The organism is Peristeroidobacter soli (assembly GCF_004138485.1).
In the GTDB taxonomy this organism is placed as follows: domain Bacteria; phylum Pseudomonadota; class Gammaproteobacteria; order Steroidobacterales; family Steroidobacteraceae; genus Steroidobacter; species Steroidobacter soli.
Map to the genome: position 1 here is coordinate 1,201,325 of NZ_RYEV01000003.1, position 115,343 is coordinate 1,316,667.

Here is a 115,343-nt window from a genome sequence, read left to right on the forward strand (position 1 = left end):
GGGCACGACCATTCCTCGCATCGGCGATGTGGTGTCGACGATGGGGCGCTCGGGTAACACCGTCTACATCTACGGCACGGGGCTGGGTGGCTCGATCACCGTGAAGTTCGACACGACCAACGCGACCGTCGTCTCCAACAGCGACACCAAGATCACGGCGACGGTGCCGGCCGTGACGCCGGGCATCCGTAACATCACCGTCGTGAAGAGCGGCAACACCAGCAACACGTTTCGCTACGACGTGCTCTCGGACGATCAGGTGCAGGTGATCTTCAAGGTCAATGCCAGCACGGTGCCCGGCGAGAACGTGCACGTGGTTGGCAACGTACCGGAGCTGGGCAATTGGGATCCCGCCGCGGCGCCCGAGGCCATGATGAATCCGAACTATCCTGTGTGGTTCCTGCCAGTGAGCGTGCCGAAGAACACGGCGTTGCAGTTCAAGTTCATCAAGAAGAACGGCGGCACGGTGACCTGGGAGGGCGGCAGCAACCGCAGCTTCACCTCGTCATCGAGCTCGACCGGCACCTCGGATACGACGGTTTATACGTGGCAGCCTTGAGATAGTCGCTGTTACTCGCGGCGACGGCGGTCGCGAGGCTGCCGTCGCCGCGTTCGATGCAAGACAAATTCATGAATACGTATGCATAGAGTTGTAGGTCGCGCGGTCGCAGTCCTACGATCTCAAAACAATGACTGAGGTCCGAGCGCGGACCCGTGGAATGGGGGAATCAGCAGATGAGCAGAAAGGTTGCCTACGCATTGCTCGCGGCGAGCTGCGGAATCACGCAGGTCCAGGCGCAGAACGTGACCAGCGCCGAGGACAGCATCGATGAGGTGGTGGTCACCGGCTATCGCGGCGCCCTGCAGAATTCGATCGCGGAGAAACGCGGGTCGGATCAGATCATGGAAACGATTTCGGCGGAGGACATCGGCAAGCTGCCGGACAACAGCATCGCCGAGTCCCTTGCCCGCGCGCCCGGCCTGACCACGCAGCGCCTCGACGGTCGCGCGCAGGTCATCAGTATTCGCGGTCTCGCGCCGGACTTTGCCACCACGCTGCTCAACGGCCGCGAGCAGGTCACCACCGGCGACAATCGAAGTGCCGAGTACGATCAGTATCCGGCCGAATTGCTCAGCGCTGTCAGTGTGTACAAGACACCGCAGGCCAGTCTCATCGGCCAGGGTTTGTCGGGCACCGTCGATCTACGCACGACCCGCCCGCTTGCCTATGGCAAGCGCACGCTGGCAGGCAACGTGCGTGGCGAAACGCTGTCGCTCGGCAAGCTCAACGCGGGCTCCGAAGATACCGGCTATCGGGCCAGCGGCACGTACATCGATCAATTTGCGAACGACAAGGTCGGTATCGCCATCGGCATCGCGCACATGATGTCGCCGACGCAGATCGAGAAGTTCAACACGTGGGGCTATCCCACGGTGGACGGCGTGCTCGGGCTGGGCGGCGTGAAGCCGTATGTCGTTTCCACCGAGTTGAAGCGCACCGGTGTGATGGCGACCCTCGAATTCCAGCCGTCGGAAAATTTCAACACCGTGCTCGACGTGTATTACAGCAAGTTCAAGGACGATCAGCTGTTGCGCGGTATCGAGCTGCCGCTGCTGTGGGGCGGAGCGACGCTGCAACCGGGCTACACCGTCACCAACGGCGTGGCCACCAGCGGTACGTTCAGCAACGTCAAAGGGGTGATTCGTAACGATGCCAACCGCCGCGATGCCGATCTGTGGTCGGTGGGCTGGAACGCCAAGCTGGACGTGGATAAGTGGGCGTTCACCGGCGATGTGAATTATTCCACGGTCGACCGTCGCGACATCATTCTGGAAACCTATTCGGGCACGGGTCGTCCGCCGAGCGGCGCCACCGATACGCTGAGCTATAACATCAACAGCGAAGGCGTGGTGCGCTTCAACTCGGGCCTCGACTACGCCAACGCGAATCAGATCTTTCTGACCAGCCCGCAAGGGTGGGGCGGCAATGCCATCGCCGGCGGCCAGGACGGCTTCATCAACAGCCCCAACATCAAGGATGAGCTGACGGCGCTGCGCATCAGCGCGAGTCGCGAGCTGGACAACGGCTTGCTCAAGGCCGTGGATGTGGGCGTCAACTACACGACGCGCGACAAGGATTATAACCCCGACCGTTATTTCCTCGGGTTGGTCGCCAACGCCAGCGATCCTCAGCACGATCTGAGTGTGTCGATTCCGTCGGGCTCGCAGTTGCGACCGACGCGTCTGGGTTACATCGGCATCCCGGGCATGGTCAGCTACGACCCGATCGCGCTGGCCTACAGCGGCATTTATAACCTCGTGCCCGCCGCCGACGCCGCCGTTTACAGCCGCGAGTGGTCGGTCGGCGAAGACGTGCTGACCGGCTTCGCCATGCTTCGTCTGGATTCGCTGCTGGGAAACTCGGCGCTGACGGGCAACCTGGGTGTGCAGTTCGTGCGGACCGAACAGGATTCCTCCGGCTTCGGCGCGTCCGGCGATCCGGCGCAACCCTTCCCGCTCGATACATCGCAAAGCTACACCGAGACGCTGCCCAGCTTGAACCTGTCGTTGCGCATGGCCGACGACCTGATTCTGCGCCTGGGTGCGGCCCGTCAGCTCGCGCGACCGCGCATGGATGAAATGCGCGCGTCGATCAGTTTCACGTACGACAACGCGCGTGCCGGCAACAGCAATATCGAGTTCTCGCCGTGGGGCGGTGAAGGCGGCAATCCGAAGCTGAAGCCCTGGATCGCGGACGCGGTGGATCTGTCCGTCGAGAAGTACTTCGGCCGCGAGGGCTACGTGTCCGGCTCGCTGTACTTCAAGGATTTGAAGTCGTACATCTATACGCAGGCAGCCGTGTATGACTTCAGCACGTTCCCGGTCACCGGCGGACCGGAGCCGGTGCTGCGCCAGGGCTATGTGACCACTCCGCAAAACGGCGACGGTGGCGAGATCTACGGTTACGAGCTCGCCGCGACGATTCCGTTTGGCATGGCCTGGGCTGCGCTGGAGGGCTTCGGCTTTCAGGCCAGCTACTCGCTGACCAAGAGCAACATTCAGCCCGATCCCACCAATCCGAAACGGCCCATTCCCGGCCTGTCGGAAGACGTGATCAACGCGACGGTGTATTTCGAGCGTGCCGGCTTCTCGACGCGTCTGAGCGCACGTCATCGCTCCTCGTTCATCGCCGAAGTGCAAGGCGTGGGGGCCGAGCGGTTGCTGCGCATGGCGAAGGGCGAGACGCTGATCGATGCGCAGATGAGCTACGAGTTCCAGGAAGGCACCATCCGCGGCCTGACGCTGCTGTTGCAAGGGACCAATCTCACCGACGAGCCGTTCATCACCCACGAGTTGAACGATTCGCGGCAGGTGATCGATCACCAGATCTTCGGTCGTCGTTATCTGTTCGGCGCGAGCTACAAGTATTGAGGCCTTTCTGACACCATGCCCGCATGAGTGCAGAGGCTCGCCAGATCACCATTGCCGGCGGCGGTACCGCCGGCTGGATGACCGCCGCGTCGCTCGCCCGCTTCCTCGACAAACGCTATCGGGTCCGACTGATCGAATCGGACCAGATCGGCACGGTGGGCGTGGGCGAGGCGACCATTCCTCAGATCCAGTTGTTCAACCAGGCGCTCGGCCTGGATGAGAACGACTTCCTGCGCCGGACGCAGGGCACGTTCAAACTCGGCATTCAATTCGTCGACTGGCTGCGGCCGGGGCATCGATACATTCACGCGTTCGGACAGATCGGGCGGCCGCTCGGGCTGCTGCCATTCCATCAATACTGGCTGAGATATCGTGCCGGCGGTGGCGAGCTGGGCATCGATGCGTTCTCATTGAACGCGTCGGCGGCCGCGCAGAACAAATTCACGCGACAGGTGAAGCCGGCGAATGCCACCTTGCCACCGATGACGTACGCGTTTCACTTCGACGCGTCGTTGTATGCGAAGTATCTGCGCAACTACGCGGAGCAACGCGGCGTCGTGCGCATCGAAGGCAAGATCGAGCAGGTTCAGCAGCGTCATGATGGTTCCATCGATGCGCTCGTGCTCGCGAACGGCGAGCGTGTCGGCGGCGATCTGTTCATCGACTGCTCGGGCTTTCGGGGCCTGCTGATCGAACAAACCTTGAAGACGGGTTATGACGATTGGTCGCACTGGCTGCCGTGCGATCGGGCGATGGCCGTGCCGTGTGCGCGGGCGGGTGAGTTCACTCCATACACGCGGTCGACGGCGCGTCCCGCGGGCTGGCAGTGGCGCATTCCGTTACAGCATCGCACCGGCAATGGCTATGTTTATAGCAGTCGTCATTTGAGCGATGACGAGGCGGCGGCGACGCTGCTCGCCAATCTCGACGGCGAAGCGCTCGCCGATCCGCGGCCACTGCGTTTCGTTGCCGGCAAGCGCAGGAAATTCTGGAACCGCAACTGCGTGGCGATCGGACTGGCGGGCGGTTTCATGGAGCCGCTGGAATCCACCAGCATTCATCTGGTGCAAACTGCGATCGCACGCCTGCTGACGTTCTTGCCCGACGGCGAGCCGCGACAGGCGGATATCGATGAGTTCAACCGGCAGGCGGCGTTCGAGTACGAGCGCATCCGCGACTTCCTGGTCCTGCATTACAAAGCAGTAGAGCGCAACGACACGCCGTTCTGGGATTACTGTCGCACGATGCCGATTCCCGAGGAGCTGCAGCGAAAGATCGATCTGTTCAGCACCGGCGGCCGCATCGTTCGACACAACGACGAGTTGTTTACTGAAGTCGGCTGGCTGCAAGTGCTGCTCGGACAGGGCGTGAATCCCGCCGGACATCATCCGTTGGCCGATCAGTTGTCCGCCGGCGAACTGGCGGAGTTCATGAATACGATTCGCGCAGTGATTCAGCACGAGACCGGCGCCATGCCCACGCATGCCGGGTTCGTCGCAGCTCACTGCGCATAAGAGAGATTGGGGGACACGTGAAAGTGACGAAGTATCTGGCCGCCGTGCTCGGCCTGGCCTGCACCGCCTGGGCGAGCGCCGATGATTTCCGCGCACGTTTGCCACAGGATGAAGTCATTTATTTCCTGCTGCCGGATCGATTCGAGAATGGCGACCCGAAAAACGATCGCGGCGGGCTGAAAGGCGATCGTCTCAAGACCGGCTTCGATCCCACGCACAAAGGGTTCTATCACGGCGGCGATCTGCGCGGCCTGATCCAGCGGCTCGATTACATTCAGGGGCTCGGGGCCACCGCGATCTGGCTCGGTCCCATTTATAAGAACAAGCCGGTGCAGGGCGCGCCCGGGCAGGAGTCGGCGGGTTATCACGGCTATTGGATCACCGACTTCACGCGGGTCGACGATCACTTCGGCTCGCAGCAGGACATGAAGGATCTCGTCGAGCACGCGCACGCGCGCGGCATCAAGGTCTATCTCGACATCATCACCAATCACACCGCCGACGTGATCTCCTATCGGCAGTGCCCAGGCAGCGAATGCGCCTATCGATCACGCGCCGACTATCCGTACGGCAAGGCCGGTGGCACGAATGGCGCTTCGATCAACGACGGCTTCCTGGGCGACAGCGTTCAAACCGACGCGAATTTCGCGAAGCTGAAGCGCGCCGACTTCGCATATGACGTCTTCGTGCCCGCCGCAGAAGCCAGCGTGAAAGTGCCCGCGTGGCTCAACGATCCGATCTGGTATCACAACCGTGGCAACAGCCTGTTCCGCGGCGAGAGCAGCACGATGGGCGACTTCGCCGGCCTCGACGATCTCATGACCGAGAATCCGCGCGTGGCGCAGGGATTCATCGACATCTACGGCCAGTGGATCGAGGAGTTCGGCGTCGACGGCTTCCGCATCGATACGGCGCGGCATGTGAATTCCGAGTTCTGGCAGGCGTTCGCGCCGGCGATGTTGAAGAAGGCGGCGGCGCGGGGCATTCCGAACTTTCACATCTTTGGCGAAGTGGCGGCGGAGGTCGTCGACATTCCATCGCTGACGCGTGCGACGCGCGTCGACAAGCTGCCAACGGTGCTGGACTTCGCCTTTCGCGCGGCCGTGATCGACGCGCTCACGCTGAAAACGGGCCCCGACAAGCTCGCGGCCATGTTCAGCGGCGACACGCTCTACGAAGGCGGCGAGGCGACGGCGATGCAGTTGCCGACGTTCGTCAGCAATCATGATGCCGGCCGCTTTGGCTTCTACGCTCGCAAGAACCTGCCAGGCGTGAGCGACGCGGAAGTCCTGCAACGAATGATCCTGGCCCACGCGATGATGTTTACGCTGCGGGGCGTGCCAGTGATCTATTCAGGGGATGAGCAAGGCTTCGCCGGCGACGGCATCGATCAGGACGCGCGCGAGGATATGTTCCCGAGCCGCGTCGCCAGCTACAACGACAACGTCCTGCTCGGCACCAAGGCGACGACGGCGGTCAGCAACTTCGATCGGGGCCACCCGGTGTATCAAGCTATCGTCGAACTGTCCGCGCTGCGAAAGGAACATGCCGCGTTACGCCGGGGCAAACAGATCGTCCGCAACTACGCCGAGAAGCCCGGCCTGTTCGCCGTCTCGCGCGTCGATCCTCAAACGCAGCGAGAGATCCTGATCGCGTTCAACACGTCGACCGAGCCGCTGCAGGTCAACGTCGAGGTCGATGCACGAACGCACGCGTTCAGATCGCTGAAAGGGCGCTGCGCGCCGCAGCCATCGGCACCGGGTAGCTATAAAGTAACGTTGGAGCCCTTGAGCTACGTGGTGTGCGCGGCGCAGGATGAGACATGAGCCGCCCGCAGAAGCCCGCGTTGTCGTTCTGGCAGATCTGGAACATGTGTTTCGGATTCCTGGGGATTCAGTTCGGCTTCGCGCTCCAGAACGCCAACGTCAGTCGCATTTTCCAGACCCTCGGCGCGGACCTGGATCAGATTCCGATGCTGTGGGTGGCGGCGCCGCTGACCGGGCTCATCGTTCAGCCCATCATCGGCTATTACTCCGACCGCACCTGGACGCGTCTGGGGCGGCGGCGGCCCTACTTTTTCTTTGGCGCTGTCGCCGCGACCCTGGCGCTATTGTTCATGCCGAATTCTCCGACGCTGTGGATCGCGGCCGGTCTGCTGTGGCTGCTGGATGCGTCGCTGAATGTTTCCATGGAGCCGTTTCGCGCCTACGTCGGCGATCAATTGCCGCCGCCGCAACGACCCACCGGCTACGCGATGCAGAGTTTCTTCATCGGGGTCAGCTCGGTGATCGCGAGCTTGCTGCCGTGGATGCTGACCAAGCTGGGCGTCGCGAACACGGCGCTGCCGGGCGAGATTCCGCACACCGTGAAATATGCGTTCTACTTCGGCGCCGTGATGATGCTCGGCGCAGTGAGCTGGACGGTGTTTAGCACGCGCGAGTATCCGCCCGAGCAGCTGAAGAATTTCGATGACGCTGGCGTGGTGCGCGAGCGGCCGCTCGATGTCGCCAGATCACGACGCGACGGCGCGGTCTGGCTCGGCGCCGGCATGGTCGGGCTGCTCGCCATCTATACGTTGCACTGGGATCGGCAGCTGTATCTGCTGGCCGGTGGCATCGCCGTTTACGGCGCGGCGCTGCTGGTGCTCAGCGCCTCGCGATCGAGCAACATGTTCACGTCCATCATGACCGACGTGCACCACATGCCCGAGGCGATGCGCCGTCTCGCGGTCGTGCAGTTCTTTTCCTGGTTCGCATTGTTCGCCATGTGGATCTACACGACGGCGGCCGTCACCCAAATGCATTTCGGCACGACGGATGTTCAGTCCGCCGCGTACAACGAAGGCGCAAATTGGGTCGGCGTGCTGTTCGCGGCGTACAGCGGATTCTCGGCGCTGGCCGCCATCGTGATTCCATTCATGGTGCGGCTGTGGGGACTGCGCGTGAGTCACCTGATCAACGTGTGGCTCGGCGCGGCGGGGCTGGTGTCGTTCGTGGCGATTCGCGATCCGCAGTGGTTGCTGGTCGCGATGCTCGGGATCGGCTTCGCGTGGGCCTCGATCCTGTCGCTGCCCTATGCGTTGCTGTCCGATAATCTGCCCGCCGAGAAGATGGGCGTGTACATGGGCATCTTCAATTTTTTCATCGTGATTCCCCAGCTGCTGGCGGCCAGCGTGCTGGGCTTTCTGCTACGGACCTTCCTGGGCGGGGAGCCCGTCTATGCCCTGGTCATCGGCGGTGCCAGCCTGTTTCTGGCTGGCATCGCCGTGCTGCGGGTTCAGCCGAAAGTCAGCTTGCCCTTCATCACCGACCAGTGGCCGGGGAAGGAACAGAAGAACGTGTAATCGCCGCCTTTCTTCAGCTTGGAGGTCGGGAACGTGACGCTGGTGGTCTCGCCGGCACCGATCACCTTGGTGTGCGCGATGATGCGTGCATCGTCCTTCGGCACATAGTTGTTGGGCAGACCGGCCGACATGCCGGCGGTGGCGACCGCCTGGAACACCGACGTTTCGGTCAACACCCAGTTGTGACCCATGGCGCTGGCGGGCAGCTTGCCGGGATGCGACAGGGTCAGTTTCACTTCGGTACAATCGGCGGCCACGGCCAGCGACGTCTTGTTGAACTGCATGGCGTCATTGCCTTCGATGGTCAGCTCGCAGGTCTTGGCGGCATGAGTGAGCGGCGCAAAGACGCTGAGCGCGCCGAGCAGAACGGTGGAGGCAAGAATTCTCGAGATTGTCATCGTATTACCTGCTGTGCGGTTGAAGTCGCGAGCGGATTGTCCGGCGTGGACGGCCGGCTTTCAAGCACCGGGTACCGGGACTTCCCGCGAACGACCCGTGGAACAACCCGAGTCCTAAAACGTCCCTATTGGATGAACTCAGAACGCGCTCCCGGGCTGTCCGGTCAATGACGAATTTGCGGATCCTGCCCGGCGCCGGCTTGTCCATGCTGTGCGCGTTTTGGAGCGCAACCGCGCTGGCCGAGCGGGTCACCGTCACCATCGACGGTCTCGACGAACAGATGCTCGAATCGGCGCGCGCCAATCTCGAGCTGAAACAATATGAGGAGCGCGACGTGTCGGCCGCCCAGGCGCGCCGGCTGTTCGAGCGGGGCAAGGAGCAGATCGTGCGCTCGCTGGAGCCTTTCGGCTTCTACAACCCCACCGTCGATGGCCGGCTGGAACGGCCGGAGCCCGGTAAATTTCACGCGATTTTCGCGGTGAAGACCGGCGATCCGGTCATCGTTCAGCAATCGAGCATCGAAGTCGCGCCCGAGGCCACCGAGCTCAAGCCGGTCAAAGCGGCCGTGGAGAGGTTCGAGCCCAGGCACGGCGATCGGCTGGATCACGCCGCGTACGAGCGCAGTAAAGACCAGATCTCCAAGGCGCTCGCCAACGACGGTTACCTGTCCGCGCAACTGGTGCGCCATAAAGTATCAGTCGTTCGCAGCGCCAACACGGCGGACATCGATCTGGCGTGGGACGTGGGGCCGCGCTATTGCCTGGGCGAGCTGCGGTTCTCCAAGGCGCAGTTCCCGGATTCGTTTCTACAGAAATTCAAACTGTGGCGGGACGGCGACTATTACTCAGCCGAAAAGCTGCTGCAGTTACAGCAGGCGCTGGTCGACGCGGACTATTTCACATCGGTGGGAGTCGCGCCCGATCTGGAACACGCGACCAACGGCGAGGTGCCGATCGACGTGATGCTGATTCCGGCCAAGCGCACCTTGTACACGGCGAATTTCTATTTCAGCACCGACTCCGGTCCGGGCACCAAGCTCGGCGTGCAGCGGCGCTGGCTCAACGATCGCGGCCACAAGTTGAGCGGCGAAGTCGAATATTCCTCGCGCCTGGAGGAGTACAGCGTCAAGTATCAGATTCCGCATCCCGGCCCGAATCCTCGCAACTACACGTTCGGCGTCGGCTATCGCGACGAGGAGACCGACACCAGCCGATCACGCATGCTCCGCCTCGCCGGCACTCAGGTCACCGAGCGTTGGAAAGGCTTCACTCGCACGGTCGGCTTGCAGTATTTGAACGGCGATTTCGAGATCGCCGATGAGCGCGGCCAGACCAGCCTGCTCTATGCCGACGGGCTGCTCACGCGCAAACAGGCCAACGACATTTACTTTCCGACCGCGGGCTATTCCTTGCTGTACGGCCTGCGCTTCGGCTTCGAACAGCTGCTGTCGGACACGACGTTCGCCCAGATTCGCGCCGAAGGAAAATGGTTGCGCAAAGTCGGTGACAAGGGCCGCGTGATCCTGCGCTCCGCGCTCGGCGCCATGATCGTGGACGATTTCGATGCCTTGCCGCCGGAGCTGCGCTTCTTCGCCGGCGGCGACCGTTCGATTCGCGGCTTCGATTACCAGGCGATCGGCGACACCAACGCCTCGGGCGGCGTCATCGGCGGCGAATATCTGGTCGCCGGCAGCACCGAATACGAACATTACTTTCTGAACAACTGGGGCGCGGCGGTGTTCGCCGATGCGGGCGATGCCTTCAAGTCCAGCTTCGATATCAACGTCGGCGCGGGCGTCGGCTTGCGATGGAAGTCGCCCATCGGGATGGTGCGCGTCGACGTGGCACGCCCGGTCGTCACCGATCTGGATGGCGGTTGGCGTATCCACCTGATCATCGGGCCCGATCTGTGAGCGGCGTGCTGAAGAAGACGCTGGCCTGGAGCGGCCTCGTCATCGCGGCGCTGATCCTGCTCGCGCTCGGCGCGGTTGCGTGGGTGATCAACACGCCTTCGGGCACGCGCTTCGCCGCCGCTCGCGCGACGGCACTGATGGGCGACAAGCTCGCCATCGGCGGCATCGAGGGCTCGCTCGCCGGCCCGCTGCGGATTACCAATTTTCGCTATCACGATCCGACGGCTGGCATCGATGCGTCGGTGGCGCAGCTCGATGTCGATCTGGTGTGGAGCGATCTGTGGCACCGGCTGGTGCACGTCGAGCGGTTGGATGTGAGCGGCATCGATGTCCTGATGCAGGAGCCGACCGAACCGCCACCGCCGAAGGAGCCGTCCGAACCGTTTACGTTGAAGCCGCCGATCGATATCGCGATTGACTCGTTCATCGCGCGGAATGCGAAAGTTCGTAATCCCGAAGCAACGCTCGTTGAAGTTACGCGTGCCGTGTTCGCGGGGCGCTGGACCACGGAAGCACTCGCTGTGCAAACATTGAACGTGCAGTCGCCGCAGGGATTCGTGACGTTCAACGGCCGCGTCGTACAGAACGATGCCTATGTGGGCGAGGGCCGAGGTCGCTTCGAATGGACCGCGGGCGAGCAGAAGTTTGCGGGCACGCTGCTCGTGTCGGCGAACGAGTCGGACGCGGTCGTCAGCTCCAAATTGTCCGCGCCGCTCGAAGCCATCCTGCACGCGAAGGTGGCGCAGGCGGCCGATCATGGATGGCAGGTGCAACTGGAAGTGCCGCGCTTCGATCCTCGCGACAAGTTGATGCCGGGGTCGAGCTTCCAGAGTCTCGCGGCGTCCTTGCATGGCGAGGGCACACTGGATCACGGCGTCGTTTCCGGACGCGTCACGATCAATGACGAGCCGCTGGAGTTGGAGACAGTCCGCTTCACTCGCAGCGAGGAGCAGCTGACGCTGGAAACGCTGCTCAAGATCGGCGCGACTGCGGGCGAGGTGAGTGCCAACGCCGATATTCAATTCTCCGAAGAGTCGTGGACCAGCAAGGCCAGCGCTCGCTGGAAAGAGGTCGTCGTGCCGTCCGCCTGGGTCGGGCAGGAGTTGGTCACGCGGGGCGAACTGAACTTCGATGGCAACCCGCAGCTGTACAGCGCGACGGGCCGTCTCGCGCTCGGTCCGCAAAAGCAGCAGGCCGATATCGCCCTGCAGGTGCGAGGCACGCCCGAGCGGGTCGAGTTGCAACAGTTCGACATCATTCAACCCAAAGGCCGGCTGGCCGCGACCGGCAAAGTGACCTTGCAACCGCAGCTCGCGTGGGCTGTCGATGCGCGCGGACAGAACTTCGATCCGGGCGTGTTCGCAGTCGAATGGCCGGGCAGCCTGCGTTTCCAATTGGCCACGCAAGGCAAGATGACCGAGCAGGGACCGGATGCGACGTTGAAGCTCACCGAGTTGCGCGGCCAGTTGCGCAGCCGGCCGATCTCAGGCGATGCGGACATGACGCTTACCGCGCCTTACATGCCGGCGGGGACGCTTTCGTTGAATTCGGGCGACAGCAAGTTGCGAGTGCAGGCGGCCAAAGGAGAGCAGATCGACGCGACCATTTCCGTCGATGTGGCTTCGTTGAGCGACTGGGTGCCGGACTCGGGCGGCCAGCTCGCCGCGAACTTTCGCGTGCTCGGCAAGTGGCCCGACGTTTCGATCAACGGCAATGCGCGGGGTCATGAGCTGCACTTGAACGAGATGCAGCTGCAGGACCTCACGCTCGATGCCGATGTGAACAAGCCGCTCGATCCGCAAGGTTCGGTCAATCTGAAGATGGCAGGTTTGTCGGCGGCCGGACTCGAGTTTGAAACAGTGCAGGCCACGGCGTCTGGCAACCCGGCCGCTCATCGCGCGGAAGTGAACACGACCGGGCGGCCGCTCGCCTTCTCGGTCGCGGTGGAAGGCGGGCAGAAGGAGGATGGCTGGTCGGGCGCCGTGCAGCGACTGGCGCTCGACGTGAAAGACGCGGCGCGCCTGAGCTTGCGCGAGCCGGCGAACATCGTCGTGAAGACGCACGATCAGAAGATGGCGGTCGATGTCTCGCGTGCCTGCTTCGTCGATCGGGATGTCGAGCTGTGCCTGCAAGCTGGCCTGCAGCCGGATGGTTCCATGCGAGCCAGCTATTCGCTCGCCAATGTGCCGCTGGCGCTGGCGAACTCGATGTCGAGCGATGACTTGCCGCTGCGGTTCAAAGGATTGATCCAGGGGCAGGGCGATATCCGTCGCGATGCCGACGGCAATCTGTTCGGCAACGCGACGATCAGCTCGCCGTCGGGAAGCATGTCGCGCGTGCTGGTGTTCGAGGGCGAGACCGAGCCCGCGGAAGAAGAAACATTGCTGACTTATCGGGATTTCAAGGTCGAAGCGAATCTGTCGGGCGCGGATGCGCGTGCGTCGATCAGCACTGGCTTGCAGGAGAACGGTTCTTTGCAGGGTGAAGGCGAAGTGACCGGGCTCAATCAGGCGAACACGCAGATCAATGCGCGGGTGAACGCGAGCCTGCCGGATCTCGCGCCGTTTGCGGTGTTCGCGCCGCAGCTGGCGAACGTTCACGGGCGCATGGATGCGCGAGGCAGTGTGACTGGGTCGCTGCAGGAACCGGCGATTACGGGTGAGGTGACGGCGGCGGATCTGGCGGCGGACATTCCTGCGATTGGGTTGCACTTGAAGAACGGCCGGCTCGATGTGCGACCGAAGTCGACGACGGAGTTTCAGGTGTCGGGTGGCATCGAATCGGGCGACGGTACGCTGAAATTCGCGGGCACGGCGTCGACGAACGGCGCGATCAATATGAAGGTCGATGGCAATCGGTTCCTCGCGGCGGATATTCCAGGCGCGAGGGTGCTGGTCACGCCGGATATCGATGTCGTGAGAAATGAAGAGCGAACGACGCTGTCCGGCAAGGTCATCATTCCTTCGGCGGATGTGAATTTGCAGAAGCTGCCGAAGGGCGGCGACCGGGCGCAGGCGGCGTCGCCGGATGTGGTCGTGGTCGATGCGGAAACGCAGGATGAGGCGGCGGTGCAGGCGATTCCACTGTACGCGAACATCACAGTGGTCGTCGGCGGGCAGGACAGGGGCCGGGCGCTTCAGGAAGAGGCGGTGAATCTCACTGGGTTTGGCCTGGTGGCGAAGGTCGCCGGGCAGCTCGATGTGAGAGAGCGGCCGGGGACGCAGACGGTGGCTTCCGGCGATATGAATGTCACGGGCACCTATAAAGCGTATGGGCAGGATCTGACGATTCAGCAAGGGCAACTGCTGTATGCGTCGACGCCGCTCGACAATCCGAGTCTGCGGATCGAGGCGACCAGAACGGTCGATGAAGTGACGGCTGGATTGAGAATTCGAGGCACCGCGCAGAGTCCGGAGCTCACGGTGTTTTCCGATCCGCCGATGGCGCAGGCGAGTGCGCTTTCATACATCGTCGCGGGTAAGCCGCTCGAGGACATCGGCTCGGGATCGGGTGAGGGCGATGCCGTGCAGGCGGCGACCCGTTCGCTCGGTGCGGCGGCGGGCGGATTGCTGGCGAAGAATCTGGGCCGGCGATTGGGGGCGGATGAGGTGTCGGTGACAGATGAAGCGATGCTCGGTGGGGCGGCGCTTACCGTTGGCCAGTATCTGTCGCCACGCGTGTATTTGAGTTATGGCGTCGGGTTGTTCGAGCCTGGCGAGGTGATAACTCTGCGATACAAACTTTCCAGCAGCTTATCGGTGTCGGCTCAGCGGGGGCCGGAGGATACACGCGCCGGCATCGAGTTTCGGAAGCAGAGATAAAAACTGCGTTGGATGCGTCGGCGCTTGAGAGGCTGCCGGTGGCTCGAGAGGCTGTGTTTGACGTCTCGGTGGCTCGCATCGCCAGGGTCGGGGAGGTCCTCCCGGCACCGTGCTCCCCTACTGCCTTCGCTATCGCTCGGCCCGTTGGTCCCGTCCCTGGGCGCACTGCTCCGACAAGGTCCCTCTTGTTCGAAGCTGCCGGGAGGACCTCCCCCACCCTGTCGCTGCCGAGACGTCGGTGGGGAGCTCGGCGCAAGAACAAAGAGGCTCGCTGTCGAGACGTCGGTGGGGAGCTCGGCGCAAGAACAAAGAGGCTCGCTGCCGAGACGTCGGTGGGGAGCTCGGCGCAAGAACAAAGAGGCTCGCTGTCGAGACGTCGGTGGGGAGCTCGGCGCAAGAATAAAGAGGCGTGCTGCCGAGACGTCCGTGGGAAGTCCGTTGCAAGACAAAGAGGCGGGTTATCGAGGCGTCGAGTGCGAGTTCGGGCGCAAGAGGAAGAGGGCGCCTTGTCGAAAACTCCGCTTTCAAAGTCCAGCCCCCGGCGTCAGCCGTGGGGCGGTTGCCGACAGGTCCGGCGTCGGCGCGGGCTGGCGGGCTTGCTTTGGTCAGAATTTCCAAATATTGTTGGCCCAGATCTTCCTCCTCGCCAAACTTCGGGGTTAATTTCGAAATCTAGCCGGCGGTGAGAGGGCGAGAATGGGGTCGGTTGCTTGGACGGGTTGATGCGATGGCGGAAATTCTCGGCATTGGTATCTCGCACTATCCGCCGCTCAGTGGGCGGGATGAGGATATGGCCAACATCCTTCGCGGGCGTCTGAAGGACCCCGATGTGCCTGCTTCTCATAAAGATCCCGCGAACTGGCCACCGTTCATGCGCGAAGAGTGGGGCAGCGATGAAGGTCGGGCTGGCGCCGCGAGGCATCGGGCGGCGATGTGCGCCGGGCTCAGCAAGGCCCGCGAGGCCATCGATGAATTCAAGCCCGATCTGGTCGTGATCTGGGGCGACGATCAATATGAGAATTTCAAGGAAGACATCGTTCCGCCGTTCTGTGTGATGGCCTACGACGACATGAACATCCAGCCCTGGGCGCACGCCTCCGAGTCGGCGATGTTCTCCGAGTCGCACGAAGACGAGTGGGGCGGCGGCAAACCCAATGTCTGGAAGGAAAAACGCGATCACTCCATTCTGGTGCGCGGTCATCGCAGAGCTGCCAAATTCCTCACCGAACAGCTGCTGGAGCGCGAGTTCGACGTAGCTTACGCATACCAGCCGCTGCATCACGCCGGCCTGCCGCACGCCTTCCTGAATTCGATTCTGTATCTCGACTACGACCGGCGCGGCTTCCCCTATCCCGTCGTGCCGTTTCAAGTGAACTGCTATGGCCGCTCGGTCATCAGTTATCGCGGCTTCATCAGCCGGCTCGCCGATCGCGGTCGGGAGCTCGATCCGCCGTCGCCGTCGCCGAAGCGCATTTTCAAGCTGGGCGCGGAGGTCGCGCGCATCTTCCGCGACAGCCCGTATCGAGTGGCGCTGGTCGCCTCGTCGAGCTGGTCGCATGCGTTCTTGAACGATCAGACGTATCGCATGCAGCCGGACCTGGCGCTCGACAGGAAAATGTATGAGGCGCTGACCCGCAGCGATTGGGATGTCTGGACCAACACGAAGCTGGAGACGCTGGAGCGTTCCGGCGAGCATGAATTGTTGAACTGGTACGCGCTGGCCGGCGCGATGAACGAGCTGGGGCGGCGCTGCACCTGGTCGGACTTCGTCGCAACCTACGTGTTCAATTCCAGCAAGGTCACGGCGATTTTCGCGCCGGAATAACAACGTCGATCCGATTCGAGTGACGCATGACTAAGTTCAGTTTCGATTGGGGCAAGGGCTCGCGCGCGCTGGTGATTCTCGCTGTCGCGCTGGTCGGTTGGGCAGGCGGGGCGAGTGCGGCGGAGGTGCTGCCGAACGTCGAGATTCGCGAGATGGTCGGCAAGGACAACGGCCGGCGCTATCAGATCTACACCGCGCTGCCGGCCAAGCCGCAGCCGGAAGAGGGTTACTCGGTCGTTTACGTGCTCGATGCGAACATCATGTTCGCGACGATGGTGGAAACGGTGCGGGCCTCCGAGCGGCGGCCGACCGGGCGGGGCACGGTGGTGATTGGTATCGGGTATCCCGACGATCTCAAGCCCAATGTGGAACGAACGCTCGATCTCACGCCGGCGCTGACCTCCACGCCGAAGCAAGGCACGGGTGGCGCTGAGTCGTTCCTGCGTTTCATCGAGAACGAGCTGAAGCCGGAGGTTGCGGCCCGGTTCAAGATCGATACGACGCGTGAGACGTTGTTCGGTCATTCCTACGGCGGTTTGTTCACGCTGTATGCGTTGATCAATGCGCCGGGGCTGGTCGATAACTTCGTCGCGGCCAGTCCGTCGATCTGGTACGAGGGCCGCATGATGCAGAAGGCGAATGTGCGGGGTCGTCTCGAGCCGAAGGTGCAGACTCAGCAGGTGACGCCGCGAGTGCTGATCACTGTCGGCGAATATGAGCAGACGCCGGATCCGGACTTTCCGGCCGTGCAGGGGCAGGGCTCCAATCCGGACATTCTGAAGGAACGTCAGCAGGTGGATAACGCGCGGGAGTTTGCCGATTACTTGTCGAAGATTCCTGGCGTCGAAGCGAAGTTTGTAATGTTTCCGGGGGAAGATCACGGTACGGTCATTCCAGGCGCGATTTCGCGAGGCGTGCGCTTTGCGCTGGCGCCGACGGTGCAAGCGCCGACCCCGGCGGCAAAGTTGGTGAGCACGGGCAAGCCGCCGGGTGGCATCAAGGTGCCGACCGCGCAGGAATATCTGAAGCTCACGGCGGATCAGCGGTACAAGCTGCGCATGCGGGTGCGCAAGCTGCCGGAGCAGCAGCGGATGGCGTGGAATCAGCAGTTTCAATATTCGTTGAACGCGGGCCTGACGTATTTGCAGCACCGGAAGTTGCATGAAGAGCGTCAGGAGATGGATCAGAAGCACGGCACCCAACCGCCGCCGGAAGGTTGAGTTTCATTGCCGGCCGGAAGACCCACCCTCTTGCCCCCTCTCGTGAACGGGAGGGGAACAATTTTTTTCTCCGTCCGGGAGCAGGTAACAGATCAGATGACGAAGCGATCTCACCGGTGGCGAAGTCTCTCCACCAATGTTTGCTTGGTCCTGGCGGGTGCCGCGCTCTCCAGCGCAGCGCTCGCGCAGACCGCGGCGGTGAACAAGAAGGTTGCGGCGGTCGAACGGCAGGTCATCGAATGGCGGCGGGATATTCATCAGCATCCTGAGTTGAGCAATCGAGAGGAGCGCACCGGTGCGCTCGTCGCTGAACATTTGCAATCGCTCGGGCTCGAGGTTCGTACCGGCGTCGGGAAGACCGGGGTCGTCGGTGTGTTGAAAGGGGCGAAGCCCGGGCGGGTGATCGCGCTTCGGGCCGATATGGATGCGCTGCCGGTGGAGGAACAAACCGGGCTACCGTTCGCCTCGACAGTGACAGCGGAATTCAACGGCAAGACCGTGCCCGTGATGCATGCGTGCGGTCACGATGCGCACACCGCGATTCTCATGGGCGCGGCGCAAGTGCTCGCAAGCATGCGCAGTCAGATCGCGGGCACCGTGGTTTTCATTTTCCAGCCCGCCGAAGAAGGCACGCCGGCCGGTGAAGAAGGCGGCGCGAATCTGATGATCAAAGAAGGCGCGCTGAGCAATCCCAGGCCCGATGCGATCCTCGGGTTGCACGTCGAGCCCGGCGTGCTCGGGCGTATCGATGTTCGCTATGGTCCGCTGCTCTCCAGCGCCACCGACCTGCGCATTGACTTGAAAGGCCGCCAGACGCACGGCGCGCGTCCCTGGGAAGGCACCGATCTCATCAATCTGTCCGCCGACATCATCAAGAGCCTGACGACGATTTCGGCGCGTCAGGTTGATGTGTTCGATGTTCCGAACGTCGTCACGCTGGCGATGGTGCAGGCGGGCGTGAGGGGCAACATCCTGCCCGGCGATGCGACGTTGCAGGGGACGATCCGTACCTTCAGCGAAGAGCGCTTGCAGCGGCTGAAGGAACTGATCAACACGTCCGTCGATGGTCTCGCTAAAAGCTACGGTGCCACCGCGCAGGTGAATTTCCGGCAGCAGGCCTATGTGACGGGCAGCGATCCGAAGATTCTCGAATCCATCATGCCGGCGTTGAAGGAAGCGGCCGGCGCGGCGGGCGTCGACACGCTGGCGCCCCTGCGAGCTGCGGCTGAGGATTTCTCGTACTTCGAGCGAGAGATTCCAGGCGTCTACTACATCATCGGCTCGACCAAGGATTTCAAAGACAAGGCAGCGACGCCAGCCAATCATTCCCCGAAGTTCGACATCGACGAGCGCGTGCTCGCGATCGGCGTCAAGGCGCAGGTGCTCACCGCGCTTCAATTTCTGCGCTCAAAACCGTAGGCTGCGCGCCCGCCTTGACGGGCGGGCTGCCCGAAGCAGGGCTGCTATTTCGAAATATGTCCGAGGATGGAGCAGTCCCCGAGAGCGGGCTGGTCGCCACCGCCGCGACCTTCAATGCACCGTTCTGAGCGGAAAATCAGAATTTCCCTCAATTCTGGCCGATCAGGGGACGGTAGGATCGGTCCGCCAGGGTCGCGAAATCACCAATTATTTCGAAAATCTCATTGACGTGTTCCGCCACGTCGCCTTATCTTCCGTGGCAAGCGCCGCGAAGGGCGGCAGCACCAATGAACCTTTTGGGGAGTGTGGGTAGCGTGATGTCCAACGCCAAGTCTGGCCCGCTGTCGCGAGCCATCGCTGTTTCTTTCGCAACGCTGCTCGCCGCGCCGGTGCTCGCGCAGGACGTGAGCGGTGTGCCTGAGGCGCTCGAAGAAATCGTCGTCACCGGTACAAACATTCGCGGTTCCGCGCCCATCGGCAATCCGATTCAAACGCTCGGTGCGGAAGAAATCGCCGAGAGCGGCAAGGCCACGGTTGCCGAGCTGCTGCGTGCATTGCCGGTGAACTTCGCGGGCGGTGTGGCGCAGGCGGACAACAATCGCGGCGGGCAGGACGGCACGTCGGCTGGTGCGAATCTCACTGGTGGCTCTGGCGTGAATCTGCGCGGTCTGGGCGCGCTCTCGACGCTCGTGCTCGTCGATGGCCGTCGGGTTGCGACCTCGGGTCAGTTCGGCGACTTCGTCGACGTAGCAAACATTCCGGCCGCGGCCATCGAGCGCATCGAAATCCTGCAGGACGGCGCCTCGGCCGTGTACGGCTCGGATGCGGTGGGCGGTGTCGTCAACTTCATTCTCAAGCGCAAGGTCGAGGGGCTGCAAACCATGGCGCGCTTTGGCACGCTCACCGAAGGCGGTGGCGATGAATTCCAGGCCAGTGCCGTGTGGGGGCATGGCTGGGACAGCGGTCGGGTCGTGCTCGGTTATGAGTTCAACGATCGCGCTCGGGTGCGTGCCGAGGATCGCGATCTCAATGGCGATCTTTCTTCGCAGGGTGGCGTGAACTGGCCGCAGTACACGACTCGCGTCGGTAGCGCGGCCAATATTTTCTCGGGTGCCGCGAGCTATCTGAATCCCGTTGCCTACACTGTGCCGCAGGGAGCGGGCACCGGCCTCACCGTCGGTCAGCTGCTTGCCGCCAACGGCGGTGCCGGCAATACCTCGAACCCGTGGGCGGGCTGGGACATCCTGCCCGAGATGCAGCGGCACAGCGTGTTCGTGAACTTCGATCAGGACATCACGGACGGCATCACCACGCACGGCGGTGTGCGTTACACGCGTCGCGACGGCAACTATCGCACCGGCTATGTCGATCTGGTGGGCACGTTGCCGCAAACGAATCCGGCGTTCATCACCGGCGTCACCAACAACTTCAGCGTCCTGGTCGATGATTTCATCACCGGCCGCGACGTGAAGGTGGACAGCTACGGCGCCGATCTCGGCGTGAAGTTCGACATCGGCGGCGACTGGCAGCTGGATGTCACGGGCTCCTACAGCCGCGAAAAGCAGATGCGCGAGTCGCAGCTGGAGCGCGACGCCAACATCGATGACTTCCTGACCGTGGGCGGTGGCATCGTCCAGGCGCCGAACTCGGTGACCTGCTCGCTGATGGGGTTGAACTCCAGCAACATCGGCGCGATCGCCGCGCCGACCGCGCAGCAGACGTTCTGCGCCGGCTTGAACTATGAAACGTTCAACCCTTATTCCACGCAGCCGTTGTCGGCGCAGGTGTTGAGCCAGCTGATCGGTTACGAGCAGCTGGAGTTCGATTCGTGGGTGCGTCAGGGCACGGTCAAGGTCGACGGCACGGTGTTGGATCTGCCCGGTGGTCCGCTCAAGCTCGCGGTGGGTGTCGATTACCGCAAGGAATATATCGACGGCGAGCTCGACTTCAATTATCGAAGCATCGAGCCGATGCACATGTCTTACGGCGCCACCGAGCGCGACGTGAAATCCGCCTACGCCGAGTTCGCGGTGCCGATCTTCGGCAACGCCAATTCGCTGCCGGGCCTGCGCGCCCTGGATCTGTCGCTGGCCGTGCGTCACGAAGACTCGCAGGGGCTGGGCGATTTCACGTCCACCGATCCGAAGTTCGGCCTGCGTTACAAGCCGATCGACAGCCTGACTCTGCGCGGCAGCTACGGCACCAGCTTCCATGCGCCGCCGATGCGCTTTGCTTATAACGGTGCGCAGCCGGTGCCGGGCGGCAACGCGATTTTCTATACCAACGCCAACTACACCGCGCCGTGCAACTCCACGCTGGTCGAATTCAACGGTCAGGTGGGTACGCCGGGTGCGGCGACCGGCAACTGCTCGTTCACCGGCATGATCGTCTCCGGCGGCGCCGGTCCGATCCTGAAGCCCGAAGAGGCCAAGACCTGGACCGCGGGTCTGGAATTCCAGCCGCAGAGCGTGCCCGGTCTGTTGCTGAGTGCGAACTACTTCAACATGCAGATCGACAATCGCCTGGTGCGTATCACCTCGGGCCAGCTCGGCGGCATCCTGGCGAACTACTTCGCGACCGGCACCAGTCCCTATCTGAGCAATCTGGTGTTCAATCCGGACGATGCGCTGGTGCAGTCGCTGTTCGACGATCCGCGCTTCATCGGCCTGCAAGGCCCCGGTACCACCAAGCGTCCGGACCAGATCGCGGCCATCATCTATGCCACGCAGACCAATCTGGCGAGCTTGAAGATGGGCGGCCTCGACCTGGGCGCGAGCTACGGCTTCGACACCGGCGTCGGCAGCTTCGAGGTGTTCGCCAACGGCACCCTGCTGCTCTCTTACGACATTCAGGCGACGCCGGGCGCGGCCTATCAGGACAAGCTGGGCATCTACGAGAGCACCGGCAATCCGGTGAAGCTCAAGTCCCGGCAGGGCATTTCGTATCGCAACGGCCCGTTCGTCGCCATCGCCACGGTGAACTACACCGATAGCTACGAATGCGTGTCGGGTTGCTATGTGCCGGGCGCGAATGGCGCGCCGGTGCTGAACACCACGCCGGTCAAGATCGACGACTGGATTACGCTCGACCTGCAGTTCAACTATAACTTCGACCAGTCGGCCGGCCTGTTGAGCGGCGCCGGCATCGGTCTGAGTGTGTTGAACGCCACCGGCGAGGATCCGCCGTTCATCGATACGGGCCGTTACGTGACGGGCAATGCGCCGGAGTCTTATGATGCTGCTAACGCTATCATCAGTGGCCGGGCCGTCGCGCTGACTCTGACCAAGAGTTTCTAGCGACGGAGCCTGTCGAAAGGGCCTTGGCCGCTTTCGACCCTAGGATTGGCCAGTGGGGATCGAATGAAGAGCCTATCGGACAACGACGACAACACCGCGGTCGCCAAGACCATCGCCGACCAGACGTACCAGCATATTCGCCGGGATATCATTTCCGGCGCGCTGCCGCCCGGGACCAAGCTGGCGATGGAGATGCTGACCAAGCGCTACGACGTGGGCTTGAGCCCGCTGCGCGAGGCGTTGGTGAAGTTGACCGGCGACGCGCTGGCGGTGGCCGAGGGTCAGCGCGGTTTCTGGGTGTCGCAGATTTCGCTGGATGAGTTGCAGGACACGATGAATACACGCCTGCTGATCGAGACGCAGGCGTTGTCATTGGCCATGGAGAAGGGCGGGCCCGACTGGGAGCGCGCCGTCAATCAGGCGTACCAAGAGCTGTCCTCGCTCGAGGATCATTTGAAGGAAGGCGACAACGCGACGTTCGCGCGTTGGGAAAGTGCCAATCGTCGTTTTCACGAGGCGCTGGTGTCGGCCTGCGGCTCGAAGTGGCTGATTCGTCTGCGCAGCATGCTTCACTATCATTCCGAGCGTTATCGGATGATCTCGCTCGCCGAAGCGAGCATCGAGCGCGATGTGCACGATGAGCACGAAGCCATTGTCGAGGCGGTCCTCGGGCGCAAGACGCTGCGTGCCTGCCGGTTGACCGAGCTGCATCTGCAACGAACCACCGAAGTCGTGCGCGCCGCCCTGGAGCGCCGCGACGAAGAACTGCTCAACAAGAACAAGAAGCGCAGTGCCGCCGGTCGCCGGCCCGGCAAATCGCGGCCCTGACCAGTACGAGAGATCGCGCGGGTCCGGTTCTCACTGCGGCGTCCATTGCATGGTTCAAGCAGCGCGCCCTGGTGCCCGCCAGGAGCGCCTGCTCAACATTCAAGCGCCGCGGCCCGCATCATCCGCGGGGCGCCTGCCTTCCTCAGCGACGTAGCAGAACTCGCAGTACCAGCAGCGCCACGCAGGCGATCACCGCCGGCAGCGCGCTCAGCAGAAACAACTTCTCGGTGGTGACCATCGCCGCCATCAGCAAACCGCCCACCACCGGCCCGATGACCGAGCCGATGCGCCCAACGGCGAGTGCCGTGCCCAGGCCGGTCGCGCGTGCCTGCGTTGGATAGATGCTCGCGGTCAGCGCATTCATCGCAGTCTGGCCGCCGATGGTGAAGAAGCCGGCGACGAACACGCAGCTCATCAGGATCACGACGTGAGATTCCACCTGTCCGATCAGCGCCGTGCTAACGCCCGCAACCACATAGCCGGCGCACAGCACCGCCGCCGCGTCGAGACGATCGATGAGCCGGCCGAGCACGATGCCGCCGATGGCGCCGCCGAGATTCAGGAATACCGACGCCGTGAGCGCCGAGGTGATGCTCGCGCCCGCCTGCTTGAGCGCCAGCGGCAGCCAGCTCATGAGGAAATAAATCATCAGCAGGCTCATGAAGAACGCGACCCACAGCAGCAGCGTCTTCATGGCGCGACCGTCGCGGAACAGATGCAGCATGCTGAAGCCTTCCAGCTTCTGTTCTTTCAATACATAACGCTCACCGGCTGCGCGCTCGCGATCGGGGACGAGTCGATCGAGCAGGGCGCCGATTTCCTGCTGAGGCCGGCCCGCGGCGACCAGGAACTGCACCGACTCGGGCAGGCGCATGGCCAGCACGACGAGCAGAACCAGCGGAATCACGCCGCCCAGGATGAACACCGAGTGCCAGCCGAACGCGGGAATGATCACGCTGCTGATCAATGCGCCAATCGCGGCGCCGAGCGGAAAGCCCGCAAACATCACTGTGATCGCCGTGGCGCGCAGGCGTTGAGGAGAGAATTCCGCGGTGAGCGCGATGATGTTCGGTGTCGCCCCGCCCAGGCCGATGCCGGTGAGGAATCTCAACAGCAACAACATTTGCAGACTGGTGGCGGCCGCGGTCGCGAACGTCAACAGTGCGAACATCAACGTGCAGCCGAGAATGACTTTGCGACGTCCGTAACGATCCGACAGCGGACCGGCGATGAATTGGCCGCACAGGATGCCGACCAGGCCCGCGCCGAAGATCGGGCCGAAGTCGCCGGGCGCGACATTCCAGACTTCGGCGAGCACCGGCGCCACCAGGAACACCGATTGAGTGTCGAAGCCGTCGAGCATGGCGACCAGGCCGCACAGCACGACGCTGAAGATTTGAAACCGACCCAGCGGCGCGGAATCGATGACGGCGGTGACATCGACGGTACGGCCGGCGTGCGCGCCGTAAGCGGTGTTCTGAACGGCGGCATTCACCCGTCGGTCCCCCTGAGGCCTATCATAAAAATTCGATAATCGGACGATGTCAGGGCAGTCAATGGTTGTCAATGCTGGCCGGCATGCCACCGTGACCTGCCGACGATGACTGGAGTTTTATGGGCATAAAGTGGTTCCGGGCAGTCCGGATGAGCAATACGCGGAAAATCTGCCGAATCCTGCGCCCCGCGTTGAAATATCGAAATTATGAGTTACCATCCGACCTCCCATTCCTTGAATAGAGTCATCATGGCTGCCTCGATTCCGAGCCTGGCGCATTTCATCAACGGAGCTTCCGTCGGCGGCGGTCGGACTTTCGAAAACCGTAACCCCGCCACCAACACCGTGGTCAGCACGGTCGCCGAGGCCGATGCCGCCGTCGTCGACCAGGCGGTGCAGGCCGCGCGCAAGGCGTTGAAAGGTCCGTGGGGCAAGATGACCGATGCCGAGCGCGCCGCCATCATGCGCAAGGTCGCCGAAGGCATCACGCGTCGCTTCGACGAGTTCGTCAAAGCCGAAATTCTCGACACTGGCAAACCCATCCGCGATGTGAGTCATCTGGATATTCCGCGAGGCGCGGCCAATTTCACCGCGTTCGCCGATCAGATGCTCGCGCATCCCACCGAAGCGTTCCGCAGCCCGACGCCGGATGGCAAAGGCGCGTTGAATTATTCCATTCGCGTGCCGCGCGGCGTGATCGCCGTGGTGTGTCCTTGGAACCTGCCGTTGTTGTTGATGACCTGGAAGGTCGCGCCGGCCATGGCGAGCGGCAACACTGTCGTGGTGAAGCCGTCCGAGGAAACACCGACCACCGCGACGCTGCTCGGTCAGGTGATGAATGAAGCGGGCGTGCCGCCCGGTGTTTATAACGTCGTGCACGGCTTCGGTCCGGACAGCGCCGGTGCGCATCTGGTCAATCATCCGGGCGTCGACGGCATCACGTTCACCGGCGAGACGCGCACGGGCACGGCGATCATGAAGTCGGCGGCCGAAGGCGTGCGCCCCGTCTCGCTCGAGCTCGGTGGCAAGAATGCCTCGATCGTGTTCGCCGACTGCGATCTCGATGTCGCCATCGAAGCCAGTACGCGCTCGACGTTCCTGAACTGCGGCCAGGTGTGCCTGGGCACCGAGCGCATCTACGTGCAGCGGCCGCTGTTCGATCAGTTTGTAAATCGGTTGAAGGCTGCCGCCGAGACCCAGCGTAATGGCGATCCTTTCGAGAAAACCACGACGCTGGGTCCGTTGATCAGTCAGGAGCATCGGCGCAAAGTGCTCGGTTACTACGAGCGCGCCCGCAACTCGGGCGCGACGCTGATCACGGGTGGGGGTGTTCCCGACATGCCCGGTGCGTTCGCCGAAGGAGCGTGGGTACAGCCGACGATCTGGACCGGCCTGCCCGAATCTCATCCGGTGCTGCGCGAGGAAATCTTCGGGCCCTGCTGTCACGTCGCGCCCTTCGATACCGAAGAGGAAGCGATTGCCCTGGCGAACGACACGCCTTACGGCCTGGCCGGCTCGGTCTTCACTCGCGATCTGTCGCGGGCGCATCGGGTTGCGGCCCAGATCGAAGTGGGTATCTTGTGGCTCAACTCCTGGTTCCTGCGCGATCTGCGCACCGCGTTCGGCGGTGCCAAGCAGTCGGGCATCGGCCGCGAGGGCGGGGTTCACGGTCTGGAGTTCTATTCGGAGCTGCGGAATGTCTGCGTCAAACTCTGAAGCCATTGCCGCAGCTCACGCGGCGCTCAGTCAGGCGGCGAAGACTCGCACGCCCTGCGATCCGGTTCGTTCGCTCATCGAGCCGCTCGGTGTCGCGGGCGCCTATGAAGTGCAGTCGCGTCTCACCGCTGGCGCACTGGCCGCGGGCCGTCACGTCATCGGCGCGAAGATCGGTCTCACTTCGCATGCCGTGCAAAAGCAGCTCGGCGTCGATCAGCCCGACTTCGGCATGTTGTTCGATGACATGGAATATGGCGACGACGCGCTCGTCCCCCTCTCGCGTCTGATCCAGCCGAAGGTGGAAGCGGAGATCGCGTTCGTGCTGGAGAAAGATCTGAGCTCCGAGCGCCCGACGCTCGCGCAGGTCACGACCGCGGTCGCTTACGCGCTGCCGGCCATCGAGATCGTCGACAGCCGGGTGCGCGACTGGAAGATTTCTCTTTACGACACCATCGCCGACAACGCGTCATCCGGGCTGTTCGTGCTCGGTGGCACGCCACGCAAGATCGATGCGATCGATCTGCGCATGTGTGGCGCGCGTTTGGAGAATCGTGGCGAGGCGGTGTCGACGGGCTGCGGCGCGGCCTGTTTGGGCAATCCGTTGAACGCGGTGGTGTGGCTCGCAGCCACGATGGCGAAGGTCGGCAATCCATTGCGTGCGGGCACGACGATTCTGTCGGGCGCGCTCGGCCCGATGGTCACGGTGAAGCCGGGCGAAGTTTACGAAGCACGCATCAGCGGCTTGGGTCGCGTCGCGGCGGCGTTCACGAAGGAGTAGGCGGATGAGCAAGGCGAAAGTAGCCATCATCGGCTCGGGCAACATCGGCACCGATCTGATGATCAAAGTGATGCGCACCTCGCGTCATCTGGAGATGGCGGCACTGGTGGGTGTCGATCCGAATTCCGAGGGCCTCGCGCGTGCGCGCCGCCTCGGGGTGTTTGCGACCGATCAAGGTCTCGACGGCCTCCGGCGTGAATCGCTGTATCAGGATATCGACATCGTGCTCGACGCGACCTCGGCAAAGGCACACGAGCATCATGCGGCCATTCTGAAACAGGACGGCAAGCGTGCCATCGATCTCACGCCGGCGGCGGTCGGTCCGTACGTCGTTCCTTGCGTGAACCTGGATGAACATCTGCAGGCTCACAACGTGAACATGGTTACGTGCGGCGGGCAGGCGACGATTCCCATCGTCGCGGCCGTTCGCAAAGTGGCGGCGGTACCTTATGCGGAGATCGTTGCGTCCATCGCGTCGAAGTCCGCCGGCCCCGGCACGCGTGCGAACATCGATGAGTTCACCGTCACGACGTCGCGTGCCATCGAAGGCGTCGGCGGCGCGGGCTTGGGCAAGGCGATCATCGTGCTGAATCCGGCCGAGCCGCCGCTCATCATGCGTGACACCGTTTATTGTCTGGCGCAGACGGAGGATGACCGCGCGATCAGTGCGTCGGTGACCGCGATGGTCGCGGCTGTGAATCGTTACGTTCCTGGCTATCGATTGAAGCAGGCGGTGCAGTTCGAGCGTCTGACCGAGAAGGATGGCGTGCGTCTTCGCAAGGGCGACGCGCCGCTCACTGGCTTGAAGGTCGCGGTCTATCTGGAAGTCGAAGGTGCCGCGCACTATCTGCCGGCCTACGCGGGCAATCTCGACATCATGACGTCGGCGGCGATGACCACGGCCGATCGCATCGTCGAAACTCAGCTGCAGAGGGCCGCCTGATGACGCAGCTCTATATTCAAGACGTGACGTTGCGCGATGGCATGCATGCCATCCGCCATCAGTACGGACTCGATCACGTCATCGCCATCGCCCGCGCGCTGGATGAAGCGAAGGTCGCAGCCATCGAAGTGGCGCACGGCGACGGCCTCGCCGGATCGAGTTTCAACTATGGCTTCGGTCGTCACACCGATCTGGAGTGGATCGAAGCGGTGGCGGCGTCGGTCAAGCATGCGAAGCTCACGACGCTGCTGTTGCCTGGCATCGGCACCGTCGAAGACCTGCATGCCGCTGCGAAGGTGGGCGTGCGGTCGGTGCGCGTCGCGACTCATTGCACCGAGGCGGATGTTTCTCGTCAGCACATCGAGGCAGCCCGCAGAATGGACCTTGACGTGTGCGGGTTCTTGATGATGTCGCACATGAGTCCGCCGGATCAGCTTGCTGCGCAGGCCAAGCTGATGGAGAGCTACGGCGCGCATTGCGTGTACGTCGTGGACTCGGGTGGCGCGCTGACCATGCGCGATAGCGAACAACGCGTGCGCGCTCTGCGTCAGGCGCTGCAGCCGAGCACGCAGATCGGCATTCATGCGCATCACAATCTGTCGCTCGGCGTCGCAAACTCGATCGTCGCGGTCGAGCATGGCGTGACCCGGGTCGATGCGTCGCTGGCCGGCATGGGCGCGGGTGCGGGCAATGCGCCGCTGGAAGTCTTCATCGCCGCCGCCGATCGCGTGGGCTTCGAGCACGGCTGCGATCTGTTCAAGCTGATGGATGCCGCGGAAGAGCTGGTGCGTCCGTTGCAGGACCGTCCGGTGCGCGTCGATCGCGAGACACTCTCGCTGGGTTACGCAGGTGTTTATTCCAGCTTCCTTCGGCATGCCGAGAAGGCCGCACGCGACTACGGTGTCGATGTGCGCGAGATCCTGATGGAGCTGGGGCGACGACGCATGGTTGGTGGGCAGGAAGATATGATCGTTGACGTCGCGCTGGATCTGAAAGCGCGCCTGCAGACTTACGGAAGCTCGGATTCATCGACTTCCCTGGCCCGTCAAGTTTGCAACTGATTGGAATGCTTCAATGATCGAAGTCACTGATCGTGTTTCTGGCATTCGATGTCAGATTGCTGAAGAGGCTGCCGCATGAGTGTAGATATCCTCCGTCTCGCGACGCTGCTGGACGACGCGGCTCGCAATGCCACCGCAGTGGCGCAGATCTCCGCCACTGAAACGGTGACGCTGGAGCAGGCCTACGAGATCCAGCGGCAAAGCATCGAGCGTCGCATCGCGCGCGGCGAGCGCCGCATCGGCACCAAGATGGGCTTCACCAGTCGTGCCAAGATGGAACAGATGGGTGTGTCCGACCTCATCTGGGGACGCCTGACGGATGCGATGATTGCCGAGGACGGTGGCACGATCAGCAGGAAACGTTTCGTTCATCCGCGCGTCGAGCCGGAAGTCGCGTTTCTGCTGCGCAAGCCGCTCTCCGGCATCGTGACCGCGCCGCAGGCGCTGGACGCGGTCGAGGCCATCGCGCCGGCGCTGGAGATCATCGATTCGCGCTATCAGAATTTCCGTTTCTCGCTGACCGATGTGGTTGCCGACAACAGCTCGTCGTCGGCGCTCACGATCGGGCCGTGGAATACGCCCCATCAGGCGCTCGATAATCTGGGCATGGTCGTGTCGGTGAACGGTCGTCCGCAGACGTTCGGTTCGACGGCGGCGATCATGGGCGATCCGATACGTTCGCTGGTGGCGGCGGCGCGTCTGGTCGCGATGAGCGGTGAGGTGCTGGAAGCGGGTCACATCGTGATGGCCGGCGGCGCGACGGCGGCGTTCGAGCTGTTCGTCGGCATGCACGTGCAATTGGAAGTCGAGCGTCTGGGTCGGACGTCGTTTACGGTCGCGGAATAACTCAGCCATGCCAATCATTCAAGTCAACATCCTGGCGGGTCGCTCGCCCGAGCTCAAAGCCGAGCTGGCGGCGAAGATCACTGAAACCGTCAGTCAGACCTTGCAGGCCAAGCCGGAGACGATTCGGGTCCTGCTGCAGGAATATGCGGAAGGCGAGTGGTTCGTCGGCGGCAAGGCGATGCCGGTGGCGAAGCCGCCCGGCTCATGAGCGACGTAGCTCACATCGATGGTTTGATCCGCACGGCCGGGCGGGCCTTGTCGCGCCATGGGCTGTTGCATGCTTACGGTCATTGCAGCGTGCGGACGTCGGCGACGACGTTTCGAGTCTCGCCATCGAAGCCGTTGGGGCTCGTGACTGAGAGCGACGCGTGCCACGAAGTGTCGCTCGATGGGCCGCTGCCGGAAGGCGTGCTCGGTGAGGTGCGCGCGCATCGTGAGATCTATCGCTTGCGGCCGGACGTGAACGCCATCGTCCGTTGCATGCCGCCGAAAGTGATGAGTCTCGGCGCGATGCGGCGGGTGCCGCGGCCGAGGCATGGATTCGGGAGTTATTTCTACCCGGCGCCGGTGCTGTGGGACGACCCGCAGCTGCTGCGCGATGACGAACAAGCGAAGCGGTTCGCTGCTGCATTGGGGCAGCAGCGAGCCATTCTCATGCGTGGCAACGGTGCGGTGATCGTTGGCGAGTCGCTCGAAGCCGCGGTGGTGCTGACCTGGTATCTGGAAGATGCCGCCCGCGTCGAGCTGGATTGCCTGTCCGCCGGCCTGGCCGACGAAGGCCTGTTGACTGAGCAGGACGCGAAACAGAGAGCGACCTGGTCGGGGCGGATTCTCGAGCGGATGTGGGATTACCTCACCGCGGATGACAAATAGACGTCGGATTCGCAGGCCGGGCCCCGGACAGGCCCCGAAATTGGAATCCCCGTGCCTTTCTGCTGCCACCCCTCTTCCCGTGGCCTTGCCTTGGTTTAGGATGGTGTCAATCACAACAAGGCGTGACGGGGACTGGCATGTTGTATTTCCTTGCTCTGCTGATCGGCATCATCGCGGGCCTGCGTGCCATGACGGCACCGGCGGCCATCGCCTTCGCGGCTCATTACGGACTGCTCAACCTGAGCGGTACGTTGCTCGCTTTCCTGGGCTATCGCTGGACGCCCTGGATTTTCCTGGTGCTGGCCATCGGTGAGCTGATCACCGACCAGCTTCCCACGACCCCCAGTCGCAAAGTCCCCGTCCAGTTCGGCACGCGAATTCTGATGGGCGCGCTCACCGGCGGGGCCATCGGCGTCGCGGCCGGTTCGCTCTGGATTGGTGCGATCGTCGGCATCATCGGCGCGGTCATCGGTACGCTGGGGGGAGCGGCGGCGAGAGGCAAGGTGGCGGCGGCGTTTGGCAAGGATCGGCCGGCGGCACTCATCGAGGATGCCGTTGCGATCGGCGGGGCGGTGCTCATCGTGCTGGCGTTGCCATGACCCAGAGCTTCGACGCCATCGTCATCGGTGCCGGCCAGGCGGGGCCGTCGCTGGCGGGGCGGTTGACGCAGGCGGGGCGCAAGGTCGCGATGATCGAGCGCAAGTTGTTCGGTGGCACGTGCGTCAACACGGGCTGCATGCCGACCAAGACCATGGTCGCGAGCGCCTACGCCGCGCGTCTCGCGAGGCGAGCCGATGAGTATGGCGTCGTGACGAACGCGCCCATCGGCATCGACATGAAACGCGTGCGGGCGCGCGCGGCGAAAGTGACGCTGGACGCGCGCACGGGTCTGGAAAACTGGTTGAAGTCGATGGCGGGTTGCACAGTCATCGAGGGGCAGGCGCAATTCGAATCGTCGAACACGATCCGGGTCGGCGAGCAGGTGCTCACCGCGCCGACTATCTTCATCAACGTCGGCGGGCGCGCGAACGTGCCCAACATGCCGGGCGTGAATACCGTGCCGTTCCTCACCAACACCACGATGCTGCAAGTGGACTTCGTGCCCAAGCATCTGGTCGTGGTGGGCGGAAGTTATATCGGGCTGGAATTCGCGCAGATGTTCCGGCGCTTCGGCGCGAAGGTGACGATTGTCGAGCAGAGTCCGCGATTGATCGGTCGTGAAGACGAAGATGTGTCGCTCGCGATTGCCGAGATCCTGAAGAACGAAGACATCGCGCTTCGTACTCACGCTGAATGCATCAGCCTCGCGCCGCATGCCGAGGGTGTCGAAGTGCACGTGAGCTGCACGCAGGGCGCACCGACGGTCGTCGGCAGTCACGTGCTCCTGGCCGTGGGGCGCGTGCCGAATACGAATGATCTCGGTCTCGACCGCGCGGGCATCGATGTCGACGCGCGGGGTTACATCAAGGTCGACGATCATTTGCAAACAAGCGTGCCGGGCGTCTACGCGCTTGGTGATTGCAACGGGCGGGGCGCGTTCACCCACACGGCCTATAACGATTTCGAGATCGTGGCGGCGAACCTGCTCGACGGCGAGGATCGGCGCGTCAGTCAGCGCATTTCAGCCTATGCGCTCTACATCGATCCGCCGCTCGGGCGGGTTGGCATGACGGAGGCGCAGGCGCGGGCCAGCGGCAGAAAGCTCCTGATCGGCACGCGGCCCATGACCAAGGTCGGCCGGGCCATCGAGAAGGGCGAGACGCAGGGCTTCATGAAAGTGATCGCCGATGCACGCTCCAAGCGGATTCTGGGCGCATCGATTCTCGGCGTGGGGGGCGATGAGGCCATTCATGGTGTCATCGACATCATGAATGCCGATGTGCCCTACATGAAGCTGCAGCAGGCGGTGCCGATTCACCCGACCGTGTCGGAATTGATCCCGACCGTGCTGGGCGACATGCAGCCGGTGACATAGACAAACCGGCACCGGGCAGGATGCCCGGGTGCAGCGGGCACATTGACCGGCGAGCGTAGGGTCGGCCGGGGGTGTGCTCAGGGCACCAACGGCGTCGATGATGGCATCGCCCGGCGCGTTTACGCCTGTGTTTCAATGGCTCCCGTGTTAAATGCCCGGAGCTGCACCCCGATGCGAATCTTGCGTCAATCCCTGACGGCCCTGCTGCTGGCCGCCGTCACCGCCACCTCCTGGTCGGCCGAAAGCGCCTCGCAGGACTCGTTGCAGCCGCTGATCAACGCGGGCGAGAAGAAGCTCGCGTTCGACTGGCCCATGGTCACCATCGGCACCGGCGAATACGCGGAAGGTCCGACCGGTGTCACCGTGTTTCGCTTCGCGCGACGCGTTTTGGGCGCGGTGGATGTTCGCGGTGGCGGGCCGGGTACTGTGAATACCGACTACCTGCGTCTTGGTTATAACTTGCCCGAAGTGGACACAGTGGTGTTCTCGGGCGGCTCCTGGTACGGCCTCGAGTCGACGACGGCTGCCGCCACGGCGCTGAAGGACGACGGCGTGCGCAGTGGCAACTGGGACAATATTTCTTTGTCCGTGGGCGCGATCATTTATGACTTCGGCGATCGCCGTCTGAACGAGATCTATCCGGACAAGCGACTGGCACAGGCGGCGCTGCGTGCCGCGCAGCCGGGCGTGTTTCCTCTGGGGGCTCAAGGTGCGGGGCGCTCGGCGCGTACCGGTCAGTTCTTCGGTTGTAATGTCCACTCAGGTCAGGGCGGTGCGTATCGTCAGGTCGGCCCGGTGAAGATCGCGGCGTTCACGGTCGTGAATGCGTTCGGCGTGGTGACCGATCGCGACGGCAAGGTGGTCGCGTGCAATCCAGGCACGAACTGGCCGCAGCCGCTGCGCCCCACCGATTTGCTGGCGGGTATGCCCGACAGCCGCAAGCCGGGCTGGCAGCCGCCGAAAGAAGCAGCGCGCAACACCACCGTCAGTCTGGTCGTCGTGAATCAGACGTTGGAGCCCGCGTTGTTACAACGGATCGCGGTCCAGGTGCACACGTCGATGGCGCGCGGTCTGCAGCCGTTCGCAACTGAATATGACGGCGACGTGCTCTACGCAATCTCCACTGGCGAAGTGGATGACAAGACACCGGGCGCGCTCACATCGGTGGATCTCGGCGTCATCGCCGGCGAAGTGATGTGGGATGCGATCCTCTCGTCGGTGCCCGAGCAGCCCAAGGCATTCCAGCCGAACAAACGTCTCAAGGTCGCGGCCGCCGATCTGCAGAAGTACGCGGGTGACTACAAATTCAGCGACATCGTCAGCGTGCGAATCGCCGCGGAAGGCGGCAAGTTGATGGCGCAAGCCACGGGCGCTCGCGATGCGTTCGCCATCAAGAAGCAGGCAGCGGTGGAGTTGCAACCCGTCGCGCAAGGTGACTTCACCGTGCCGGGCCGTTACCCGCTCAATGTGCGGTTTGCTGACGGCAAATTGATTTTGAATCCGGGTCACTGGGAGCAGATCGGCACCAAGTGACTCCCGCGCACCAGGGCCCCGTGCCCTGGTGATCGCAGCTCACCGACGCGGTCGGCATTGGCAACTGTGCGCGTCGAGGGGCTGGCGATATAACAGCGACATCGCTGTTATTCAGGAATGTTCACCTTGCATCGCGACGCCGAAGTCCGCAGCCGACGTGCGGACGAACCTCAGGTCGCCGCCAGCCAGGCCCGCGATGCCTACGCGGGCAAGCTGCTCCCCGACGCTCAGCTGCGGCTGTTTCGCGATACGCAGTGGGAGTTCGCGACGCGCACGATCGCTCGTGGCGGCCCGGTTTACGAGCTGCCGCGCGCCGACATCCAGCTGCAAGACATGGTCGTGCACTCCAGAGGCGTGGAGTACGACCTGCCCGACTATATCTCTCGTAATCGCGTCGCTGGTTTGCTGTTGTTGAAGCGCGGTCGCATCGCGTTCGAACACTACGACCTGGGCACCGACGTCAACACGCGCTGGATCTCCATGTCGATGGCGAAGTCGGTGAGCACCACGCTCATCGGTGCCGCGATTCAAGACAAGCTCATCGGCGGTGTCGACGAACAGCTCACCCGCTATTTGCCTGAGCTGCGCGGTACGAGTTACGACGGCGTGTCGATTCGTCATCTGTTGCAAATGACGTCGGGCGTGCATTGGGACGACACGCATACCGATGCGGACTCCGAGCGCCGTCGCATGCTCGAGCTGCAGATCGCGCAACAGCCGGGCGCGATCATGAAATATCTGGCGAGCCAGCCGCGGATCGCCGCGCCCGGTTCCGTCTGGAATTACAGCACTGGAGAGACGCACGTCGTCGGCGCGCTCGTGCGTGCGGCAACTGGTGCGTGGTGCGCGGATTATTTGTCACAAAAGATCTGGTCCAAGGTCGGCATGCAGGCGGACGCCACGTGGTGGCTCGAAGCGCCGGGCGGACTGGAAGTGGCGGGCAGCGGCATCAACGCGACGCTGCGCGACTACGCGCGCTTCGGCTTGTTCATGGCGAACGATGGCGTCATCGGCGACGAGCGCGTGTTGCCCGTGGGGTGGATCAGTGAGGCGACTCAGCCTCGTCAGGTCGGCAATGCACGCGTGGACTACGGCTACATGTGGTGGCCGGTCGCGCGTCCCAACGGTTCGTTCGCCGACGGCGCGTTCAGCGCTCGCGGAATCTTCGGTCAGTACATCTACATCAACCCGCGCGAGCAGGTGATCGTGGCGGTGTTGAGCGCCCGCTCCAAGCCCAAGGGCGCCGAGGCGATTCCGGACAACGACTTTTTCAACAGCGCGGTCGGCGCGCTGAGATAGCGAACCACACACTCATAAACACAACGGCTTTACCCCGGGGATCAAAGGTTTTGGGAGGCAACATGGCAACGCGACTGAAATACATCACGGCACTGGCGGTGGTAGGAGCAACTACCTCGGTCAGCACAATGGCACAGGAGCTGGTGGTCGAAGAGGTGATCGTGACCGCGCAGAAGCGCGAGCAGCGCCTGGTCGATGTGCCGGTGGCGATCACCGCCATCAGCGGCGGCGAGCTCGAGCAGAAAGGCCTGAGAGACGTTCAGGACATTTCCTTCGCCGTGCCCGGCATGGCCTTGCGCGAAGACGGCCCGGGCAGCTATCAGATCTTCATGCGCGGTCTGAGCAATCAGTACGGCAGTGACGCCTTGGTCGGCGTGTATCTGGACGAAGCGCCCCTGACGCTGACCGGTTTCGATCAGCTCGATTCGCGCCCGCTGGACCTCGAGCGCGTCGAAGTGCTGAAGGGACCGCAGGGTACGCTGTACGGTCAGGGCTCGGTGGCCGGCGCGATCCGTTACATCACCAAGTCGCCCGATCTCACGGAGTGGGGTGGCTCGATCGAAGCGCAGGAAAGTTTCATCAGCGGCGGCGACTCGCGCGAAGTGATCACTGGCGTATTGAATGCGCCCATCGTCACCGACAAATTCGGCATTCGTATCGCCGCCACCGCTCAGGAAGGTGGCGGCTGGCAGGATCAGCCGCAGGCTGGCATCAAGGACGGCAACAATCAGGACCTGCGCAACGTACGGGTCAAGGCGCTGTGGAAGCCGACCGACGCGCTGTCGATTCAGGGCATGGTCGTGGTCCATCGCAACGAGAGCGAGCTGGGCCTGGGGTATGAGAACCCGGATCGCACCGTCACGGTCGCGGTCGATCGTGCGCGCCGCCTGGTGCCGAAAGAGTTCGACTACAACCTGTACAACCTGGACGTGAAATACGATCTGGGCTTCGGCGAGCTGCTCAGCTCCAGCACCTACATCGATCACACGCATCATTATCCGTTCTCGTACATCGCCGGCCCGCAGACCAACTATGGCGAGTTCGTCGCAGGCGGCGCCGTCATCGAAGGCACCGACGATCGATTGCAACAGATGCATCAGTTCTCTCAGGAAGTGCGCCTGAGCTCTGCGGGCGACGGCTTCTTCAACTACACGGTCGGCGGTTTCTATCGCAAGCTGGCCAGCCGCTTCACCGATACCTACGACAGCCTGTACGACTACAACAATCCCGCCTTCCCGGACGATTACTACAGCGACATTCCTTATCTGGACAAGGACTGGTACGAGTCGTACGCGTTGTTCGGCGACGTGTCGTTCAAGCTCACCGAGCGCTTCGAGCTCGGCGGCGGCGTGCGCTACTTCAAGGACGACCAGAAGACGTTCGACGGTTCGGCGACCGAGAAGGATTCATTCGATTCCGTCGACCCTCGGGTGTATGCGTCATTCAAAGTGACCGACGATATCAATCTCTACGCCAGCGTCGGCAGCGGCTTCCGTAGCGGCGGTTTCAACCGTGGCGACCTGCCGAACTACAACCCCGAGCAGTTGGTGAGCTACGAGCTGGGCAGCAAAGGCGTGCTGGGCGGCGGCGTCGTGGCCTACGAAGTGGCGGTGTTCTACAGCGATTACAAGGACATGTTGCGTCGTGGCCTGATCCTGAATTCGGATGGCACCACCGACTCGCGCACGTCGAATATCGGCAAAGTCGAAGTCAAGGGCGCCGAGGCGGGCGTCACCTGGCGTCCGTTGGAGCGGCTGGCGTTGAGCGCGACGGCGGCCTACATGGATAGCGAAGTGGTCGAGGTGAAGTCCACCGACGCGACCAACATCGTCGGCGACCCGGTCGACTACGTGCCCGAGCTCAGCTACACGCTGGGCGCTATGTATAACTTCGATCTGACCGCGACGGTGCCGGGCTTCTTCCGTGTGGATTACAGCTACCGCGACAAGGTCAGCTACGTCGATCGCAGCGTGTTCTACGACCAGTTCCTGCCGTACTACTCCGACGACATATCGATGTTGTCGGCGCGTGTCGGCGTGACGCTGGGGCAGGCGAACGTCGAGCTGTTCGGCAGCAATCTCACCAACGAGAACAAGTGGATCGATCCGTATCACTACTGGACCAATGCCAACCGCACGCGGCCCCGCGAGCTGGGCATCAAGGTCGGTTACTCGTTCTAAGAGAGTCGGCTGCCCGGGCCGGCGGCCCGGGCAGCGAATTGTGGAGAGGCGATGGCGCAGACATTCAGAAGCACTCAGGACTATCGGGCGCTGGACGTGGCTCACCACGTTCATCCCTTCACCGATCAGAAGGCGCTGGCCGGCAAGGGCGTGCGGGTCATCACACGGGCCGAAGGCGCGTACGTGTGGGACAGCGACGGCAACAAGATTCTCGACGGCATGGCCGGCCTGTGGTGCGTCAACGTCGGCTACGGCCGCAAGGAACTGGTGGACGCGGCGACTCGGCAGCTGCAGACGCTGCCGTACTACAACAGCTTCTTCCAGACCTCGACGCCGTCGCAGATCGAGCTGGGCAAAGTGCTGGCGGAAGTGACGCCGCCGGGCCTGAAACATTTCTTCTATACGAACTCGGGCTCGGAGGCGAACGACACGGTCATTCGTCTGGCGCGTCACTACTGGCGCGTGAAGGGCAAGCCGACCAAGCGCACGTTCATCGCGCGCAATCTGGGCTATCACGGCAGCACGCTCGCGGCGGTGAGTCTCGGTGGCATGTCTCACATGCATGCGCTCGACGGACAGTTGCTGCCGGAGTTCGCGCACATCGCTCACCCTCATTACTACACGCAGGGCGCAGGCCTCACGCTCGAAGAGTACGGTCTCAAGGCGGCGCGTCTGCTCGAAGAGAAGATTCTCGAGCTGGGCGCCGATAACGTCGCGGCCTTCATCGGTGAGCCGGTGCAGGGCGCGGGCGGCGTGTATGAGCCGCCGCCGGGCTATTGGGCGGAGATTCAGCGGATCTGCCGCAAGTACGACGTGCTCGTGGTCGCCGATGAAGTGATCTGCGGTTTCGGCCGCACCGGTCAGTGGTTCGGCTCGCAGACCTACGGTATCGATCCGGATCTGATGCCGATGGCGAAGGGCCTGTCGTCGGGCTATCTGCCGATCGCGGGCGTCGCGATTCACGATCGGCTCTGGAAAGAAATCAACGAAGGCGGCGCGCTCGCGCACGGCTACACCTACTCGGGTCACCCGGCGTCGTGTGCCGTGGCGATTGCGAACATTCAGCTGATGAGTTCGGAAGGCCTGGTCGAGCGCGTACGGGAAGAGATCGCGCCGTACTTCCGCAAGAGCCTGCAGGAGCTGGCGGCGTCGCATCCCATCGTCGGCGAGATTCGTGGCGTCGGTCTGATCGCGGCGATGCAGCTGGTGAAGAACAAGCAGACTCGCGAGATTTTCACGGCGCAGGACGATGCGGCCAATTTTTGCCGCGACGTGGCTGCGAACCACGGTCTGATCATGCGAGCGGTGTATCAGTCGATGGTGCTGAGTCCGCCGCTGATCATCACCAAGGCTCAGGTCGATGAGCTGATCGAGAAGGCGCGCAAGGCGCTGGATGAGACCGCGAAAAAGTTTGGGTTAGGGTAACGCCCACTACGGGCGCGGCTCAGGCCGTGCCCGCTTTTAGCTGCGGGTGCTGTTTCTTGATGGTCGCGATCATCCATTGCCGGAACTTGCGGATCACCGGCGAATCCCAGCGCTTCTCGCGCGCGATGAAGTAATAGATACCGACCGCCAGCGGCTGAAACGCAGGCTTGCCCTCGCCGACATCGACCAGCCGGCCGCTGGCCAGGTCCTCCGCCACGATCAGATAGTTCGTCAACGAAATGCCGCGGCCGTGCCGGGCCGCGTCCAATGTGAGATGGCCCTGCCACAGGCGCGTGCCGCTGAGCTCCACATCCTCGTGGATGCCGTGAAAGCTCAGCCAGTTGCGCCAGCGATTGAAGTTCTCTTCATGCAGCAGCTGGTGGGTCAGCAGATCGCGCGGCTCGTTGATCGGGGCCGAGCGCGCCAGATAGTCGCGATTCGCGACGGCCAGCACCGGTGTGTGCACGATCTCCGAGCTGCGCAGCTCCGCTGCCAGTTCGACTCGATCCGCATAGGGCGCGACCAGCCGGATCTCGACGTCGGTGTGATGGGCCAGCACATCGGGCAGGCGGTCGAGCGGGCGGACTTCGATATCGATGCCCGGGTTGGCCTTCTCGAATTCGCCGAGGCGGCTCGACAGCCAGTGCAAAGCGAAACCGGGCATGCAGCGGATGTGCAGACGATGATCGTCGCCGCGCTTCATCAGATCGACGGTGGCACCGGCGATCATGTCGATCGCGCTGGCGATCTGCTTGTGATATCGGATGCCGTCCTCGGTCAGCACCGCGCCGCCGGGCGTTCGCTGAATGAGCTTGGTGCCGGTCCAATCTTCGATGGCGCGCAGGTGCCGGCTCACCACGGCATGGTCACGGCACAAATATTGGGCGGCCTTGCGGACACCGCCGAGGCGCGCGACGGCGTCGAATGCCCGCAACGCTTCGAATGGCGGCAGCGCCTTGCGCGAGGGCAGGCTGGCCGCGGGCTGGTGTGCGATTTTTTCCTCGCTCATCGATATCACCAATACTCGCTTGCTCCCCGCAGGGGAGGAAGCATTACAAATGACGGCATTCTGTACTTAAATCCGCCGGGATTGTGTCATGGCCGGTGCGAAAACGGCACCAAGGGGGGTGGCTTTGGCACTGCTAGCGCGGGCGGTTCCGCTGACACCATCGGTAAATTCTGCGAGTGAGGGGTGCCGTTGAACACTATCGCCGAAGCCGGTCAGCCCGTCGCGGCACCGGCGTCCAGTGCCGAATTTTTCGGCCATCCGCGCGGGCTGGCGTATATCGCCTTCACCGAAGCCTGGGAGCGATTTTCCTTTTACGGCATGCAGGCCCTGCTGGTGCTGTACATGTCGGGATATCTGTTGCAACCCGGCGTGATCGAGCAGGTGGCCGGGTTCGCCGGCCTGCGCGCCGCCATCGAGTCGGTATTCGGCACGTTGTCCACTCAAGCGCTCGCGGCCCAGATTTTCGGGCTGTATATCGGCCTGGTTTATTTCGTGCCCATTTTTGGTGGTCTGCTCGGCGACCACGTCATGGGAAGACGCCGGGCGGTGTTGCTCGGCGCGGCAGCCATGGCGGTCGGTCACTTCCTGATGGCGTTCGAAGCGGCGTTCCTGCCGGCGCTCGGTGCGCTCATCGTCGGCTCGGGTCTGCTGAAAGGAAATCTCGCGGCCCAGGTGGGTGCGTTATATGCGAAGGACGATCGCCGCCGTGACAGTGCCTATACCGCCTACTGCACTGCTATCAACGTAGGCGCGTTCATTGCGCCGCTCGTGTGCGGCACGCTGGGTGAGTTCTACGGCTGGCACTATGGTTTCGGTGCCGCCGGCATCGGCATGCTGGTCGGCATCGTCATTTATCTTTCCGGTGCGAAATATTTGCCCGCCGACCGGCCACGTGGCGAGAAAGTTCACGAGCGCCCGCGCATGCAACCTGGCGATCTGCGCAAGGTCATCGTGATATTGGTGCTGCTCGCGATCACCGCGCTGTTCTGGACGGTGCAGACGCAGGTGTGGAACACCTATCCGGTGTGGTTGCGCGATCATGTCGATCGCTCGCTGCCGTTCGGCTGGACGTTACCGGTCACCTGGTTCCAGGCGCTTGATTCCCTCACCGTGCTGTTGTTCGCGCCGCTGGTGATGTTGGTGTGGCGTCGTCAGGCGCAACGCTCGGCCGAGCCCAGTGACCTGGGAAAAATCGCGCTCGGCTGCGGCTTCTTCGCCATCGCCTGTTTCCTGCTGGGCGCGGGACAATGGCTGGCCGGGGCCGATCGCGTGCCGGTGTGGTGGCCCATCGTGTTCCATTTCATCTGTGCCGCTTCGTACTTGTATGTGGCGCCGATTGCGCTGGCGTTGGTGTCGCGCGCGGCGCCGCCCGCCGTGAACGCCATGATGGTCGGCTCCTATTATCTCGGCTTGTTCGTCGGCGGCATCGCGAGCGGCTGGCTGGCACGCTTCTATGAGCCGCTGGGTCCGTCGCTGTTCTGGATGCTTCATGTGTCGATCGCGATCGCGGGCTCGCTCTGTATCCTGGCGCTGCGGCCCATGTTCGTCCGCGTCCTGGAGCTCGAAGCCCGAAGCTAGAACGGCAACGGCTTGAGATCGGGATCGATCCACGCACGCCGCGCCATCACCGAGAACAGCACCGGCTTCGACCAGTATTCGAACAGCCAGTCGGAGCGCCCGTAACGACTCGTCAGCAGCTCGTTCAGCGCCGTGTGCAACGGCGTTTCCGGCCGCTTTTCCAGCCAATCCCGCGCCGCCCGCAGTGAAGCGAGCGTGATGGTTTCGTGATAGCCGCTAGAATCGCTGTTCGCCACGCCGGTCGAGAGGTTGTAGGCACGGATCAATTTCGGCATGTCGGCTTCCGCGTTCATGCCGGGCCGGCGCAATACCCAGAAGGCCGCGGCGAAATGCGCCGCGTGCGTCCATTCCGGTTTGGGCAGGGTCCGTTCGATGACGCCCAGCGCGATGCGCTCGATGTCGGTGTCGCTCGAAAAAGAAGTCATGGTCAAGCTCCTGACGGTGGGGTGGCCGGCGAAGCTCGACGCCCCGCCGGATGGCGGGGTTGCGGATGTTTGGTTGGAGGTTGGGCTAGATCTGGCCCGAGGAAGTCCGAACGCACGCACGCGCAACCGCCGCAATGAAGCGCGTTTGTTGCTGGAGGCGTTTGCTGATTCGGATCATGGCCGCGACTATAGGCGCGACCGCGGCAGCGGTCAAACGACCGGCCGGCGGCACCGGGAATGTGCCGGCAGAAGCATTAAAGGTTTGTAATCATGCGACCGCCAGCGTGGCAAGCCAGCGCTGGCAGTGCATGAAAAACCCGAAGCGGATTACTTGCGGGCTTTCTTCTTCGACGAGCGCAGCGACAGGCCGAGCTTGTGGATGCGCTGGCGGACGGCCGCTTCGGTGCGCTTCAGCTTGGTCGCGATGGCGCGAGCCGGGGTCTGTTCCTTGATCAGCGCCTTCATTTCACGGTCATTCTGACTCGTCCAACGAACGCGCGAGGTGGCCTTGGAGCTCTTCTTCTTAGCAGGAGTCTTCGAACGTTTTGCTTTAGTTGCCATGGTTAGTCCTCTGGGTAACGCCGCTTGAATCCGCGGCCGCCACGACGAGTTCCGCGGTCGTGAGCTCGTCTGAATCAGTCGCACCGATACATTTGTATCGGCTTGACATTGGCGGTCGCTTATGAATCTTGGGTCCGTTCTCTACTACAGGGTCAGTTACAAAAAGTCACAATCTGGGCGAGGGGCACGGATCGTGAGCTCGGGGAGTGCGATGACAATGTTCGATATGACCATGTTTGGAACGGAACGGCGCTATCGTACCAAATAAACGTCGATGATTTATATGGTTCTGCGTGCAGAGCGCCGACAAATGACTCTGTCACTTTCGGTTACTACCGAAATATTCCCTGTAGGGCAAGCATCTAAACGAATTTATATCGACCGGAATTGAGCGCCGATCCGGTAAAAATGCAAAAGGAATGTCGTGGCGCGCGCCGGATCAGATGTTTGGCGGGTGTTTCATGCGCTCGCCACGTGGATGATGGGACGCTGAACGAGCGCTGTCCCCATCCAAAACGGCCGGGCTCTCGAAAATTACAGAATGGCTACGCAGTCATGCGGAATTGGTGCGTAGCGTGCGCGATGGTCTGGCGGGGCGGCGGGGTGTAAGTAGATCACGCGCACTCGCCGCGTTCGCGTCGCCGCGCCCGATACGCAGATGGTGAAGCAACGGGCGGCTGTCGTCCGCCGGAACCTTCCCGCATGCGCGCGATTGAGAATCGCAGGGTCGCGGTTTTCCAGCGGGAGCGGCGCATGAGCCAGGACTTCACACAGCGGCTGAAACGAGGCGGCAGAGACCGGATGGAGCGTGGCAAACGCGCCGCGGCCGAACAGATTTCCGATATCGCCGAAGCCATCGATCGCGCCGGCGCACAGCTCGATGAAACACAGCCGATGCTGGCCAGTTATGCGGCAAAAATAGCCGATGGCGTCGGTGACCTCGCGATGCATCTGCGCGAGGAAAGCTTCGAGGATCTGTATCGACGCACCCGGGTGCTGGCGCTTCGTCATCCCGGAATGTTTCTACTCGGCAGCGTCGCGCTCGGCGTCGCGGTCGCGCGCTTCATGAAGGCCACCGCGATGCCCGATATCGAGGGTCGCCGATTATGACATCGCTATCGGAGACGGGCTCGCTGGCGGGCTTGCTCTCACGATTGCTGGACGAGGCGCGGGCCCTGGCAAGAAACGAGATCGCGCTGGCCCGCGCCGAAGCTCACAACGCCATGCGCGATGTGAAGCTGAGTATCGCGCCGTTCGCTATCGCCGCCGGCGTGCTGTTCGCCGGGGCGCTCACGCTGGTGGCCACGCTGGTGCTGGCGCTTTGCGAAGTGATGCGGCCGTGGGTCGCGGCGATGATCGTCAGCATCGTGCTGCTGGCGGCCGGCTGGATGCTGTTGAAGGCGGGCCGGCGCAAATGGGCCCACCTCGGCGAAGACTTCAATCGAACGCAGGAATCGTTACACAAAGATGCGACGGTGGTCGCGCGGAGGACCTCATGAACGCCACGACCGACAAGCGCAGCGCCGACGATCTGGAGCGCCGGGGCGAGCAGATCCGCGCCGATCTGGATCGCACCCTGGATGAGATCGGACGCAGATTCTCGTCCGGGGAGCTGGTCGACCGTTCAGTGGATTTCGTGCGCGATCGCGGTCCGGAACTGTTGCGCGAGGCGGGAGAGTCGCTGCGTCGAAATCCCGGGCCGGTGTTGTTGACCGCGGCGGGTTTGATCTGGTGGGCCGGTTCGGCGCTGCGTTCGCGTTCCGAGCGCCGATGGTTTGCTGGTGATTACAAGCCGGTGCGCGTCATCCGCAGGCGCACCCGATACGCCCGCTCACGATTGGATCGCGCGATGCACGAGCAACCCTTCACGCTCGGCGCACTGGCGCTCGCGGCGGGCGCGCTGATCGGTGCGGTGTTACCGATGAGCCGATATGAGAATAAATGGGTGGGGCCGGTTCATGACGAGGCCATCGCTCGCGCGAAACAGGCGAGTCGCCGCGAATATGACGACCTGCGCCAGGCGGTAGCCGCGTCGTTGGAGCGTCGCGCCAACGAACTGCGCGGCTCCGCGCCCGTGCATCACTAGAGCAGCGGCTTGCCGCCGGTGACGGCGACGGTCGCGCCAGAAACATAGCTGCTTTCGTCGCTGGCGAGCATCACATACACGGGCGCCAGCTCGCAGGGCTGGGCCGGCCGTTTCATCGGATAATTCGCGCCAAACTCCCGCACTTTGTCGGCTGCCATGGAGGCCGGAATCAGCGGGGTCCACACCGGGCCGGGAGCGACGGTGTTGGCTCGAATGCCTTTGTCGGCGAGCAGCTCCGCGAGGCCGGCGGTGAAGTTCTGGATCGCGCCCTTGGTGGTCGCGTAGGCCAGCAAGGTTGGGTTCGGCACATCGGCGTTGATCGATGCAGTATTGATGATACTGGCGCCGTCCTGCATGTGGGGCACCGCGGCCTTGGTGATATAGAACATGGCCGAGAGATTGGTTGCGATGGTCTTGTTCCATTCCTCGTCGGGGATCTTTTCCAACGAATCGAAGGTCATCTGGTGCGCGGCGTTGTTGACCAGAATGTCGACGCGTCCCAGTGCTTCGACCGTTTTCTTTACCAGCGCGCGGCAATGTTCGGCCGCCGCGATGTCACCCGGCACGAGCACGCATTTGCGGCCCGCCGCTTCGACCAGACGCTGAGTTTCACGCGCGTCTTCGTGCTCGTTGAGATAACTCACGACGACGTCGGCGCCCTCACGTGCGAACGCGAGCGCGACGGCGCGACCGATGCCTGAATCGGCGCCGGTGATCAGCGCCTTCTTATCCGTCAGCCGGTTCGCACCCTGGTAACTGTCCTCGCCATAGTCGGGCTCGGGATCCATCGCCTTGCTCGAACCGGGCAAGGACTGTGTCTGTTTGGGGAAGGGCGGTTTGGGAAACTTTTTGCGCGTGCTCATGCCCGAAACAAGGGAGCAGCGGAATATAAAGTTCCTTGGGTCAGCGCTCGGTGACGATCAGAAGTACGACGCTTTCGTAATTGAGCTCATGTAAGAAACGCAACTCGGGGCGCGACGCGACGCGCAGCAGGCCGGCGAGGCCGGTCGCGCCGGATTCGGTGGTCGCAGGTCCGCCGGCGCTTTGCAACTCAGCGGCGGCGGCGTGCAGCTGAGCATCCGAGACAACGACGGAAGCCACCGCGTGCCTCTGCAGAATTCGCAGCGCCGGTGCCGAGGCCATGCCACACGCGAGCATCGAAGCAGAGCTGTGAAGATTGCCTCTGATGAGTGTGGGCTTGCCGGCGCGCAATGCCTGCGCGACACAGGGTGCGGTGTCCGGCTCGACGACAAGAGATTTGCCGGGCCCGCGAAGCAGCGGTTGCAGGCCCTCGACCATGGCTGCGGCGAGACCGCCGACACCGGCCTGCACGAACAAATGTGTCGGTCGTTCGAACGACGATTCGTGAAACTGAGTGATGAGCTCGTCCGCCAGCAGTCCGTAACCGGCCATCACTTCATTGACGATCGGATTGTCCGCGTCGCTCGAGGTGTCGGAGATCAACAATCCGTCGCCCCGTGCCGCAGCCGCTGCGGCGGCGAGCACGGCGTCATCGTAGGTCCCGTTGACGTGAACGAGTTCGGCTCCGAGCGCTTTGATGCGAGCCGCGCGGGCGATGCTGACGTCTCGGGGCAGGAAAACAGTAGCTTTGGTGCCGGCCTTGTTTGCAGCCGCCGCGACGGACAAACCGTGGTTGCCTTCGCTGGCGCAAATCAATCGAGGCAGGGCTCGGGGCGACGTGCCGGAGATGAGATCACGCGGATCGGTGCCAGTAGCCGCTGCCAGCGCGCGAATGCCGGCAATCATTCCGCCGAGCGATTTGAAACTGCCGAGCGGCCGTTCGCCCTCGACTTTGACGAACACCCGGGCGACGCCCGCCAGCTGAGCGAGCGCCGGCAGTTCGAGTAACGGGGTGGGTCGGGCGTCTGGCCAAAGCTGCGCCCAGAGATCTTTGAGTGCTGGCATGTCGCGAAGTATGGACGAGGCTTCGCGGCGGGCCGCCGCAATAAGGACGGCGACTTTGCAGTTAAACCGCTATTCGTCGTCCAGCGGCACCGGAATGGCCAGGCTTTGTTTGACCAGGTTCAGCACCGCCCGGGAAAAAATGTGACCGGCGCTGTCGGAACCGCGCCGGGTCGCTCGTCCTTCGGTCAACAGTGGCAGCGGATGAGGAGACGTTCATGGCCCAGACGAAGACATCGACTCCCCTGGTTCCGGCCGTCGAGCTCGCGGCCCGGAGCAAGATCAGCTTTCCGAATGAGAGTGCCGAGTATCGTCGGGCGCGCACCGCCCTGCTGGCCGAGGAGATCGAGCTGCGCCGTCACATCGAGCGCGTGGCGGAAATGCGTCGCGCGCTGCCGCCGGGCGGCGAGGTGAAAAAGAACTATCAGTTCCAGAGCGAGCGCGGCCCGGTCTCATTCGCCGACTTGTTTGGCGATAAGCAGACGCTATTCGTCTACAGTTATATGTATGGACCGGAGCGTGCGCGGCCGTGCCCGATGTGCACGTCATTGCTCAGCTCGTGGGATGGCGAGGCGCAGGACATGGAGCAGAACATCGCGCTAGCAGTCGTTGCGCAGTCTCCCATCGAGCGCTTGGTCGCATTCAAGAAAGAGCGCGGCTGGCGCAACCTCAAGCTCTACTCGGACACGAGCCGCGAGTACAGCATCGACTATCTGGCCAACACGCCCGAGTTCGCCGACACCGCCGCGGTCAACGTGTTCACCAGGCGCGACGGCGTCATTCGTCATTTCTGGGCGGGCGAAATGGGCTTCGATCAAGCCGATCCCGGCCAGGATCCGCGCGGCGCGCCGGATCTGATGCCAATCTGGACCGTGCTCGATTGCACGCCCGAAGGTCGCAAGGCCGACTGGTATCCGAGCCTCGAGTATCCTCGTTAACTCAGCAACCGACGCGACGCGAGGTTGCGCATCAGGTCGGTGACTCCAAAGGTCCAGGGAGGGACCTGGTCGCAGGTCGTGACTTTGTTGATCAGCGTGCCCAGTTTGTCCGACGTCACGCGTACAACGTCGCCCACTTTGTGAGTAAAGCCGCGGCCCTCGGTGTCGCGGTCCTGCGTCGGCGCGAACATCGTGCCGAGGAATAGCGCAAGGCCGTCCGGATAATCGTGATAGCTGAGCGTCTGTCGCACCAGTTCCAGCGGATCGCGACTGATCAACGACATGGAGCTGTCGCCGTACAGCTGGAAGTTGTCCTCGCCCCGCACTTCGAGCGAAACGACCGCCTGGCGCACGTCGTCGATGCTGAACGTGTCATCGAACATTCGAATGAACGGCCCGATGGCGCACGAGCCGGTGTTGTCCTTCGCCTTGCCGAGCAGCAGCGCGCTGCGACCTTCGATGTCCCGCAAGTTCACATCGTTGCCGAGTGTCGCGCCCAAGGTCCGGCCGCGGCGATCGCAGGCGAGCACGATTTCCGGCTCGGGATTGTTCCAATGCGAATCCGGGCGGATGCCGATCCAATCGCCCCAGCCCATGGACGAGAGCAGCGGCGATTTGGTGAACACCTCGGCGTCGGGGCCGATGGCGACTTCCAGATATTGGGACCACAGGCCGTCGGCGATCAGCGCGGCTTTCAAACGAGCGGCGGCGTCGGTGCCGGGTTGCACCGAGCGAATATCCGCGCCGACACGTTGACTCAACGCCGAGCGAATGGAATGAGCCTGCTCCGCATTGCCCCGCGCCCGCTCCTCGATCACGCGTTCGACCGCCGAGATCGCGAAGGTCACGCCACAGGCCTTGATACATTGCAGATCGAAGGGGGCAAGCAGGCGAACCGCCGCGGTCCTTTCGTAAGCCCGGTCGATCAACAATTCTTCCAAGGGACCGAGGTCTTTGCCGGCAGGTGGGCTGCCTTGCCATTGGCTCAACAGTTCTGCGACGGTAGCGGCGTGACGAGACACGTCGCGGACCCGGCCGCCGGCGATCACGACGGGGGTGGGGCCGTGCTCGAGGTGCAGCCGGCCGACCAGGGTGGCCGAGCGCCAGTCGCGGGGCAGATCGGAAATCAAGGCGGGGGCGGTCATGCGACCTCCGTTAGCGCGGCCATAGGGTCTGATATATTATAAACACAATCTGATATACGAAGTGACACCATGCCGGCCCGTGTTCAAGACCGCATCAGCCTGTTGGGCTTTGGCAGTGCCGCCATCGGCAACCTGTACCGTCCGGTGACCGACCAACAAGCCTTCGCCACCGTCCAGGCCGCCCTGACCGAAGGCGTTCTCTATATGGACACGGCGCCTCACTACGGTTTCGGGCTGAGCGAAAAGCGGCTCGGTGCCGCGCTCGCCGAGCTCGATCCGCGCCGGCGCGTAGTGATTTCGACCAAGGTCGGCCGACGCCTCGATCCCCGCCCGGACGCCGATTTGAGCCAGGTGCGTCAGGGCTTTGTCTCGCCCGAGCCCTTCGAAAGCGTGTTCGATTATAGCTACGACGCGGTGATGCGCTCTTATGAAGAGAGTCGCGCACGCCTGCGCCGGGACATCGATGTTCTCTATGTGCATGACCTCGGGCGCTACGCCCATGGGGAGCGGCATCCGAAATTGTTTGCCGAATTCATGGCGGGTGGCTATCGCGCGCTTCGGAAACTTCGCGATGGCGGGGCGGTGAAGGCCATCGGGCTCGGCGTCAACGAGTGGCAGGTGTGTGAAGAAGCGTTGGCGCACGGTGACTTTGACATCATGTTGCTCGCCGGCCGTTACACGCTGCTGGAACAAGGGGCGCTCGACACTTTTCTACCGCTCTGTAAGCAGCGAAAAGTCTCCATCGTGGTCGGAGGCCCGTACAATTCCGGAATTCTTGCCCATGACGGGCGCAACGGAATGGGGAGGACGGGCCCTTTGATGTACGAATATCAGCCAGCGCCACCGGACATCGTCGCCCGGGTGTCGGCCATCGAAGCGGTTTGCAATCGTCACGATGTGCCGCTGGCCGCGGCCGCCCTGCAGTTTCCGCTGGCTCATCCGCAAGTGATTTCTGTGATTCCCGGCATGGGCAATCCGGATGAGGTGCGTGGTGCGAAGGAGTGGCTGACGCTGCCGATTCCCGGCGCCTTCTGGGCCGAGTTGCGCGCGCAAGGACTGGTTCGACCCGATGCTCCGCTGCCGGTGATCGCATGATTCTCGCCTCCTACAAGGACTTTCACCGGGCCGCCCGGGCTCGCCTGCCGCGCTTTCTGTTCGACTACATCGACGGTGGCGCTTACGACGAGCGCACCCTCGCCAGGAACGTCAGCGACCTCACCGAGATCGCGCTTCGGCAACGCGTGTTGCGCGATGTTTCCAAGACCGACCTGAGCACGACGCTGTTCGGTCGCAAATTATCGATGCCGGTGGTGCTGGGGCCGATCGGCATCTCGGGCATGTCCGCCCGGCGTGGCGAGGTGCAAGCGGCGCAGGCCGCCTGCAACGCCGGTGTGCCGTTCACGCTCTCGACGGTTTCGATCTGCTCGATCGAAGAAGTCGCGAAGAATTGTCCGGCGCCGATCTGGTATCAGCTGTATGTGATCAAGGATCGCGGCTTCATGCGCGAGATGCTGTCGCGTGCGAAAGCGGTGGGCGCGCAGGCACTCGTGTTCACCGTCGACATGCCGGTGCCGGGCGCGCGCTATCGCGACGCTCATTCGGGCATGTCGGGGCGCGGCGCGCCGTTGCGTCGAGTGTTGCAAGCGATGGGCCGGCCGGGCTGGTCGTGGGATGTGGGCCTGCATGGCCGGCCGCATTCACTGGGCAATCTCAAATCCGTGCTGGGTGATAAGAGCGGGCTCGGCGATTACATGGGCTGGCTCGGCGCCAACTTCGATCCCACGATTCGCTGGGCCGATCTGGACTGGCTGCGACAGGAGTGGCAGGGGCCGCTCATCCTCAAAGGCATTCTGGATCCGGAGGATGCGATCGCGGCGGCGAAGATTGGCGCCGACGGCATCGTTGTTTCCAATCACGGCGGACGTCAGCTGGACGGCGTGCTGTCCTCGGCGCGTGCGTTGCCGGCGATTGCCGATGCAGTGAAAGGCAAACTGACCATTCTCGCGGACTCCGGTGTGAGATCCGGCCTCGACGTGGTTCGTCTGATGGCGTTGGGCGCCGAAGGCGTGATGTTGGGCCGTGCCTGGGTGTTCGCGCTGGCCGCGAATGGCGGCGCCGGTGTGAGTCAGTTGCTGGAGATTTTCGCGAAGGAAATGCGAGTCGCGATGGCGTTGACCGCCGTCTGCAACGTGGGCGAGATCGATCGCTCGATTCTGGCCTGACAAGGAAGATCAGCAATGCCCCGTCCCAGTCTGCTCATTACGCGTCGTTTGCCCGCTGCGGTGCTGGAACGCTTGCGCGCCAGCTATGAAGTGACCGTGAACCCCGACGATCGCGCGCTCGGACGCGAAGCGCTGCTGATGGCGCTGCGAAGTTACGATGCGCTGTCGCCGACGATCACGGACAAGCTGGATGCGGCCTTGTTGCTCAACTCCGGCCTGAAGACGCGGATCATCGCCAACTTCGGTGCGGGCTTCGAGCACATCGATCTGGAGGCTGCGAAACAAGCGCACCTGGTCGTGACCAACACGCCGGATGCGCTCACCGACGCGACCGCCGAGCTCACGATTCTTTTGATCCTGATGGCGAGTCGTCGAGCCGGTGAGGGCGAGCGCTCGTTGCGTGAAGGCAAGTGGAGCGGTTGGGCGCCGACGCAATTGCTCGGCATGGATGTGAAAGGCAAGACGCTGGGCCTGATCGGCTTCGGTCGTATCGCCAAGGAAGCGGCGCGTCGTGCTCGCGCCGGGCTCGGCATGCGCATCGCATATCACTCACGCAGTCGGGCCAGTGCCGAAGAAGAAAGCGCGCTCGGCGCCGAGCATCATCCGACACTGGATGGTTTGCTCGCCGCCTCCGACGTCGTGTCGTTGCACTGTCCGGGGGGCGCGGCCACGCGTCACTTGATCAACGCGAGCACGCTGTCGCGAATGAAGTCGACGGCGATTCTGATCAACACGGCGCGGGGCAGTGTGGTCGACGAGGACGCGCTGGCGACGGCGCTCGCGCAACGACAGATCGCCGCGGCCGGTCTCGATGTGTATGAGCGTGAGCCGGCGGTGTCGCCGGCATTGCGAGAGCTGGAAAATGTCGTCCTGCTGCCGCATTTGGGAAGTGCAACGCTGGAAGCGCGTACTGCCATGGGCATGCAAATGGCCGACAATCTGGACAGCTTTTTCGCCGGCCGAACCCCACCGAACCGTGTTGCCTGAACCGCAGTCCGCCGCCGACATCATCGCGCACGCCATCGACGAGCGTTCCCCCTCACGATCGCGGCGGCCGCTGGTCGTCGGCGTGTGCGGCAGTCAGGGCAGCGGCAAGAGCACGGTCTGCAAGACGCTGACGACCCGCTTCACGCAGGCGGGCCTGAAGGTCGCGAATCTTTCTCTCGATGATTTGTATTTGCCACTGGCGGAGCGGGTCACGCTCGCGAGACACGTGCATCCCTTGCTCCGGACGCGCGGCGTGCCTGGTACGCATGATACGAAGTTGGGGGTTCACACGTTGAATGCGCTCGCGCACGGCGGAGACGTGCCGCTGCCTCGCTTCGATAAGTCCATCGACGATCGCCGGCCCAAGGCCCAGTGGGATTCGGTCGAAGGGCCGGCGCAGCTGGTGTTCTTCGAAGGCTGGTGCGTGGGCGCTCGGCCGCAAGCGCTCGGGCCGTTGGATCAACCCGTCAATGAGCTCGAAGCCAATGAGGATGTCGATGGCCGGTGGCGTCGCTATGTGAACGACGCGCTTGGCGGCGAGTATCAGCGGCTGTTCGCGAAAATCGATTTGCTGGTGCTGCTCGCGGCGCCATCGTTCGACGTGGTGTTGAAGTGGCGCACTCAGCAGGAACACGAGCTGCGCCAGCAATCGGGAAACAAAGCCGGCGTGATGACGGACGCGGCGCTGGTGCGTTTCATCCAGCACTACGAGCGCCTGACTCGTCACATCTTGATCGAGATGCCGGGACGCGCCGACCTGGTGATTCGTCTGTCGCCTGAGCGCGCCGTGCTCAGCCGGCACTCAAACCATGCCGAGAATCCGCTGTAGCGCCGCCTGGAAGTGACGGCCCAGCGCCGCCTCGGCCAGATCGGCGTCGCGCTTCTTACACGCTTCGAGAATTTCCATGTGCTCGCGTAGCGTACGCAATGCCAGCGGCGCGGTGATGCGCCGATCCAGCTTGATCAGAATCAGATAGTTCTTCAGTCGCCGCGCGGTCGTTTCGATCAACGGATTGCGCAGGCTCGCGACCATTTCGCCGTGTAGGCGATCTTCCAGGGATTGCAACGGCGCCAGATGATCTGGCAACAATCCTTGCGCGCCGATTTGCTCGATCAACGACTGATGGTCCTGGATCAGCGAGGAGATCGCGGCGGCATCGCCGTTCTCCGCATAAGTGCGAGCCGCGGCGCGCTCGATGATGGAGCGGAACTGATAGGTGCTGCGCGCAAGCTCCAGATCGGGCTTCAAGAACTCGATGCCGGCGCGCGGATGAATGGTCAACACGCCTTCCGCTTCCAGGATGCGCAGCGCATCCCGCAGGGGTTGCACCGGCACGCCGAGCATCCGGACCAGATCGCTCTGGGACAGGAACGCGCCCGTGGGGACCTTGCGATTGAACAGGCCTTCGAGAATGGCTTGATAGGCCACCTCGCTCAGGCGGCGGCCATCGGCAGTGGCGCTTTCGGCCTCTGGTGAAGTGGCTGGCGCGGGGCGCAGTTCCGCTTGCGGGGTTCGTCGGCTCGGCATGGGTGGATGATATATCACTGAGTTACGGGTTTTTCGCGCCGGCTGGCAACACGGCCCGCCGGTGCAAATTTCCTGGCGCGGCCAGGACTTGGAATGACCGCTCCCCTCGCGGTTGACTGCGCAGATGATGCTATTGAAATCTTATTTCGTCTATGTAATATATCAGTCAGTGAGTTCGCGATATTAATACGCGACAACCGTATCGCAGTCTGGGGGATGGCAATGGCACACGCGCACAAACGACGCTTTCGTCCGTACTTCTCTTCGTTGATCCCGGCGGCTTCGCTGGCCCTGGCCCATGGAGCGTTCGCCCAAGAGGCAGCGCCCGCGGCCGAACCTGCCGCCCAGAACACCGGCGGCTCCGAAGGCGGGCTCGAGGAAGTCGTGGTCACCGGTCTGCGCAGCAGCTTGCAGCAGTCGGTGGAGATCAAGCGCACGGCTATCGGCTCGGTCGATGCCATCGCCACCGAAGATCTGGGCAAGCTGCCGGATCAGAACGTCGCCGAGTCCCTGCAACGTATCAACGGCGTGACCATCGAGCGCAATCGCGGCGACGGTCAGTTCATCTCCGTGCGCGGCCTCGGTCCGCAGTTCAACGTCGTCACGTTGAACGGTCGCACGCTCGCCACGGAAAACGTCGGTCGCGAATTCAGCTTCGACGTGTTGCCCTCCGAGCTGATCTCCGGCGCCAATGTTTATAAGAGCCCGCAGGCCAACTTGAACGGCGCCAGCATCGGCGCGACCGTGGACATCAGGACGGTGCGGCCGCTGGAAGGCGATGGCTTCTCGGCCGGCGGTCAGCTGCGCACGATTTATAACGACCTCGCCGACGACTTCGGTCCGTCCGCGTCGGGTCTGCTGAGTTTCCACAACGACGCCGGCGACTTCGGCGTGGCACTGGTCGCCTCTTACGAGAAGCGCGATCTGCGTGACGACGAGTTCACCATCGGCGCCGGCCACGTGAAGCGCGGCAGCGTGCTGCCGACCGATTACTTCTACAACCGCACCGGCCCGAACGTCGCGCCGTTCAGCAACGTCGACATGCCCTCGAACCTGTCGCCGTTCTTCGTGCTCAGCGAGCGCGAGCGCACCGGCGTGAATCTGACGGTTCAATACAAGCCCGCCGACGAAGTGACCATGAGCCTGGACGGTTTCTATTCCAAGCTCGATCAGATGGATCACAGCACGGGCCTGGCGTATGACTTCAGCGGCGGCACGCTGGTGGAGCAGGTGGTCGAAGGCAACAAGGCCGTGTATCAGAAGATCGAGAACGGCTTCGTCGATCAGATCGTGACCCGCGCGCCGCGCCTCACCGAGACCAAGCTCATCGGTTACAACATCGAGTGGACGCCTGGCGACTTCCGACTCGCGTTCGACGCGTCCGCCTCCGAAGCCACGCGCGAAGGTAAAGAAGACAACTATTTCTCCACCATCCGCCGCACCGGCATGACGATGGAATTCGATCGTCGCAACGGCAGCCCGATCTACGACTACACGTTCTCCAATCCGAACTACCCCAACGCCGCGACCGATGTGAATAACATCGGTGCGCACTACGAGAACGACGGCGGCTCGGACTACAAGGACGAGACCAAGGAATTCCGTCTGGATGGTTCGTGGGATGCCGGCACCGGCATCGCGCTGTACGGCGGCATCGGCCGCGAAGAGCGCGACAAGACCATCGAGACCATCAGCATGCCGTTCTCCTCGCAGTGTGCGTTCTGCGGTGGCGGCGTGTACGTGCCCATGCCCTCGAACATCTTCCGCCCGACCAACATGAATTTCTTCTCCTCGCACAGTGGCAACGCCATTCGCGATTGGGTGGACTACGATCCGCGCGCACTCGTGAGTGCGTTGCGTAACTACGTTCCGACGCCGGCGCAGGTCGCTGCAGGTTGGGTGGGTTACGTCGATCCGACGTTCGACCCGGCGCAGAGCTCGGTGGTCAGCGAAGACGTGAACCTCGCGTACTTCATGGTGGAGTTCAAAGGCGAGCTCGGCAGCATGCCTTACTCGATCAACGCCGGCCTTCGTTACGAGGGCACCGAGTTCACGTCCTCCGGCGCCGCGCAGACCCTGATCAGCGCCGTGCCGAACGGCCTGGGCCAGAACATCATCACCCTGTCGCCGGTGGTGCCGATCAGCTTCGACGGCAAGTACCATGATTTCCTGCCGTCGCTGAACGTCAAGCTCGATCTGACCGACGATCTCGTGGCGCGCTTCTCGGCGTCCAAAGTGATGACGCGTCCGACGCTGTCGGATCTGTCGCCGGCACAGACCATTCTCAGCAACCCCGGTAACGAGACCATCAACCGCGGCAATCCGGATCTCGATCCGTTCCGCGCCAAGCAGTTCGAAGTGGGCCTCGAGTGGTACTTCGCCGACCTGAGCGTGTTGTCGGGCGCGGCGTTCTACAAGGACATCGAGTCGTTCGTCGCCGATGCGACCACGCCGCAGCTGGTCGATCAGGTGGTGTTCCAGGTCACGCAGCCGGCCAACGGCAAGGGCGCCAAGGTGAAGGGCCTGGAGTTCGGTTATCAGCAGGTGTTCGACATGCTGCCGGCGCCGTTCGATGGCTTCGGCGTGCAGGCGAACTACACCTATGTGGAGAGCGATGCTTCGTACACCAACGTGGTGTCGGGTGCGTCGTTCGGCCTGCAGGGCCTGTCGCGCAACTCCTATAACTTCGTCGGCTTCTACGAGAAGGATCGGATCCAGGCGCGACTCGCTTATACCTATCGCGAGAACTTCCTGCAGGTGGCGAGCGGTCGCAACGGCGATCCGGAATATTTCGACGACTACGGCCAGCTCGACGCCAGCTTCGGCTTCAAGGTCACGGATGCCATCACCGTGTCCCTGGAAGGCATCAATCTGAACGACGAGAAAGAGTTCATCTACTCGACCACCGCGGATCGCACCAAGGAATACCGCACCACCGGCCGCCGCTACATCCTCGGCGTGCGGACCACGTTCTGATGCCGGGCGCCATCGAAAGGGCCTCGGCCGCTTTCGATCATAGATGAGCCCGGCAAGAGTCACGCCTCTTGCCGGGCGCCATCGAAAGGGCCTCGGCCGCTTTCGATCATAGATAGGACAAGAGATGAATATTGTCGACTTCCGTATCACCCGCTTTCAGTTCGCCCGGGATCGCGTCATCGGCGACAGTCAGGTGCGCGCCGACGACGTGCACCTGGCGACGCTGGAGCTGATCGGCGAGCGCGGCGAGACCGGTCTTGGCTTCGTGCAGTCGTTGTTTCATCCGCTGCCGGCCGAAGCCGAGATCGATCGGGTGTTTCGCGAGGAAGTCTGGCCGAAGCTGCAGGGTCGAAAAGTCGAGGGCGTCGCGCACGCTGTGCGTCGCCCGCGCGGCGGCAACATTCGCAAGCTGACCCTGCCTTTCGAGGAAGCGCTTCAGCACGCGGTGTGGGATCTCTTTGCGAAGTCCGTGAAGCTGCCGTTGTGGGAGCTGCTCGGCGCCGAGCGGCGCGACGTGCAGGCTTACGCGAGCGGCCTCGACTTTCATCTGTCCGATGACGAGTTCCAGAAGCTGTTTGCGCAGGCGGACGCGCAAGGCTTCAAGGCATTCAAGATCAAGGTCGGCCATCCGGACTTCGAGCGCGACCTGCATCGGCTCGCGTTGCTGAAGAAGGTCGTGCGCAAGGACGCGTTGATCATGATCGACGCCAACGAGGCCTGGCAGCCGAAGCAGGCGATTTGCAACCTGCTCACGATGCAGAAAGCCGGGCACGACATCTACTGGGTGGAAGATCCCATCCTGCGCGACGACTTCGCCGGCCTGAAGCTCATTCAGGACCAGTGCGGTCCGACGCTGTTGAACGCCGGCGAATATCTCGACGTGTCCAGCAAGCGCAAGCTGCTCGAGGCGCGGGTGTCCGATCTGCTCAACGTGCACGGCCATGTGACCGACGTGATGCGCATCGGCTGGCTTGCGGCCGACATGGGCGCGCGCATCACCATGGGCAATACATTCCTGGAGTTGGGTGTGAACATGGCGCTGGCGTTGCCGGGCGTGGAGTGGGTTGAGTATTCGTTCCAGAACTTCGAACATCTGGTCGAGCAGCCGTACGAGATTCGCGATGGCCGGATCTGGGGCTCGACACAGCCCGGCCATGGACTGGTCCTCAGCGAGCTGGCCCGTCGCACCTGGCGTCGGCCGGACGTGTTGGCCCGCGCCGAACTGGGGCATGTGCCGCCCCAGCAGCGTCTGCAACACGTGGGGTGAGCGTCGCGCGTTTGTAACTGGAAGCATTCATAACCAGCCAGCTAAGATGAGCTCCGTGTTGTCAGGTCGCCTTTCCGATGCCACCCATCCGGCGGACGCTGCCCATGTCAGCGGCTCGCGCCGCTGGTTGTTGCTGGGCTCGCTGACGACGGTGTTCTTCATCCTGCTGGCGCTGTACTGCGCCGTGCTTTCGGTGCTGCTGCCGAATCAGATCCAGGCCATCGATCCCGCGAACAAGGCGCGCGATCTGGCGATCGTGTTCGCGGTCACGTCCATCTTCAGCACGTTGACGACGCCGATTGCCGGCGCTCTGTCCGATCGGACGCGCAGTCGCTGGGGGCGACGCACTCCCTGGATCGCGATCGGCGCGGTGGCCGGCGCGCTATGTTTGTTCGCGGCTTCGCAGATGCGGCAGCTGTGGTCCATCACGTTCTTCTGGGTGGGCGCGACGGTCGCGCTGAATTCAATGCAAGCCGCGCTGACCACCATCGTCGCCGATCGATTTCCTGAAAAGGAACGCGGTACGGTGTCGGGCTTCGTCGGCGCGGGCATGACGGCGGGTGGCACGATCGGCATCGTGGTCGCGGGCTACATGGCATCGACGCTGACGCTCGCGTATCTGATATTTGCCGTCGCCATCGCGGTGAGCTGCGTGGCGTTCGTGCTCTTGAATCCCGAGCCGCGCTACCACGGCGCGGCACCGAGCTCGATGCAGCTCGGCGCGTTCTTCAAGAGCTTCTGGATCAGCCCGCGTCAGCATCCCGATTTCGCCTGGGCGTTCTGCGGGCGCTTCGCCATCTACATGGGCTACCAGGGCATCGTCACGTATCTGCTTTATATCTTGCAGGACTACATCGGCCTGTCCCTCGACAACGCGAATCGCATGATTGCGACCTTGTCGACGGTCACGTTCATCGCGCTGGTGATCGCGGGACTCGGGTCCGGTTTGTTGTCCGACGCCATCGGCCGTCGCAAGCCGCTGGTCTTTCTTTCCAGTCTGATCATGGGGGTCGCGCTCACCGTGCCGCTGGTGTTAGACACCGTGCCCGGCATGCTGTGGTACGCGGCGCTGATGGGCATCGGCTACGGCGCGTTCATGTCGGTGGACATGGCGCTGATGACGCAGGTGTTGCCAAAGTCGCTGAGCGGCGGGGGCAGCGAGTCCACCGGCAAGGACCTCGGCATTCTCACCAGCGCGGTCAACGTGCCGCAGATTCTGAGCCCGGTCTGGTGTGCGTGGTTGCTGAACCTGTCCGGCAACAATTATCAGTGGCTGTTCATCTCGGCGATGCTGTTCGTGTTCGCCGGCTCATTCTTCGTGCTGCCCATCAAGTCCGTGCGCTGAGCGCAGCCCGTTCGGAGATCGTTTCATGTCGAGGCTCGCAAACAAAACCGCTCTCGTGACCGCCGCCGCTCAAGGCATCGGTCGCGCCACCGCCGAGCTGTTCGCTCGCGAAGGCGCTCGCGTCATCGCCACCGATATCGATGCGGGCAAGTTGTCCGAGCTGAAAGGCGTCGAGACGCGTCGGCTCGACGTGCGGTCCGCGGATGCCATCAATGCGCTTGCGGCCGAGCTCGGCGCGATCGATGTGATCTTCAATTGCGCGGGCATCGTGCACGCCGGCACCATTCTCGAGTGCGATGACAGCGCGTGGAACACGTCCGTCGATCTGAACGTGACGTCGATGTATCGAATCATTCGCGCGTTTCTGCCGAAGATGCTGGACGCCGGCGGTGGCTCCATCATCAACATGTCCTCGATCGCGGGCTACAAGGCGGTACCGAATCGTTTTGCATACAGCGCGACGAAGGCGGCGATCATCGGCCTCACCAAGTCCGTCGCGGTGGATTACATCTCGCGCGGCATTCGCTGTAACGCCATTTGCCCGGGCACGGTCGATACGCCGTCTCTGCATCAGCGCATGCAGGCAACCGGTGATTACGAAGCCGCGCACAAGGCGTTCATCGCCCGTCAGCCCATGGGCCGGTTGGGCACGGCCGAAGAGATCGCGATGTTTGCGCTGTACCTGGCCAGCGACGAATCCAAGTTCGTCACCGGTCAGACGCATACCATCGACGGTGGCTGGACCGCATGACCACGACGCGGCGAACGTGCTTCGCGGTCGACCTTCGGGACGATCCCGAGGTCATCGCCAGTTACAAGCGTTGGCACGCGCCGGGCGGACCGCCAGCGGGGGTGACGCGTTCGCTGCGTGACGCCGGCATCGCCGTGCTCGAGATTTATCTGATCGGCAATCGGCTGTTCATGATCATGGATGTCGATGCGCGCTATTCGCCGGAAGCGAAGGAACGCGCGGATGCGGCCAATGCCGACGTCCAGGCGTGGAATCAATTGATGGACACGCTTCAGCAAGCGTTGCCTTTTGCGAAACCCGGCGTGAACGCGGGCAAATGGCAGCAGCTGGAGCGTATCTACTCCCTCGCCACCCAGCCCTGAGCGAGCCCGTTTTGTTTTTATATCGAGGAAGCCTATGAAATTGCTTCGCTATGGCCTGCCGGGCCAGGAAAAACCAGGACTGCTGGATGCCACGGGCAAGATCCGCGACTTGAGCGGAGTCGTCGCCGATATCGCCGGCGACACATTGACGCCCGCCGGCCTCGACAAGCTCGCATCGCTCGACACCTCGAAGCTGCCTGTCGTCGACGGCAACGTGCGGCTCGGTGCATGCGTGGGCCGCATCGGCAAGTTCATCTGCATCGGCTTGAATTTCTCCGATCATGCCGCCGAATCGAATCTGCCGATCCCGGGCGAGCCTGTAGTGTTTGGCAAGTGGACCAGCGCCGTCGTCGGCCCGAACGATGACATCGAAATCCCGCGCGGCTCGCAGAAGACCGACTGGGAGGTCGAGTTGGGCGTCGTCATCGGCAAGGGCGGTCGCTACATCGAGGAAGCCGACGCGCTCTCGCATGTCGCCGGCTACTGCGTGATCAACGATGTCTCCGAGCGTGAGTATCAGCTGGAGCGCGGCGGCACGTGGGACAAGGGCAAAGGCTGCGATACGTTCGGCCCGACCGGTCCGTGGCTGGTCACCAAAGACGAAGTGCCCGATCCGCACACGCTCGGCATGTGGCTGGAAGTGGACGGCAAGCGTTATCAGAACGGCAACAGCTCGAACATGATCTTCCGCATCCCGCGCATCATCAGCTATCTCAGCAACATGATGAGCCTGCAGTCCGGCGACGTGATTTCCACCGGCACGCCCGCGGGCGTTGGCCTGGGCTTCAAGCCGCCGGTGTATCTGCGTCCCGGCAATGTCGTGCGACTCGGCATCGACAAGCTCGGCGAGCAGCGCCAGCTCGTGAAGGCTTACGGTGCCTGATGCGCGTTGATTCGCACATTCATTTCTGGCGCTTCGATCCCCGGGAGTATCCGTGGATGAGCGCCGATATGCAGGTGCTGAAACGCGACCGCCTGCCGGACGACGTGCGTCCGCTGCTGGATCGGGCGCGCATCGACAGCTGTGTCGCCGTGCAGGCACGCATGAGCGAGCCGGAGACGGATTTCCTGCTGGACCTCGCGGTTCGCTATCCCTGGATCGCGGGTGTCATCGGTTGGGTGGATCTGTGCGATGAACAGCTGGCGCGACGGCTGGAGCGCTGGGCCTCGCAGAGGAAGCTCATCGGCTTCCGTCACGTGCTTCAAGGCGATCCCAATGCCGGCGCGCTGGTGTCGAGCGCGGAGTTTCAGCGGGGCGTCGCGCTGATTCAAAGCCGCAAGATGATTTACGAGCTGCTGATTTCCGCGGATCAGTTTCCTGCGATTACATCGTTTACGCGCCAGAGCGATAAGCATTGGCTGGTGCTGGATCATCTCGGCAAACCGGATGTTCGCCATCGCCAGATCGATTCGTGGCTGCGGGATCTCGCGCCGGTCGCTTCGCTTCCGCATGTCGTGTGCAAATTGTCGGGGCTCGTGACCGAAGCGAATGATGCCGCCGGCAAGTTCGACGCGGCTCATCTGCGCGACTATCTGGATGTCGCGCTGGAGATGTTCGGGCCACAGCGACTGATGTTTGGTTCCGACTGGCCGGTGTGTCTGCTGGTCTCCGAGTACGCCGAGGTGGTCGACATCATCGAGCGCTGGGCGTCGCGATTGTCGGCGGCGGATCGGGAATGGATCTGGGGCAAGACCGCAGCCCGGGTTTACGGCCTGCCGGCGAGGGGCAATCATGGTTGAACTCTACGGACGTTCCAGCTCTCGACGCGACGTGTCCGCGCATGCCGGCACGCTGTCGCAGTTCGCTGGCGTGCGGTTGATGGAGCTGTCGGATGGCGTCGAGCGCGGCATTCGCATGCTCGAGTTCCGCACCGGCACCGGCCTGCGTTTCACCGTGCTCGTCGATCGCGCACTCGATATCGCCGAGTGCGAGCACAAAGGCCGCGCCATCGGCTGGCATTCGCCGACGGGCTTCCGTCATCCCGGCTTGCATGAATATGAAGGCGAGGGCGGACTGTCGTGGCTGCGCTCGTTCTCGGGATTGATCGTGACGTGCGGTCTGGATCACATCCTGTTCATGGATGACGACGATGCGAGTCAGTACATCTATGGCCCGCGCACGTCGGTGAAGTCATCGCTGCACGGTCGCATCGGCACGATCCCGGCCCGGCTCACGGGCTACGGTGAGCGTTGGGATGGCGATGAATGCACGTTGTGGTGTGAAGGCGTCGTGCAGCAGTCCGCGGTGTTCGGCGAGGATCTGCATCTGATTCGTCGCATCGAGGCCAAGGTCGGATCGGATGAGATCCGTCTGATCGATCGCGTCGTGAATCATGGCTTCTATCGCACGCCGCACATGTTTTGCTACCACATCAATGTGGGTCATCCGGTGCTCGCCGAAGGCTCGCGGTATCTCGCGCCGATCCGCGATGTCGTGTGGGCAGCGCATGCGGGTGAGAAATATCTCACGCAGGGCGTTGGTTATCGACAGCTGCCGAAGCCGCAGTTGGGCTTTCACGAGCAGGTGTGGCAGCACGAGATGGCCGCGGATGCCGCGGGCAATGTGCCGGTCGCGCTCGTGAACGATGCAATCGGATTTGGATTCCAGGTCGAGACGCGCAAGGATCAGTTTCCTTGTCAATACGAGTGGCAGAACCTGCAGGCGGGGCAGTACGCGCTCGGCATCGAGCCCTCGACGCATCATGTGCTCGGCAAGCAGTTCGCGCGTCAACGTGAAGAGATGATCTGGCTGGAGCATGGCGATGAGCGTCGCTATGACACGGAATTCAAGGTGCTCGATGGCGCGGCTGCCATTGGCGCCGCGGAAAAGCGCATTCGCGCGATTGCTGAGCAGCCGAGCGAGGACTATCCGCAGCCGTCGGGTGAGTATCGGAAGATCGCGGGGCGGACGGCATGAGCATCTCCGGCAAGACCATTCTCTATACCGGTGCGGCCGGCGGCCTGGGCCTGGCGACGACGGTCGCGTTTCTCGATCGCGGCGCCACGGTCGTGGCCGTCGACAACAACGCCGAGAAAATCGCGGCGCTCGAAGCAGCGGTTTCGCCTGCGTCGCGCTCGCGCTTGAAAGTGCTGCGCTCGAATCTCGGCAACCTTGCGGCGTTTCGTTCCGATATCGAAGCGATGGCGAAGAGCGTCGGTGGCTATGACGTTGTCATCAACAACGCCGCCATCTATCCCGCCAAGCCGTTCGAGCAATTCACCGTCGAGGAACATCAGGCGGTTCAGCGCGTGAACGTCGATGCCGGCATCGTCGCGGTGCAAGTCGCGCTGCCTGGCATGCGCGCGAAGCAATGGGGCCGCATCATCAATGTCAGCAGCGTCACGTTCTACGGCGGCTGGGCGCTGCTCTCGCCGTACGTTGCATCGAAGGCCGCATTGGTCGGTCTCACCCGCGCATGGGCGCGCGAGTTTGGCGAGTACGGCGTGACCGTGAACGCAATCGCCCCCGGCGCCTTCCCAACCGACGCGGAAAAGATCCATCCGGATCCGGAAGGCTATACGCGCTTCGTGCTGGAGCGACAGGCCGTCAAGCGTCGTGGCACGGCGCTCGATATCGCAAATGCATTGGCTTTTCTCGCCTCCGACGAGGCGGGCTTCATCACCGGCCAGACGTTGAACGTCGACGGCGGCTGGGTGATGCACTAAGGAACTACAGATGAGCGTGCTCAAAGGGTATCGGGTGCTGGATTGTTCGATCGCCATGGCGGGACCGTTCGCCGCGCAACGGCTCGGCGATCTCGGCGCCGATGTGATCAAGGTCGAGCCGGTCGCCGGTGAGTGGCAGCGCTTCCGCGCGGCCGGCGGTGCAACCGGCAATCGCATCAATGTTTCCTTTCTTTCGCTGAATCGGAACAAACGCTCGCTGGCGGTCGATTTGAAGGCGGCGGAAGGCAAGCAGGTGTTGCTGGAGCTGGTGAAGACGGCGGATGTGTTCATTCAGAACTATCGTCCCGGCGTCGCCAAGCGATTGGGCGTGGATTACGAGACGCTGAGCAAGATCAATCCGCGGCTCATCTATGTGTCGATTTCGGGCTACGGCGAGACCGGTCCTTACGTCGACCGCCCGGGCCAGGACCTGCTGCTGCAAGGCATGTCGGGCGCGATGCTGTCCGCCGGCCGTGCCGGCGAGCCGCCGACGCCAGCCGGCCAATATCTTGCCGACGCCGTCACGGCTTATACCGCTTTCGAAGGAACATTGGCCGCGCTGTTACATCGTGAGCGCACCGGCGAAGGCCAGCTCGTGCAGGTCAACATGCTGGATGCCATCGTCGCCATCCAGATGCAGGAGATGTCCGTGTTCACGGTCGGCAAGAAGCCGCAAGTGCGCTCCGCTGAGCCGCATGCTCACAGCTATATCCGCGCGCCGTACGGCGTGTTCGCGACCGCCGATGGTTACATCGTCATGGCGTTCGCGAATCTGAAGAAGCTGGGTGAGTTGATCGGCGAGCCGAGCTTCGCGGACATGGTCGATGAAGAGAAAGACAGCTGGACCTATCGCGACCAGATCTTCGCTCGCACGCGTGAACGACTGGTGGCGCGCAAGTCGCAGGAGTGGATCGAGCTGTTCCTGAAGAACGATATCTGGGCGGGTCCCGTGTATGGCTACGAGGATGTGGTGAAGGATCCGCAGATCGCGCACAACGGCACGTTCGTCGAGTACGACCATCCCACTGAGGGCCACGTCAAAGTGCCGGGCTTTCCGATCAAGTTCAGCAAGACCCCGTCGAGCATCTCGCGCGGCGCGCCGCAGACTGGTGAGCATACGAGTGCGATCTTGAAGGAGGCGGGCTTCGCGCCGGAGAAGATCAGCAGCTTGATCAGTGCCGGTGTCGTGAAGCAGGACTGAGCATGCAGTATCTCGGTCTGACTTGGGATCACCCTCGCGGTTATAACGCGCTGGCGGCCGCTGCCGCCCGACTCGATGCGAGTCGGGACCGGTTCACGCTGGCCTGGCAGAAGCAGCCGCTGGAGGGTTTCGAGGCCCATCCGATCGCGGATCTGTGTGCTCGATATGATCTGGTGGTGCTGGATCATCCGCATGTCGGTGAGGCGGTGGCGTCGGAATGTCTGCAGCCGCTGGAATCGCTGTTTACCGCCGAGGAGATTGCGGCGCTGGAGGCGGACACGATCGGGCCGTGTCTGAGCAGCTATAAATATGAAGGGCAGCACTGGGCGCTGCCTTTGGATGCCGCCACCCAGGTGATGGCGTACCGCGCCGATCTGATTGGTGGTGAGGTGCCGGTGACGTGGGATGAGGTCATCGCGTTGTCGGCGCGCGTGCCGGTCGCCTTGTCGATCGCCGGGCCGCATGCCGCGTTGAGTTTTCAGTCCATCGCGACGGCGTTTGGTGAGTCGCCGGCCCATCGCGATCCGGCGGTGTTTGTTTCGGAGACGACGGGTCTGGCGGTGCTGGATGTGATGGCCCGGCTGGCGAGTCGCAGTCCATCGATCGTGTGGGCGCTGAATCCCATCGGCATCCTGGCGCACATGGCGCAGTCGCAAGACGTAGGGTTGTGTCCGCTGATCTATGGGTACGTGAACTACGCGAGCACGACCGTGCCCGACGCGTCTTCGATCTCGTTTACCAACGCGCCACGGTGGGCGGCGGGCGGCCGGCCAGGCTCGACACTCGGCGGCACCGGCATTGGCATCTCCACCCGCTGCAAACCCTCGCCCGAACTGTTGAACCACTTGCGATGGTTGCTTTCGGAAGTCGCGCAGAGTGAGTTCATTCCGTCGCACGACGGTCAGCCGAGCCGTCGCTCGTCGTGGCACAACGCCGCCGTGAACGAGCGTTGGAATAACTTCTACGAGCACACCGCCGAGACGCTGGAAAAAGCATACGTACGGCCTCGCTTCAATGGGGCCATTGCGTTCCAGACTCGCTGCTCGCAGTTGCTTCGCGACGGTCTGGTGGAGCGACGGTCGCATCGTGCGGTGCTGAGCGACATTCAAGACGCATACGGCGCCTCGTTCCGCGCGGCCGCTGCTTGAGGACATGGTCATGACCGATAAGATTCTGTTCGATGTGCAGGGCCACGTTGCAACGATTACGCTGAATCGACCCGAGAAGCTCAACGCCGCCACGCCGGAAATGTCCAAGGCCATCGTGGCTGCGGCGGAAGAGTGCAATCGTAACGATCAGATCCGCTGCGTCATCGTGACCGGCGCGGGGCCGAAGTCCTTTTGCGCGGGCTCCGATATCGCGGAGCTCGACACCTACGCGACGCCTTGGGATTTCCGCAATCGTGCGGACTACTGCGACGCCATTCATCGCCTGCTGAAGCCGAGCATCGCGGCAGTCAACGGCTATGCATTCGGCGGCGGTCTCGAAACCGCGCTGTCTTGTGATATTCGCATCGCTTCGAAGAATGCGCGATTCGCAGCGCCGGAGATCAAGCTGGGATGGATTGGCGGTGGCGGTATGGCTGCGTTTCTTTCGAAGAGCATCGGCCTGTCGAACACGGCGCTGATGCTGATGACGGGCGATCCTATCGATGCCGAGAAGGCGCTGGCGTGGGGATTGATCAGCGAGCTGGTCGAGCAGGAAGAGTTGATGCCACGTGCCCGCGCGATTGCCGAGACGATCGCCAGCCGCGCGCCCATCGCGGCCGAGACCGCCAAGTTGAATCTGCGCGCTGCGTGCTCGATGCCGCTGGAGAAGGCGATGGAGTACGAGCGCGACTTGCAGACGATTTGTTTCGCCACGGCGGATGCCGCCGAGGGGCGAGCGGCGTTCAAAGAAAAGCGGGCGCCGGTGTTTCAGCGGCGCTGAGTGGCAGATATCCAATGAGTTGCCGCGTTTGTCGCGACCATCCGGCGTAGCAGAGGCATCGTGCGACGGATGCTCCGACAGCACGGTTATCGCATGCCGCGTTTGAATCCGTACGCGGCGTGCACCGTGGGTCAGGTTTTGTTTCGGGGGACGAGTATGACTTTGTTCGAAATGGCGCGCGGCACGGCCGTGGCTTTGTGCCTTTGGCCGATCGCAGGCTTCAGCGTCTCCGTTCCCGACAATCAGCGAGATGTCGAGACAGTCACGTTCTCCGTCTCGCCGCAAGGCGATGACGCCGCCGACGGCTCCGCGAATCGTCCGTTCAAAACGCTGACGCGAGCTCAGCTGGCCGTTCGCTCGGTCAACTCGAATGCAAATGTCGTCGTGTTGCTCGCCGACGGCATCTATCGAATCAGCGATCCATTGCACTTCGCGCCGGCCGACGGCGGACAGGATGGCAACAACGTCACCTGGCAGGCGGCACCGAACGCGTCGCCAGTGATCGCAGGCTCCTTCCCCGTGACGGGATGGAAAATCTCCGATGCCGCTCGTCAGATCTACGTCGCCGACGTGCCGGCCGGTACGGACACGCGCCAGCTGTGGGTGAACAATCGACTCGCCAAGCCTGCGTCCATCGAGGTCCCGCGCTCGGTCATCGAGTTCGATGCCGAGGGCATGACGATCAACGATCCGCAGTACGACTACCTCGCGAGCCTGCCGGCTCAGCATCGCATCGAGGTGCAGGCGACGGGTTTCTTCACCAGCCGGCTCTCGCCAGTGAAGAGCATCGCCGGTCGGAAGCTCCTCATGCAGCAGCCGGCGTGGGACAACAACACGTGGGGCTATGACACGCTCAATGCTCCGGTCGGTGCCGAGTCGGCGCATCTGTATCTCAACAACTCGCTGGCATTTCTGACGCAGCCGAATCAGTTCTATGTCGATCCCGAGGGCGGCAAGCTGTACTACCGGCCCGCGACGGGCGTCACGCCCGAGCAGATGACGGCTGAGTTGCCGAGACTGCCGTATCTCGTCTCCATTGGCGGCAGCTACGAGCGTCCGATTCGAGATCTCACGTTCAAGGGCATCCGGTTCTCCTACAGCAGCTGGATGGGGCCGTCATCTCCCGACGGCTATGCCGATCAGCAGAGCGGCGCGTATCTCACGGGCGTGACACCGGGGCGTCCTAAGGATGCGTTCAAGAGCTGCGTGTGGGGTTGCCGCGCGTTCGAAACTCGTCGCAACGATTGGTCACAGATTCCGGCCGCCGTGCAGGTCTCGGCCGCCGAGCGGGTCGTGTTCGATCAAGTGGTGTTCGCTCACCTCGGACAGATCGGCCTGGGCATCGGCAACAACGACAACGCCCACGCCACCGGTGTCGGCCTGGGCGCGCGCGGTATCGAGGTGAAGCGCAGCGTGTTCAACGATCTCGCCGGCGGCGCGATCCTGGCGGGCGGCATCAGTCGCGACGCGCATCACCCGTCCAACCCGCGCATGGCGAATCGAAACATCGTCATCACCAACAATCGGATCAAGACGGTGAGCCAGGTGTACATGGACAACAGCGCCATCCTGAGCACCTATGTCGATAGCGCCATCATCCTTCACAACGACATCTCGGATGCACCTTACGACGGCATCGATATCGGCTGGGGATGGGGCATCAACGATGTCGGCGGCAATGGGGTGTATCGGGTCGCCGAGCGCGGGCACTACGATCATCCCGAGAATCTGATCTACGACACGCCGACGTTACATCGGCGCGTGATGGTGGCGTACAACCGTCTCTATAACATCAAGACGCGCTTCCACGACGGCGGGGCGATCTACAACCTGTCGGCCAGCCCGGATACGTTCATCGCCGAGAACTATCTCTACAACATTCCCGACCGGATCGCGCTGTATCTCGACGAGGGCTCGCGCTACATCACTGTGCGTAACAACGTCGTCGATGGCGCGGGTACGTGGTTGAACATCAACACGGTGGGAAGTTATCAGCCGCTGCGCACGTCGACGGATAACAAGGCGGTGGGTAACTGGCACACCGAGGGTAAGGTCGGCGGGTTGTGGGATGCGTATAACAACAACGTGATGGAAGGCAACCAGCTGATCAAAGGTGGCAAGTGGCCCGCTGAGGCGCGACGCGTGATGGAGAACGCGGGGATTCAGAAGGAAGCGGGCGTCGTTGCGTACGGCGATGCGCGCTGACGCGCGCCGCCACCTCACGACAGCTCGCGTATGCGAGCTGGTTCAACGATCACTCGACGCCAAACGCCGCCTGATCAGTTCGAGACAGTAGTCGCAACTCTTCTGCGCTGGCGTTGCCGGATACTTTAAAGCAGCAGACCCAATCTTTCAGGCTGGCGCTACCTGTCAGTTCAAGGCAGCTGTTGCAACCCCTCTGCACGTACACGCCAGCCGTCCTTCGGAAAGCCGGGAAGGTAGGTGAGATCACCCTCCCACCCCGCAGCCATCAACCCGACGGCGAGTAACAGTCCGCCGTTAGAGGGGAAGTAGGTTTCGGCGAGGCGGCGATAGCCGGCATCGGCGCCGGCGGCGCCGGTAGAGGTCGGCACGAGATCTGCGGCATGCTCATTCAGATGCACGCGCGGTGTCATGCCGCTCACGCCGAACTGAAAATTTCGGGAGCTGGACAGCAGGAAGTCCACCGCCTTGCCCGGTTCGTGCAGGCGCGCCGCGGTCATGGCCAGCAATGGAAAGTCCCATCCCCACGTCTGACGCAGATCCCAACTGGATTCCACCGCGCGCAGCGTGCGACGCATGGTTTCCCGATCCACGCTCAGTCCGGGCAGCAGGCCCAGTGCGCCGACAAACGAAGGATGGTCGCGATTCCAACATTCATCCGCCGTATTTCCGTTCGAGCACTGCGCACTGCGCGCCTGTTCCCACTGCTGAGGAAACGATTCGACGGCGAGATACAAGCCGTCTCGTTGGGGCAACGGCGAGAGTTTCTGTAGCACGCGATCCCACTCGGGCTTGCGCGGTAGCTTCAGTCGCTCGCGCCAGCTCTGCGCGGTCGCCAGGCCGAAGCGAAAATATTCCAGCTCGAACGTCGGATTGAACGTCGAAAGCGGCGGAAACACCTCCTGCGCCGGAATGAGTGGCGGGCCGAGCACGTAGCGGTCGCTCTTCTCGTCATAGTGAGCAAAGGACGCGAGCAGATCGGCCGTCTCGAACACGAGCTCTTGATACTGCGCCAGGGTGAGTGCGTTGGGCCGATCGCGGTAAATCAGTTCCGCGAGAAAGATCGGATGCGGCTGCTGCCACATCAGGAACGGCGTGATGGTGCTCGGGCTTTCGCGACCCTCGGGTCCGACCATCTTCGGCCACCACGCGCCATTCAGGCCATGCGAGGCGGCGCGCGCCTTCGCCTGGGGCAGGTGTTGTTGGTACCAAGGCATGCTGCGTTCGAGCAGCTCAGAGCGCCCCCATTGCGCGAAGTGAGCAGCATGCCAAGGATGCATTTCCAGGTGGAACTTACCGTTCCAGCTGTTGGAGAACAGACCTTCCTCTTGCGGCGGCAAGGTTCCCGCGGCGTTCAGCGCCATCATATATTGAGACAACACCACGCGTCGCTCGAGTTCCCGGGCACGCGAGTCGGTGCTGCCGGAGAAGTCGATCACGCCGCCGTTGTTCCAATAGGCGTCCCAGTGCGTCGCCACCGCCTCACGTGTTACTGACGCGGACGGCAGCGGCTGCTGATACTGCTCGGAAGAGAACAGCACGCTGACATTGAAAACGCCGGTCTTGGGCTGGATTCGAATCGTATGCGGGCCGACGGAATCGAAACTCACCTCTTCGTCGCAGGCGGCCTGAACAAAGTATTGAGTGTCATCGAGGCGACGCTGCAGCGATATCGCGCGGGCATTCTTGCTCAGCACCTGTGTCGAATGTCGCTCCGGATGCGCCCAATCCGCCGGGTTCGGGTTGAGCTGAGCCGCGACGCCCGGGAACTTCAACTCCACCCCAAGCTGTGATGCTTTGAGCGTGGGCGCCTTGATGCTCACCTGAAGCATATCCAGCCGCGGATGAACGCTCGTCTCGAGCTCGACGGGCTGGCCGTCGAGCTCGAAGTGACTGTGCAAGAGGCCGCGCCACAAGTCGAGCGTCTGGCGTGTTGCTTTCAGATCCGAGAACTGAACCAGCTTGCCGTCCTTGGACAGAAGGCGCAGTGACACGCGCCCGAGCGAGAAACGATGCGGATTCTCCCGCAACCACTGAATCTCCGGCCGCTTAGCCTCCGACCAATCGCGCAGCCAGGGATATTGCTGAGGCTGACCGCGAACATCGATGGTCTTCAGGCTGTCCTCATACTCAACCTGCTTTGGATTGGGAAAGCTGTGCCATGCCCACTGCGCCTGGGTCAACAAAGGCGACAGCGGCGAGTACTGCTCATCGAACGTTTGCAGCCCCGTGATGTCGGCGGTGAACGCGATGTTGCCGTTGCCGACCATCAACGCAGAGGACGGATCGACGCTCGTCAGCGTGGGATTGTGCCGGGTGACCAGCGCCTTCCGATCGATGCTCGTGTCCTCGACGCGCACCCAATCGAAGTCCGCGATACCGCCACCAGCCTGGTTCGAGGTGAACGTGAACAGCGCCGGCCGCGCGCCTTTCCACCAGCTGAACATCAATTTCGCGCGCGTGCCGAACGGCGTGAACGTCTTGCCTTCGTCGGTGCTGTACGAATAGCGGGCGAACTCGTCGTCGACGTTGACGCGCAGAAGCAGTGAGTCGGTCGCGATCGCATCGCCCAGCGTGTCCGTGCCCGCGTAAGAGAAGGTGAGATGGCGCTTGCCGGACTGTTGCGTCAGTCCGATCCAGCTCGGTCGTTTACCAAACATCGCGAGCCCGGCTTTCTGACCCTCCCGCATTTCCCCGACCAGCACACGCGTGGTGATCTGCGACGACCGGCCGTGCAGCACCTGAGTCAGCGTGTTGCGCGCACTGACGAAGTTCGTCGCGGGCATGGCCCTCAATCGCAAGTGGCCACGGCGCTGCTTCAAGCTCCAGTGCGCGTCGGACGGGTTGTGATTCCATTCCCATTGCACGCCGAGCTTCGTATCCGAAAACTCATCGGACGTTTGAATCCGGACCGGCTCGAACGAGCCGCCGGCGTCCGGCACGCGATGTGACATCACGGGCTGACCGTGGTCGCCCATCACCGGCCAGCCGTCTTCCCAGCGCACCGGCTGCATGTGAACGATGCGCCCATACGCGCCGGTGCTGTTGAAATGCAGGAACCAGCCTTCGCCCGACGGCGTCTCGACGTAGCCGCCCTGATGGGGCGCCTGCACATGCGTCGTTCCCTTGGAGAGCACGGTGCGAATGTCGTAAGGACCATAGATGTTCTTCGAGCGAAGCACCGCCTGCGGCCCTTCGCCGACACCGCCATACGGCGCGAAGATATAGTAGTAACCGTCGCGCTTGAGCAGTTTCGGTCCTTCGAGCACCGGCAATCGCACTTTGTCCTCGACGATCACCTTGCCGGCATCGAGCACCGTGGTGCCGTCGGCCGATATCCGTCGCAGGATCAGTGGGCCCGCGCCGACGCGCGAATGAACCAGATAGGCGTTGCCGTCGTCGTCCCACAGCGGGCACGGATCTTCGAGGTTGGGTTCATCGATGACTTTGACCGGCGCGCTCCACGGCCCTTCGGCTCGTGCGGCGCTGGCCATGAACACGCCTTCGGTGGGCGTTGCGAAGTACACATAGAAGCGCCCCTCGTGGAAACGGATGGAGGGCGCCCACACGCCGGCGGCGTAGCGATGGCCCATCCTGGTGTTGAAAGGAATGCGCTCGGCGGCATCGTCGAATTCCACCGGCCCGGGCAGATCGTAGTTGGGATCGAAAGCGAGTCGAGGCAGCACGTGACCGAGCAGCGTCCAGTGCACCAGATCCCTGGATTTCAGCACCGGCAGACCCGGCGAGAAATGAAACGACGACGCCACCATGTAGTAGCTGTCGTCGACGCGAATGACATCCGGATCCGAGTAGTCCGAATGCAGAACGGGATTGCGATAGAGGGCCGGGGAATCGGCGGCTGCGACGCTCGTCGGAGTGACGAGCGCCGCGCCCAGAAAGAAACCAAAGCCCAACGCGAGCGCAACCGACTTCATTGGTGTTCTCGGAAATCCCTGTGACGGTGTGACAGCATGGGGGTGACTGCCACACCGCCACGCTTCGATCATAGCGTGCGGACTGTCATGCCAACGAACATGGTGCGACCGTTGTAGTCGTAGGTCGCCGGCCAGGTGTTGGCTCGAATCTGCGCGCTGCCGACCACCGGCGGATCGTCGTCGGCGAGATTGTTCACGCCGCCGAAGAATTCCACCTTGTCGCCCCAGTCGTAGGAGAACGAGAAGTCGAGATAGTTCTGTGATTTCAGGCGAGGATTGACCAGGTCGGCGTAGGCCGGCGGTGTCGCTCCCGAGCGTAGCGGCAGCAGATAACGATCGACGGTCACGTCGTCGATGTATCGATGCCGCAGACTCAGGCTCAACGGGCCGGTGGTCCAGGTGAAGCGAGTCACGCCCTTGTACTCCGGAATGGGCTCGCCGCACGTGGTGCCGTAGGAGCCGACGCAGCGGTTCTTCACATTCGGAAACGCCTGCACCGGCGTCGAGGTGAATTCGTTTGTCTTGGTCCACGCCGTGCTGACGTTCAGCGTGCTGCCGTTGCCGAACAGGCCGAAGCCGAAATCGAAACCGTAGCGCGCCGAGAAGTCATAGCCGGAGGTTTCGAGCCCGCCGGTATTCGCCTGCCGGATCTCGGCGTAGTACGGAATGCTGATCTCGCCCGTCACCGGGTTGCGGTTGATGGCCTGGCAGAACTCGCTGTTGGCGTTCTGAATGATGTTGTAGCAGAGGTTCAACGTGTTGTTGAGGCCGCCGCCGAGCTGCGCGATCGCGCCGTCGAGCGTGATGTCGAAGTAGTCCAGCGTCACCGCCAGTTTCGGCAGGATGCGAGGTGTGACGACCACACCGAAGGTGCGCGTGTCGGACTCTTCTTCGCCGACGTTCGGATTGCCACCAAACAACGCCGGAATGATGGTGTTCGGCTGCACACCCGCCGTGAACACCGACGACGCCGGGACACCGCTCGCGATACACAGCTGGCGCACGGCATCGGTTTGGCCGGATGCGGGCTGTTTGTCGGAGCAGGGATCGGTTGCGGGTTCGACGCTCTGACGCAGACCGCCGTACAGATCGGCGACATTCGGTGCACGAATGGCGTGCTGGAATTGGCCGCGGAACGCGACGTCTTCATTCAATCGCCAGTCGAGACCATAGAGATACGTCGACACCTTGCCCACGCCTTCCAGATCGTAGTCGGACTGGCGGAAGCCGCCGTTGGCGGTGAGGCTGTCGACGAATGGCAGGCCACTGAGGATGGGCACGCGCAACTCGCCGAAGACTTCTTTCGCGGTGACATCGCCTTCGGTGGGCAGGCCGGGATTGAAACCGACCACGTCGCCCGAGCGCAGGAACTCATCCGGCACGAACTTCGACGACGCATAGCGCCACTCGGCGCCCAACGAGAACGCCAGAGCTCCGGCCGGCAGATCGATGATCTGACCCGACAGCGTGGCGGCCGCGACCTGCAACTCCGCTTCGGTCGAGTTCGTCGCGCCGATGGCGATGGCGTTCACGGCGGCATCGGAAATGTTCTGGCCGAAGACGTTGAGCACGGGTGCCGCGCCACCGCTGGAGAGCAGAGCCGTGGCGAAGCGGCTGCGAGAGACGTTGCCGGACTGGCGGCTCGTCTCTTCGGTGCGCGCGAAGGTGTAATAAACATCGTAGGCGAGATTGCGCAGGAACTTATCGGAGACGTCGCCGATATCCCCACGCATGCCGAGTGCCATGCGCCAGACGTTGCGATCCGACACGTTCTCGCGCAGTCCGACTTCGACCAGACGCCGGCCGACGTTGATCACGGCGAAGCCGTCGTTCGGATTGTTGACGCGCGAGCTGGAGCCGGTGGTCACCGTGGTCGGTCCCGTTTCGGCGAGGTCCAACTGGCGCAGCACCTCGTTCATGCCCGGAATGTTCGCGAGATAGGGATTGTTGATGTTGAACAGGAACGGACCGCTGATGTTGGTCGGTGCCAGCTGCTGGTCGACGCGGTTGTTACTGAAGTGGAACTCCAGATAGCCGGTGGCTTTGTCGGTGAAGTCGTAATGACTGAACGCATTCACCATCCAGCGCTCTTGAGGCACTTGCAGATAGTTGTCGGGGCCAAGGTTGAAGTCGTCCTGCGGCGTGAGGGCGGGGCGCACCGCCGTGCCATCGTCGTTGAATGTGAAGCCACGCGAGCCCATGCCGGTCAGGCCCGCCGCGGCCAATGCTGCATTCAAGCCTGGATTCGACGTGGCCGAACCCGCGAGTGGCACGCCAGTAAAGCGGCCGTTCGGAATATCGCCGCTGCCGCCGGCGATCAGGCCGGGCACGCCGCCGGCGGCACGGCAGGTCGAGCCCGAGGGCACGGACACAGGAACGCCCGCATGATCTCTGCTGGCGGAGGCGGGTGTTACGCAGCCGTCGGATAAGGAATCGAACGCCCACTCGCCGCGCTCGCCACGAGTGATGGAGCCGCGATTCAGATAGTTCACCGACACGACCGCGTTACCACGACCCTCGGCGAAGTTGCCGCCGACGGTGAGATCGATGTTGTAAGTCGGCGTGGTGGTCGGGCTGTCGTAACTCGTCTGCGCGGTCGCTTCGACGCCTTCGAAGTCATCGCGCATGATGAAGTTGACGACGCCGGTGATGGCGTCGGAGCCGTACACGGCGGATGAGCCGCCAGTGACGACTTCAGTACGCGCGATCAGCGCCGTCGGAATCGTGTTGAGGTCGGTGACTTGCTCGGGACCGTAGATCGCGAATCGCCGTCCGTTCACCAGGACCAGATTGCGGGAGGCGCCGAAGCCGCGAAGATTCACGTCGGCGGTGCCGCCGGGCACCGTGTTTGCCGTCGCGCCGCCGTTGGTGGAGGCCACGAATTGAGGCGCGTCGCTCAGGATCTTTTCGACGTTGGGCGCGCCGGACAGTTTTATTTCCTCCGTACTGATGACGCTCACCGGCGTCGAGGTGTCGATGCCCTCGCGCGCGATTCTCGAACCCGTCACCAGCACCTCTTCCACTTCCGTGCGCTGCGCGTCCTGTGCCAGTGCCGCCGCGCCAAAAGTGGAACCCGCGAATACCACGCCGAAGCCGAGCGCAGCCGCTCGCCGGCGATGTTTGCCTCTGCCGATCATTTCATAGCCCCCTATGAAGAAAATTTGTTGTTGCCCGCACGCCCTGGGCGTGAGCGGTTTTGAATCGTTTTGATAGTGCCGGCGCATGCCGACCGTGGTTCAGCTCTCCCTTCCTGCGATACCGCTACCATTTGTTGGCATCGTGACTGCCAATGAGCGAGAATTATCATAGTTGATCGAAGTTGGCTAGAGTCCAATCATGAGATTTCCAGCCGGCGGGCATCGACTCCAGTGCGCGCATAAAGCAGACAAATATCTCTGCGACAGCGCTCGCGATGGCTCCGTTGACGGATTCGTGGACCAGCACAAAATACTTATTTTTCAGGGGTTTCATGCATGAGTGATCAAGATTCCGGCGGCCTCGATCGGCGCACCGTGCTCAAGTCCGCGGGTGCCGTGGCACTGGGGCTGGCAAGCACCGCCTATGCGGCCCCACCCAGAAAGCGTTTTGCCGTGGTCGGTGTGGGCTCGCGCTCACGCATGTACACCACCGCGATCACGGGCAAATTTCGCGACTCCAATGAAGTGGTTGGAGTGAGCGATAACAACGCCGGCCGGGCAGCGCTTGCTGTAAAGACCATTGCCGCGACCGGGGCGGGCAAGCCCAAGGCGTACAGCGCGGCCGATTTCGATCGGATGATCCGCGAGACCAAACCGCAGACGGTGATCGTCACTTCGCCGGATGCCACTCACAACGAATACATCGTTCGCGCGTTGGATGCCGGTTGCGATGTCATCACCGAGAAACCGATGACGACGACGGCCGAGAAAGCGCAGGCCATTCTCGATGCCTGCAAGCGCAACGGGAGGAGTCTGCGGGTGACTTTCAACTATCGATATTCACCGCCGCGCACCCAGGTGAAAGACATGCTGATGAACGGCGACATCGGCGAAGTGCTGTCGGTGGATTTTCACTGGTTGTTGAACACGGTGCACGGCGCGGATTATTTCCGGCGCTGGCACAGTAACAAGGCGATCTCCGGCGGCCTGATGATTCACAAGGCCACGCATCATTTCGATCTGGTGAACTGGTGGTTGGGGGCGCAGCCGGAGTCGGTCACCGCGATCGGCAAGCGGGAGTTCTACACGCCGACCATGGCCAGGCGCATGGGGCTGAAAAGTCATCACGAGCGCTGCCGGACCTGTCCCGAACAAAACGCCTGCACGTTCTATTTCGATCTCGCGGCCGACGCCGGCTTGAAGGCGCTGTACCTCGACAACGAGCAGCACGACGGTTACTTCCGCGATCAATGCGTGTGGCGACCGGAGATCAGCATCGAGGACACCATGAACGTCGCGGTCCGCTACGACACCGGCACGACGCTCAGTTACTCACTCAACGCATTCAATGCCTGGGAGGGCTATCACATCGCGTTCAACGGCACCAAGGGGCGTCTCGAGCATTCGATCGTCGAGCAGGCCGGTGTCGCGGGCGCCGATGAGACCCAAGGCAAGATCAAGGATGATGGCGTGACGACGCGAATCATTCCGTTGCGAGGCGAGCCGCGCGACATCGAGCCCTGGACCGGAACCGGCGGTCACGGCGGCGGCGACGATGTGATGCTGACGGAAATTTTCGGCGATGCGCCGGCCGACAAATACAAGCGGGCTTCGGATCAGCGCGGCGGCGCGTATTCGATTCTGATCGGCATCGCGGCCAATCAATGTTTCAAGACCGGCCAACCGGTGCGCATCGATGAGCTGGTGACGGGGCTGTCGCCGCCGGATCGGGCGCCGATGCCCAGTCGCACGGCATCCTTGCCGATGCCGATGCGCGTGAAGATGCCTTAATGGGAAATGGGCGGGAGCGCTCGCGTCAGGTGCGAGCGCTCTGTGTCGCCGAACGCCGACGCTTGGCGCCGAATGCGATGGCCGCGGCTACAGCGAACAGTCCGATTGTTCCGGGTTCGGGAATGTTGTTGAGCGAGGAGACCGCGACCAGTCGCAGGTTCTCGCCGCAGGTGCCCAGGCAGATCATGTTCTGGCCGAGACCGATGTCGGCGATGAACGAGAAGGCATGGCCGATGGGCGCGTCGATGACCGAGGTGCGCACCAGCTGAATGAAATAATCGCCGGATTCCCAGCGAATCACGTCTTCATAAAACGGCTGCGTCGGATCGGGACCCAGAAATTGCCGGAAGCTGGTGCTTTCATTCGGCAATGACAGATCCGCGGCGAGCGCTTCGCTCGTGCCGGCCAGACGGGCGTGGAAATAATCGAGTTGATAATGACCGAACCACGGATCGCTGGGATTGGTGTGCAGCCCCTGATCCTGCTGCGTGACCAGCATGCCGCTGCCATCCAGATAGGTGGCCTGCTGGTCCACGTCGTATTCCATCGTGAACCTGAACGTCGGGTCGTCGCCGTTCTCGTAACTGCGACCGTCGCCGAAATAACCGTACGTGTAATAGACGGGAACGGCCGACGAGGTCGCCGACCAGATCAAGCCCACACACGCTGCCCAGAGACTCGCCTTGCGCATCATCCGGTCTCCCTGTCGTCAACTTGCTCTAGGGGGTCTGCTCGCGATCATAAGTGAAATCGCCGAACCCGGCTGCAGTGTACGCGTGCTGTCGCCGAGCGCTACTGTCGTGATTCGTGACAGCAGGAAATTTACCTGCACCTTGCGCCGATGCGTTCGTAAAACGGGCAGCCTCGGTATCATTGCGCGCATGACAGGATCCATTGAACCAAAGGCGCAAGGGCCGTTGCTGACATTGAAAGTTCACGAGCAGTTTCAGAAAGCGCGACGTGCGGGCGCCGCCGAGCTGACGTGCTCGCTCGATCTGGATCGCACCATGACGAGCGTGACTCTCGATGAATCCGGCTGGACGTGGCAGGCGCAGCGATATCCGCATCTGCAGAAGTGCAAGGAGCGCACGGTTTATTACTGGAGTGACGGCGAGTTCGCGCCGGTGTCCCGGTTCAGTTCGTCGCTCATCAAGCTGGTGCCCACGCAGTGGGGGCCGCCGACGTTCGAGATCGACGGCATCAAGATGCTGGTGAGCGAGAAGATTTCGCCTTATCAAGATGCGCAAACCAAAGTCGCGTTGATCGAGCCGCGCGGCAAAGTGATCCTCGATACGTGTGGCGGTCTGGGTTACTTCGCCGTGTGGTGCCTGGCGGATGCAGCGGCGCGGATCATTTCATTCGAAAAGAATCCGGATGTGATCTGGTTGCGTGGGCTCAATCCATGGTCGCCAGCAGTCGGTGGCGCGCTCAGTCTCACTCAGGGCGACGTCGCCGAGAAGATCGTCGAGCTGCCGGATGCGTCCGTCGACGCGATCCTCCACGACCCGCCGCGCTTCGGTATCGCCGGCGAGCTGTACTCGCAGGAGTTCTACGATCAGCTCGCGCGAGTGTTGAAGCGAGGCGGGCGAATGTTTCATTACACCGGCTCGCCCAACAAGCTCACGACCGGCCGCGATGTGCCCAATGAAGTCGCGGCCCGCCTCAAGCGCAGCGGACTGAAGGCCAGGCCACACGGCGACGGGGTGCTGGCGAGCAAGGGCGGTCGCTGATCGGCGGCCCGGCCGGGGGCTGTAGTTGAACCTCGGGCCCGGGCGCTGCGCCCTGGCCCGATATCGATAAAAATACGGCCGATCTCCACTATCCAGCCAGACCGCCCGGTCGAAATGACGCGCCCGCGGTGGTCGATTCCGCACTTCGGTGTCACACTCGGGGCAGGCTGGTGGGGGTGATTTATATGAGTGCAGATCGGGCATTGCGCGATCCGCTGGATGACTTGACTCGCGAACAGATCGAGGCCGCGCTGGCGGCTCAGCAAGGGCGGCCCGGGCCGCTGCTACAGGTGTTGCACGACGTTCAGAACCGGCTCGGCTACGTGCCGCCTGCCGCGATTCCCCTCATTGCCGAGGTATTGAATCTGTCGCGCGCCGACGTGCACGGCGTCGTCACCTTTTATCATCACTTCCGGCAGGCGCCGGTCGGCCGTCACGTCATCCAGCTGTGTCAGGCGGAAGCGTGCCGCTCCATGCATTGTGAAAAGCTGACCGAGCACGTTCAGCGCAAGCTCGGCGTCGAGCTGCACGGGACCACCGCGGATGGTCGCTATACGCTGGAGCCGGTGTATTGCCTGGGTAACTGCGCTTGCAGCCCGGCTGTGATGATCGACGGCGAGTTGCACGGTCGCGTGACGCCGGATGCCTTTGACGCCTTGATCGCGCCGCTGTCATGAATATCAAAGTCTATGTACCTCGGGATGCAACCGCGCTGTCGTTGGGCGCGGGGCGAGTCGCCGCCGCGATCGAGCGCGAAGCGCAGCGTCGTGGGTTGCGGGCTCAGCTGGTCCGCAATGGCTCACGCGGTCTGTTCTGGCTGGAGCCGCTGGTCGAAGTCGCCACGGCCGAAGGCCGTCACGCGTACGGACCGGTGACCGTTCAAGACGTCCCCAGTCTGTTCGATGCGGGCTTCCTGGAGGGCAAGGCGCATCCGCTGCACCTTGGTCCGACCGAAGAGATCAAGGAGCTGAAGAGTCAGCAGCGCCTCACCTTTGCACGCGTCGGCATCATCGATCCGGTTTCGGTCGACGACTATGTTGCTCACGGGGGGTATGCCGGGCTGAAGCGCGCGCTCGCCATGTCGCCGGGAGAAATTGTCGACGCCGTCACTCAGTCGGGCCTTCGTGGCCGCGGTGGCGCCGCTTTTCCAACCGGCATCAAGTGGAAGACGGTGCTCGATCAACCGCCCCAGCAGAAATATGTCACGTGCAATGCCGACGAAGGCGACTCGGGCACATTCGCGGATCGCATGCTGATGGAAGGCGACCCGCTGATGCTCATCGAAGGCATGACGATCGCGGGCATCGCGGTCGGCGCCACTCAGGGCTACATCTATTTGCGGGCCGAGTATCCGCATGCGCATCGCGCCTTGAACGAAGCCATCGCCGCGGCTCGCGCGAGTGGTTATCTGGGCAGCAACGTGCTTGGCAGTGGCAAGCAGTTCGAGCTCGAAGTGCGGCTGGGCGCGGGGGCCTATATTTGCGGCGAAGAAACCTCCATGCTCGAAAGCCTGGAAGGCAAGCGTGGCGAAGTTCGCGTGCGTCCGCCGCTGCCAGCGATCAAAGGCCTGTTCGGTCGGCCCACGATCGTGAACAACGTGATCTCGCTCGCCTCGGTGCCGGTGATTCTCGCGAAGGGCGCGGATTTCTACAAAGATTTCGGTACCGGTAAGTCGCGCGGCACGATTCCGTTGCAGCTCGCGGGCAACATCAAACATGGCGGCCTGATCGAGCGCGCGTTCGGGCTCACACTGCGTGAGCTGATTTATGACTACGGTGTCGGCTCCGCCTCGGGGCGGGAGATCCGCGCCGTGCAGGTTGGTGGTCCGCTGGGCGCCTACATTCCGGCGTCGCAGTTCGACACGGCCATTGACTATGAAGCATTGAGCGCCATTGGTGCGTTATTGGGTCATGGCGGCGTCGTGGTGTTCGATGACACGGTCGATATGGCCGGCATGGCGCGCTACGCGATGGAATTCTGCGCGAAGGAATCCTGTGGCAAATGCACGCCGTGCCGGATCGGCTCGACGCGCGGTGTCGAGCTGATGGATCGCGTGCTCGCCAACGTCGATCGCGAGCGCAATCTGCAGCTGGTCGAGGAGCTGTGCGACACCATGCTGCACGGATCGCTGTGCGGCCTGGGCGGCATGACGCCGTTCCCGGTGCAAAGCGCGCTCAAATATTTCCCTGAAGATTTTCGCAAGACTGTGCAGTAGCCGGAGTTTGTAGCCATGCACGCACTCGATTTCATCGATCCAGGCACACCGGCGGTGCCGGAGCCCGCCGCCGGCGCGGTCAAGCAAGTGACCGTCGAAATCGACGGCTTCAGCGTCACCGTGCCCGACGGCACGTCCATCATGCGCGCGGCCTCGCAGCTGGGGAATCAAATTCCCAAGCTGTGTGCGACCAGTTCGCTAAAAGCGTTCGGCTCCTGCCGGCTGTGTCTGGTGGAGATCGAGGGGCGCAAAGGATATCCGGCGTCGTGCACGACGACCGTCGCCGATGGCATGAAGATCCGCACCCAGAGCGAGAAGCTCGGTCAGCTGCGCGGCAACGTGCTCGAGCTGTATCTCTCCGATCATCCGTCCGAAGCGGAATGCTGTTCCAGCAACAACCGCTGCGAGTTGCATGAAATGGCGGCGGCTGCGGGCGTGAGCGAATCACGTTACTCGTTGTCTGGAGTCGATGGGATCGCTGCCGGTCGCACGCATCAGCACTCGTCGAAGGACGAGAGCAATCCTTACTTCGTCTTCAATCAGGATGCCTGCATCGTCTGCTCCCGTTGTGTGCGAGCTTGCGACGAGGTTCAGGGAACGTTCGCGCTGACCATCGAGGGGCGCGGCTTCGATTCGAAAGTGTCGGCGAGTCAGGCCGAGTCGTTCCTGGATTCTGAATGCGTGTCCTGCGGCGCCTGTGTCGAGGCGTGCCCGACGACGGCGCTCACTGAAAAGTCCGTGCTGTCGCTCGGCAAGGCCGAGCAAGCAATCGCCACGACCTGCGCCTACTGCGGTGTCGGCTGCACATTCAAAGCGGAGATGAAGGGTGAGCAGGTCATCCGCATGGTGCCGTATCGCGAAGGCCATGCGAATCACGGTCATGCCTGCGTGAAAGGGCGGTTTGCCTACGGCTACGCCACGCACGCCGATCGCATCACCAAGCCGATGATCCGGAGCAAGATCACCGATCCGTGGCGCGAAGTGAGCTGGGACGAAGCGATCAACTACGCGGCCGCCGAGTTCAAGCGCATCCAGGCGAAGTACGGCCGGGATTCGGTGGGCGGGATCACGTCCTCCCGCTGCACCAACGAGGAAACCTTCCTGGTGCAGAAGCTGGTGCGTGCCGCGTTCGGCAACAACAACGTCGATACCTGCGCCCGCGTGTGTCATTCGCCCACTGGCTACGGCCTGAAGAACACGATCGGCGAATCGGCGGGCACGCAGGAATTCGACTCGGTGATGCAAGCCGATGTGATCATGCTGATCGGCGCCAATCCCACCGAAGGCCATCCGGTGTTCGCCTCTCAGATGAAGCGCCGGCTGCGTCAGGGCGCGAAGCTGATCGTCATCGATCCGCGCCAGATCAAGCTGGTGCGCACGCCGCACATCGAGGCGGACTATCACCTGCAGCTGCGCCCGGGCACGAACGTCGCGCTGATGAATTCCATTGCGCATGTGATCGTGACCGAAGGCCTGGCGCACGATGAGTACATCACCGATCGTTGCGAGGCGCAGTCCTGGGAGAAATGGCAGGCGTTCGTCAGCGATCCGAAGAATTCGCCGGAGGCAATGGAAGCGATCACGGGTGTGCCGGCCATGGCCGTGCGCGCCGCCGCCAGGCTGTATGGGTCGGCTCCGAATGGCGCGATCTACTATGGTCTTGGCGTTACCGAGCACAGTCAGGGCACGACGATGGTCATGGCCATCGCGAACCTCGCCATGGCTACGGGAAATCTGGGGCGTGTCGGCGTCGGTGTGAATCCGCTGCGCGGTCAGAACAACGTGCAGGGCTCGTGCGACATGGGCTCGTTCCCGCATGAGTTCAGCGGTTATCGCCACGTGTCCGACGACGCGGTTCGTGCGACGTTCGAGTCGGAGTGGGGCGTGGAGCTGGACTCCGAGCCGGGACTACGCATTCCGAACATGTTCGAAGCCGCCCTCGATGGCAGCTTCCGCGCACTTTATATCCAGGGCGAGGACATCGCGCAGTCCGATCCGAACACCAATCATGTGACCGCGGCGCTGACGGCGATGGAATGTGTCGTCGTGCAGGACTTGTTCTTGAACGAGAGCGCCAAGTTCGCGCACGTGTTCTTCCCGGGCTCTTCGTTCCTGGAGAAGAACGGCACGTTCACCAATGCCGAGCGTCGTATCGGCCGGGTGCGCAAGGTCATGCAGCCGCTCGGCGGTCTGGAAGATTGGGAGGCCACCGTGCGTTTCTCGAATGCACTGGGCTATCCCATGAGCTACACGCATCCCTCGCAGATCATGGACGAGATCGCCGCGCTCACGCCGACGTTCACGGGTGTGAGCTACGAGAAGCTCGACAAGCTCGGCAGCATCCAGTGGCCGTGTAACGAGGCGGCGCCCGATGGCACGCCGACGATGCACATCGGTCAGTTCGTGCGCGGCAAGGGCAAGTTCTTCGTGACGGACTATGTGCCGACGCGCGAGAAGACGACGAGCCGCTTCCCGCTGCTGCTGACGACCGGGCGTATTCTCACTCAATACAACGTGGGCGCGCAGACGCGCCGGACTCTCAACGTGGTGTGGCACGATGAGGATCGGTTGGAGATTCATCCGCACGACGCCGACGTGCGCGGCATTCTCGAGGGCGACTGGGTCGGCATCGCGAGCCGGGCTGGCGAGACGGTGTTGCGCGCGCAGGTGACGGATCGGGTGCAGCCCGGCGTCGTCTATACGACGTTCCACTTCCCGGAATCCGGCGCGAACGTCGTGACCACCGACAACTCGGATTGGGCGACGAACTGTCCCGAGTACAAGGTGACGGCGGTGCAGGTCGTGAAGGTCAATCAGCCCTCGGAGTGGCAGAAGCGATATCACGAGCTGACCGAGCGAAATACGCGCATTCGGCGCGACGCGGACGTGCATGTCTGAAGCCAGAGCCGTGCCGGCGACGAGTTGTGAGGTCACGGTCCATCGCTGGCGCGATGGCGACATCGAGCGCGTCGCCGATCAGGTGGCCGAAGAGCTGCCGGTATCGCTGGTGTTCAACGGCGTGCCGCATGTGGTGATGCTCGCGACGCCGGCGAACCTGGAAGATCTCGCCATCGGCTTCACGTTGAGCGAGGGCATCGTCGACTCGCCGAAAGAGATCGTGTCGGTCGAGTCGGCGACGCGTGACGACGGAACGCTCGAAGTGCGCATCGGCATCACCGCCTCGAAGCTGTCCGAGCTGCTACGGCGCCAGCGAAACATGACGGGTCGCACCGGTTGCGGTCTGTGTGGTGCGCAGACGGTGGAAGATGCGATCCGTTCGCCGGCGCCGGTGCAGGGCGGGGTGAGTGTCGATGTGACGTCGCTGCACGATGCGTTGAGAAACCTGCGTGACCGGCAGGAGATCAATCTGCGGACCGGCAGCGTTCACGCCGCTGCCTGGGTGATGCCGGAGTCCGGCATCAAGCTGGTGCGTGAAGATGTCGGCCGGCACAACGCACTGGATAAGGTCATCGGGGCGGTGGTTCGCGCCGGTGGCGATTTCAACTATGGATACTTCGTGGTGACCAGCCGCGCGAGTTATGAAATGGTTCAGAAGGCAGTCACGGTCGGTGGCACGTTGCTCGCCGCGGTGTCCGCTCCCACCGCGTTCGCCATTCGCATGGCGGAGTCGGCGGGCCTGACGTTGATCGGCTTCGCGCGTGAGCATCAACACGTGGTCTACGCTCATCCTTCGCGACTTCTATGCACATCGACTACTTAGTTCGCATGGCCAACGACATCGGCGCCTTCTTCGCCAACGAGGAAGACAAGAAAGTCGCGGCTGCGAGTATTCGTCAGCACATCCATAGGTACTGGGATCCCCGGATGCGCTCGCGGATCATCGCGTACTACAACGAAACCGGCGGGGGCGAGCTCGAAGGTCCGGTGCGGGCCGCGATTCAGCAGCTGGCCGAGGAAACCGCGGCCAAGGCTTGATCTAGATCTAGATCAAACCGAACTCGCGCATCGCGGGTTCGAAGTTTTCGTTGGAATGACCGGGGCGGGTGAGCTTGAAAATCGCGAACCGTTGCAACGGGCTCAGTGCGGCCCACTGCGCCGGCGTCGGCGGCGTGACGTCGCGCTCCATCGAATAATCCACCACGCGCTCTGGCACGCTGTTGGTGTCGTTCCATTCGGCGCCATCGTCTCTGTCCAGCAGCTGCGCCGGCTGGTGGGTCCGGTTCTCGATCACGCCCGCGACGTAGCGACCGTAATCGTCGATTTCGACCGGGGTGTCGCAGGCCTGCGCGACCAGCAGCTCGCGCTCGTCGAGCGAGAAATGATTCCATTGTTTCAACGACACCTTGACTCCGCACAGATCCAGCTTGCGGCGCACGGCCATGGGAATGCAGTACAGGGCGCCGGCAAAATCCTTTTCGAACTGAAAGATCGTGGCGTTGGTGTTCATGCGGGCATTCTACACCCGTAAAAATAAACGGGCCCAGCGGTTGCCCGCCGGGCCCGGGTGCGTCCATGCCTCAGCTCCGTGTCGCGCGCCTCAGGTCGCGGGGACCTGGATGACAGATAATCGTCCAACGCGCGACCGTCACGAGTCGCGCCGCTTGTATAGGTCCGAGGCCACCCCACGCCTGTCGCGCGGTCGTCGCGGTCGATGCGGTCATCGCCGATGCAGGCGATTGTCGTCAGCGCTTGCGCCTCCCTGCGCGAGCGAATATTCGACAATCACGTTGCACCGGGCCCGGCCGCATCGAGCTGCGACGCTCAAGGCTTGGCACGCGTTGCGGTTCATTGCTGACCGCAGGGGTACCTCGGGTGCGAAGCTTTCGCTTCGCGAGGTGATGCTTGACTGGCATCTACAGGGGGAGTCGAACCCCGGCCTTGCGGCCTTACCTGCGACTTTTTCAGAGTCGTGATTGCAATAGAGGGAATCGAACCCTCGACCGAGCAGATGAACTGCTTGCTCTACCCACTGAGCTACATTGCTGTCGGATCAGGCGAACTCCCGCGTCGGTACACACAGCAGCAGGGCTGCAGCGTGCCAGTGTGGTGGAACCCACAGCCGCTGACACTGAAGTTACGGGCCTGGACCGTTGGTATCGATGCACGCTCGCGCGCGCATCGAAATTCTTGTTGGCGGCGGACGGCAACAGTTCCGTCCGCCGATGTTTCATTCGTTCAAGTGCAGTCGCGAGCTTCGCGGCACGCCCAGGAGCAGGAACTCCATCTGGTCGGCCAGAATCTTGCGATTGCTCAGAATGAACGCCTCGTACCGGTTCGGCACGTACGGCACATAGTGCAGTTTCATGCCCGCCGCTTCGGGAGTGCGGTCCGCCTTGCGGTGGTTGCACGCCTTGCAGGCAGCGACCAGGTTCATCCACGAGTCCGCGCCGCCCTTCGACTTCGGCACGATGTGCTCCAGATCGAGCTGGTCGGCGCGGAACCGCTGCGCGCAGTAGGCGCAGATGTAACGGTCGCGTGCCAGCAGCATGTCCTTGTTCAAGGTCGGTACCACATCGAAGTGCCGGATCATGAAATCCCGGCCCTTGATGGCGATGATCGAGCTGGCTCGAATCATCGACTGCAACCCCGTCAGCCGCTGCGTACCCCCGTGCAGCACGAACTCGTGCTGACCGGCGGCCCACGCGATCATGTCGGTGGCGTAGTACTGCGCGGCCTGACGAACGTTGATCCACCGGTGCGGAGCGCCGGCGACGTCAAGCGCGAGAATGTGCGGACTCATCGTGGCTCCTCCTGTGTAGTGGTCGAACGAACCAACCCGTGAGCTGAGGGGCGGCCTCACGCGCACGCGTGCTTTGAAACAAATCTGGACCAGACACTTGAAGGGGGTGGCCGGCGGGGATTCCCGCGCGACCTGGCTCCTTCGATGCCCCGTCCGGCTTACGCCTCGGGGCAGGAGCCCTGGGCGTTAGCAGCGACCTGAATGCGACGGGCAGCCGAGCACGCCGCGAATGAATTCGCGTGGCGTGTTCTCAGAGGCGTTGCCGTGTTTCAGGTGCATGTATTCGGTGGATTGACGAAAGTTCAAACCGGCGGCGAGTCTAGCAATGGAATATTTCAACCACAACTGTTTTTATATTTCCAATTTCAGACAGTCACGCAACGGTTGCGACCTTCCTGTTTGGCCCGATACAAGGCCTTGTCGGCGCGGTCGAACGCGCTACCGGCGGAATCGTCGGGCAACAGGGCAGTGACGCCGCTGGAAACAGTGATGGAGACCGGTGAGCCACGAAAGTGGAAACCGATCTCGGCGATGGCGGCGCGGATGCGTTCGCTGAATCGCGAGGCGTCTTCCAGGTGCGTGCCCGGCAGCAGCATCACAAACTCCTCGCCACCGTAGCGGGCGATGAAGTCGGTCGAGCGGATCCGGCTGGCGAAACATTCGGCGACCACTTGTAACACCCGATCGCCGGCGCGATGACCGTAGGTGTCGTTGATGCGTTTGAAATGATCCACGTCCCACACGGCGAGGCAGGTCGCCTGTTTGAAACGACGCAGACGATGCAGCTCGTCGTCGACACGCTTGTCATACGCCTGACGATTGGGAATGCGGGTCAGCATGTCCATGGTCGAGGCACGCTGCTCGTCCTGCAACTGACTCTGCAGGCGCGTGGCTTCGGCTTCCAGCTCGAGGATACGCGAGCGCATCTGATCGCTGCGGGCACTGATGGCCGCGGCGAACGTCGCCTCACGCTGCCGGAATTCCTGCAGATGTTTGTCGATCGCGTCCATGCGATTGCGAACCTGCTGGCGGATCTGTTGCAGGTCGTTGGCGCTGTCCACGGTTTCGCCCATGGCCTTGATCTCGCCGACCAGCTGTGTGTTCAGGGTCTGGGTGCTGGCGTGCGACTGCGCCTGGTTCTGATGTTGCTCGGCGACGAACTCACCGATCTCGTCCAGCTTGCCGACCATGTGGCCGAGCAGGTCCTCGATTTCCTGTTTGGCGCGTTCGATGTGCCGGATACGCTTGCCGACCAGGTCGGTCAGTGACGTGAGCACCTCGGGCAACTGATGTTGGGTCAGTGCGTTCGACAGCTTCTGATCGAGCGCGTCGACCTGCGCGGCCAGCTCAGCATCCCGGCGCAGCTCGGCGATCACCGCGGCGAGAATGGCACGCACCCGGTCGTCGTTCACCAAGGCATCGCGCGACGGAGCCGGCGCCGCCGGGCTGACCGGAGCGCTCATGGCCGCAGGGGACGACGGCACGGGATGGTCGAGCGCTCCAATGGCTTCGGTGAGCGCGGGCGTGAGTTTTTCCAACTCGTCGGCCGGGCTCTCGCGACGAATCGCCGTCTGGAGTCTCCGGATCTGTTCATCGAGCGGTGGCGCCAGGCCCAGCGCGGCCGTGCACAGCCGCCCGACCAGCCGTTTGAGCACCGCTTCCATGGCACGAAACTGCAGTTGCTGCTCATCCAGCCGGTCCAGGCTGGCGAAGTACTTGGTCCGCCAAAGGTCAGTATCGGTGCCAGTCGTCACAACATTCTTCTCGAGAGTCCGCGCTGATTCTGTATGTCGTCTGTTTCGGCAACTGCGACGCAGGGCGTGATATGTAGTCATCGAAACGTGTGGTCGATTTCTTGAGTGAAATGGCTCTCAGAATGCGAAAAGAAGCCGCTGTCCGTGGCCGGTTCAGGGTTCCCCCGATGGCTGCGATCGCTGACAGGATCTGACAGCAGTGCCGACTACACTGCCGGCTCAGTCAACCATCGCGTACATCTGCAGGAGGCCGGCCAATGTTGAAGACCTATCAGGGCAGCTGCCATTGCGGAGCCGTTCGCTACGAAGCGGACATCGATCTGAGCCAGGGCACGACCCGCTGCAATTGCTCGATCTGCAAGAAGACCCGTTATTGGGGCATCGTGATCAAGCCGGCCGCGTTCCGTCTGCAGACCGACGAAGCGCAACTCACCGATTATCAATTCGGCTCCCGGCAGGGGCACCAGCTGTTCTGTAAAAGCTGCGGGCTGCGTTCCTTCGGTCATGGCAACGTGCCCGAAATCGGCGGCGCTTTCGTGTCCATCAACATCGCGTGTCTGGACGGCGTGTCGGATGAGGAGTTGGCGGCGCTGCCGGTGCGCTATCTCAACGGTCGCGATTACGACTGGATGCACGAGCCGAAGGTCACCAGCTATCTTTAGGTCGATGCCGACCTGAATAAACTGCGCCCTACGTAGTTACACGTCGCTGTGAGTTCGTACGCAGCGACAGCATAGTCATTCCCTCAGGCGCTCTTCAGCTCACCGCCTTCGGTGACGGCTGTGCCTCGCCGGGGCAGCACCTGGACCACCGATGAGCCGGCGCGGCCCGCGACGGTCACGGCCGATACGACAGTCAACGTCAACACGGCGACCCAGAAGGTCGCGCAGCTCGAAGGCATCTCGATCCCGACGCCGTTCACCGGGCGCGAGAACTCCGCGTTCATCGCCGGCCTGGCGTACGACTCGGCCAAGGACCCCGATCATTGCGGCACCTTGACGCTGAATCAGGCGGGGACTCGCGGGGCCGCCAAGACCACGTGCTGGTGAGGCGAGGGCTCGTCTTGGATTGCCGCACACGTTGAATCACAATGGCGGCATGAAAATCATCGCCTCCGAGGCCGGCCGAGCGAAATCGTGGCGTGCCGCGCTCGTCGAACGTCAGGCCGAGCTCTGGCAGCGGGTGCGAGATCATGGCGAGCAGCGCCGCCATCATCTTTCCGAGCGCGCGACCGGAGTGCTGGCGGACGCCGTTCAATGGCTCGCTGAGTTGCCCGAGCATTCCATTCACGCCGTCGTCACCGATCCGCCTTATGGCATGGTCGAGTTCGAGGAAAAGAATCATCGCAAGCTGCGCGCGGGCCGTGGCGGCGTGTGGCGCATTCCACCGTCCTTCGATGGCGCCAGGCGCAGCCCGCTGCCGCGATTCACGGTGCTGTCGCAGGAGGAAGTCAGCGCTCTTTATAACTTCTTCGGTGCGCTGGCTTACGGCCTGAATCGCGCGCTCGTGCCGGGTGGGCACGTGTTCCTCGCGTCCAATCCATTGCTCTCGACGATGACGTTTCATGCCTTTCAACGCGCCGGTTTTGAAAAACGCGGCGAGATCATCCGGCTGGTGCAAACCCTGCGTGGCGGCGATCGTCCCAAGGGCGCCGAAAAGGAATTCTCCGACGTTTCGATGATGGCCCGCTCGTGCTGGGAACCCTGGGGCCTGTTCAGAAAGCCTTTCGAAGGCACCGCCGCCGACAACCTGCGCAAGTGGGGCACGGGCGGCCTGCGCCGCATCTCCGGTGAAGAGCCTTTCAAGGATGTGATCGCCTGTTCGCCGACGCGCGGTGTCGAGCGCGAGATCGCACCTCATCCTTCACTCAAGCCGCAACGTTTCCTGCGCCAGGTCGTGCGGGCGGCCTTGCCGCTGGGCATCGGCATCGTTTACGACCCGTTCGCGGGCAGCACCTCCACGCTCGCCGCCGCCGATCATCTGGGCTATCACTCCATCGGCACCGAGCGCGATGTGACTTACTTCGCGATGGGTTGCAAAGCTTTCCCAAAATTGAAGGCACTGACGCTCGACTGAGCCGCACCGGCGGTCGCATGTCGTCAGTACGTTGTGACGTTATTTCTTCCGGCTCGGCGGCGTCTCCGTCGTCCGGTCGAATGCGGAGCAGGTCTTGGGCTCGATCGGCCGGATTTCCAGACTCAGCCCACACGCCAGACACGGATTCTGCGCGGCCAGCGCCGCGGCCTCTTCCAGGCTGTTCGCGATGAAATGCCAGTAGCCGCCAATCACTTCCTTGGTTTCAGCAAACGGCCCGTCGGTGATGCCATGCTTGGAAACAACCATCTTCGCCGGCTGCAAGCGCTGCCCCGAAATCATCTTGCCCTGGGCCACCAGCACGTCGTGCCATTTATAAAATGCATCGATGGCCGCCTGAATCTGCTCGGGCGACTTGTCCTCATCCCAATAGCCCTTGGAAATCACTAGAAACTGAGACTGACCTTCGGTGCTGCTCATCACTCGTCCCCTGATTGAGTTACTGTACGGATAGACAGAATAACAAACCGGCAGGCCATTGTCCGGCGCGTCGTCGCGGGGCGCAACTAATGAGACCGCAACTCATATTCTCCCGACACCCCACACCGCTCCAGAAATCTCCGATCGTGCGACACCACGATCAGGGCCCCTCTGAATTCACTGACCAGATTTTCAAGGAACTCGATGTTGGCCAGGTCCAGGTTGTTGGTGGGCTCGTCGAGCAGCAGGAGCTCGGGTTTGTCGGTGGACAGCAGGCCGCGAGCGAGGGTGGCGCGGAGGCGTTCGCCGCCGCTGAGGGAGCCGGCTTTCTGGAAGACGGTGTCGCGGCTGAAAAGAAAGCGGGCCAGGTGAGTGCGGATTTCGCTGTCGCTGCCGGGGGCGACGGAGCGGACGTTGTCGAGGATGCTCAGAGAGTCGTCGAGGACGCTGCAACGTTGGTCGATATATAAAGTGACGAGGTGGCCTCGATTCAGTTCACCACGCGTGGTCAGAGGCGCTCCGGTCAGCGCTTTGAGCAGGGTGGATTTGCCGGAGCCGTTTGGGCCTTGCAAGGCAAGTCGAACATTGCCGCGCCAGCTGAAATCGAGGTCGTGCGCGTACAGCCAGTCCTGAAACCGAATATTGAAACCGTCCGCCTCGGCGACGAGCTTCTGCGTGGGCAGCGCCTGGCCCATCAGATCCGCGTACATCACCGGATCGAGCTTCATGTTCTCGAACGCTTCGTGCGCCGATTTCACCGCGGCCTCGGCGCGCTCCACCTGGGCAGCATCCCGCTTGCCAGTTGTAACCTGAGCCGCACGCTTGCGACCGCCCGCGAGGATTCTGGGAATGCCACCGCGAGCCGCAGCCACCTCGCCGCGGCGATTGCGCTTTTCCTGTCGAGCCTGCTGTTCGAAGCGATGTGCGATGGCTGAGTCGCGTTCTCGCTTCGCTTGATCGAGGGCCGCGCCGAGGCGGGTGCGCTCGCGGTCCTTCTCGACGACATACTCCGACCACGAGCCTCCGAACTTCATCAAGCCGAGGTTGGATAGTTCCAATATCTCGTCGCACAGCTCGAGCGCCTCACGATCGTGAGAGATCAGCAATATGCCGCTCGCATGCGCGCGCAGAAATTGGAATACCGCCTCGCGCCCGTCACGATCCAGGTCGTTGCTCGGCTCGTCGAGAATCAGAAATCCATCATCCAGCGCGCGTGCCAGTCGCACCCGCATCCACTGACCGCCGCTCAGCGTCGTACACAGCGCCTGCCGATCGATATTCGCGAGCAGTCGATCTCTCGTCAGCGACCAGTGCTCGACGGACGCAAGATAGTCCGCCACAGCGATGGGCTCGGGCGGCTGACGCTGAGCAAAGAGCGTGACCGTGCTTTGACGCTGAATCGCTCCACTGCTCGGCTCGAGCTCACCGGCAAGCAGTCGTGCCAGACAAGTTTTACCGACGCCATTGGGGCCCACCAACGCCGAGCGCTGGGCAGTCAGCGAAACGCTGAGGCCCTTGAACAGTTCGCGCCCATTGGAAAATTCAAACGCGACGTCGCGCGCCACGATAACTGGAGACATAAACAACCTCCGCGCACAGGCGTGCGCGTCTGCAGGAGAGCAAATAGAAAATGCAGAGGTTGTTTATTGGCGCATAGGACTCTGGATTTGCATCCAGAGGCGGGCAGTCTATGCGAAATCCAGCCGAATTGCAGCGACGACCCGCTCGACGAGGCTGGCTGGGAAATCGTTCCCAGCCAGCGACCCGCCGGCCTGGTCGAGGCGTCGAAGCAATGAATCAGGCGGTCGGCACCGTGAGATGAGCGAGCTCATCGAATGCCAGCACGTGATTCACGTTCAGCACGATGACGAACTTGCCGTGCACCTTGCCCATGCCGAGGATGAAGTCGGTACGGATGCCGGTGCCGAACGCCGGCGGCGGCTCGATATCCGCGGCCGGGATGTCGAGCACTTCGTTGACCGCGTCGACGACGATGCCGATCACCTGGCGTTCCTGACCCACCATGATTTCGATGATGACGATACAAGTGCGTTTGGTCACGGGCGCGGCCGCCCGGTTGAAGCGCACGGCCAGGTCGATCACCGGCACCACCGCACCCCGAAGATTGATGACCCCGCGCACGTAGGGCGGCATCATCGGCACGTCGGTGAGGCTGGAGTACTCGATGATCTCCTTGATCGAGAGGATGCCGATCGCGAACGTCTCGGCCCCCAGCACGAAAGTGAGATATTGATGGAACTGCGGATCCGCGTCCGGCGGTGGCGGCACGTTGGCCACCACGACCTGAGATGAGCTGGTCTGAGTCATTCGGGTCGCTCGCTCAGTTGAACTTCGCGAACTGCGACGCGTCCGGCTCATGGCCCGACACCGCGAGATTGCCCGTCACCGCCGGGGCCGCCGCTTTACGCGGCTGCTCTTTCACCGGTGTCGGCTTGCGAACCGCGCTCGTGGCGGGATTGTTCCTCGAGCCCGTCTTGAAGAACGACATGGTCTGCTGCAGCTGGCTGGCCTGGCTGCTCATCTCTTCGGCCGTCGCGGCCAGCTCTTCGGACGAAGCCGCGTTCTGCTGCGTCGTCTGGTTGAGCTGAGCGACCGCCGAGTTGATCTGGCCGACGCCGGAGGACTGTTCCTGCGAAGCCGCCGAGATTTCCTGCACCAGGTCCGAGGTCTTCTTGATGCTTGGAACGATTTCGCTCAGCAACGCACCGGCCTTTTCCGCCAGCTCCACGCTGCCCGTCGCGACGGTGCCGATTTCCTGCGCGGCGACCTGGCTGCGCTCGGCGAGCTTGCGCACTTCGGCGGCGACCACCGCGAAGCCCTTGCCGTGTTCGCCGGCGCGCGCCGCTTCGATCGCGGCATTGAGCGCGAGCAGGTTCGTCTGATAAGCGATGTCGTCGATGATGGTGATCTTCTGGGCGATCTGCTTCATCGCGGTGACGGTGGCCTTCACCGACTCGCCGCCCTCGGTCGCCTCCGAAGAGGCCTTCGACGCCATGGTGTCGGTGACCTTCGCATTCTCGGTGTTCTGAGCGATCGACGCGGTCATCTGCTCGATGGCGGCGCTGGTCTCCTCGACGCCCGCGGCCTGCTCGGTCGCAGCCTGCGACAGCGACTGCGCGGTCGTGCTCACCTGCTCGGAGGCGCTCAGCAGCGAATCGGTCGCGCTGTTGACTTCGCTGATGATCATGCCGAGCTTCAGCACGGTGTTATTGGCGTATTCCTTCATCTCGCCGTACGCACCCTGATAATCCTTGTCGATCGTCTTGGTGAGATCGCCTTCGGAGATCGCGCGCATGGTGCGGACCACGTCGTCGATGCTCGCGCCAGTGGTCGTGGCGAGCTGATTCAAGCCTTCACCCATTTCTTTCTGGAAGCCGGCGAGACCGTTGAGGTCGACGCGTTCCTTGAACTCACCGCGATTGGCGGCTTCGACCACGCGCTGCTGGCCATTGATCACCTGCTTCAGGCGATCGATCATGTTGCGCACGGCGAACAGCATGCTGCTGGTGTCGCCGTTCTTGGTGATCACCTCGATATTGAGGTTGCCGTTGGCCACGGAGGTGAGCAGCTGCGCCGCATAGGACGGCTCGCCACCGAGCTGTTTGAGAATGCTACGCGTGACCATCAGAGCCGCGACGACCGCGAGCAGCACGGCGATGGCGCCCAGGGCGATCATCATGTTGCGGGCGGCTTCGTAAGTCTTCACGGCTTCCTCGGCGGCCTGATCGTTGAGCTCGCTCTCGAACTTGACGAGGGCGTCGGCGGCATCGCGCACCAATGCGTTGGCCGGGGAGGCTTCGGCTCTCTGGAACTGAGTGGCTTCGGCATTCTTGTTGGCCATGGCCAGCTTCGCGACCTTTTCGACCAGCGCCGGCACCGGCTTGCTGATTTCCTCGAGCTTCGCGAACAGTTCTTTCTCACGCGGCGTGGTGCTTGCCAGCGTGCTGAACATCTCGCCGAGCGCCTTGCGCTCCGAGTCGGCCTTCTCGAGGGTATCTTTCAGCTTGGCGTATTCCGCCTTCAACTCCTCCTCGTCGGTGAGGATGATCAAGCTGCGGATCGATGTACCCACCGCGTACGACGCCGCGCGAATCTCCTGCGCATGGGCAATCTGCACGACGTTTTCCTGCGTAATGGCACGCAGGCTCTCGTTGATGTTGGCCATGCGGCTGACGCCGATCAGAACGACGCCCACCAGCAGCACCAGAACCACACCGAAAGCAACCGCCAGGCGGGTGCCTACCTTCATATCGTTGAACATCGACCTTCGACTCCAAGAAAAGGAACTTTCTCCTGAAGCCGTGTAGCGGACGGCGGCCGAGGAAACTGAAGCGCCGTAATGCACAACAATTTTTTATCTCGCACTCTTCAGGGAATGCCGCATCCCGGATGCGTACGATCTGCCGCGATGAACGCAGTGAGTGCCTGAGGATGGTAGAGCTGCGGCAGCCCGATCCGGTGCCTTTGCTGAGGCGTCGCTGAGGTATCGCCTTAGGCGGATGACGAGTGCGTCATCCGCCGGTTTCGGGTCAATTCGACGAGGCGCTCAACCCGCGATCGTCCGGGCCTTGGTCTTGTGGAGCGCGGTCAGGGTCGGCTTGTTGACCTGTCTGATCGCATCGTCGACCGCCGCCTGATAGCAGGCCGCGGGCCGGCGTTGACGCGCCAACTCTTTGTGCAGCCGGTCGTAGTCGCAGAGGGTCATGGCGGCGGTTTCGATGCGGCTATAGAGCTCTTCGAGGCCCTTTGGATGGGAGATGTCGAGGTCGTCGTAGTTGACGACGATCTTCGGCGGGCCTTCCAGCTGGCCGACGCGATCGGCATGCGCCACGGCGAAACCTCCGAGGAGCGCCACGGTCAGAGTCGAGGTCACGGCTAATTTTTTAGAGGCAGTCTTCATTGCTTTCTCCCGAGTCGAGTGCCGGACGGAATCCGGGCGTAGCCTGCGAGCCGGGCCATGAATTGGCTTTGCAAAGCGTCTGAAGGTTTGTGATTTCCACGCGCGCGCCGATGGCTGGCCTGTAGGGGAATTCCGGTTGCCGGCGCATCGGCCGGCGCTAGAATTTCGCGCGGTACGGACGCCAGGCTTTGCGAGAGTTTCTGCAATCTCCGATATCCCGATCTCGCCATGGCGCCCGGTCGCTTTACCTACGAATTTGGGGACTTTCGTCTCGATGTCGCGCGGCGACTGCTGCTGCCGAAGCGTGGCGATCGGGCCCTGCCTCTGACCGCCAGAGCGTTCGACACACTGCTGTATCTGGTGGAGCATCCCGGCAAGCTGTTGAGCAAAGCCACGCTGCTGGGCGCGATCTGGCCCAACGTCGTGGTCGAGGAAAACAGTCTGAATCAGAACATTTCGCTGTTGCGACGAGTGCTCGGCGAACACCCCGGTGAATATCGCTTCATCGTCACTGTGCCGGGGCGCGGCTATCGCTTTGTGGCCGAAGTGCGCACGGTGTCCGAACCGGCGGATGAGCGGCGCCGCGCGCCAGTGTCGAATGTGAGCGAACCGGCGCACACCAGAGCCGCTCCTCATGCGCGGATTCCGCTCGCGATCCTGCCGTTTGCGAACTTGAGCAGCGATCCCGCCACGGACTATTTCGGCGAAGGCATGGCGGAGGAATTGATCAACACGTTCGCGCGTGTGCGCTGGTTCGAAGTCGCCTCGCGGACGTCGACCTTTGCCTTCAAGGATCGGAATGTGGATGTGCGAAAGATCGCACGCGAGCTCGATGTGGAGGCGGTGTTGGAAGGCAGCATCCGTCGTGTCGGCGAGCGCATTCGGGTCACGGCACAACTGGTGGACGGTCGGAGCGGTCATCACTTGTGGTCCGAGAGCTACGAGCGCGGTTGCGATGATCTCACCCGGGTGCAGGACGAACTGACCGTCGCCATCGTCGATTCAACGGCCAGTCATTTCGTGATCGGTTCGGCGAGGCGCAAGACGCCGACGCGGGATCTCGAGGCTTATCATCTCTACCTGCAGGCCATGACGCTGCGCGCGCAGCCCTCCGAGGACAATCTCGAAACGGCGGTGCAGATTCTCGATCGTGCATTGGCGCGTGATCCGGATTTTGCTCGTGCGTGGTATGCGATCGCCGAGGCGCGGGCCCATCGGGCGGCGAACGACGGCTGCGCACTGACACAGCTGAATCATGCAGAGCGCGATGCCCGTCATGCGCTTGCACTGGATCCATCGATCTCGCGGGCGCACGGCGTGTTGGGATTGATCAACGCCTGTTGCGGCCGCTGGATCGCGGCGGAGACCGAGCTGCGCAAAGCGCTGTCACTGGTGGCGAGAAATCCCGATGCGCTGGTGTTCCATGCGATCTACGTGGCCCGCCAGGCCGGACATCATCGCAAGGCGCTGGCGGAGATTCAGCTCGCATACCAATTCGCTCCGTCATCGCCGGCGCTGGCGTTGCACCTGGGCGCTCAGAAATTGCTCGACGGCGACCCGGCGGAAGCCTGCAAGTGGATCGACCTTGCGATCGCGAATGGCTATCCGCGCGATCTTGCGGAGGTTCGTGAGGCTCGCGCGCAACTGGCAATGCGCGAAGGGCGCTTCGATGAAGCGGCACAGGAGCTGACCGAAACGCTGTCGCCGATCTCGCGCGAAGCCGGAGGCTTCGAAGCCATTCAATCTTTCTATCGCGCCCAATCCGATCCGAGCCGCAACGATCGCGCGATCGCCGCGCTCCAGGCGTGGGAAACGAAACTGCCTGCCGAGGATCTGGAGCCGGGCGCTGCGCATCGATTGATGGTCTGGTACACGATGCTTCGGGCCATCGATGCCGCGCACGACGTGGCGCAGCGTTTGATCGATCGACTCGCCTCCCGCGGTACGATCGGCAATGGCTGGGGCATTCTGTGGACCCGGGAGATGCAGACGTTTCGTGCTTCACCGCGCTTTCAACAACTACTCTCGCGCCTCGGCTTGTTGGGTTACTGGCGTCAGTATGGGCCGCCAGATAACTATGTGCTTCGGGGCGATCTGCTGCATGGGTCGTAGTCACTTGGCCGCTCGCGGTTCTGTTGTCGTGTCCGACACCCCTAATGGAAACTCCGCTGTCACCAGCGCGTCGGTTATGTCGCAAGTAACAGATGCCGCTTCGCACTCACTTCTACAGTCGCGCTCGGGTTGGTAACAACAAGGAGAGCGCGTGAATAAGGTGTTTAGTCGAGTCATGGCGGCCGCCGGATGCATGCTGCTCGCTGGAGCGAGCGTCGCTGAAGAATCCTACGTACGGGGTCATATTAATAAGGATGGAAGATACGTTCCTCCGGAGGTGAGTGCGGCTCCACCTTCGTCGGAGGTTGATCGGCAGCCGGTGCCGAGAAGGGTGTATCCGGAGCCGGTGAAGGAGCGGACGAGGGAGGTGATGAGGGCGAAGAGGCCGAAGTGAGGGGGCGGCGGCGGATGCCTCTCGATGCAGTGAATGCTTTTTCGCCGGAAGGTTCCCTGCAATAGCCCGTTCGGCTGATGCGACCGGGCATCGCCTTTTGCCACTCTCGCGCGCCAATACTCCACAGCGGACCGGCGACGTGATTGCATCCCCCCATCGCGAAACAGCAGCGATTGCCCTCATTGGGATATTCCTTAGCGGTTGTGGCGGTGGAGGCGGCGGCACACCACCGCCCTCGGGGCCGACGATCAATCAGTTCACCTCCGATCGTGCTGCCTATCATGTTGGCGAGAACGCGCAGCTAACCGCCGTTTTCGCGAACGGTACCGGCGTCCTCCAGCCTGACGATATCCCCGTACGAAGCGGGCAACCTGTGACGATCAGCGGCCTGACTCAGAACATCCGTTACAAGCTGACCGTTACTAGTGGCGCGCAGTCGGAGATCTACGATCCGGCCAACGACACGTTCACGCTGCTGGCCGGGGCTTTGCAAGTTGGCCGCGCGGAACACACTTCGGTTCGCATCAACGAACGGCGGGTGCTGATCTACGGTGGCTATACGGCGGACAGGCAGCCGGCGCCGCCTGAGTTGTACGATCCGGTGGCTGCGACGTCTACTCTCCTGACCGCCCCAGAGCCTGGGGTGAGGGCGCGACACGTTGCTCATACGATGATTGACGGCGGCGTGCTCCTCCTCGGTGGTGTGGATGGGGATGATGAGCCGATCAGTTCGCCTTTTCGATTCGACCCGGCGTCCAGTGCGTTTTCCAGGTTCGCTTCGATGGCGACACCGCGGGCGTCGTTTGCGGTTGGGCGGCTGGTTGATTCGCGGTTGCTCCTCGTGGGGGGAATCCGCGCAGTTGTCGGAGGCGGTACTGATACGACAGAGATCGTGGCTGTGGATGGTGCTCGGCGGGACGGGCCGGTGATGGCGCGAGCAAGATTCCTGCATACGGTGACGCCGTTGCAGAGTGGGAAGTTGCTGGTGGTGGGGGGATTGGAGGCATCGAGGCAGGCGATGGCGGCGGCGGAGGTGTTTGAATGAACATGGGAGTACCATATATCCTTAAATCGGATGGCGACTGCCTCAAGCCGCCCTGACAACGCCGCGGGTTCATGGGGCCGGCGAGCTGCAAAGCTAGACAAAATAGGAACTTACCGGGCATGAGCCGCTACTGTGGCAAAACAAATCCTAATGGGGTTCTGAATGCCGGACAGCACTGGAAGTCAGCGGCGCTGCTCGGTGCCGGTTCTGTATTGACCGAAAAGGCCCTCTGGAGTCGAGAAAATCTCGAGGCCATCAATCAGTACTACGTAAGTCCTTCGGACGAAGGAGACGGACGCTTTCTGGAGAGGCTTCAGGAGAAGCTCACGCCCACTGGCACTGCGGTGAAGCAGCTCGCGGCAGAAATGCTATGGCTCATGTACCTGTGTCCGAGCAGTATCAATGCCCCACACAAGCGGAGCGCTATCGAGCGCATTTGGTCTTGGTCCGGCGAGGCCTTCCCATCAGAAAGCCAGTGGTTACGCGACGATGTGCTAGCCGGTATCGGCAGCGCGGGGCCGGGATTCAATCGAAACCAGTGGCGAGAGCTGGCTTTCTTGACCCGGCTGATGCTGCGGTTTCGTGAGCTACCGTCCGATCAACAGAGCAGCTTGCTTGCTGATCCTTGGCGGTTTGCTGAGTGGCTAGAGCTCATTGAAGATGCGAAGGCTCGGCAGCTTCGCCATATGCTGCTATTCCTGCTGTTCCCAGACAGCTTTGAGCGAATTTTTAGCCAGCCCGATCGACGAGCTGTTGCGGTCGCCTTTTCCGATTACAAGGCACGGCAGGTCAATCGGTTGGGGCCGGCGGCGCTCGATAGGTTGTTATATGACACCCGCGCGAAGCTGGAGAAGAAATACGCTACCAAGGAACTCGACTACTACGTGCCGCCTCTCGCTGCCCTCTGGCAGCATTCAACCGCTCCGGTAGTAGCTAGCGAGCCCACAGCCGAACACGTGCTAAAGGCCATTGCTGACATCGATCGAGATGGCATTCCCCCTGGCACGCAATCGAAATACGATCTTGTCTACGGTGACAAGCGATATCCGGCGGAGCTCGTTCTTTCTCTCGCCATCGGCCATGCGACCGGTAAGGTACCGAGTGCGTCATCTTTCAGCGCGGAGGCGGGCGCTGCATTTGATGTTCTGCGGAGGCTCGGTCTGTTTGTTGAGCCAACCGATGCAATCGAGACTCTGCTTAGGCGGTTTTTTGAGCAGGCAGGTCGAGGCGATCTGGGAGCCAGCGACTACCTCAAGAAATATCAGGGTCTAGCAGTCAAGGTTAGTTTTGGACAGGGAAACTTGGCACAGATTCCCTGGATTGCCTTTCTTGCCGAAGGAGAGAAGGTTTCCGAAGGCATCTATCCGGTGTTGCTATTTTTTCGAGAGCAGCGCGCACTTGCTCTTTGTTATGGCGTTAGTGAAACAAACCGTCCGCATCGAGCCTGGTCGAACATTGAACGCCGCGAAACTGTCGATACTTGGTATAGGCGAGAGTTTGGACACAAGCCCAAGAGATACGGCAGCTCCTATGTACGAGCTGTTTACCGCACCGATCAAAGTCTTCCATTTAAAGAGATCAATACTGAATTGGATCTCGTGATCGCCGAGTATCAGCGGCTAATCGGCATATCTACTCAAGATGTCATTGAGGCTGATGAGGTGCCAGTTGCCGATGTGGCTGTGCTTGAAGTCCAAGCCGATTTAGCTGCAGCCGCCGAATCGTTCGCCGCGGCGCTGCGCGAGGCCAATGTCCTTTTCGGGCGGCAACATGATGAACTTATTCGGATCGTCTTGGCGAGTCTGGTGACTAAGCCATTTCTGATCCTGACGGGGCTGTCAGGTTCGGGTAAGACACAGATTGCTGTGCGGCTCGGTGAATGGCTTGGCCGTCGAGCATTCGTGGCGGCCGTGCGCCCCGACTGGACCGGCGCAGAAGCTCTGTTTGGCTATGAGGACGCATTGCGGCCCGTCGCGGGCGGGCGCGCAGCTTGGTCCGTGCCGCCTCCGCTCGAGTTCATGCTCAAGGCACTGCGCGATCCTCATCATCCATACCTGCTAATCCTAGATGAGATGAACCTGGCGCATGTTGAGCGTTATTTCGCGGATGTCCTGTCCGGTATGGAGTCTCAACAGCTCTGCTTGCCAAACCTCACTAAGGAATCCGACGGTTGCTGGCGAGTCGCTGCCGGCGCGGACACGCGCGTCCACTTCCCAAGGAATCTTTGGATCATTGGAACTGTGAATGTCGATGAAACGACTTACATGTTCTCGCCCAAGGTTCTCGATCGTGCTAGCACGCTGGAGTTCAGGGTGGCGAGTGATGACTTGATTGCCGAGGCTCGGAAACCGACTACGTGTCGACCCGGAGATGCGGCCCTGGTCCGCGGGCTTCTTTCGATCAGTAAGAACGATCAGTCGCATGAAAGCACTGCGCCCGATCTTCGTGAGGAGTTTGCCAATCGTCTGCGGCAATTGCATCGCTTACTTGCTGGGTACGGCATGGAGTTTGGGCACCGCGCGTTCTATGAGTGCATTCGCCTGGCTGCGTTGCTGAACTTAGCCGGTATCGGCGACCGAGCGGCCGCACTGGATCGCATAGTGTTGCAGCGGATTCTGCCCAGATTGCACGGATCGCGCCGTAAGCTCGAGCAGCCGCTCCTGGCTCTTGCTCAATTCTGTCGAGACTTGCCCGCAGAGGTGCCGGCGGAAACTTCTTCGGTCTCAGTAGATGCAGAGACTCTTGCTGCTGGAGCCGTGGCGAAGTTGCCGAAGTCGCATGACAAGATTGTACGTATGTTGCGATCTCTTCGGCTTAATCAATTTGCGAGCTTCACTGAGTAGGCAGCGTGGCTGCTGTATCCGTCGTCAGGCTTCCGCTCATCGCAAAGGATGGGAAAGTATTGGCACACTTGGTCATCAAGCTGTTGCCGAAGCCCTCCGAGAGCCCAACGCCGCTACTCGACTACCGCGACGACATCGAACATGACCGCAGTGTCCCGCCCGTTCAACTCCTCGAGGGGCACGAGTATCGATATGAATGGCAGGTTCAAGGCGAGATTGCTCAGGTCATTACCGAGCCTGAGGAGATCTTCCAGCCCGACACTGAGGATGGCTTGCAGGGCCGAATACGCCCGGGTCTTGCAACAGGCACGCTGCGCGTAGTTGTTCGAACTGAGCTCGAAGTTATTGGCGAGGTTGAGCTCGAAGTCCGATCGAGAAAGCTGACCTACCGGTCCGAATATCGATGGATGTTGCGTGATATCGCTGACGGAATGACCGAGCTGCTGATGCGTCAGTTCGCACCTTCCGCAGCTCGCTTCAAGCCGGACGGCGCGAGAGATGCCGTTACTCTCTACGAGCGATTCGAGTTTATCCGTGCGCTTCTTGCGAGTGAAACGATTGACCTTGCGTTTCAAGAAGTGGTTCGTCGACCACACGTTGCCTGGGAAGATCAGAGCGAGACGGTGTCGGCTGGTCAGCCACTGCGCGCTAGTGCTCAGGTCGCGCGGTCGCTGGTTCGTCGAGGGCATCGCGTGACCTGGCCGCAGGGGCGCTTGCCGTTCCTGCCGCGGCACATCGAAATCACACGAACGCAAGCAACCACGGATACCACACCGAATCGTTTCGTTCGCTTCGCGCTGGAGCGGTGGCGCCAAGTTGTGACTGACATCGAGCAGCAGCTGAATGAGCCTGGCGCCGAGGCCGTGGCAAGGCGAGCCAGGCGAGAGATCTCAAGCCTTCTCGAGAAACTGGATCATTGGCTGAATCTTGAACTGCTCAAAGGTATTGGTTCGCTTGCGCTCTTTCCCGCCGATGACCAAGTGCTTCATAAGCGCGCCGGCTATCGTGAGATTTTTCGCGCCTACCTCGAGTCTGAATTTGCGGCGATGCTGTCATGGGCGCGCGACGAGTCGAGCTACACGGCGGGCCAGCGCGATGTTGCGCAGCTGTACGAGTATTGGGCGTTTATTCAGCTGGCATCGCTGATTGCCAGTATTGCTGATTTGTCTTTCGATCTTTCATCAGTGCTGGAAGTGCGCTCCGACGGACTCTCGGTGGGGCTTCGACAAGGCCGACAGACAATCTTGCACGGTTCCGTCGAGCGCTTCGGCAGGCGTCTCAATATCGAGTTCTGCTTCAATCGAAACTTCGCGGCGGGTCATGGATCGTGGACGGTGGCCATGCGTCCAGATTTTTCGCTGATCGTCGCCGCCATCGATGAGGATCGAATCGATCCAGATCCGGTCATCATACATTTCGATGCGAAGTATCGAATCAAGGCCATTCAGGAGCTATTTGGTCAAGACGAGCTCAGCAGCGAAGCAGGCTCCGGCCTGGTACGTAAGGAGCCGAAACACGCGGATCTGATCAAGATGCACGCCTATCGTGATGCCATTCAGCGGTCGGCGGGCGCATATGTCATCTATCCCGGAGACGAATCTCCGAAGAGCACCCCACAATACAAAGAATACCGCGAGCTGCTGCCTGGCCTGGGGGCGTTTGTGTTGCGCCCTTCTGTATCCGGCGAGGTTGGAGGGGCGGCGTTACGCGTGTTTATCAACAATTTGCTGGATCACGTTGCGAAACGTTTCTCACGACATGAGCGCGGACGGTTTTGGAATGAGGAAACGTTCAATAGGTACGGAGCTGGTCAGGAATCTCTGTTTCGGCACGGCCCGCCTCACAAGGACACGACGGTACTGCTTGGCTATGTGAAGAGTGCGGAGCATTGGGATTGGATTCAGCACACCTTTGCGTACAACGTCCGGACGCAGGGGAGGCGAGGTGGCATGGCTGAGAACGCCGACCTGCTCTATAGCCAATTGGTCGTGCTGTACGGGCCGTCCATCGATCTTGTGGCCATCGCGCGCATCGTTTCCGGTCCTCAACGGATGTCTGAGGTTCAGATGCAGGCTGGCGGGTATCCGGAGCCGAGGGGTGACTATCTCTGCGTGCAGTTGAGCGGGCTGACGAGGGAGGGGCCGTTGAAGGAGGTCTCGGCGGCGGAAGTGAAGAGGCTTGCGATGGGAGTGACGAAGCGGGTGGGGCAGCCTGTGGGGATGTCGTGGGGGGAGTTGATGGAGGGGTTGAGGTAGGGGCGGAGAGGGCGGATGGATAGCCAGCATGCGATCGGAGGTTGAGTTGCGGGCCGAAGATAGGAGTGGTCGGGGTGAAGGAATTTGTTGTGTTCCGGCGGTTCCATGGGAGGTCAAAATGAAAGGAAACCGAGCACCGGCCGGCAGTCGCAGCGGAAATCGAACCAGGGAAGAAAGATATATAAATCAGAAGGTCAATGGTTGTTAGTAGAGCCGGGCTCTTCGAACGTCCGCTGTGCCACCCCGATCAAGACTCCGCGCCAGTTGCGCGTCACTACTCGCCCCACAGACCTTCCCGTAGAACCATGCTGCTACGTAGTGCTACATGTGCTACGCTTCGCCCATGAGCCGAGTAATTACCCAGCGAGAGCTTCGCAATGACTCCGCCGCTGTCCTACGCGAGGTGGAGGCAGGCCGAACAGTCATCGTTACGCGCAACGGCACTCCCGTCGCGGAGCTGCGGCCACTTCGGCCGCACCAGTTCGTGCCGCGGGGAATGATTGCCGATGCAGCCGCGCGCGCCCCCCGGGTCGATGCGGGCCGGTTTCGCGCAGATGTGGATGCCGTGAGCGATCAGCGCATCGATGGCTGAGCCGACGAGAGGTTTGCTCGACACGTCAGTCGTGATCGATCATGACGTGATTGATCCTGCATTGCTGCCGGACGAGTCGGCGATTGCCGCTATCACCCTTGGGGAACTCGCCGCCGGTCCGCATGCGACGGAAGATAAAGAGGAACGTGCTCGGCGCCAAGACCGACTGCAGTGGGCAACATCAACATGGGATCCGTTGCCATTCGACGGGGATGCTGCTCGCGCGTACGGCCGCATGTTTGCGGCTGCGCGCGCCACGGGACAAACGAGTCGATCACGCTTGGCGGACCTGCTAATCGCCTCGACGGCAGCAGCGAATGGTCTTCCTGTCTACACGCGAAATCCGTCGGATTTCGACGCGCTCAAGGCGATCATAAAGGTTGTTCGCGTCTGAGGCGGCAGTCGGCAAGTCCAATGACAGGGAGCTCGGGATTTCAGGCTTGGTGCGAGGGGGGCGATCCACCCTGCTGCCAGCGCGCGTAGTCGGCGTCGCCCGGAAACGCACATACGTCGCGACGTTACCCAGTAGTCTGGTGGCAGCAATGGATCGCACAAAAATCCAAACCAATATTGTCGATTCAGCGGATTTACTACGCCACGTCACTGCCGACAAGGCGCCGTTCTATCGAAGCATCATGGACGTGTTTGCCGCGGCCAAGCGGCAATATCGCCTGCAACTCCGGCCCGATGAAGTGGCAAACGAGGCAACCTGGCCCGATGAGCCGCCGCGCATCGAAGAGATCAACGCGATGCTCGCCCAACTCTCAGAGTGGGGGAATCTGGAATCCCAGCCGGACACGGCACGCGTCTCCTCGCTCAGCGATTTCTACCGGGCAAGATTCCTCTACCGCCTGTCACATGGCGGCGAAGCGGTCGAGGCGGGGCTCGCGGTGTTGCTGCAGACATTGCGTCGTCGCGCTGAACTGCAAACCGTCGCGCTCGAGGACATCGCCGGCCGCTTGCTCGCACTCAGGCAGCTGATCGAAACGGATCTGGAAGGCAAAGGCCCCGATGTATCCAAGGCGCACGAGACGCTTCGCGACCTGGTGCGTGTCTTCGAGGACCTGGCCGAGAACGCACAGTCTTTCATGGCCGGCGTGGCGCGAAGCCTGGAGTTGCATCAGGCAGATGCGAACACCATCGTCGCCTACAAGCGCAGCCTGATCGACTACCTGGAACGATTCATCGGCGATCTGGTCCGCCGCTCCGACAGCATCGCCGGGTTGATCCAGCATCTGACGATCTACATGGATGGAATCTTTCTACAGATCGCGGAGCGCGAAGCCAGGGACGCCGCGCCGGGCGATGCGCGGGATCAGCAGGATCAAAAGATCGAACGGTGGCGTGCATGGAAGGAACGTTGGAAGGGCTTGCGTGGCTGGTTCCTGGCCACGGGCGCAGAGCCGCCTCAAGCGGAGTTGTTGAGAGCGCGAGCTCGAGCGGCAATCCCACAACTGCTTGGAGCGATCGCGGCATTGAATGAGCGTCGTAGCGGTCGCAGCGATCGCTCCGCGGATTTCCGGGTGCTCGCGCAGTGGTTCGCCGCTTGTGGCAATGACGCCGAAGCGCACCGCATGGCACGTGCAGCGTTCGCGCTCCAACCGGCACGGCATTTTTCGCTCAATCCTCGAGCCGATGAAGACTTGCCCGCGAGCACGCCATGGGCGGAAGCACCGCCACTGCAAATCAATCCCCGCTTGCGAGAGTATGGTGAAGCGGCGCCTCGTGGCCCGTTGCCGCGAGTGAGGGATAGAAGCCGCGAGCGTGAACTGATGGCGCAGCAACTGGCCGAGGAATCGCGGCAGGTGCAAGCCGCTCGACAATTACTCGCAACGGGACGGTCGACAAGGCTGTCGGAACTGAGCGAGCTGGACCAGCATGCGTTTCAATTGTTTCTGGGGCTGTTGGGCGAGGCGCTCGCCGACCAGCACAACCCCGATCAGGCGGTGGAGTTGCAAACCGGCGATGGTCTGTTGCGAATACGCCTGGAACCGCTCGCGTCCGACAGCCGGGCCAGCATTCAAACGCCGGCGGGCACCTTCTCGGGCCGAGATCACTCTCTGACCATTACCGAAATTCACACCACCGAATGAGCTCGCGGCGCACACTGCCCGACAGCCGACGGATCGGCGACCTTCAGAGGTCATTGCAACAGGACGAATTTCGCAGGGCGCTGCGCGCACTGCTAATGACGCCGCTGATGTCACCGGAGCATGAAGATCATGCAGCGGTGCGCCGCCAGGCCGAGCGCGTGCGTGATTGGTTCGCTCGCGAGACGGGTTGGCCGTTGTACATCGATCGCGAGGGGGCACGCCTGTTCAAGCGGCCCGGCGCGCTGGACGACGATACTCGTGGGCTGCCGGATTACGACCGCTATCGCTATGTGTTGCTGTGTCTATGTTGTGCGGTGCTGGAGCGCGCGGATCCTCAGATAACGTTGAAAGTGCTCGGCGAACGTGTGATGCAGTTGGCGAGCGACCCAGCACTTGCGTCGCTCGGATACGAGTTCACCCTGCGTACGGCGGTGGAGCGGCGAGCGCTCGTGGCGGTTTGCCGAACGCTGCTGGACCAGGGCGTATTGCGGCGAGTCGCCGGCGATGAGGAAAACTTTGTTCACGAGAGTGGCTGGACACAGTCGGACGCCCTCTACGATGTGCAACGTCGGTTGCTCGCCGGTGTGCTTGCCGCCGTGCGCGGCCCATCTACATGGCGTGCCGAAGAAACACCCGCCGATTTCGAATCGCGCTTGGGGTCCCTGGTTGCCGAGCACGTGCCCGACAGCGATCAGGGTCGCCGGGATGCTCTGCGCCATCATCTGGCCCGCCGGCTGTTGGATGATCCAGTGATCTATACCTCTTCACTGAGCGAGGAAGCTCAAGCGTATTTCATGAACCAGCGTGGTCCGATGGCGAGCCGGCTTTGCGATGCGCTCGGGCTGACTGCCGAGCAGCGCGCCGAAGGATTGGCTCTTACCGACGAATCCGGACAACTGACAGACGTTGCCATGCCGGCGGAAGGAACAGAGGCGCATGCGACGCTGCTGGTCGCGGAATTTCTCGCGCGGCGGTACCGATCGACCTCTTCCACGGTCACCACCATGGATGCGATCGCGAGTCATCTGCGCAGCGCGAGCGAGCAGTACGGCAAGTATTGGCGAAAATCGGCGCGTGCACCCGGTGCGGAACAGGAGCTCGCCGGCATCGCCGTCGACAGGCTGCGAAAGTTGCAACTGGTTTCGGTGGACGAGGATCGCGTCAGCCCACTGCCCGCCATCGCCCGCTTTGCGCTCGGACAAACCGACATCCGCACCACCGACTCATGAGCCTCGGCTTGCCAATGACTCCCGTGTCCCGTCCTCAACTGCCCGAGCCAATGCGCGAGCGCTGGCAGCCGTTGCGCTTGGGCGTGGTGGAAGTCTTTCACTACGACAGCGAGGAGTTCTGGTTTCACGACGGCCATTTGCTGTTACGTGGCAACAACGGCACCGGCAAATCCAAGGTGCTGTCGCTGACGCTGCCGTTCCTGTTCGACGCGCAGTTGCGCCCTTCGCGCATCGAACCCGACGGCGATGCCGGAAAGAAAATGGCGTGGAACCTGCTGATGAACAGTTATCAGCGCCGCATCGGCTACACCTGGATCGAGTTCGGCCGTCGGCTGGCGGACGGTTCGAGGCGGTACCTGACCTTGGGCGCGGGGCTGTCGGCGGTAGATGGCAAAGCCCAGGTCGACAGCTGGTATTTCATTCTCGATGGAGGCGAAAGCCAGGCCGGGGTGCGCATCGGGCAGGATCTATGGCTGACCAATGCGCAGCGTGTCGTGCTCACACGCGAGCGCTTGCGGGAGTGCATCGAGAATCCCGGTTGGGGTCAGGTGTTTCCGCTTGGCGGCCAGTACCGCCGTGCCGTCGACGAACGTTTGTTTCATCTGGGCTCGAAGCGTTACGACGCCTTGATGGATACTCTGATCCAGTTGCGGCAGCCGCAATTATCGAAGAAGCCGGACGAAGCGGGATTGTCGCAGGCGCTCAGCGACGCACTGCCGCCGATGCCTTCAGAATTGCTCACGGACGTGGCCCAGGCGCTCAACCAGCTCGAGGAAGATCGCAATCGCCTGGAAGAGCTGCGGCAGCTCGAACGTGCGATCCGGCAGTTCGAGCAACGGTATCGCATCTATGCGGGGATGTTGACGCGCCGGCAAGCTCGCGAGCTGCGGCAAGCGCAGACAGGTTTCGACAACGCCAGCGAAGAACGTAATGCGGCGCAGGCCGGCCTGCAGGGGGCGCAGCAGGCTGAAACAGCCGGCGCCGCCGCGCACGAGCAGGCTCGCCAGACATTTGCCACCGCGCGCGAGCGCCTCGAAACATTGCAGAGCGATCCCGCCAATCAGGATGCCAATCGCCTGAACCAGGCGAAAAAGGATGCGACGGACGCGGCTGTCGCAGCCACGTCCGCAGCCAAACAATGCGAAGAGGCGCGCCAGAAACTCACGAGAGAAGAGGAGCGTAGCCGCGCGTCCAGCGAACGTGCCGACCACGCACGGGCGGAGCTGATCATGGCCCGCGAGCAATGCAGTGGCGAAGCGGAAGCGGCGGGGACTCTCACTTCGTTCGAATCCAATCGGCTCGCCACCTCGTTGCCGGATGAGCTCGCGATGCTGTCGCGCTCCGAACTTAGCGCTGCGGCAGGGGAACTGAGCCAGGCGGGCGCGCAGCGGCGTCAAGACATCAAACATTTGGAGCAGCGTCACGCGACAGCGGATAGAAAATTGTCGGCACTCGAATCCCTGCAGGTGACGCAGCGGGAGCGCCAGGCGGAGCGGGAGGAGGCGCTGGAAAAGCGCGCCCAGGCCGACGCCCTGGCAGAGCAGGCCGCGAGCAAGCTCGTCGAGGCATGGGTTGCACACATCGCGACATTGACACAGCTGCGGCTGGATGAGTCACAAGTGACGCCGCAGCTCACCGCGTGGTCCGCTCGTCCGGAAGGACTGAATCCCGCCAATGCCGCCCTCGGCGCCGCATATCAGCAAACGTCGCTCGATCACGCCCGACGCGAGTCGGCGCTCGCCACGGAACAAACAACGCAACAGCAACGCCGTATGGAGTTGATCGCCGAACGCGATCAGCTCACGGCAGGTCACGATGCATTCCCACCGATACCGGCCACGCGCGCGCCCGGTGTTCGCGAAGCGCGTGAGGGAGCGCCGTTTTGGCAACTGGTGGATTTCCAATCTCACGTCGAGCCGGCCGAACGCGCCGGTATCGAAGCGGCGTTGGAAGCGTGCGGCCTGCTGGATGCGTGGCTTGCGCCACATGGCACCTTGATAGCCGCCGATGGCACGGCCTTGTTGGATAGTCACTGGATGCGCCGGTCCGCGGCAGTTACGACCAGCCTCGCCAGCGTACTGTGTCCCGCCGTGCCGGAAGGTGCCGGCATCGACGCGGCTTTCATTGCCGCACTGCTGAGCAGTGTCACCTACGGAAACAACGACGTGATGTCGGCCGAATCTTGGATCGCCGGCAATGGGCGCTATCGCTTGGGTACACTCGCGGGCGCCTGGCAAAAGAACGAGGCTGTCTATATCGGGCACACGGCCCGCGCGCAAGCACGCAAACGCCGACTGGCCGAAATAGCGCGACTGATCGACGAACTCGATAGCGTCGCGGCCGATATCGAGCGACGGACTGCAGAGCTGCACGCGGACCGCCAGCGAAGCCAGTACGAATTGGACACCGCACCTTCCGATGTGATTCTTCGCGAAGCCGTTCTTGTCGCAGCAAGTGCCGGGCAGGAAGTCGCTCGGGTGCATCAACGCCTGGAGCAGATCGAGAGTCAGTGCCGAACGGCTGAAGATGAGTTGCAAGCGGCACGCGAGGTGTTGTTACAGGATGCCACTGATCTGCAGTTGCCGAGCGAGCGCGCGGCACTTGCTTTAATTGGCGATGCGCTGGATCGATTCAATATTCGCCACCAGCATCTGCTGACAGCCGCGCGTGAATGGCATGCGGCCCATCCAGAACACGTGGCACAACGCGAACGCGAGATCGAAGCGCGCGACGCGCTGGAACAAGCTGACAGCGCCCGAGCTGAAGCCGTTGAGCGTCGTGAAAAGGCACTGGCGCGATTCGAGACCCTGCGCAGCGCTGTGGGTCAGCGAGTGGAAATCCTCCAGCAACAGCTGACCACTGCCGGCACGGCGGTGCGCTCCGCCGAAGCAGACCTGGAGAAACGACGACAGTTTCTGAAGGAAGCCGGCGAGCAGCGTGCCATCGCCAGTGCCCGAGCCGCTGTAGCTGAAACCACGTTGACCGACCGCGCAGCGGTTCGCGGCCAGGCGATCGACAAATTGCAGCGCTTCACCGATAGCGGCTTGCTCTCGGCCGCGCTGCCTGAGTTGGAGGTGCCGGATCGCACGGTGCCGTGGACTATCGATCCCGCTCTGACACTCGCACGCCGCGCCGAGCAAGCACTCGCGCACATCAATGACGATGATGCTCACTGGAGCCGCATGCAACATCAGATCGGCGAGGCTCTGACGGAACTGTTGCGTTCGCTGAGTGCATTGGGACATCAGGCCAGCTCCGAGCCGAACGACTGGGGCTTCACCGTGCATATCCAGTATCAAAATCGTCCCGAGCGGCCCGACACGCTGTCGAGCCTGCTGGCGGACGATATCGCGCAGCGAAGCGAGCTGCTCTCGGCCAAGGAGCGCGAGGTGCTGGAGAACCATCTGCAGGCGGAGATCGCGGCGGAGATTCAGCGGCTGATGCGAGCTGCCGATCAGCAGGTCGGGGCGATCAACGAGGAACTGCACAAGCGTCCAACCACGACGGGCGTGCGCTATCGATTGCAATGGCGGGCGCTAGCTGCCGAGGATGGCGCTCCGGCCGGATTGGAAATCGCGCGCGAGCGGTTGCTGCATACCAGCTCCGATCTATGGTCGGTGGAAGACCGCAAAGTGGTTGGCACGATGTTGCAACAACAGATCGCCGCCGAGCGCGCCAGGGCCGATGCCGAAACCAGCGGCGTCGGCGGCAGCCTCATCGATCAATTGGCCCGTGCCTTGGACTATCGCCGCTGGCACCGCTTTCGCGTGCAGCGGCATCAGGATGGCCAATGGCGCAAATTGTCGGGCCCGGCCTCCAGCGGCGAGCGTGCGCTCGGCTTGACCGTGCCGTTGTTCGCTGCCATCGCCAGTTTCTATGGCCGGGGCGGCAGCCCGTTGGCGCCAAGGCTGATGCTGCTCGATGAAGCGTTCGCCGGCATCGACGACTCGGCTCGCGCCCACTGCATGGGATTGATCCGTGAGTTCGATCTCGACTTCGTGATCACGAGCGAGCGCGAATGGGCGTGCTACGCGGAGTTGCCTGGCGTGTCGATCTGTCAGTTGCAGCGGCGCGAAGGGGTGGACGCAGTCTTCGTTTCCCGCTGGACGTGGGACGGCCGTGCCAAGCGGCCCGAGCGAGATCCCGATCGGCGATTTCCAGCCCCATGAACGGTGGAGATTCCAGGCCGCCCGATGCTCGATTGGTCCGCCTGCTCGGGGCCGTCGAGCTCGCGCCGCTGCGTCAGCGGCTGAGGCGTCACTTCGAGCGACATGCCGGACGGATCGGCAGCGCGTTGCAGCTCACCAATCTGACTCCCGGGGAGCAGGACGCGCTTGCCCTGCTGACAGGCCGTCCGTCCCGTCCCGTGCGCTCGATGCGAATCGACATCGAGCAGTTGGATGATTCACTGCGAGCCGCGGGCATCGCCCATTCGCTGCGCTCGGCATTGGAGATATTGGATGGTCCCATCGAACACCGTGCGGCCCTCCGTCAGGCTCGTTTACTGGAGTGGACGCGAGTGATCGGTGCCGAGCGCTGGCACCCCACACTTCGACTTTGGTTGCAATCACCCGTGGCGGTTGCATTGCTCAAGCGGCTCGCGCGCAGCGATTGCGTCGACGCCGAGCAATTGTTGGAGCGGGCCACTCGTGTGATGCGACGGCTGCCAGCATCGGGAATCACCCGAGCACAGCTGGCGGCAGATTCGCTGGGCAATGCGCATGCGCTGGACAATGGCTATCCGGCGGCGACGCTCATTCTCGCCGCGCTCAGGCACGAAGGTTGCCCGGTCGATCTGACGGACGTTCCTGAAGAGAACGGTGAGCGCCAAAGAACGCCCGAGCGCGCGCGGGACATCTGGGCCCGGGCAGGAGTGCTCGTCAACGAACTGGCGCGACCGGCACTTTGTTTGAATCTGCCGCTGTCGGCCGAGGCGTCGATGCGCGATTCATTCGGAGATCCGCGTTACCTCTCCTTGCGCGATCTGCTCCGCAGACCATTGACGGGCTCTTTCGAGGGCACGCCGGTCCATGTTTGCGAGAATCCAAACATCGTGGCGATCGCAGCTGATGAGCTGGGCTCTCGGTGTGCTCCACTGGTTTGCACCGAGGGAATGCCCGCTGCAGCTCAACGGACCTTGTTGACGCAGCTGACTCATGCGGGAGCGCGACTGCTCTACCATGGCGATTTCGATTGGCCCGGCCTGCAGATCGCCAATTTCGTCATGCGCACCTGGTCTGCACGGCCCTGGCGTTTCGGCGCGGTTGACTATCAGGTCGCAGTTGCGCGTGCACCTCAGTCAGTGCGGGATCTGAGCGATGCCCCTGTCGTCGCGTCGTGGGACGATTCCCTGACGAACGTGATGCAGGATCGCGGCCTGGCTGTTGCGGAGGAGGCCGTTGTCGCCGCGTTGCTGGAGGATTTGGCATCGCCCGATTGAAGGCGGGCAGGGCAATCCGACCAGCAGATCGATGTAGCGGCCCACAGAAGGAGAGGTGACGCCGAGACTCGACGCCAGCCGCGCTTGGTTTAGAGGCGTGCCTTGTGCATGAGCGAGCATTGTCCACAGCCGCCCAATGGTTTCGGCTGGAAGCCGCGGAGCGAACATCGGAACATCACGCTCGAGATAGCTGCGGACAAAGTCGCGTCGCCAAGCAAGACTTGCCGAATCACTGGCCGCGAGCACGCTCTCGGGAAAGCCGCCGCGCAGCCACAGCTGATCGGTGTTGCCGACCTGAGTGGGGAGCTCCAGAGCATCGATCGGCCCCAGATTCACGTACGCGACTCGCCCAGCCAGTGATTCAGATGCCTGACGCATCAGTTCGATGGCCGCAGAGCCGAGCAGCAG

The 115,343-nt window shown here is 62.5% G+C and carries 87 protein-coding genes and 1 pseudogene (2 of these 88 running past the window's edge); 67 read left to right on the forward strand and 21 right to left on the reverse strand.

Features of this window, described 5'->3' with window-relative positions:
* The 5 genes from EKO19_RS14030 to EKO19_RS14050 all read left to right on the forward strand — a co-directional run.
* Positions 1-559: the 3' portion of an alpha-amylase family glycosyl hydrolase gene (locus EKO19_RS14030; protein ID WP_129777006.1), read on the forward strand. It extends 1,712 nt beyond the left edge of the window; the window shows 559 of its 2,271 coding nt (coding positions 1,713-2,271); its start codon lies off the left edge, out of view; the stop codon is at positions 557-559.
* Positions 560-735: 176 nt separating this feature from the next.
* Positions 736-3,432 (forward strand): TonB-dependent receptor, encoded by a 2,697-nt coding sequence (locus tag EKO19_RS14035; RefSeq protein ID WP_129777007.1) that lies wholly within the window; start codon positions 736-738, stop codon positions 3,430-3,432.
* 23 nt (positions 3,433-3,455) lie between these two features.
* Positions 3,456-4,946, forward strand: coding sequence for a tryptophan halogenase family protein (locus tag EKO19_RS14040; RefSeq protein WP_129777008.1), 1,491 nt, complete (start codon positions 3,456-3,458; stop codon positions 4,944-4,946).
* 17 nt (positions 4,947-4,963) lie between these two features.
* Complete coding sequence (locus EKO19_RS14045; RefSeq protein WP_217705327.1) at positions 4,964-6,772, forward strand: alpha-amylase family glycosyl hydrolase; 1,809 nt, start codon at positions 4,964-4,966, stop codon at positions 6,770-6,772.
* On the forward strand, positions 6,769-8,289 hold the full coding sequence (locus EKO19_RS14050) for an MFS transporter (protein ID WP_129777009.1): 1,521 nt from the start codon (positions 6,769-6,771) through the stop codon (positions 8,287-8,289). The genes EKO19_RS14045 and EKO19_RS14050 overlap by 4 nt, the downstream gene beginning before the upstream one ends.
* Here EKO19_RS14050 and azu read toward each other — a convergent pair.
* A complete protein-coding gene (azu, locus tag EKO19_RS14055) occupies positions 8,223-8,687 on the reverse strand; it encodes an azurin (protein WP_129777010.1) in 465 nt (154 codons plus the stop codon). The genes EKO19_RS14050 and azu overlap by 67 nt on opposite strands.
* A 167-nt stretch (positions 8,688-8,854) precedes the next feature.
* Here azu and EKO19_RS14060 point away from each other — a divergent pair, with 167 nt between their 5' ends.
* From EKO19_RS14060 to EKO19_RS14090, 7 genes are all read left to right on the forward strand, one after another.
* Positions 8,855-10,600: an autotransporter assembly complex protein TamA gene (locus EKO19_RS14060; protein ID WP_129777011.1), complete on the forward strand. Its 1,746-nt coding sequence runs from the start codon at positions 8,855-8,857 to the stop codon at positions 10,598-10,600.
* 5 nt (positions 10,601-10,605) lie between these two features.
* Positions 10,606-14,421, forward strand: a complete 3,816-nt coding sequence (locus EKO19_RS14065; protein WP_217705328.1) for a translocation/assembly module TamB domain-containing protein — start codon at positions 10,606-10,608, stop codon at positions 14,419-14,421.
* Between the two features lie 790 nt (positions 14,422-15,211).
* On the forward strand, positions 15,212-16,246 hold the full coding sequence (locus tag EKO19_RS14070) for a DODA-type extradiol aromatic ring-opening family dioxygenase (RefSeq protein WP_217705330.1): 1,035 nt from the start codon (positions 15,212-15,214) through the stop codon (positions 16,244-16,246).
* 26 nt (positions 16,247-16,272) lie between these two features.
* A complete protein-coding gene (locus EKO19_RS14075; protein WP_129777014.1) occupies positions 16,273-17,466 on the forward strand; it encodes an alpha/beta hydrolase in 1,194 nt (397 codons plus the stop codon).
* Between the two features lie 96 nt (positions 17,467-17,562).
* Positions 17,563-18,885: an amidohydrolase gene (locus EKO19_RS14080; RefSeq protein ID WP_129777015.1), complete on the forward strand. Its 1,323-nt coding sequence runs from the start codon at positions 17,563-17,565 to the stop codon at positions 18,883-18,885.
* Positions 18,886-19,202: 317 nt separating this feature from the next.
* Positions 19,203-22,181, forward strand: coding sequence for a TonB-dependent receptor plug domain-containing protein (locus EKO19_RS14085; protein ID WP_175597053.1), 2,979 nt, complete (start codon positions 19,203-19,205; stop codon positions 22,179-22,181).
* Between the two features lie 63 nt (positions 22,182-22,244).
* Positions 22,245-23,009 (forward strand): GntR family transcriptional regulator, encoded by a 765-nt coding sequence (locus EKO19_RS14090; RefSeq protein ID WP_129777017.1) that lies wholly within the window; start codon positions 22,245-22,247, stop codon positions 23,007-23,009.
* Between the two features lie 142 nt (positions 23,010-23,151).
* On the opposite strand, the gene EKO19_RS14095 is transcribed toward EKO19_RS14090, so the two are convergent.
* Complete coding sequence (locus EKO19_RS14095; protein WP_217705331.1) at positions 23,152-24,504, reverse strand: MFS transporter; 1,353 nt, start codon at positions 24,502-24,504, stop codon at positions 23,152-23,154.
* 261 nt (positions 24,505-24,765) lie between these two features.
* Between EKO19_RS14095 and EKO19_RS14100 the strand changes: the two genes are divergently transcribed.
* From EKO19_RS14100 to EKO19_RS14160, 13 genes are all read left to right on the forward strand, one after another.
* The gene (locus tag EKO19_RS14100; RefSeq protein ID WP_129777414.1) at positions 24,766-26,220 is read left to right on the forward strand and encodes a 2-hydroxymuconic semialdehyde dehydrogenase; all 1,455 of its coding nucleotides are present in this window, start codon (positions 24,766-24,768) and stop codon (positions 26,218-26,220) included.
* A complete protein-coding gene (locus EKO19_RS14105; RefSeq protein ID WP_129777018.1) occupies positions 26,201-26,998 on the forward strand; it encodes a 2-keto-4-pentenoate hydratase in 798 nt (265 codons plus the stop codon). Before EKO19_RS14100 ends, EKO19_RS14105 begins: the two co-directional genes overlap by 20 nt.
* Positions 26,999-27,002: 4 nt before the next feature.
* Positions 27,003-27,941 (forward strand): acetaldehyde dehydrogenase (acetylating), encoded by a 939-nt coding sequence (locus EKO19_RS14110; RefSeq protein WP_129777019.1) that lies wholly within the window; start codon positions 27,003-27,005, stop codon positions 27,939-27,941.
* Entirely contained in the window at positions 27,941-29,002 is a 1,062-nt protein-coding gene (gene dmpG / locus EKO19_RS14115; protein ID WP_129777020.1) for a 4-hydroxy-2-oxovalerate aldolase, read from the forward strand. The genes EKO19_RS14110 and dmpG overlap by 1 nt, the downstream gene beginning before the upstream one ends.
* 75 nt (positions 29,003-29,077) lie before the next feature.
* Positions 29,078-29,848, forward strand: a complete 771-nt coding sequence (locus EKO19_RS14120) for a 2-keto-4-pentenoate hydratase (RefSeq protein WP_129777021.1) — start codon at positions 29,078-29,080, stop codon at positions 29,846-29,848.
* A gap of 7 nt (positions 29,849-29,855) precedes the next feature.
* Positions 29,856-30,056 (forward strand): tautomerase family protein, encoded by a 201-nt coding sequence (locus tag EKO19_RS14125; protein WP_129777022.1) that lies wholly within the window; start codon positions 29,856-29,858, stop codon positions 30,054-30,056.
* A complete protein-coding gene (locus EKO19_RS14130) occupies positions 30,053-30,721 on the forward strand; it encodes a class II aldolase/adducin family protein (protein ID WP_129777023.1) in 669 nt (222 codons plus the stop codon). The genes EKO19_RS14125 and EKO19_RS14130 overlap by 4 nt, the downstream gene beginning before the upstream one ends.
* 137 nt (positions 30,722-30,858) lie before the next feature.
* Positions 30,859-31,320 (forward strand): DUF4126 family protein, encoded by a 462-nt coding sequence (locus EKO19_RS14135; protein WP_129777024.1) that lies wholly within the window; start codon positions 30,859-30,861, stop codon positions 31,318-31,320.
* Complete coding sequence (locus EKO19_RS14140; RefSeq protein WP_129777025.1) at positions 31,317-32,696, forward strand: FAD-containing oxidoreductase; 1,380 nt, start codon at positions 31,317-31,319, stop codon at positions 32,694-32,696. The genes EKO19_RS14135 and EKO19_RS14140 overlap by 4 nt, the downstream gene beginning before the upstream one ends.
* A gap of 180 nt (positions 32,697-32,876) precedes the next feature.
* The gene (locus tag EKO19_RS14145) at positions 32,877-34,229 is read left to right on the forward strand and encodes a P1 family peptidase (protein ID WP_217705334.1); all 1,353 of its coding nucleotides are present in this window, start codon (positions 32,877-32,879) and stop codon (positions 34,227-34,229) included.
* 117 nt (positions 34,230-34,346) lie between these two features.
* Positions 34,347-35,528 (forward strand): serine hydrolase domain-containing protein, encoded by a 1,182-nt coding sequence (locus EKO19_RS14150; protein ID WP_129777027.1) that lies wholly within the window; start codon positions 34,347-34,349, stop codon positions 35,526-35,528.
* 62 nt (positions 35,529-35,590) lie between these two features.
* On the forward strand, positions 35,591-37,708 hold the full coding sequence (locus tag EKO19_RS14155) for a TonB-dependent receptor (protein WP_129777028.1): 2,118 nt from the start codon (positions 35,591-35,593) through the stop codon (positions 37,706-37,708).
* Positions 37,709-37,759: 51 nt separating this feature from the next.
* Positions 37,760-39,133, forward strand: a complete 1,374-nt coding sequence (locus EKO19_RS14160; protein ID WP_129777029.1) for an aspartate aminotransferase family protein — start codon at positions 37,760-37,762, stop codon at positions 39,131-39,133.
* A gap of 19 nt (positions 39,134-39,152) precedes the next feature.
* Here the strand turns inward: EKO19_RS14160 and EKO19_RS14165 are convergent, their stop codons facing one another.
* Positions 39,153-40,142, reverse strand: a complete 990-nt coding sequence (locus EKO19_RS14165) for a LysR substrate-binding domain-containing protein (RefSeq protein ID WP_129777030.1) — start codon at positions 40,140-40,142, stop codon at positions 39,153-39,155.
* A gap of 183 nt (positions 40,143-40,325) precedes the next feature.
* Between EKO19_RS14165 and EKO19_RS14170 the strand changes: the two genes are divergently transcribed.
* Positions 40,326-41,720, forward strand: coding sequence for a peptide MFS transporter (locus tag EKO19_RS14170; RefSeq protein ID WP_217705335.1), 1,395 nt, complete (start codon positions 40,326-40,328; stop codon positions 41,718-41,720).
* Here EKO19_RS14170 and EKO19_RS14175 read toward each other — a convergent pair.
* Both EKO19_RS14175 and EKO19_RS14180 read right to left on the reverse strand, forming a co-directional pair.
* Complete coding sequence (locus EKO19_RS14175) at positions 41,717-42,145, reverse strand: hypothetical protein (protein ID WP_129777031.1); 429 nt, start codon at positions 42,143-42,145, stop codon at positions 41,717-41,719. The genes EKO19_RS14170 and EKO19_RS14175 overlap by 4 nt on opposite strands.
* 327 nt (positions 42,146-42,472) lie before the next feature.
* Positions 42,473-42,706 (reverse strand): hypothetical protein, encoded by a 234-nt coding sequence (locus EKO19_RS14180; RefSeq protein ID WP_129777032.1) that lies wholly within the window; start codon positions 42,704-42,706, stop codon positions 42,473-42,475.
* Positions 42,707-43,459: 753 nt separating this feature from the next.
* Here EKO19_RS14180 and EKO19_RS14185 point away from each other — a divergent pair.
* From EKO19_RS14185 to EKO19_RS14195, 3 genes are read left to right on the forward strand one after another with little or no spacing between them, the layout of a single operon-like run.
* Entirely contained in the window at positions 43,460-43,816 is a 357-nt protein-coding gene (locus EKO19_RS14185) for a hypothetical protein (protein WP_129777033.1), read from the forward strand.
* Entirely contained in the window at positions 43,813-44,205 is a 393-nt protein-coding gene (locus tag EKO19_RS14190) for a phage holin family protein (protein ID WP_129777034.1), read from the forward strand. Before EKO19_RS14185 ends, EKO19_RS14190 begins: the two co-directional genes overlap by 4 nt.
* Positions 44,202-44,792 (forward strand): DUF3618 domain-containing protein, encoded by a 591-nt coding sequence (locus tag EKO19_RS14195; protein WP_157995257.1) that lies wholly within the window; start codon positions 44,202-44,204, stop codon positions 44,790-44,792. Before EKO19_RS14190 ends, EKO19_RS14195 begins: the two co-directional genes overlap by 4 nt.
* Here EKO19_RS14195 and EKO19_RS14200 read toward each other — a convergent pair.
* Together EKO19_RS14200 and EKO19_RS14205 are read right to left on the reverse strand one after the other, a co-directional pair.
* Positions 44,789-45,655, reverse strand: a complete 867-nt coding sequence (locus EKO19_RS14200; protein ID WP_129777036.1) for an SDR family oxidoreductase — start codon at positions 45,653-45,655, stop codon at positions 44,789-44,791. The genes EKO19_RS14195 and EKO19_RS14200 overlap by 4 nt on opposite strands.
* 40 nt (positions 45,656-45,695) lie before the next feature.
* Positions 45,696-46,718 carry a pyridoxal-phosphate dependent enzyme gene (locus EKO19_RS14205; protein ID WP_129777037.1) on the reverse strand — a complete coding sequence of 341 codons (1,023 nt, stop codon included), beginning with the start codon at positions 46,716-46,718 and terminating at the stop codon, positions 45,696-45,698.
* 215 nt (positions 46,719-46,933) lie between these two features.
* On the opposite strand from EKO19_RS14205, the gene EKO19_RS14210 reads away from it, so the two are divergent.
* Positions 46,934-47,653: a DUF899 family protein gene (locus tag EKO19_RS14210; protein WP_129777038.1), complete on the forward strand. Its 720-nt coding sequence runs from the start codon at positions 46,934-46,936 to the stop codon at positions 47,651-47,653.
* Here EKO19_RS14210 and EKO19_RS14215 read toward each other — a convergent pair.
* The gene (locus EKO19_RS14215; protein WP_129777039.1) at positions 47,650-48,798 is read right to left on the reverse strand and encodes a fumarylacetoacetate hydrolase family protein; all 1,149 of its coding nucleotides are present in this window, start codon (positions 48,796-48,798) and stop codon (positions 47,650-47,652) included. The two genes, EKO19_RS14210 and EKO19_RS14215, sit on opposite strands and share 4 nt — an antisense overlap.
* Positions 48,799-48,867: 69 nt before the next feature.
* On the opposite strand from EKO19_RS14215, the gene EKO19_RS14220 reads away from it, so the two are divergent.
* The 4 genes from EKO19_RS14220 to EKO19_RS14235 are packed head-to-tail and all read left to right on the forward strand — an operon-like array spanning position 48,868 to position 52,836.
* Positions 48,868-49,893 (forward strand): aldo/keto reductase, encoded by a 1,026-nt coding sequence (locus tag EKO19_RS14220; protein WP_129777040.1) that lies wholly within the window; start codon positions 48,868-48,870, stop codon positions 49,891-49,893.
* Complete coding sequence (lldD, locus tag EKO19_RS14225; protein WP_129777041.1) at positions 49,890-51,020, forward strand: FMN-dependent L-lactate dehydrogenase LldD; 1,131 nt, start codon at positions 49,890-49,892, stop codon at positions 51,018-51,020. Before EKO19_RS14220 ends, lldD begins: the two co-directional genes overlap by 4 nt.
* A gap of 15 nt (positions 51,021-51,035) precedes the next feature.
* Complete coding sequence (locus tag EKO19_RS14230; protein WP_129777042.1) at positions 51,036-52,007, forward strand: 2-hydroxyacid dehydrogenase; 972 nt, start codon at positions 51,036-51,038, stop codon at positions 52,005-52,007.
* The gene (locus tag EKO19_RS14235) at positions 51,997-52,836 is read left to right on the forward strand and encodes a kinase (protein WP_407676644.1); all 840 of its coding nucleotides are present in this window, start codon (positions 51,997-51,999) and stop codon (positions 52,834-52,836) included. The genes EKO19_RS14230 and EKO19_RS14235 overlap by 11 nt, the downstream gene beginning before the upstream one ends.
* On the opposite strand, the gene EKO19_RS14240 is transcribed toward EKO19_RS14235, so the two are convergent.
* A complete protein-coding gene (locus tag EKO19_RS14240; protein WP_129777043.1) occupies positions 52,810-53,535 on the reverse strand; it encodes a GntR family transcriptional regulator in 726 nt (241 codons plus the stop codon). The genes EKO19_RS14235 and EKO19_RS14240 overlap by 27 nt on opposite strands.
* Before the next feature lie 222 nt (positions 53,536-53,757).
* On the opposite strand from EKO19_RS14240, the gene EKO19_RS14245 reads away from it, so the two are divergent.
* From EKO19_RS14245 to EKO19_RS14305, 13 genes are all read left to right on the forward strand, one after another.
* Complete coding sequence (locus tag EKO19_RS14245; protein ID WP_129777044.1) at positions 53,758-56,511, forward strand: TonB-dependent receptor; 2,754 nt, start codon at positions 53,758-53,760, stop codon at positions 56,509-56,511.
* Between the two features lie 124 nt (positions 56,512-56,635).
* The gene (locus EKO19_RS14250; protein WP_129777045.1) at positions 56,636-57,778 is read left to right on the forward strand and encodes a mandelate racemase/muconate lactonizing enzyme family protein; all 1,143 of its coding nucleotides are present in this window, start codon (positions 56,636-56,638) and stop codon (positions 57,776-57,778) included.
* A gap of 46 nt (positions 57,779-57,824) precedes the next feature.
* Positions 57,825-59,123 carry an MFS transporter gene (locus EKO19_RS14255; RefSeq protein ID WP_129777046.1) on the forward strand — a complete coding sequence of 433 codons (1,299 nt, stop codon included), beginning with the start codon at positions 57,825-57,827 and terminating at the stop codon, positions 59,121-59,123.
* Positions 59,124-59,148: 25 nt separating this feature from the next.
* Positions 59,149-59,874, forward strand: a complete 726-nt coding sequence (locus EKO19_RS14260) for an SDR family oxidoreductase (protein ID WP_129777047.1) — start codon at positions 59,149-59,151, stop codon at positions 59,872-59,874.
* Positions 59,871-60,236: an L-rhamnose mutarotase gene (locus EKO19_RS14265; protein WP_129777048.1), complete on the forward strand. Its 366-nt coding sequence runs from the start codon at positions 59,871-59,873 to the stop codon at positions 60,234-60,236. Before EKO19_RS14260 ends, EKO19_RS14265 begins: the two co-directional genes overlap by 4 nt.
* A 34-nt stretch (positions 60,237-60,270) precedes the next feature.
* The gene (locus tag EKO19_RS14270; protein WP_129777049.1) at positions 60,271-61,119 is read left to right on the forward strand and encodes a fumarylacetoacetate hydrolase family protein; all 849 of its coding nucleotides are present in this window, start codon (positions 60,271-60,273) and stop codon (positions 61,117-61,119) included.
* The gene (locus EKO19_RS14275) at positions 61,119-61,976 is read left to right on the forward strand and encodes an amidohydrolase family protein (RefSeq protein ID WP_129777050.1); all 858 of its coding nucleotides are present in this window, start codon (positions 61,119-61,121) and stop codon (positions 61,974-61,976) included. Before EKO19_RS14270 ends, EKO19_RS14275 begins: the two co-directional genes overlap by 1 nt.
* A complete protein-coding gene (locus EKO19_RS14280) occupies positions 61,969-63,153 on the forward strand; it encodes an aldose 1-epimerase family protein (protein WP_129777051.1) in 1,185 nt (394 codons plus the stop codon). Before EKO19_RS14275 ends, EKO19_RS14280 begins: the two co-directional genes overlap by 8 nt.
* Positions 63,150-63,902: an SDR family NAD(P)-dependent oxidoreductase gene (locus tag EKO19_RS14285; protein WP_129777052.1), complete on the forward strand. Its 753-nt coding sequence runs from the start codon at positions 63,150-63,152 to the stop codon at positions 63,900-63,902. Before EKO19_RS14280 ends, EKO19_RS14285 begins: the two co-directional genes overlap by 4 nt.
* Before the next feature lie 10 nt (positions 63,903-63,912).
* Positions 63,913-65,103 (forward strand): CaiB/BaiF CoA transferase family protein, encoded by a 1,191-nt coding sequence (locus tag EKO19_RS14290; protein ID WP_129777053.1) that lies wholly within the window; start codon positions 63,913-63,915, stop codon positions 65,101-65,103.
* Positions 65,104-65,105: 2 nt separating this feature from the next.
* Positions 65,106-66,251, forward strand: a complete 1,146-nt coding sequence (locus EKO19_RS14295; RefSeq protein WP_129777054.1) for an ABC transporter substrate-binding protein — start codon at positions 65,106-65,108, stop codon at positions 66,249-66,251.
* A gap of 10 nt (positions 66,252-66,261) precedes the next feature.
* Entirely contained in the window at positions 66,262-67,032 is a 771-nt protein-coding gene (locus EKO19_RS14300; RefSeq protein ID WP_129777055.1) for an enoyl-CoA hydratase/isomerase family protein, read from the forward strand.
* 156 nt (positions 67,033-67,188) lie between these two features.
* Positions 67,189-69,237: a right-handed parallel beta-helix repeat-containing protein gene (locus tag EKO19_RS14305; protein ID WP_157995258.1), complete on the forward strand. Its 2,049-nt coding sequence runs from the start codon at positions 67,189-67,191 to the stop codon at positions 69,235-69,237.
* Positions 69,238-69,407: 170 nt separating this feature from the next.
* On the opposite strand, the gene EKO19_RS38845 is transcribed toward EKO19_RS14305, so the two are convergent.
* Together EKO19_RS38845 and EKO19_RS14315 are read right to left on the reverse strand one after the other, a co-directional pair.
* The gene (locus EKO19_RS38845) at positions 69,408-73,169 is read right to left on the reverse strand and encodes a family 43 glycosylhydrolase (RefSeq protein WP_217705338.1); all 3,762 of its coding nucleotides are present in this window, start codon (positions 73,167-73,169) and stop codon (positions 69,408-69,410) included.
* A gap of 68 nt (positions 73,170-73,237) precedes the next feature.
* Positions 73,238-76,306, reverse strand: coding sequence for a TonB-dependent receptor domain-containing protein (locus EKO19_RS14315; protein ID WP_129777057.1), 3,069 nt, complete (start codon positions 76,304-76,306; stop codon positions 73,238-73,240).
* Positions 76,307-76,642: 336 nt separating this feature from the next.
* Between EKO19_RS14315 and EKO19_RS14320 the strand changes: the two genes are divergently transcribed.
* Positions 76,643-78,097 (forward strand): Gfo/Idh/MocA family protein, encoded by a 1,455-nt coding sequence (locus EKO19_RS14320; RefSeq protein ID WP_129777058.1) that lies wholly within the window; start codon positions 76,643-76,645, stop codon positions 78,095-78,097.
* Positions 78,098-78,122: 25 nt separating this feature from the next.
* Here the strand turns inward: EKO19_RS14320 and EKO19_RS14325 are convergent, their stop codons facing one another.
* Positions 78,123-78,791, reverse strand: coding sequence for a PEP-CTERM sorting domain-containing protein (locus EKO19_RS14325; protein WP_129777059.1), 669 nt, complete (start codon positions 78,789-78,791; stop codon positions 78,123-78,125).
* A gap of 187 nt (positions 78,792-78,978) precedes the next feature.
* On the opposite strand from EKO19_RS14325, the gene EKO19_RS14330 reads away from it, so the two are divergent.
* The 6 genes from EKO19_RS14330 (at position 78,979) to EKO19_RS14355 (ending at position 85,978) form a co-directional block, all read left to right on the forward strand.
* Complete coding sequence (locus tag EKO19_RS14330; protein ID WP_129777060.1) at positions 78,979-79,827, forward strand: class I SAM-dependent methyltransferase; 849 nt, start codon at positions 78,979-78,981, stop codon at positions 79,825-79,827.
* A 185-nt stretch (positions 79,828-80,012) separates the two neighbouring features.
* Positions 80,013-80,504 (forward strand): formate dehydrogenase subunit gamma, encoded by a 492-nt coding sequence (locus EKO19_RS14335; protein WP_129777061.1) that lies wholly within the window; start codon positions 80,013-80,015, stop codon positions 80,502-80,504.
* Complete coding sequence (locus EKO19_RS14340; RefSeq protein ID WP_129777062.1) at positions 80,501-82,042, forward strand: formate dehydrogenase beta subunit; 1,542 nt, start codon at positions 80,501-80,503, stop codon at positions 82,040-82,042. Before EKO19_RS14335 ends, EKO19_RS14340 begins: the two co-directional genes overlap by 4 nt.
* 15 nt (positions 82,043-82,057) lie before the next feature.
* On the forward strand, positions 82,058-84,940 hold the full coding sequence (gene fdhF / locus EKO19_RS14345; protein ID WP_129777063.1) for a formate dehydrogenase subunit alpha: 2,883 nt from the start codon (positions 82,058-82,060) through the stop codon (positions 84,938-84,940).
* Complete coding sequence (gene fdhD / locus EKO19_RS14350) at positions 84,933-85,763, forward strand: formate dehydrogenase accessory sulfurtransferase FdhD (protein ID WP_129777064.1); 831 nt, start codon at positions 84,933-84,935, stop codon at positions 85,761-85,763. The genes fdhF and fdhD overlap by 8 nt, the downstream gene beginning before the upstream one ends.
* 5 nt (positions 85,764-85,768) lie before the next feature.
* Positions 85,769-85,978 (forward strand): formate dehydrogenase subunit delta, encoded by a 210-nt coding sequence (locus tag EKO19_RS14355; RefSeq protein WP_217705340.1) that lies wholly within the window; start codon positions 85,769-85,771, stop codon positions 85,976-85,978.
* 7 nt (positions 85,979-85,985) lie between these two features.
* Here the strand turns inward: EKO19_RS14355 and EKO19_RS14360 are convergent, their stop codons facing one another.
* The 3 genes from EKO19_RS14360 to EKO19_RS14375 form a co-directional block, all read right to left on the reverse strand.
* Positions 85,986-86,450 carry a nitrate reductase associated protein gene (locus EKO19_RS14360; RefSeq protein WP_129777066.1) on the reverse strand — a complete coding sequence of 155 codons (465 nt, stop codon included), beginning with the start codon at positions 86,448-86,450 and terminating at the stop codon, positions 85,986-85,988.
* A 720-nt stretch (positions 86,451-87,170) separates the two neighbouring features.
* Complete coding sequence (locus EKO19_RS14370; protein WP_129777067.1) at positions 87,171-87,743, reverse strand: HNH endonuclease; 573 nt, start codon at positions 87,741-87,743, stop codon at positions 87,171-87,173.
* Between the two features lie 365 nt (positions 87,744-88,108).
* Entirely contained in the window at positions 88,109-89,497 is a 1,389-nt protein-coding gene (locus tag EKO19_RS14375) for a GGDEF domain-containing protein (protein ID WP_157995259.1), read from the reverse strand.
* A 257-nt stretch (positions 89,498-89,754) separates the two neighbouring features.
* On the opposite strand from EKO19_RS14375, the gene EKO19_RS14380 reads away from it, so the two are divergent.
* The 3 genes from EKO19_RS14380 to EKO19_RS14390 all read left to right on the forward strand — a co-directional run bounded on the left by EKO19_RS14380 (position 89,755) and on the right by EKO19_RS14390 (position 91,573).
* Positions 89,755-90,159, forward strand: coding sequence for a GFA family protein (locus EKO19_RS14380; RefSeq protein ID WP_129777069.1), 405 nt, complete (start codon positions 89,755-89,757; stop codon positions 90,157-90,159).
* A 120-nt stretch (positions 90,160-90,279) separates the two neighbouring features.
* Positions 90,280-90,546, forward strand: a complete 267-nt coding sequence (locus EKO19_RS14385) for a hypothetical protein (RefSeq protein ID WP_129777070.1) — start codon at positions 90,280-90,282, stop codon at positions 90,544-90,546.
* A 49-nt stretch (positions 90,547-90,595) separates the two neighbouring features.
* Positions 90,596-91,573 (forward strand): DNA-methyltransferase, encoded by a 978-nt coding sequence (locus tag EKO19_RS14390; protein WP_129777071.1) that lies wholly within the window; start codon positions 90,596-90,598, stop codon positions 91,571-91,573.
* Positions 91,574-91,612: 39 nt separating this feature from the next.
* Here the strand turns inward: EKO19_RS14390 and EKO19_RS14395 are convergent, their stop codons facing one another.
* From EKO19_RS14395 to EKO19_RS38285, 5 genes are all read right to left on the reverse strand, one after another.
* A complete protein-coding gene (locus EKO19_RS14395) occupies positions 91,613-92,011 on the reverse strand; it encodes a YciI family protein (protein ID WP_129777072.1) in 399 nt (132 codons plus the stop codon).
* Between the two features lie 86 nt (positions 92,012-92,097).
* The gene (locus EKO19_RS14400) at positions 92,098-93,591 is read right to left on the reverse strand and encodes an ATP-binding cassette domain-containing protein (RefSeq protein ID WP_129777073.1); all 1,494 of its coding nucleotides are present in this window, start codon (positions 93,589-93,591) and stop codon (positions 92,098-92,100) included.
* A 217-nt stretch (positions 93,592-93,808) separates the two neighbouring features.
* A complete protein-coding gene (locus EKO19_RS14405; protein WP_129777074.1) occupies positions 93,809-94,339 on the reverse strand; it encodes a chemotaxis protein CheW in 531 nt (176 codons plus the stop codon).
* 13 nt (positions 94,340-94,352) lie between these two features.
* Positions 94,353-96,293, reverse strand: a complete 1,941-nt coding sequence (locus tag EKO19_RS14410; RefSeq protein ID WP_129777075.1) for a HAMP domain-containing methyl-accepting chemotaxis protein — start codon at positions 96,291-96,293, stop codon at positions 94,353-94,355.
* A 285-nt stretch (positions 96,294-96,578) separates the two neighbouring features.
* Positions 96,579-96,932, reverse strand: coding sequence for a UrcA family protein (locus EKO19_RS38285; RefSeq protein ID WP_157995260.1), 354 nt, complete (start codon positions 96,930-96,932; stop codon positions 96,579-96,581).
* 228 nt (positions 96,933-97,160) lie between these two features.
* On the opposite strand from EKO19_RS38285, the gene EKO19_RS14420 reads away from it, so the two are divergent.
* The 10 genes from EKO19_RS14420 to EKO19_RS14465 all read left to right on the forward strand — a co-directional run bounded on the left by EKO19_RS14420 (position 97,161) and on the right by EKO19_RS14465 (position 114,935).
* Complete coding sequence (locus tag EKO19_RS14420) at positions 97,161-99,044, forward strand: winged helix-turn-helix domain-containing protein (RefSeq protein WP_129777077.1); 1,884 nt, start codon at positions 97,161-97,163, stop codon at positions 99,042-99,044.
* A 533-nt stretch (positions 99,045-99,577) separates the two neighbouring features.
* Entirely contained in the window at positions 99,578-100,483 is a 906-nt protein-coding gene (locus EKO19_RS14425; protein ID WP_129777078.1) for a Kelch repeat-containing protein, read from the forward strand.
* A gap of 119 nt (positions 100,484-100,602) precedes the next feature.
* Positions 100,603-103,326, forward strand: a complete 2,724-nt coding sequence (locus EKO19_RS14430) for an McrB family protein (protein WP_129777079.1) — start codon at positions 100,603-100,605, stop codon at positions 103,324-103,326.
* 5 nt (positions 103,327-103,331) lie between these two features.
* Positions 103,332-105,581, forward strand: a complete 2,250-nt coding sequence (locus tag EKO19_RS14435) for a DUF2357 domain-containing protein (RefSeq protein ID WP_129777080.1) — start codon at positions 103,332-103,334, stop codon at positions 105,579-105,581.
* A gap of 343 nt (positions 105,582-105,924) precedes the next feature.
* Entirely contained in the window at positions 105,925-106,173 is a 249-nt protein-coding gene (locus EKO19_RS39840) for a type II toxin-antitoxin system Phd/YefM family antitoxin (RefSeq protein WP_129777081.1), read from the forward strand.
* Positions 106,166-106,567, forward strand: coding sequence for a type II toxin-antitoxin system VapC family toxin (locus EKO19_RS14445; RefSeq protein ID WP_129777082.1), 402 nt, complete (start codon positions 106,166-106,168; stop codon positions 106,565-106,567). The genes EKO19_RS39840 and EKO19_RS14445 overlap by 8 nt, the downstream gene beginning before the upstream one ends.
* A gap of 148 nt (positions 106,568-106,715) precedes the next feature.
* On the forward strand, positions 106,716-108,266 hold the full coding sequence (locus tag EKO19_RS14450; protein WP_175597054.1) for a TIGR02677 family protein: 1,551 nt from the start codon (positions 106,716-106,718) through the stop codon (positions 108,264-108,266).
* Positions 108,263-109,495, forward strand: coding sequence for a TIGR02678 family protein (locus tag EKO19_RS14455; RefSeq protein WP_129777083.1), 1,233 nt, complete (start codon positions 108,263-108,265; stop codon positions 109,493-109,495). The genes EKO19_RS14450 and EKO19_RS14455 overlap by 4 nt, the downstream gene beginning before the upstream one ends.
* A 14-nt stretch (positions 109,496-109,509) precedes the next feature.
* Entirely contained in the window at positions 109,510-113,664 is a 4,155-nt protein-coding gene (locus EKO19_RS14460) for a TIGR02680 family protein (RefSeq protein WP_407676645.1), read from the forward strand.
* Positions 113,661-114,935 (forward strand): TIGR02679 family protein, encoded by a 1,275-nt coding sequence (locus EKO19_RS14465; RefSeq protein ID WP_129777085.1) that lies wholly within the window; start codon positions 113,661-113,663, stop codon positions 114,933-114,935. The genes EKO19_RS14460 and EKO19_RS14465 overlap by 4 nt, the downstream gene beginning before the upstream one ends.
* A gap of 30 nt (positions 114,936-114,965) precedes the next feature.
* Here EKO19_RS14465 and EKO19_RS39845 read toward each other — a convergent pair.
* Positions 114,966-115,343, reverse strand: a pseudogene (locus EKO19_RS39845) (ATP-binding protein) (its annotated part continues 177 nt past the right edge of the window); the annotation flags it as partial.

Excerpts from the sequence above, each read along its gene's own strand:
- EKO19_RS14035 (WP_129777007.1), top strand. The coding sequence starts at position 736 with ATGAGCAGAAAGGTTGCCTACGCATTGCTCGCGGCGAGCTGCGGAATC.
- EKO19_RS14040 (WP_129777008.1), top strand. The coding sequence starts at position 3,456 with ATGAGTGCAGAGGCTCGCCAGATCACCATTGCCGGCGGCGGTACCGCC.
- EKO19_RS14050 (WP_129777009.1), top strand. The coding sequence starts at position 6,769 with ATGAGCCGCCCGCAGAAGCCCGCGTTGTCGTTCTGGCAGATCTGGAAC.
- azu (WP_129777010.1), bottom strand. The coding sequence starts at position 8,687 with ATGACAATCTCGAGAATTCTTGCCTCCACCGTTCTGCTCGGCGCGCTC.
- EKO19_RS14060 (WP_129777011.1), top strand. The coding sequence starts at position 8,855 with ATGACGAATTTGCGGATCCTGCCCGGCGCCGGCTTGTCCATGCTGTGC.
- EKO19_RS14070 (WP_217705330.1), top strand. The coding sequence starts at position 15,212 with ATGGCCAACATCCTTCGCGGGCGTCTGAAGGACCCCGATGTGCCTGCT.
- EKO19_RS14075 (WP_129777014.1), top strand. The coding sequence starts at position 16,273 with ATGACTAAGTTCAGTTTCGATTGGGGCAAGGGCTCGCGCGCGCTGGTG.
- EKO19_RS14080 (WP_129777015.1), top strand. The coding sequence starts at position 17,563 with ATGACGAAGCGATCTCACCGGTGGCGAAGTCTCTCCACCAATGTTTGC.
- EKO19_RS14085 (WP_175597053.1), top strand. The coding sequence starts at position 19,203 with ATGTCCAACGCCAAGTCTGGCCCGCTGTCGCGAGCCATCGCTGTTTCT.
- EKO19_RS14090 (WP_129777017.1), top strand. The coding sequence starts at position 22,245 with ATGAAGAGCCTATCGGACAACGACGACAACACCGCGGTCGCCAAGACC.
- EKO19_RS14105 (WP_129777018.1), top strand. The coding sequence starts at position 26,201 with ATGTCTGCGTCAAACTCTGAAGCCATTGCCGCAGCTCACGCGGCGCTC.
- EKO19_RS14110 (WP_129777019.1), top strand. The coding sequence starts at position 27,003 with ATGAGCAAGGCGAAAGTAGCCATCATCGGCTCGGGCAACATCGGCACC.
- dmpG (WP_129777020.1), top strand. The coding sequence starts at position 27,941 with ATGACGCAGCTCTATATTCAAGACGTGACGTTGCGCGATGGCATGCAT.
- EKO19_RS14120 (WP_129777021.1), top strand. The coding sequence starts at position 29,078 with ATGAGTGTAGATATCCTCCGTCTCGCGACGCTGCTGGACGACGCGGCT.
- EKO19_RS14125 (WP_129777022.1), top strand. The coding sequence starts at position 29,856 with ATGCCAATCATTCAAGTCAACATCCTGGCGGGTCGCTCGCCCGAGCTC.
- EKO19_RS14130 (WP_129777023.1), top strand. The coding sequence starts at position 30,053 with ATGAGCGACGTAGCTCACATCGATGGTTTGATCCGCACGGCCGGGCGG.
- EKO19_RS14135 (WP_129777024.1), top strand. The coding sequence starts at position 30,859 with ATGTTGTATTTCCTTGCTCTGCTGATCGGCATCATCGCGGGCCTGCGT.
- EKO19_RS14140 (WP_129777025.1), top strand. The coding sequence starts at position 31,317 with ATGACCCAGAGCTTCGACGCCATCGTCATCGGTGCCGGCCAGGCGGGG.
- EKO19_RS14150 (WP_129777027.1), top strand. The coding sequence starts at position 34,347 with ATGTTCACCTTGCATCGCGACGCCGAAGTCCGCAGCCGACGTGCGGAC.
- EKO19_RS14155 (WP_129777028.1), top strand. The coding sequence starts at position 35,591 with ATGGCAACGCGACTGAAATACATCACGGCACTGGCGGTGGTAGGAGCA.
- EKO19_RS14160 (WP_129777029.1), top strand. The coding sequence starts at position 37,760 with ATGGCGCAGACATTCAGAAGCACTCAGGACTATCGGGCGCTGGACGTG.
- EKO19_RS14165 (WP_129777030.1), bottom strand. The coding sequence starts at position 40,142 with ATGAGCGAGGAAAAAATCGCACACCAGCCCGCGGCCAGCCTGCCCTCG.
- EKO19_RS14175 (WP_129777031.1), bottom strand. The coding sequence starts at position 42,145 with ATGACTTCTTTTTCGAGCGACACCGACATCGAGCGCATCGCGCTGGGC.
- EKO19_RS14180 (WP_129777032.1), bottom strand. The coding sequence starts at position 42,706 with ATGGCAACTAAAGCAAAACGTTCGAAGACTCCTGCTAAGAAGAAGAGC.
- EKO19_RS14185 (WP_129777033.1), top strand. The coding sequence starts at position 43,460 with ATGAGCCAGGACTTCACACAGCGGCTGAAACGAGGCGGCAGAGACCGG.
- EKO19_RS14190 (WP_129777034.1), top strand. The coding sequence starts at position 43,813 with ATGACATCGCTATCGGAGACGGGCTCGCTGGCGGGCTTGCTCTCACGA.
- EKO19_RS14195 (WP_157995257.1), top strand. The coding sequence starts at position 44,202 with ATGAACGCCACGACCGACAAGCGCAGCGCCGACGATCTGGAGCGCCGG.
- EKO19_RS14200 (WP_129777036.1), bottom strand. The coding sequence starts at position 45,655 with ATGAGCACGCGCAAAAAGTTTCCCAAACCGCCCTTCCCCAAACAGACA.
- EKO19_RS14205 (WP_129777037.1), bottom strand. The coding sequence starts at position 46,718 with ATGCCAGCACTCAAAGATCTCTGGGCGCAGCTTTGGCCAGACGCCCGA.
- EKO19_RS14210 (WP_129777038.1), top strand. The coding sequence starts at position 46,934 with ATGGCCCAGACGAAGACATCGACTCCCCTGGTTCCGGCCGTCGAGCTC.
- EKO19_RS14215 (WP_129777039.1), bottom strand. The coding sequence starts at position 48,798 with ATGACCGCCCCCGCCTTGATTTCCGATCTGCCCCGCGACTGGCGCTCG.
- EKO19_RS14220 (WP_129777040.1), top strand. The coding sequence starts at position 48,868 with ATGCCGGCCCGTGTTCAAGACCGCATCAGCCTGTTGGGCTTTGGCAGT.
- lldD (WP_129777041.1), top strand. The coding sequence starts at position 49,890 with ATGATTCTCGCCTCCTACAAGGACTTTCACCGGGCCGCCCGGGCTCGC.
- EKO19_RS14230 (WP_129777042.1), top strand. The coding sequence starts at position 51,036 with ATGCCCCGTCCCAGTCTGCTCATTACGCGTCGTTTGCCCGCTGCGGTG.
- EKO19_RS14240 (WP_129777043.1), bottom strand. The coding sequence starts at position 53,535 with ATGCCGAGCCGACGAACCCCGCAAGCGGAACTGCGCCCCGCGCCAGCC.
- EKO19_RS14245 (WP_129777044.1), top strand. The coding sequence starts at position 53,758 with ATGGCACACGCGCACAAACGACGCTTTCGTCCGTACTTCTCTTCGTTG.
- EKO19_RS14250 (WP_129777045.1), top strand. The coding sequence starts at position 56,636 with ATGAATATTGTCGACTTCCGTATCACCCGCTTTCAGTTCGCCCGGGAT.
- EKO19_RS14255 (WP_129777046.1), top strand. The coding sequence starts at position 57,825 with ATGAGCTCCGTGTTGTCAGGTCGCCTTTCCGATGCCACCCATCCGGCG.
- EKO19_RS14260 (WP_129777047.1), top strand. The coding sequence starts at position 59,149 with ATGTCGAGGCTCGCAAACAAAACCGCTCTCGTGACCGCCGCCGCTCAA.
- EKO19_RS14265 (WP_129777048.1), top strand. The coding sequence starts at position 59,871 with ATGACCACGACGCGGCGAACGTGCTTCGCGGTCGACCTTCGGGACGAT.
- EKO19_RS14270 (WP_129777049.1), top strand. The coding sequence starts at position 60,271 with ATGAAATTGCTTCGCTATGGCCTGCCGGGCCAGGAAAAACCAGGACTG.
- EKO19_RS14275 (WP_129777050.1), top strand. The coding sequence starts at position 61,119 with ATGCGCGTTGATTCGCACATTCATTTCTGGCGCTTCGATCCCCGGGAG.
- EKO19_RS14280 (WP_129777051.1), top strand. The coding sequence starts at position 61,969 with ATGGTTGAACTCTACGGACGTTCCAGCTCTCGACGCGACGTGTCCGCG.
- EKO19_RS14285 (WP_129777052.1), top strand. The coding sequence starts at position 63,150 with ATGAGCATCTCCGGCAAGACCATTCTCTATACCGGTGCGGCCGGCGGC.
- EKO19_RS14290 (WP_129777053.1), top strand. The coding sequence starts at position 63,913 with ATGAGCGTGCTCAAAGGGTATCGGGTGCTGGATTGTTCGATCGCCATG.
- EKO19_RS14295 (WP_129777054.1), top strand. The coding sequence starts at position 65,106 with ATGCAGTATCTCGGTCTGACTTGGGATCACCCTCGCGGTTATAACGCG.
- EKO19_RS14300 (WP_129777055.1), top strand. The coding sequence starts at position 66,262 with ATGACCGATAAGATTCTGTTCGATGTGCAGGGCCACGTTGCAACGATT.
- EKO19_RS14305 (WP_157995258.1), top strand. The coding sequence starts at position 67,189 with ATGACTTTGTTCGAAATGGCGCGCGGCACGGCCGTGGCTTTGTGCCTT.
- EKO19_RS38845 (WP_217705338.1), bottom strand. The coding sequence starts at position 73,169 with ATGAAGTCGGTTGCGCTCGCGTTGGGCTTTGGTTTCTTTCTGGGCGCG.
- EKO19_RS14315 (WP_129777057.1), bottom strand. The coding sequence starts at position 76,306 with ATGATCGGCAGAGGCAAACATCGCCGGCGAGCGGCTGCGCTCGGCTTC.
- EKO19_RS14320 (WP_129777058.1), top strand. The coding sequence starts at position 76,643 with ATGAGTGATCAAGATTCCGGCGGCCTCGATCGGCGCACCGTGCTCAAG.
- EKO19_RS14325 (WP_129777059.1), bottom strand. The coding sequence starts at position 78,791 with ATGATGCGCAAGGCGAGTCTCTGGGCAGCGTGTGTGGGCTTGATCTGG.
- EKO19_RS14330 (WP_129777060.1), top strand. The coding sequence starts at position 78,979 with ATGACAGGATCCATTGAACCAAAGGCGCAAGGGCCGTTGCTGACATTG.
- EKO19_RS14335 (WP_129777061.1), top strand. The coding sequence starts at position 80,013 with ATGAGTGCAGATCGGGCATTGCGCGATCCGCTGGATGACTTGACTCGC.
- EKO19_RS14340 (WP_129777062.1), top strand. The coding sequence starts at position 80,501 with ATGAATATCAAAGTCTATGTACCTCGGGATGCAACCGCGCTGTCGTTG.
- fdhF (WP_129777063.1), top strand. The coding sequence starts at position 82,058 with ATGCACGCACTCGATTTCATCGATCCAGGCACACCGGCGGTGCCGGAG.
- fdhD (WP_129777064.1), top strand. The coding sequence starts at position 84,933 with ATGTCTGAAGCCAGAGCCGTGCCGGCGACGAGTTGTGAGGTCACGGTC.
- EKO19_RS14355 (WP_217705340.1), top strand. The coding sequence starts at position 85,769 with ATGGCCAACGACATCGGCGCCTTCTTCGCCAACGAGGAAGACAAGAAA.
- EKO19_RS14360 (WP_129777066.1), bottom strand. The coding sequence starts at position 86,450 with ATGAACACCAACGCCACGATCTTTCAGTTCGAAAAGGATTTTGCCGGC.
- EKO19_RS14370 (WP_129777067.1), bottom strand. The coding sequence starts at position 87,743 with ATGAGTCCGCACATTCTCGCGCTTGACGTCGCCGGCGCTCCGCACCGG.
- EKO19_RS14380 (WP_129777069.1), top strand. The coding sequence starts at position 89,755 with ATGTTGAAGACCTATCAGGGCAGCTGCCATTGCGGAGCCGTTCGCTAC.
- EKO19_RS14390 (WP_129777071.1), top strand. The coding sequence starts at position 90,596 with ATGAAAATCATCGCCTCCGAGGCCGGCCGAGCGAAATCGTGGCGTGCC.
- EKO19_RS14395 (WP_129777072.1), bottom strand. The coding sequence starts at position 92,011 with ATGAGCAGCACCGAAGGTCAGTCTCAGTTTCTAGTGATTTCCAAGGGC.
- EKO19_RS14400 (WP_129777073.1), bottom strand. The coding sequence starts at position 93,591 with ATGTCTCCAGTTATCGTGGCGCGCGACGTCGCGTTTGAATTTTCCAAT.
- EKO19_RS14405 (WP_129777074.1), bottom strand. The coding sequence starts at position 94,339 with ATGACTCAGACCAGCTCATCTCAGGTCGTGGTGGCCAACGTGCCGCCA.
- EKO19_RS14410 (WP_129777075.1), bottom strand. The coding sequence starts at position 96,293 with ATGTTCAACGATATGAAGGTAGGCACCCGCCTGGCGGTTGCTTTCGGT.
- EKO19_RS38285 (WP_157995260.1), bottom strand. The coding sequence starts at position 96,932 with ATGAAGACTGCCTCTAAAAAATTAGCCGTGACCTCGACTCTGACCGTG.
- EKO19_RS14420 (WP_129777077.1), top strand. The coding sequence starts at position 97,161 with ATGGCGCCCGGTCGCTTTACCTACGAATTTGGGGACTTTCGTCTCGAT.
- EKO19_RS14430 (WP_129777079.1), top strand. The coding sequence starts at position 100,603 with ATGAGCCGCTACTGTGGCAAAACAAATCCTAATGGGGTTCTGAATGCC.
- EKO19_RS39840 (WP_129777081.1), top strand. The coding sequence starts at position 105,925 with ATGAGCCGAGTAATTACCCAGCGAGAGCTTCGCAATGACTCCGCCGCT.
- EKO19_RS14445 (WP_129777082.1), top strand. The coding sequence starts at position 106,166 with ATGGCTGAGCCGACGAGAGGTTTGCTCGACACGTCAGTCGTGATCGAT.
- EKO19_RS14450 (WP_175597054.1), top strand. The coding sequence starts at position 106,716 with ATGGATCGCACAAAAATCCAAACCAATATTGTCGATTCAGCGGATTTA.
- EKO19_RS14455 (WP_129777083.1), top strand. The coding sequence starts at position 108,263 with ATGAGCTCGCGGCGCACACTGCCCGACAGCCGACGGATCGGCGACCTT.
- EKO19_RS14460 (WP_407676645.1), top strand. The coding sequence starts at position 109,510 with ATGACTCCCGTGTCCCGTCCTCAACTGCCCGAGCCAATGCGCGAGCGC.
- EKO19_RS14465 (WP_129777085.1), top strand. The coding sequence starts at position 113,661 with ATGAACGGTGGAGATTCCAGGCCGCCCGATGCTCGATTGGTCCGCCTG.